Source organism: Cryobacterium sp. Hz9, assembly GCF_004402825.1.
Classification (GTDB): Bacteria; Actinomycetota; Actinomycetes; order Actinomycetales; family Microbacteriaceae; genus Cryobacterium; species Cryobacterium gelidum.
Window position 1 is genome coordinate 172852 of the sequence record NZ_SOFC01000021.1, and the last position, 97806, is coordinate 270657.

At 65.4% G+C, this 97806-nt stretch carries 92 protein-coding genes (1 of these 92 only partly in view); 28 read left to right on the plus strand and 64 right to left on the minus strand.

Features of this window, described 5'->3' with window-relative positions; genetic code table 11:
* The 7 genes from murF to E3N85_RS10610 all read right to left on the minus strand — a co-directional run.
* Positions 1 to 507: the 5' portion of a UDP-N-acetylmuramoyl-tripeptide--D-alanyl-D-alanine ligase gene (gene murF, locus E3N85_RS10580; protein ID WP_134462969.1), read on the minus strand. Its footprint begins 903 nt before the window's first position; the window shows 507 of its 1410 coding nt (coding positions 1-507); it begins with the start codon at positions 505 to 507; its stop codon lies off the left edge, out of view.
* Positions 508 to 2052, minus strand: a complete 1545-nt coding sequence (locus E3N85_RS10585) for a Mur ligase family protein (protein WP_134462971.1) — start codon at positions 2050 to 2052, stop codon at positions 508 to 510.
* 15 nt (positions 2053 to 2067) lie between these two features.
* Positions 2068 to 3879 (minus strand): penicillin-binding protein 2, encoded by a 1812-nt coding sequence (locus E3N85_RS10590; protein WP_134462973.1) that lies wholly within the window; start codon positions 3877 to 3879, stop codon positions 2068 to 2070.
* Positions 3880 to 3907: 28 nt separating this feature from the next.
* The gene (locus E3N85_RS10595) at positions 3908 to 4477 is read right to left on the minus strand and encodes a hypothetical protein (RefSeq protein WP_134462975.1); all 570 of its coding nucleotides are present in this window, start codon (positions 4475 to 4477) and stop codon (positions 3908 to 3910) included.
* Positions 4474 to 5430 carry a 16S rRNA (cytosine(1402)-N(4))-methyltransferase RsmH gene (gene rsmH / locus E3N85_RS10600; protein WP_134462977.1) on the minus strand — a complete coding sequence of 319 codons (957 nt, stop codon included), beginning with the start codon at positions 5428 to 5430 and terminating at the stop codon, positions 4474 to 4476. The genes E3N85_RS10595 and rsmH overlap by 4 nt, the downstream gene beginning before the upstream one ends.
* Positions 5431 to 5529: 99 nt before the next feature.
* Complete coding sequence (gene mraZ, locus E3N85_RS10605; protein ID WP_134462979.1) at positions 5530 to 5961, minus strand: division/cell wall cluster transcriptional repressor MraZ; 432 nt, start codon at positions 5959 to 5961, stop codon at positions 5530 to 5532.
* A gap of 417 nt (positions 5962 to 6378) precedes the next feature.
* Positions 6379 to 6756, minus strand: a complete 378-nt coding sequence (locus tag E3N85_RS10610; protein WP_134462981.1) for a DUF3040 domain-containing protein — start codon at positions 6754 to 6756, stop codon at positions 6379 to 6381.
* Positions 6757 to 6860: 104 nt separating this feature from the next.
* Between E3N85_RS10610 and E3N85_RS10615 the strand changes: the two genes are divergently transcribed.
* Positions 6861 to 8072 (plus strand): polyprenyl synthetase family protein, encoded by a 1212-nt coding sequence (locus E3N85_RS10615; protein WP_134462983.1) that lies wholly within the window; start codon positions 6861 to 6863, stop codon positions 8070 to 8072.
* 61 nt (positions 8073 to 8133) lie between these two features.
* On the opposite strand, the gene E3N85_RS10620 is transcribed toward E3N85_RS10615, so the two are convergent.
* The gene (locus E3N85_RS10620; RefSeq protein WP_370289225.1) at positions 8134 to 8466 is read right to left on the minus strand and encodes an Rv2175c family DNA-binding protein; all 333 of its coding nucleotides are present in this window, start codon (positions 8464 to 8466) and stop codon (positions 8134 to 8136) included.
* Positions 8467 to 8676: 210 nt separating this feature from the next.
* Between E3N85_RS10620 and E3N85_RS10625 the strand changes: the two genes are divergently transcribed.
* Together E3N85_RS10625 and pknB are read left to right on the plus strand one after the other, a co-directional pair.
* Positions 8677 to 9987 carry a LysM peptidoglycan-binding domain-containing protein gene (locus tag E3N85_RS10625; RefSeq protein ID WP_134462987.1) on the plus strand — a complete coding sequence of 437 codons (1311 nt, stop codon included), beginning with the start codon at positions 8677 to 8679 and terminating at the stop codon, positions 9985 to 9987.
* Between the two features lie 109 nt (positions 9988 to 10096).
* The gene (pknB, locus tag E3N85_RS10630; RefSeq protein ID WP_134462989.1) at positions 10097 to 12079 is read left to right on the plus strand and encodes a Stk1 family PASTA domain-containing Ser/Thr kinase; all 1983 of its coding nucleotides are present in this window, start codon (positions 10097 to 10099) and stop codon (positions 12077 to 12079) included.
* Between the two features lie 77 nt (positions 12080 to 12156).
* Here the strand turns inward: pknB and E3N85_RS10635 are convergent, their stop codons facing one another.
* The 3 genes from E3N85_RS10635 to E3N85_RS10645 all read right to left on the minus strand — a co-directional run bounded on the left by E3N85_RS10635 (position 12157) and on the right by E3N85_RS10645 (position 15352).
* Positions 12157 to 13527: a class II 3-deoxy-7-phosphoheptulonate synthase gene (locus E3N85_RS10635; RefSeq protein WP_134462991.1), complete on the minus strand. Its 1371-nt coding sequence runs from the start codon at positions 13525 to 13527 to the stop codon at positions 12157 to 12159.
* 98 nt (positions 13528 to 13625) lie between these two features.
* Positions 13626 to 14315, minus strand: a complete 690-nt coding sequence (locus tag E3N85_RS10640; RefSeq protein WP_134462993.1) for a 1-acyl-sn-glycerol-3-phosphate acyltransferase — start codon at positions 14313 to 14315, stop codon at positions 13626 to 13628.
* Positions 14316 to 14407: 92 nt separating this feature from the next.
* Positions 14408 to 15352 carry an ROK family glucokinase gene (locus E3N85_RS10645; RefSeq protein WP_134462995.1) on the minus strand — a complete coding sequence of 315 codons (945 nt, stop codon included), beginning with the start codon at positions 15350 to 15352 and terminating at the stop codon, positions 14408 to 14410.
* A 173-nt stretch (positions 15353 to 15525) separates the two neighbouring features.
* Here E3N85_RS10645 and E3N85_RS10650 point away from each other — a divergent pair, with 173 nt between their 5' ends.
* A complete protein-coding gene (locus tag E3N85_RS10650; RefSeq protein ID WP_134462997.1) occupies positions 15526 to 17358 on the plus strand; it encodes a long-chain fatty acid--CoA ligase in 1833 nt (610 codons plus the stop codon).
* A 58-nt stretch (positions 17359 to 17416) separates the two neighbouring features.
* Here E3N85_RS10650 and def read toward each other — a convergent pair whose 3' ends face one another.
* The 3 genes from def to E3N85_RS10665 are packed head-to-tail and all read right to left on the minus strand — an operon-like array spanning position 17417 to position 22737.
* Positions 17417 to 17908 carry a peptide deformylase gene (gene def, locus E3N85_RS10655; protein WP_134462999.1) on the minus strand — a complete coding sequence of 164 codons (492 nt, stop codon included), beginning with the start codon at positions 17906 to 17908 and terminating at the stop codon, positions 17417 to 17419.
* 60 nt (positions 17909 to 17968) lie between these two features.
* On the minus strand, positions 17969 to 19297 hold the full coding sequence (locus E3N85_RS10660; RefSeq protein WP_241978436.1) for a MinD/ParA family protein: 1329 nt from the start codon (positions 19295 to 19297) through the stop codon (positions 17969 to 17971).
* Between the two features lie 35 nt (positions 19298 to 19332).
* Positions 19333 to 22737, minus strand: a complete 3405-nt coding sequence (locus tag E3N85_RS10665; protein ID WP_134463001.1) for a pyruvate carboxylase — start codon at positions 22735 to 22737, stop codon at positions 19333 to 19335.
* 78 nt (positions 22738 to 22815) lie between these two features.
* On the opposite strand from E3N85_RS10665, the gene E3N85_RS10670 reads away from it, so the two are divergent.
* The gene (locus E3N85_RS10670) at positions 22816 to 23628 is read left to right on the plus strand and encodes a ParA family protein (protein WP_134463003.1); all 813 of its coding nucleotides are present in this window, start codon (positions 22816 to 22818) and stop codon (positions 23626 to 23628) included.
* Positions 23629 to 23686: 58 nt separating this feature from the next.
* Here E3N85_RS10670 and E3N85_RS10675 read toward each other — a convergent pair whose 3' ends face one another.
* The 7 genes from E3N85_RS10675 to E3N85_RS10705 all read right to left on the minus strand — a co-directional run bounded on the left by E3N85_RS10675 (position 23687) and on the right by E3N85_RS10705 (position 28288).
* Positions 23687 to 24238: a MerR family transcriptional regulator gene (locus E3N85_RS10675; RefSeq protein WP_134463005.1), complete on the minus strand. Its 552-nt coding sequence runs from the start codon at positions 24236 to 24238 to the stop codon at positions 23687 to 23689.
* A gap of 290 nt (positions 24239 to 24528) precedes the next feature.
* Entirely contained in the window at positions 24529 to 25227 is a 699-nt protein-coding gene (locus tag E3N85_RS10680) for a MerR family transcriptional regulator (RefSeq protein WP_134463006.1), read from the minus strand.
* A gap of 35 nt (positions 25228 to 25262) precedes the next feature.
* Positions 25263 to 25697: an FHA domain-containing protein gene (locus E3N85_RS10685; protein ID WP_166783933.1), complete on the minus strand. Its 435-nt coding sequence runs from the start codon at positions 25695 to 25697 to the stop codon at positions 25263 to 25265.
* A gap of 187 nt (positions 25698 to 25884) precedes the next feature.
* Positions 25885 to 26481 (minus strand): CDP-alcohol phosphatidyltransferase family protein, encoded by a 597-nt coding sequence (locus E3N85_RS10690; protein WP_134463174.1) that lies wholly within the window; start codon positions 26479 to 26481, stop codon positions 25885 to 25887.
* 43 nt (positions 26482 to 26524) lie between these two features.
* Positions 26525 to 27040, minus strand: coding sequence for an NUDIX domain-containing protein (locus tag E3N85_RS10695; RefSeq protein ID WP_134463010.1), 516 nt, complete (start codon positions 27038 to 27040; stop codon positions 26525 to 26527).
* A 45-nt stretch (positions 27041 to 27085) separates the two neighbouring features.
* The gene (locus tag E3N85_RS10700; RefSeq protein ID WP_134463012.1) at positions 27086 to 27640 is read right to left on the minus strand and encodes an adenine phosphoribosyltransferase; all 555 of its coding nucleotides are present in this window, start codon (positions 27638 to 27640) and stop codon (positions 27086 to 27088) included.
* A gap of 75 nt (positions 27641 to 27715) precedes the next feature.
* A complete protein-coding gene (locus E3N85_RS10705; protein WP_134463014.1) occupies positions 27716 to 28288 on the minus strand; it encodes a MarR family winged helix-turn-helix transcriptional regulator in 573 nt (190 codons plus the stop codon).
* A gap of 80 nt (positions 28289 to 28368) precedes the next feature.
* Between E3N85_RS10705 and idi the strand changes: the two genes are divergently transcribed.
* Genes idi through E3N85_RS10745 form a run of 8 tightly spaced genes read left to right on the plus strand, consistent with a single transcriptional unit; the run spans position 28369 to position 34450 of the window.
* A complete protein-coding gene (gene idi / locus E3N85_RS10710) occupies positions 28369 to 28908 on the plus strand; it encodes an isopentenyl-diphosphate Delta-isomerase (RefSeq protein ID WP_134463016.1) in 540 nt (179 codons plus the stop codon).
* Positions 28901 to 29947: a polyprenyl synthetase family protein gene (locus E3N85_RS10715; protein ID WP_134463018.1), complete on the plus strand. Its 1047-nt coding sequence runs from the start codon at positions 28901 to 28903 to the stop codon at positions 29945 to 29947. The genes idi and E3N85_RS10715 overlap by 8 nt, the downstream gene beginning before the upstream one ends.
* Before the next feature lie 11 nt (positions 29948 to 29958).
* Positions 29959 to 30867 carry a squalene/phytoene synthase family protein gene (locus E3N85_RS10720; protein WP_134463020.1) on the plus strand — a complete coding sequence of 303 codons (909 nt, stop codon included), beginning with the start codon at positions 29959 to 29961 and terminating at the stop codon, positions 30865 to 30867.
* Positions 30864 to 32498, plus strand: coding sequence for a phytoene desaturase family protein (gene crtI / locus E3N85_RS10725; protein ID WP_134463022.1), 1635 nt, complete (start codon positions 30864 to 30866; stop codon positions 32496 to 32498). The genes E3N85_RS10720 and crtI overlap by 4 nt, the downstream gene beginning before the upstream one ends.
* Positions 32495 to 32812, plus strand: a complete 318-nt coding sequence (locus E3N85_RS10730; RefSeq protein WP_134463024.1) for a lycopene cyclase domain-containing protein — start codon at positions 32495 to 32497, stop codon at positions 32810 to 32812. The genes crtI and E3N85_RS10730 overlap by 4 nt, the downstream gene beginning before the upstream one ends.
* A 1-nt stretch (position 32813) precedes the next feature.
* On the plus strand, positions 32814 to 33134 hold the full coding sequence (locus tag E3N85_RS10735; protein ID WP_134463026.1) for a lycopene cyclase domain-containing protein: 321 nt from the start codon (positions 32814 to 32816) through the stop codon (positions 33132 to 33134).
* Complete coding sequence (locus E3N85_RS10740) at positions 33127 to 34026, plus strand: prenyltransferase (RefSeq protein ID WP_134463028.1); 900 nt, start codon at positions 33127 to 33129, stop codon at positions 34024 to 34026. Before E3N85_RS10735 ends, E3N85_RS10740 begins: the two co-directional genes overlap by 8 nt.
* Before the next feature lie 46 nt (positions 34027 to 34072).
* A complete protein-coding gene (locus E3N85_RS10745) occupies positions 34073 to 34450 on the plus strand; it encodes an RNA-binding S4 domain-containing protein (protein ID WP_134463030.1) in 378 nt (125 codons plus the stop codon).
* Positions 34451 to 34481: 31 nt separating this feature from the next.
* Here the strand turns inward: E3N85_RS10745 and csrA are convergent, their stop codons facing one another.
* The 13 genes from csrA to E3N85_RS10810 all read right to left on the minus strand — a co-directional run bounded on the left by csrA (position 34482) and on the right by E3N85_RS10810 (position 44931).
* Positions 34482 to 34778, minus strand: coding sequence for a carbon storage regulator CsrA (gene csrA / locus E3N85_RS10750; RefSeq protein WP_134463032.1), 297 nt, complete (start codon positions 34776 to 34778; stop codon positions 34482 to 34484).
* Positions 34779 to 34787: 9 nt separating this feature from the next.
* Positions 34788 to 35798 carry a hypothetical protein gene (locus tag E3N85_RS10755; RefSeq protein WP_134463034.1) on the minus strand — a complete coding sequence of 337 codons (1011 nt, stop codon included), beginning with the start codon at positions 35796 to 35798 and terminating at the stop codon, positions 34788 to 34790.
* Positions 35773 to 37824 (minus strand): flagellar biosynthesis protein FlhA, encoded by a 2052-nt coding sequence (locus tag E3N85_RS10760; RefSeq protein WP_134463036.1) that lies wholly within the window; start codon positions 37822 to 37824, stop codon positions 35773 to 35775. The genes E3N85_RS10755 and E3N85_RS10760 overlap by 26 nt, the downstream gene beginning before the upstream one ends.
* A complete protein-coding gene (locus tag E3N85_RS10765; RefSeq protein ID WP_134463038.1) occupies positions 37821 to 38948 on the minus strand; it encodes a flagellar biosynthesis protein FlhB in 1128 nt (375 codons plus the stop codon). Before E3N85_RS10765 ends, E3N85_RS10760 begins: the two co-directional genes overlap by 4 nt.
* On the minus strand, positions 38949 to 39707 hold the full coding sequence (locus tag E3N85_RS10770; protein WP_134463040.1) for a flagellar biosynthetic protein FliR: 759 nt from the start codon (positions 39705 to 39707) through the stop codon (positions 38949 to 38951). It lies immediately after the preceding gene.
* Position 39708: 1 nt separating this feature from the next.
* Positions 39709 to 39984, minus strand: coding sequence for a flagellar biosynthesis protein FliQ (gene fliQ / locus E3N85_RS10775; protein WP_134463042.1), 276 nt, complete (start codon positions 39982 to 39984; stop codon positions 39709 to 39711).
* Entirely contained in the window at positions 39981 to 40841 is an 861-nt protein-coding gene (fliP, locus tag E3N85_RS10780; protein ID WP_241978438.1) for a flagellar type III secretion system pore protein FliP, read from the minus strand. Before fliP ends, fliQ begins: the two co-directional genes overlap by 4 nt.
* On the minus strand, positions 40838 to 41299 hold the full coding sequence (locus E3N85_RS10785) for a flagellar biosynthetic protein FliO (protein ID WP_134463044.1): 462 nt from the start codon (positions 41297 to 41299) through the stop codon (positions 40838 to 40840). Before E3N85_RS10785 ends, fliP begins: the two co-directional genes overlap by 4 nt.
* Positions 41300 to 42007, minus strand: a complete 708-nt coding sequence (gene fliN, locus E3N85_RS10790; protein ID WP_134463046.1) for a flagellar motor switch protein FliN — start codon at positions 42005 to 42007, stop codon at positions 41300 to 41302.
* On the minus strand, positions 42004 to 42915 hold the full coding sequence (locus tag E3N85_RS10795; protein WP_174722478.1) for a flagellar motor switch protein FliM: 912 nt from the start codon (positions 42913 to 42915) through the stop codon (positions 42004 to 42006). Before E3N85_RS10795 ends, fliN begins: the two co-directional genes overlap by 4 nt.
* 62 nt (positions 42916 to 42977) lie before the next feature.
* Positions 42978 to 43835 (minus strand): flagellar motor protein MotB, encoded by an 858-nt coding sequence (locus E3N85_RS10800; RefSeq protein WP_174722479.1) that lies wholly within the window; start codon positions 43833 to 43835, stop codon positions 42978 to 42980.
* The gene (locus E3N85_RS10805) at positions 43832 to 44698 is read right to left on the minus strand and encodes a motility protein A (protein WP_134463048.1); all 867 of its coding nucleotides are present in this window, start codon (positions 44696 to 44698) and stop codon (positions 43832 to 43834) included. Before E3N85_RS10805 ends, E3N85_RS10800 begins: the two co-directional genes overlap by 4 nt.
* Positions 44698 to 44931: a flagellar FlbD family protein gene (locus tag E3N85_RS10810; RefSeq protein ID WP_134463050.1), complete on the minus strand. Its 234-nt coding sequence runs from the start codon at positions 44929 to 44931 to the stop codon at positions 44698 to 44700. Before E3N85_RS10810 ends, E3N85_RS10805 begins: the two co-directional genes overlap by 1 nt.
* Positions 44932 to 45129: 198 nt before the next feature.
* Between E3N85_RS10810 and E3N85_RS10815 the strand changes: the two genes are divergently transcribed.
* Together E3N85_RS10815 and E3N85_RS10820 are read left to right on the plus strand one after the other, a co-directional pair.
* Positions 45130 to 46812 carry a multicopper oxidase family protein gene (locus E3N85_RS10815; RefSeq protein ID WP_134463052.1) on the plus strand — a complete coding sequence of 561 codons (1683 nt, stop codon included), beginning with the start codon at positions 45130 to 45132 and terminating at the stop codon, positions 46810 to 46812.
* Between the two features lies 1 nt (position 46813).
* Positions 46814 to 47899 (plus strand): hypothetical protein, encoded by a 1086-nt coding sequence (locus E3N85_RS10820; protein ID WP_134463054.1) that lies wholly within the window; start codon positions 46814 to 46816, stop codon positions 47897 to 47899.
* 190 nt (positions 47900 to 48089) lie between these two features.
* Here E3N85_RS10820 and E3N85_RS10825 read toward each other — a convergent pair whose 3' ends face one another.
* The 18 genes from E3N85_RS10825 to E3N85_RS10910 form a co-directional block, all read right to left on the minus strand.
* Positions 48090 to 49259: a flagellar hook protein FlgE gene (locus E3N85_RS10825; RefSeq protein WP_134463056.1), complete on the minus strand. Its 1170-nt coding sequence runs from the start codon at positions 49257 to 49259 to the stop codon at positions 48090 to 48092.
* Positions 49260 to 49325: 66 nt separating this feature from the next.
* On the minus strand, positions 49326 to 49772 hold the full coding sequence (locus E3N85_RS10830; RefSeq protein ID WP_134463058.1) for a flagellar hook capping FlgD N-terminal domain-containing protein: 447 nt from the start codon (positions 49770 to 49772) through the stop codon (positions 49326 to 49328).
* Between the two features lie 13 nt (positions 49773 to 49785).
* Positions 49786 to 51246, minus strand: coding sequence for a flagellar hook-length control protein FliK (locus E3N85_RS10835; protein WP_134463060.1), 1461 nt, complete (start codon positions 51244 to 51246; stop codon positions 49786 to 49788).
* On the minus strand, positions 51243 to 51923 hold the full coding sequence (locus tag E3N85_RS10840; protein ID WP_134463062.1) for a C40 family peptidase: 681 nt from the start codon (positions 51921 to 51923) through the stop codon (positions 51243 to 51245). Before E3N85_RS10840 ends, E3N85_RS10835 begins: the two co-directional genes overlap by 4 nt.
* A complete protein-coding gene (locus E3N85_RS10845) occupies positions 51920 to 52399 on the minus strand; it encodes a flagellar FliJ family protein (protein ID WP_134463064.1) in 480 nt (159 codons plus the stop codon). Before E3N85_RS10845 ends, E3N85_RS10840 begins: the two co-directional genes overlap by 4 nt.
* On the minus strand, positions 52396 to 53733 hold the full coding sequence (locus E3N85_RS10850) for a FliI/YscN family ATPase (protein WP_370289231.1): 1338 nt from the start codon (positions 53731 to 53733) through the stop codon (positions 52396 to 52398). The genes E3N85_RS10845 and E3N85_RS10850 overlap by 4 nt, the downstream gene beginning before the upstream one ends.
* Positions 53730 to 54347, minus strand: coding sequence for a FliH/SctL family protein (locus E3N85_RS10855; RefSeq protein WP_134463066.1), 618 nt, complete (start codon positions 54345 to 54347; stop codon positions 53730 to 53732). The genes E3N85_RS10850 and E3N85_RS10855 overlap by 4 nt, the downstream gene beginning before the upstream one ends.
* Positions 54337 to 55353, minus strand: coding sequence for a flagellar motor switch protein FliG (gene fliG, locus E3N85_RS10860; protein WP_134463068.1), 1017 nt, complete (start codon positions 55351 to 55353; stop codon positions 54337 to 54339). Before fliG ends, E3N85_RS10855 begins: the two co-directional genes overlap by 11 nt.
* Positions 55350 to 56966 carry a flagellar basal-body MS-ring/collar protein FliF gene (gene fliF, locus E3N85_RS10865; protein WP_134463070.1) on the minus strand — a complete coding sequence of 539 codons (1617 nt, stop codon included), beginning with the start codon at positions 56964 to 56966 and terminating at the stop codon, positions 55350 to 55352. Before fliF ends, fliG begins: the two co-directional genes overlap by 4 nt.
* Positions 56966 to 57280: a flagellar hook-basal body complex protein FliE gene (gene fliE, locus E3N85_RS10870; RefSeq protein WP_134463072.1), complete on the minus strand. Its 315-nt coding sequence runs from the start codon at positions 57278 to 57280 to the stop codon at positions 56966 to 56968. Before fliE ends, fliF begins: the two co-directional genes overlap by 1 nt.
* Positions 57280 to 57669 carry a flagellar basal body rod protein FlgC gene (locus tag E3N85_RS10875; RefSeq protein ID WP_134463074.1) on the minus strand — a complete coding sequence of 130 codons (390 nt, stop codon included), beginning with the start codon at positions 57667 to 57669 and terminating at the stop codon, positions 57280 to 57282. The genes fliE and E3N85_RS10875 overlap by 1 nt, the downstream gene beginning before the upstream one ends.
* Positions 57666 to 58007 (minus strand): flagellar basal body protein, encoded by a 342-nt coding sequence (locus E3N85_RS10880; RefSeq protein ID WP_134463184.1) that lies wholly within the window; start codon positions 58005 to 58007, stop codon positions 57666 to 57668. Before E3N85_RS10880 ends, E3N85_RS10875 begins: the two co-directional genes overlap by 4 nt.
* Positions 58008 to 58184: 177 nt before the next feature.
* A complete protein-coding gene (locus E3N85_RS10885; protein WP_134463076.1) occupies positions 58185 to 58523 on the minus strand; it encodes a hypothetical protein in 339 nt (112 codons plus the stop codon).
* Positions 58516 to 58944: a flagellar export chaperone FliS gene (gene fliS, locus E3N85_RS10890; RefSeq protein WP_166783927.1), complete on the minus strand. Its 429-nt coding sequence runs from the start codon at positions 58942 to 58944 to the stop codon at positions 58516 to 58518. Before fliS ends, E3N85_RS10885 begins: the two co-directional genes overlap by 8 nt.
* Positions 58945 to 58949: 5 nt before the next feature.
* The gene (gene fliD / locus E3N85_RS10895; protein WP_134463080.1) at positions 58950 to 60305 is read right to left on the minus strand and encodes a flagellar filament capping protein FliD; all 1356 of its coding nucleotides are present in this window, start codon (positions 60303 to 60305) and stop codon (positions 58950 to 58952) included.
* Positions 60306 to 60467: 162 nt separating this feature from the next.
* On the minus strand, positions 60468 to 61604 hold the full coding sequence (locus tag E3N85_RS10900; RefSeq protein ID WP_134463082.1) for a flagellin: 1137 nt from the start codon (positions 61602 to 61604) through the stop codon (positions 60468 to 60470).
* Between the two features lie 278 nt (positions 61605 to 61882).
* Positions 61883 to 62296 (minus strand): hypothetical protein, encoded by a 414-nt coding sequence (locus tag E3N85_RS10905; protein ID WP_166783928.1) that lies wholly within the window; start codon positions 62294 to 62296, stop codon positions 61883 to 61885.
* Between the two features lie 26 nt (positions 62297 to 62322).
* Positions 62323 to 63153: a sigma-70 family RNA polymerase sigma factor gene (locus E3N85_RS10910; protein ID WP_134463086.1), complete on the minus strand. Its 831-nt coding sequence runs from the start codon at positions 63151 to 63153 to the stop codon at positions 62323 to 62325.
* Positions 63154 to 63451: 298 nt separating this feature from the next.
* On the opposite strand from E3N85_RS10910, the gene flgN reads away from it, so the two are divergent.
* The 5 genes from flgN (at position 63452) to E3N85_RS10935 (ending at position 68687) form a co-directional block, all read left to right on the plus strand.
* Positions 63452 to 63937 (plus strand): flagellar export chaperone FlgN, encoded by a 486-nt coding sequence (flgN, locus tag E3N85_RS10915; RefSeq protein ID WP_134463088.1) that lies wholly within the window; start codon positions 63452 to 63454, stop codon positions 63935 to 63937.
* 34 nt (positions 63938 to 63971) lie between these two features.
* The gene (gene flgK, locus E3N85_RS10920; RefSeq protein WP_134463090.1) at positions 63972 to 65411 is read left to right on the plus strand and encodes a flagellar hook-associated protein FlgK; all 1440 of its coding nucleotides are present in this window, start codon (positions 63972 to 63974) and stop codon (positions 65409 to 65411) included.
* A gap of 3 nt (positions 65412 to 65414) precedes the next feature.
* Positions 65415 to 66323 carry a flagellar hook-associated protein FlgL gene (gene flgL, locus E3N85_RS10925; protein ID WP_134463092.1) on the plus strand — a complete coding sequence of 303 codons (909 nt, stop codon included), beginning with the start codon at positions 65415 to 65417 and terminating at the stop codon, positions 66321 to 66323.
* Complete coding sequence (locus E3N85_RS10930) at positions 66320 to 66718, plus strand: flagellar assembly protein FliW (protein WP_134463094.1); 399 nt, start codon at positions 66320 to 66322, stop codon at positions 66716 to 66718. The genes flgL and E3N85_RS10930 overlap by 4 nt, the downstream gene beginning before the upstream one ends.
* A gap of 316 nt (positions 66719 to 67034) precedes the next feature.
* A complete protein-coding gene (locus E3N85_RS10935) occupies positions 67035 to 68687 on the plus strand; it encodes an HNH endonuclease signature motif containing protein (RefSeq protein WP_166783929.1) in 1653 nt (550 codons plus the stop codon).
* Positions 68688 to 68786: 99 nt separating this feature from the next.
* Here the strand turns inward: E3N85_RS10935 and sufU are convergent, their stop codons facing one another.
* Both sufU and E3N85_RS10945 read right to left on the minus strand, forming a co-directional pair.
* The gene (sufU, locus tag E3N85_RS10940) at positions 68787 to 69266 is read right to left on the minus strand and encodes a Fe-S cluster assembly sulfur transfer protein SufU (RefSeq protein WP_134463098.1); all 480 of its coding nucleotides are present in this window, start codon (positions 69264 to 69266) and stop codon (positions 68787 to 68789) included.
* Entirely contained in the window at positions 69263 to 70615 is a 1353-nt protein-coding gene (locus tag E3N85_RS10945) for an aminotransferase class V-fold PLP-dependent enzyme (protein ID WP_134463100.1), read from the minus strand. The genes sufU and E3N85_RS10945 overlap by 4 nt, the downstream gene beginning before the upstream one ends.
* A gap of 98 nt (positions 70616 to 70713) precedes the next feature.
* On the opposite strand from E3N85_RS10945, the gene clpS reads away from it, so the two are divergent.
* On the plus strand, positions 70714 to 70998 hold the full coding sequence (gene clpS, locus E3N85_RS10950) for an ATP-dependent Clp protease adapter ClpS (RefSeq protein WP_134463102.1): 285 nt from the start codon (positions 70714 to 70716) through the stop codon (positions 70996 to 70998).
* Positions 70995 to 71582, plus strand: coding sequence for a DUF2017 family protein (locus E3N85_RS10955; RefSeq protein WP_134463104.1), 588 nt, complete (start codon positions 70995 to 70997; stop codon positions 71580 to 71582). The genes clpS and E3N85_RS10955 overlap by 4 nt, the downstream gene beginning before the upstream one ends.
* On the opposite strand, the gene E3N85_RS10960 is transcribed toward E3N85_RS10955, so the two are convergent.
* The gene (locus E3N85_RS10960) at positions 71564 to 73057 is read right to left on the minus strand and encodes an NAD(P)/FAD-dependent oxidoreductase (RefSeq protein ID WP_241978439.1); all 1494 of its coding nucleotides are present in this window, start codon (positions 73055 to 73057) and stop codon (positions 71564 to 71566) included. The two genes, E3N85_RS10955 and E3N85_RS10960, sit on opposite strands and share 19 nt — an antisense overlap.
* 267 nt (positions 73058 to 73324) lie before the next feature.
* Between E3N85_RS10960 and E3N85_RS10965 the strand changes: the two genes are divergently transcribed.
* From E3N85_RS10965 to E3N85_RS10975, 3 genes are all read left to right on the plus strand, one after another.
* On the plus strand, positions 73325 to 74146 hold the full coding sequence (locus tag E3N85_RS10965; protein ID WP_134463106.1) for an FAD binding domain-containing protein: 822 nt from the start codon (positions 73325 to 73327) through the stop codon (positions 74144 to 74146).
* Positions 74147 to 74181: 35 nt separating this feature from the next.
* Positions 74182 to 77013: a molybdopterin cofactor-binding domain-containing protein gene (locus tag E3N85_RS10970; RefSeq protein ID WP_134463188.1), complete on the plus strand. Its 2832-nt coding sequence runs from the start codon at positions 74182 to 74184 to the stop codon at positions 77011 to 77013.
* Between the two features lie 72 nt (positions 77014 to 77085).
* A complete protein-coding gene (locus E3N85_RS10975) occupies positions 77086 to 77676 on the plus strand; it encodes an NTP transferase domain-containing protein (protein WP_241978440.1) in 591 nt (196 codons plus the stop codon).
* A gap of 9 nt (positions 77677 to 77685) precedes the next feature.
* On the opposite strand, the gene E3N85_RS10980 is transcribed toward E3N85_RS10975, so the two are convergent.
* From E3N85_RS10980 to E3N85_RS10990, 3 genes are all read right to left on the minus strand, one after another.
* Positions 77686 to 78999 carry a glycosyltransferase gene (locus E3N85_RS10980; protein ID WP_134463108.1) on the minus strand — a complete coding sequence of 438 codons (1314 nt, stop codon included), beginning with the start codon at positions 78997 to 78999 and terminating at the stop codon, positions 77686 to 77688.
* Entirely contained in the window at positions 78996 to 81233 is a 2238-nt protein-coding gene (locus E3N85_RS10985) for a glycosyltransferase (protein WP_134463110.1), read from the minus strand. The genes E3N85_RS10980 and E3N85_RS10985 overlap by 4 nt, the downstream gene beginning before the upstream one ends.
* Before the next feature lie 406 nt (positions 81234 to 81639).
* Entirely contained in the window at positions 81640 to 83034 is a 1395-nt protein-coding gene (locus E3N85_RS10990) for an OFA family MFS transporter (protein ID WP_134463112.1), read from the minus strand.
* 206 nt (positions 83035 to 83240) lie between these two features.
* Here E3N85_RS10990 and E3N85_RS10995 point away from each other — a divergent pair, with 206 nt between their 5' ends.
* Complete coding sequence (locus E3N85_RS10995) at positions 83241 to 85541, plus strand: FdhF/YdeP family oxidoreductase (protein WP_134463114.1); 2301 nt, start codon at positions 83241 to 83243, stop codon at positions 85539 to 85541.
* Positions 85542 to 85547: 6 nt separating this feature from the next.
* Here E3N85_RS10995 and fdhD read toward each other — a convergent pair whose 3' ends face one another.
* From fdhD to E3N85_RS11025, 6 genes are all read right to left on the minus strand, one after another.
* A complete protein-coding gene (gene fdhD / locus E3N85_RS11000; RefSeq protein ID WP_134463116.1) occupies positions 85548 to 86399 on the minus strand; it encodes a formate dehydrogenase accessory sulfurtransferase FdhD in 852 nt (283 codons plus the stop codon).
* A 49-nt stretch (positions 86400 to 86448) separates the two neighbouring features.
* Positions 86449 to 87465, minus strand: coding sequence for a GTP 3',8-cyclase MoaA (gene moaA / locus E3N85_RS11005; protein WP_241978450.1), 1017 nt, complete (start codon positions 87463 to 87465; stop codon positions 86449 to 86451).
* 250 nt (positions 87466 to 87715) lie between these two features.
* Positions 87716 to 88933 (minus strand): formaldehyde dehydrogenase, glutathione-independent, encoded by a 1218-nt coding sequence (gene fdhA, locus E3N85_RS11010; RefSeq protein WP_134463120.1) that lies wholly within the window; start codon positions 88931 to 88933, stop codon positions 87716 to 87718.
* A 179-nt stretch (positions 88934 to 89112) separates the two neighbouring features.
* On the minus strand, positions 89113 to 91218 hold the full coding sequence (locus E3N85_RS11015; RefSeq protein ID WP_134463122.1) for a PhoX family phosphatase: 2106 nt from the start codon (positions 91216 to 91218) through the stop codon (positions 89113 to 89115).
* Positions 91219 to 91354: 136 nt separating this feature from the next.
* The gene (locus tag E3N85_RS11020; protein WP_134463124.1) at positions 91355 to 92527 is read right to left on the minus strand and encodes a glycerate kinase; all 1173 of its coding nucleotides are present in this window, start codon (positions 92525 to 92527) and stop codon (positions 91355 to 91357) included.
* Positions 92528 to 92602: 75 nt separating this feature from the next.
* Complete coding sequence (locus tag E3N85_RS11025) at positions 92603 to 93760, minus strand: sugar diacid recognition domain-containing protein (RefSeq protein ID WP_134463126.1); 1158 nt, start codon at positions 93758 to 93760, stop codon at positions 92603 to 92605.
* Positions 93761 to 93982: 222 nt separating this feature from the next.
* Here E3N85_RS11025 and E3N85_RS11030 point away from each other — a divergent pair, with 222 nt between their 5' ends.
* The gene (locus tag E3N85_RS11030; RefSeq protein WP_134463128.1) at positions 93983 to 94255 is read left to right on the plus strand and encodes a hypothetical protein; all 273 of its coding nucleotides are present in this window, start codon (positions 93983 to 93985) and stop codon (positions 94253 to 94255) included.
* Entirely contained in the window at positions 94252 to 97707 is a 3456-nt protein-coding gene (gene dnaE, locus E3N85_RS11035; protein WP_134463130.1) for a DNA polymerase III subunit alpha, read from the plus strand. Before E3N85_RS11030 ends, dnaE begins: the two co-directional genes overlap by 4 nt.
* Positions 97708 to 97806: the final 99 nt, after the last annotated feature.

The window sequence follows — 97806 nt, forward strand, 5'->3', positions numbered from 1 at the left end:
CATCTCGATCACGAGAAACCGTGTCTCGAACGTCACCTCGAGCATCGTCATCGGCGCACCGACCTGATTGTTGAAAGAGCCGCGCGGGGCGACGGTGGGGCCGACCTGTTCGAGCATGCTGCGCAACAGGTTCTTGGTGGTGGTCTTGCCGTTGGAACCGGTGACGGCGACGACCTTCAGGTTCCCGACGGCGCGCACCCTGGCGACGACCGCGGCGGCCAGGGCGCCGAGCGCTGCGACGGCGTCGGCGACGACAATCTGGGTGACCGGCAAATCGAGCAGATGTTCCACGATGAGCAGCACGGCACCGCGTCCGGTCGCGTCGGACGCGAACAGGTGTCCGTCGGTGACCGCGCCGAACTTGGCTACGAAAATGGAGCCGGGTTCGCTCAGCCGGGAGTCGGTCTGCACCGAACCGTCAACGAGGTCAGTGGCCGAGGAGGCGTCGGTGAGGTGCAGGGCACCGTTGACGGCCTGGCTGATATCGGACAGGGAGAGGGCGATCATTTACAGCCACCCCGCGTCGCGAAGCGCCTGCCGGGAGTCTTCCCGGGCCGAATACGGCAGTTTCACGCCTTGCACCTCGTGGTAGTCCTCGTGGCCTGGGCCGGCGTAAAGAATGGTGTCTCCTTCGTGTGCGAGTGACAACGCCGTGCGAAATGCCACACGCGGATTGGCCACCTCGTAGAACTCGCCGTCTGGCACAGCTTCGCGGGCAGCGTTCAGCAGAACGCTACGGATGCTCGCGGCGTCTTCAAACCGCGGGTGAAAGTCGGTCACGACCACGATATCGCTGCCTTGCGCGGCGATTCTGCCCATATCGGCGCGTTTCGTGGTGTCGCGGTCGCCGTCGGCACCGAACAACATGATCAGTTTGCCGGGCGTGAATTTGCGTAGGGCCGCGAGGGTGTTGAGGAAAGCATCGGGGCTGTGGCCGTAGTCGATGTAGACGAGCGGGCCGCGATCACCGGAGATGCGCTCCGCGCGCCCGGGAATGAAAGCCACGATGCCACCGTCGCGGTTCAGCGTGTGTTGGATCGCGCCGAGGTCGAATCCGCTCTCCACGAGCATGACGATGGCCAGCGCGGCGTTGGCGGCCATATACCAGCCCAGCAGCGGCACCCGGGTGTGCAGGCGGCGACCGCCCTGGCCCTCGAGCACGAAGTCGGTGTGCGTGGCGGATTCGCCGACCACGGTCATGCGCCAGTCGGCGTCCACGTCGGCCCGGTTGGTGATCGTCGTCACCGGGATACGGCACTCGTCGGCGATTCGGCGACCCCAGTCGGTGTCGACGGTGACGACGCCGCGGTGCGAGCGGTCGGGCTGGAACAGCTCGAGCTTGGCATGGAAGTAGTCGTCCATGGCCGCGTAGTCGTCGAGGTGGTCGTGGCTGAGATTCGTGAACGCCGCGATGTCGAAGACGAGTCCGTCGACCCGGTAGCGGCTCAGGGCCTGTGCTGACACCTCGATGCCGACCGCGCGCACTTCCGCCTCGTTCATGCGCGCCAGCAGGGCGTGCAGTTCGCTGGCTTCCGGTGTGGTGAGCGCACTCGTCACGGCGAGGTCGCCAATGCGGCGTTCAGCGGTGGAGGTGAGTCCGGAGACAACGCCCAGTTGGTTCAGAATGCCAAAGAGCAGGTAGACGACGCTGGTTTTGCCATTGGTCCCGGTGACCGCGAACAGGGTCGCCGGGTTGTCGTGGGTGCGGTAGATCCAGGCGGCAACGGCGCCGAGCGCGGCCCGGGCATCCGGTGTCACGAGCACGGGCAGACCGCTGCCCGCACACAGCACAGCGCCCGCCTCGTCGGTCAGGATGGCCACTGCGCCGGCCTCGGCAGCCGCCGCGGCGAAGCTGGCACCGTGCAGGTGTTGGCCGGGAACACCGACATAGAGGTCACCCGGTTGCACCGTGCGCGAGCTCAGGCTCACACCGGTGACCTCGAGACCGTCGATGTCTCCACGCAGTTCTAGATCAAATTCGGCAACCAATCCCGACAACGACCGCGGAACGGGGTGCTCGGGACGAAGAGCCGACGGCGCCAATTCAGACACGCAGGGCTCACTTTCTTACCAGGTGGAAGGGAGGTCAGGCGGAGTCGCACCTGAAGGAACCGCCCGGTACTTTTTCAACACCTGACTCATGATCTCCTGGAAGACCGGAGCCGGTGCGGCCGACGTGTTCAGTTTAACAGGGTCGGCGATGCTCACCGAAACGACATACTGTGCATCGTCCGCCGGAGCGTACCCGGACACCGACACCAAATACCCGTTGGAGTATCCACCCTTACCGTCCGGCATCTGGGCGGTTCCGGTCTTGGCAGCCACGCGGTAGCCAGGAATATTCCACTTGCTGGCCACCCAGCTCTTCTGGTACACCATCTCGAGCACGTCACTGGTTTCGTGCGCCGCCGTCTCGGACAGCACCCGGGTACCGGTCACGTCGGGCACCTCGGTCATGGTGCCGTCGGATTGCCGGCACCCCTCCACCAACTGCACCGGCATGCGCACGCCGTCGTTGGCGATGGTCTGGTAGATGCTCGCAACCTGCAATGCGCTCGTGGTCAGGCCCTGACCAAACATGGTCGCGTAGTTGGTCTGGCTGTCCCAGTCGTCGACCGCGTGCAGTATTCCGCCGTCCTCGCGCGGAAAACCAGTCTCGGTCGCGGTGCCCACACCGAATGCTTTCATGTAGTCGAAGCGCTGCTGTTTGGTGAGCAGTTCACCGAACTTGGACATGCCGGTGTTGCTCGAGTCGATCAGCACGCCGGTGAGAGTCATACGCTGGTCGGGGTGTTGATGGCTGTCATTGATGTTCGCGCCGTTGGCCGGCAGGTACCGGTAGGGCACGACGATGCCGGTGTCGAGCGTGGCCACCCCGGCGTCGAGCACGGATGCCGCGGTGAGCGCTTTAAAGGTCGAGCCGGGTTCGAAGGACTGGGTGAAGGCGCGGGAGCCGCGATCCTCCGGGTTCTTGGTACCGCCGACATTGTTCGGGTCGACCGAGGGATAGTCGGCCACAGCCAGTAGCTTGCCGCTCTTGGCATCCTGCACGACCGCCGTCGCCCACGCTGCCCCGGTCTCCTGCGCCCGTGCGGCAAGGGTCTGCTGCACGAACCATTGCAGGTCGGAGTCGATGGTCGTCACGACATCGCCGCCGTCGACGGCCTCGCTGCTCGTGACGCTGCTACCCGGAATGCGCACGCCGTCGGCACCCTTTTCGTAAGTCTCCGAACCGTTGGTTGAGGCCAGGCAGGTTTCCTGCCCGGATTCGAGGCCAGCCTGCGGCACGCCCTCCCCCGACAGAAAGCCGAGCACGTTGCCGGCGACGGCCCCATTCGGGTAGACCCGGCTGGGACTTTTCTCGGAGTAGGTCCAGGGAATGTGCAGGTCTTGCACTGCGCGCAACACGTCCACATCGACCTTCTTCGCGATGTAGGCGAAGTTCGTTTTGGCATTCGCCTTCAGGGCGGTCGAGATCGTCGACAGAATGGCATCACCGCTTTGACCGGTCGCTGCGCCGATTTCGGCGGCGGCTTCGGCCACCGAAATTTCGATTTTCTTGCCATTGACGGTGCGCTTGAACGGTGTCGCATTCACCGGAGACATGGTGATATTGAAACGCATGACCGTTCCGGCCAGCACGACACCGTTGGTGTCCACGATCTCGCCGCGTGAACCGTAGACCACCTGGCCGACCGAGCGGTTTCCCACGGAGTCGGCGGTGAGCGAATCGGCCTGCACAACCTGAATGTCGACCAGGCGCACCAGAAACACGGCGATCACGGCGAACAGCACGACGATGGTGAAAAAGGTGCGTCGGCGGCTGGACCGGGATTTAGTCGGATTGTTGTCTCCGGCACTGCTGTTGCGCACGCTCATCTGCCCATTCTGGTCGACTCCGGGGGAACTATCGGGTAGTGGGCGCCGCGAGTCCCGCGGGCACGACCGGAGCGCTGGTGATTGCGACGGCGCCAGCCTTGGCGGCCGCGTCGTCCGGAAGCTGCGTCAGCGGGGTGCTACCGGTCAACAGGGCGTTGGGTACCAGGCTGGCCGCTCCGGCCTGGGAACCCGACGCCGACGCCGGAGCGCCCAAAACAGCACCGTCGGAGAGCCGCAGGTAGACCGGATTGGAGTTGCTGACCATGCCCAATCCTTCGGCATTGGCGGCAAGGCTCTGCGGGGAGGACACCCGAACGAGGTCTTCATTCAAACTGGCCGCGGTGCGCCCGAGGTCTGACTGGTTCGATTGCAGGCTCGAAATCTCATAGGCGCCCTGGGAGATGCCGACACTCAGCAGCAGTTGGGCGACGATGATGGCGGCTATGCCGGCTACCGAGGTGAGCGCGTAGAAGATGCGCGGGCGGGCCCGACGGCTCGGGGCGGGCGAGACGAGGCGGAACCCACGGCGTTCCGGATTCAGAGCATCGAACTGGTCGCTGTCAAGTGAAAACGGTGCGCGTGCCAGGTTGTCGCTCATGCGGTGGCCCTTCTCAGTCGTTCAGCGGCGCGCAGCCTGACCGGCGTGGCACGGGGGTTGAGAGCTTTTTCTTCGTCGGAGGCAAGTTCGGCGCCGCGCAGCAGAAGGGTGAAGAGTGGCTTGTGTTCGGGCAGCTCGACCGGGAGTCCGGCGGGAGCTGTGGAACCGGATGCGGCGGCGAAGGCCCGCTTGACGATGCGGTCCTCGAGCGACTGGTAAGCCATGACGACGATGCGGCCGCCGACGGCTACCCGATCGAGCGCGGCGGGAATGGCCCGTTCGAGCACGGCCAACTCCTGGTTGACCTCGATGCGCAGCGCCTGGAACACCCGCTTGGCCGGGTGGCCGAGACGCTGGATGGCGACCGGGGTGGCCTTGGTGATCACGTCGACCAGTTGCGCCGATCGCACGAACGGAGTCAGTTCGCGGGCTTCAACGATGGCCTTGGCGTAGCGTGCGGACAGTTTCTCTTCGCCGTAGTCCTGGAAGATGCGCCTGAGATCATGCTCACTGTAATCGGCGAGGATGCTCTCGGCGGTGAGGCCGGCTGTACCGTCCATGCGCATATCGAGAGGAGCATCCTTCGAGTACGAGAAGCCGCGTTCGACCCGGTCAATTTGTAGCGACGAGACGCCGAGGTCGAAAAGTACGCCGGCGACTTCGCTGATACCGAGGCCATCGAGGGCCTCGCCGATGCCGTCGTAGACGGTGTGTACGAGGTGTACCCGGTCGCCGAAGTCCTTGAGTCGTTCCTCGGCAATGGCGAGGGCCTCGGTGTCGCGGTCGAGGCCGACAAGGGTCAGTTCGGGGAAGCGTGACAGGATCGCTTCTGCGTGTCCGCCCATGCCGAGTGTCGCGTCGACGAGCACGGCGCCGGGCCGGGCGAGCGCGGGTGCGAGTAGCTCGACGCAGCGTTCGAGCAATACCGGGGTGTGAATTTCGTTACCAGCCATAATGCCGGGATAGTCCGTGACGCCTGATTCCCCTCCATTTCGTCCTGGCACCGGGGAAGTGTGTCAGGGCAAAAACGGCTGGGAGTCAGGCGCCAAGGGCTAGAAGAGTCCCGGAATCACCTCCTCCGTCGTGTTGGCGTACGAGGTCTCCTGCTCGGCGAGGTACGTGGCCCACGCTTCGCTGTCCCAAATCTCGACTCGGCTGCCAGCACCGATGACGGTCAGTTCCCGGTCAAGCCCCGCATAGCTGCGTAGGTTGCCGGGGATGGTGACGCGGTTTTGTTTGTCCGGTGTTTCCGAACTCGCACCCGACAGAAAAACCCGAAGGTAATCACGAGCTTGCTTGCTCGTGACCGGCGCCTGGCGGATCTTGTCGTGCAGGATTTCGAATTCCCGGGTGCTGAACACGTAGATGCAGTGTTCCTGCCCGCGTGTCATCACCACTCCGGTGGAGAGTTCGTCCCGAAACTTGGCGGGAAGAATGATGCGCCCTTTTTCGTCGAGCCGGGGGGCATAGGTGCCAAGAAACAAGAATCACCCCTTTCTTCCGGCCAGATTCAGGTCTGGCTCCACTTTACTCCACCTTCAACCACGAAACCTAGAAAATCGAGGCTATTCAGCAAAAAAATGTCTCGTCAACCCCGGATTTACGGGTCAACGTCACGTGGAGGGAAATGGAGCATGATCTGTCAGAACAACTGCTTTCGGCCCGTTTTTAAGCACAAAAAAGGGCCGATCAGATGATCGGCCCTGTGCGGCTGCAAATTATGGAGTTATTGGCGCCCGGTGGAGGGTCTGGATCGTGCTTCGGGTCCGGGGTGCATCCGAGCATTTGCACTACTGAGCATTCGCACTACTGAGCATCAGCAACACTGCACATCAGCAGCATTGACCATCAGCAACATTGAGCACTAGCGATACGAGCATCGGCGACACCGACCGTTCGCGCTATTGACCGTCCTGGCGGCGGTCCCACCGATCGTTCAGTCGTTCCATGAAGCCCTGGTTGGACTTGGCCTGCGCCGGGCGATGGCCGGCTGAGGATGGTCCGGGAACGGCGCGGATGGCTTTGCCGGGCGTGACCGCGATGAGCACACCACCGAACATGACGATGAACCCCAGAATGCCGAGCCACAACTGTGCGATGGCGACGCCCGTAATGAGGGCGACGATGCCGGCGACGGCGAGCAGGACACCGATTGCGATCGAACGATAGTTCGGGCGCATTCGCGATGCTCCAACGCTGGCGACAAAGTCGGCATCGTTGTGATAGAGGCTGCGCTCCATCTCTTCAAGGAGTCGCTGCTCCTGTTCCGAAAGCGGCATCTCATTCCCTCCAGTTACGGGATCGAGCGGGTGGGGTGACAAATCCGAGCAGGACGGCTCGAACTCCATAATTCTAACCCCGCCGTGGTGGCTAGGCTATACGGGTGCCTGAAAGCAAACGCCTGGTCGACTTGGTTCAATCTCGCATCGACGACTACCTCATGTCTCGTGCTCCAATTGTGACCCTGATCAGCTCCGATCTAACTCCTCTTATTGACTACTCACGGCAGTTTCTCAGCGGTGGAAAGCGCTTTCGAGCGCAATTTTGTTACTGGGGTGCACAGAGCGTTCTCGCGTCCGATTTCGCTCCGGAAACGGGGCAGGAAGCGAGCCCGGAGTCGGTCAGCAAAGCGGCGGGAGAACGAACGAACCGTGCAGCCGGTGCGGCCGACGAAGCCATAGCATCCGCCGGTCTGGAAGCCGGCGCGGCAGGGTTGGCGGCCGTTGTATCGACGGCCAGCGCACTGGAGATTTTTCATGCGGCTGCCCTCGTGCACGACGACATCATTGACAACTCCGACACGCGACGGGGTGCTCCGAGCGCCCACAAGCTGTTCGAAAGTTTGCACGCGCGTGAGGGCTGGGCCGGCGACCCGGTCTCGTTTGGTCGGGCGTCAGCGATTCTGCTCGGCGATCTACTGCTCGGCTGGAGCGATGAGCTGCTCGACGAGGGTCTCCATGGACTCGCCGATCGCGCCGCGGCCCGACGTGCCCGACTCGAGTTCAACCATATGCGCACCGAGGTCACAGCCGGGCAGTACCTCGACATTCTCGAAGAACGCGCGTGGCTGGCACAGCCGGAAGCGGAGCTGCTCGATCGGGCTCTCCGGGTGATCGTGTTCAAATCAGCCAAGTACAGCGTTCAGGCTCCCCTTGTGATCGGAGCAGCGCTGGCCGGCGCCACGGCCGCCCAGCTGGGCGCGCTGCGTACTTTCGGCTTGCCACTGGGCATGGCCTACCAGCTGCGCGACGACCTGCTCGGGGTATTCGGCGACACCGCGGTGACCGGCAAGCCGAGTGGCGACGATCTGACCGAGGGCAAGCGCACGGTGTTGATCGCCCTGGCTCGGGAGCGTCTGGACGACACCGACAGAGCCTCGCTCGACGCACAGCTCGGCGACCCAGCGCTCGACGCCGCGCAGATTCGTACGTTGCAGCAGCTCATCACCGACAGTGGCGCCGTCGACCGGGTCGAGGCGCTCATCGAAGCGCAGGTTGCGCAGGCTTTAGCGGCACTTCAGACCGCACCCATCACTGCCGAGGCCAAGCAGAAGCTGCGGGATTTGACCGATCGGGTGACGCACCGGGCGTTCTGATCGACACGCGTTCTTCTGAAGCAAGGCCCGTTCAGGCCACAGTCGGCTGAGCCAAAGCCGGTTAAGCCAGGGCCTGGGCGACCCGACGCACTTCGGCCTTGCGGCCGGCGCGGAGGGCTTCGATCGGCGGCACGCCGAGGCTGTCGTCGATCTCGAGCAGCCAGGTCATGGCCTGCATGTCCGTGAAGCCGTCGTCGGCCAGAACGAACAGCGTGCCACGGAGTTCCGGAACGGGAGCCCCATCACGTAGGAAGAGTGAGGGGACCATCGAGACGTTGTCCCGCCGAATAGCCAGCAGGTACTTGTCGTCGATCAGATGCCGCACGCGACTCTGGCTCATTCCGAGCAGGTTGACCAGGGCAGGGATAGTAAGCCACTCGGGCTCTGAAGACACATCACTCACTCCATCAGCTTCCCATGAATCGGGGCCACGGCAAAACCTCCGACCGCTTAATTATCTTGATCAGAGCTTTTTCGTGCTGACCGTTCGATTGACTCCCCTGCATTACTATGAAAACCTCATAGTGGGGATTGCCCCACACTGCACGTTGCTGTACGAATTCTCTGCACACAGTGACCGTGTGCGCACAATGAATGGAGCACCATGTCGTCCAAGGTGAGTACAAAAACGACGGATGCCGCCGCGCTAGGCGCGTCGGTTCCCGAGGCAGGGAGCGTTGTCGCATTGTCCGGTGCCGGTTCTTCCACTCGGCTGGCGAAGAAGACCGGCGACCGACGCTCCAGTCCGGCATTGCTGACGGTACCCATCGTGCTCGTGAGTACGCTCGCGATCAGCCTCAACCTGGCGGCGCCGGTTCACGCCCAGGCCCTGACGAAGAAACCGCTCGAGTCGAAGCTCGCCGAGACCACTCCCGCGTTGGCGGTGGCCGAGGTAGCCGCCGTGCAGAGTGCGCCGGCCCAGTATTCGGTCGTGGATGGCGACTCCGTGAGCGCAATCGCCGCGCGGTTCGGTTTGACGACGTCGGCCGTGCTGGCGCTGAACGGTCTCGATTCCCAGGCCTTGATCTTTGCCGGTCAGGTTTTGGCCTTGGCTCAGACGGCGGCGCCGGCGCCATCCGCTGCCAACGCACCGAACGCCTACACGGTGCAAAGTGGCGACACCCTGAGTGGCATCGCGGCCGCCCACGGCCTGAAAACCGCCGATGTTCAAGGAGCCAACGGCCTCACCGCGAGTGACGTCATTCACCCGGGTCAGATCGTGCTTCTTACCGAGACCCCGGTGTTGGAATCGTTGGCGTACATCGCGCCGGTAGCGCACGTTGCCTCGGCAGTCACCCACACCATCGCCTCCGGCGAGACCATCACCACCGTGGCCAGCGCAGCCGGGGTGAGCGTGCAGGCCGTGCTCGACGCCAACGGCCTCGGCTGGTCGAGCATCATCTACCCAGGACAGGTTCTGGTTCTGCCGTTGCCGCCGGCATCCGTTCCGGCCGTCGTCGCACCCGCCCGAGCGCCGGACACGATCGCATCGGCCGGAGTGGTGACTCCGATGTCTGAAGAGATGCGGCAGAACGCCCAGACGATCGTGTCGGTCGGTCGGGGCGCCGGTGTCAACCGTGCCGGTCTCGTCGTGGCACTGGCCGCGGCGGCCCAGGAATCAGGGCTGCGCAACGTGGACTACGGCGACCGGGATTCCCTCGGACTGTTCCAACAGCGGCCGAGCGCCGGCTGGGGCACCCCCGAGCAGATTATGGACCCGGTGCGGGCCAGCCGCGCCTTCTTCGGTGGCGCAAGCAACCCGAACCCAAACGTGACCCGAGGGCTGCTCGATATCGCTGGCTGGGAGTCGATGACCGTGACTCAGGCTGCGCAGGCCGTGCAGATTTCGGCGTACCCCGACTACTACGCGAAATGGGAAACGTCGGCGCGCGCCTGGATCAGCCAAATCGGGTAGGCCGGTCGCCCGCCCGATCAGGGCGGCCGGGCCACGGGGTCACCGACCAGGATGGCGCCCTGTGCGCGCCGCGTTCCGGTGCCGCCACCGAATTCCGTAGAATCAAGGAGTGAGCGCTCCCTCGACCGACCCGATGATCGGCCGTCTTATCGACGGCCGGTATCAAGTGCGCTCGCGCATCGCGCGCGGCGGCATGGCCACGGTCTACCTCGCCACCGACTTGCGCCTCGAACGCCGGGTCGCGATCAAGATCATGCACGGCCATCTCGCCGACGACAGCGCGTTCAAGATCCGGTTTATCCAGGAGGCCAGATCGGCAGCCCGACTGGCTCACCCCAACGTTGTGAACGTGTTCGACCAGGGCCAGGACGCCGACATGGCCTATCTCGTCATGGAATATCTACCCGGCATCACACTGCGTGACCTGCTCAAGGATTACGGCCGACTCACAGCTGAGCAAACCCTCGATATTCTCGAAGCCGTGCTCAGCGGGCTCGCGGCCGCCCACAAGGCGGGCATCGTGCACCGCGACGTCAAGCCAGAGAACGTGCTGCTTGCCGACGACGGCCGCATCAAGATCAGCGACTTCGGTCTGGCGCGCGCGGTCAACAACAATACGGCGACCGGCCAAGCCCTGCTCGGCACCATTGCCTATCTCTCCCCCGAACTCGTCACCCGCGGTATCGCCGATGCGCGCAGCGACATCTATGCACTCGGCATCATGGCTTTCGAAATGCTCACCGGCGAGCAGCCCTATGTAGGCGAAGCTCCGATGCAGATCGCCTACCAGCACGCCAACGACACCGTGCCGATGCCGAGCAGCAAGGTTGTCTCCGTTCCCCGCGAGCTCGACGAACTCGTACTCTGGGCCACCGCCCGTGACCCCGAGGACCGTCCTCGTGACGCCCGGGTCATGCTCGACCAGCTGCACGACGTGAGCGCGCTCGTGCGCGGCGGTACCGAAGAACTGGCTCTGCAGCAGACGATGGTCCTGCCCGCCAACCTGCGCACCGACGCCAACGCGCTAGCAGACGCCGAAACGCAGGTACTCGGCGCCAGACTCGCTCCCACCAAACCTCCCGCCGCGACACTGCTGGGTATGCACCCGGTCGGCACCGGCCCGATAGGCCCGCCCGACAGTGGCGATCTATTGACCAAGAAAGCCGACAAGCGCAAGCGTCGCGGCTTCTGGCTGTTCGCCCTTGTCATCGTCATTGCCGTCGCCCTCGGCGGAACCGGCTGGTACTTCGGATCCGGCCCGGGATCCGACGTCATGGTGCCCGACTTCGTGTCGGCCTCCCCCGAAGCCGCCTCGTCTGAGCTGACCGAACTCGGTCTCATACCCGAACCGAGCGGCGCCTTCAGCGCCACCATCGCCGAGGGGCTCGTCATCGGTACCGATCCGCATGCGGGCAGCCGCGTACCCCAGGACAGCACCGTCAGGGTCATCGTCTCCCAAGGCCTCCAGCCCATCACGCTGCCTAAATTGGCCGGGGCGACGCAGGCGGACGTATCCGCTGCCATCACCGAACTGAACGCCGTGGTCGGCAGTATCGACCCGGTCTTCAACGGCGAGGTGCCGGAAGGCACAGTCCTCTCGGCAAGCAAGGAATCCGACGGCGCCGACGTCTCGGCGGGCGGCGAATACTTCGAGGGCCTGACCGTGAACCTCGTCGTGTCACTCGGGGTCATTCCCAATGTCGATGGCAAGACCGTGGCTGCAGCCACCGACATTCTGGTCGGCAAGAACCTTCTCGTGGTCTCCGGCGAGCAGACCTTCAGTGACACGGTCGATGAGGGCGACGTCATCACCGCTCGGGTACCTGAGGGCGCCGTACGCGAGGGCGCCACGCTCACCCTCGTCATTTCCCGCGGTCCCGAGCCGGTCACCGTGCCCAATGTCATCGGCATGTCCTGGAGTGACGGCAAGAAGGCCTTGACCGCGCTCGGCTTCAAACTCACCTACAACCCGGGCGCGGATGCACCGATCTACTCCACTCTAATTCAAGTAGCGTCGACGGATCCAGCGGCTGGCACGTCATTGCCCAAGGGCAGCACGATATCGCTCAAACCCACGAACCCGTTCGGCTGATCCCGGGCCCACCTTGCGACCCGGGCCCAGTTTATAAACTGGGCCCCGGGAGGGGCCGGGCCCCGTCCAGATAGAGGCTAACGAGCCGCGAGCTCCTCGGCTACCAGAAAGGCGAGCTCGAGGGACTGCATGTGGTTCAGACGCGGGTCGCACAGCGACTCGTAGCGGGTCGCCAGGGCGGCCTCGTCGATGTGCTCGGAACCGCCGAGGCATTCGGTGACGTCATCGCCGGTGAGTTCAACGTGGATTCCGCCGGGGTGCGTCCCCACCGCGCGGTGCGCCTCGAAGAAGCCCTTGACCTCGTCGACGACGTCATCGAAACGACGCGTCTTGTAGCCGGTCGGTGTGGTGACGCCGTTGCCGTGCATCGGGTCGGTCACCCACAGCGGCGTCGCTTCGCTGGCCTTGATGGCCTCGAGCAGCGGCGGCAGGGCATCCCGCACCTTGCCGGCACCCATGCGGGTGATGAAGGTCAGGCGGCCCGGTTCGCGGTTCGGGTCGAGCTTGTCGACGAGGCGCAGCATGTCGTCGGCCGACGTTGTCGGGCCGAGCTTGACGCCGATCGGGTTGCGCACCCGCGACAGGAAGTCCACGTGAGCGCCATCGAGGTCACGAGTGCGTTCCCCGATCCAGATGAAGTGTGCCGAGGTGTTGTACGGCGTTCCGGTGCGGGAGTCGATGCGGGTCATCGGGCGCTCGTAGTCCATCAGCAGGCCCTCGTGGCTGGTGTAGAACTCCGTTCGGCGCATCGCCTCGAAGTCGGCGCCGCAGGCGATCATGAATTTGATCGCGCGGTCGATCTCCTTGGCCACCTTCTCGTACTGCTGGTTGGCCGGGTTGGCGGCGAAGCCCTGATTCCAGCTGTGCACCTGGCGCAGGTCGGCGAAGCCACCCTGCGTGAACGCACGAATCAGATTGAGGGTCGATGCCGACGTGTGGTAGGCCTTGACGAGCCGGTCCGGGTCGGCCTCGCGCGACTCGGGCGTGAACGGGTAGCCGTTGACGATATCGCCGCGGTACGCCGGAAGCGTGACATCGCCGCGGGTCTCGAAGTCGCTCGAGCGGGGCTTGGCGAACTGGCCGGCCATGCGCCCCATCTTGATCACCGGCATCGACGCACCGTAGGTGAGCACGACGGCCATCTGCAGCACGGTCTTGACCCGGTTGCGAATCTGATCGGCCGTGGCGCCGCTGAACGTCTCGGCACAGTCGCCCCCCTGCAGCAGAAAACCCTGCCCGCCAGCGGCCTGAGCGAGCCGGTCGCGCAGAATGTCGACCTCACCGGCGAAGACCAGCGGCGGCTGCGTCGCCAGCTCAGCGGATGCCGCCGCCACCTTGGCCGCATCGGGCCAAATCGGCTGCTGCTTGATCGGCAGGGTGCGCCAGTGGTCGAGACCCGTGATGACAGAGGCTTCTGCGGCAACGATGGGCTCGGTGGGGTCTACCACGGGATGGTTCCTGTTTTCTATACTGGACCGGCAACTCGTACCGACCCGAAATGGATGAGGTGTGTCACGCGCAATGCGCAGACAGCACTTCAGGCAGCCTATCGCGAAAGGCTGGCCCGCTTCTCCTTGACCGAGGAGGCGTAGACGTCGACGTACTCCTGCGTGCTGAGTCGCTGCAACTCATACATGAGCTCATCGGTGACACTGCGTAGAACGAATCGGTCGCTTTCCATCCCCTCGAACCGGGTGAAGTCCAGTGGTTTACCGATGACAATGCCGATGCGACGCACCCGCGGAATCCGTGTGCCGGTCGGCATGGCTTTCTCGGTGTCGATCATCGCCACCGGGATGACCGTCACGCCCGATTCCAACACCATGCGGGCCACACCGGTGCGGCCGCGATACAGGCGGGCGTCGGGGCTGCGGGTGCCCTCCGGATAGATACCGAGGATGCGCCCCTCGCCGAGAACCCGCAATCCGGTGTTGAGCGAATCCTCCGAGGCTTTGCCGCCCGATCGGTCGATGGGCAGCTGCCCGGCCGCGGTGAGAAACTGGCGCGTCGCCCAGCCTTTGAGACCCTTGCCGGTGAAATAATCACTCTTGGCCAAAAAAGCCACCCGGCGCGGCACAACCAACGGCAGAAAAACCGAGTCGATGAATGACAGGTGATTGCTGGCCAGAATGACCGGGCCGGTCTTGGGTATGTTCTCCAGCCCGATGATCCACGGGCGAAAAAGCGAGAGCAGCAGCGGGCCGATGACGATGTTCTTCATGATCCAATAGAACATGCGCACTCCTTTATCCGGCTCTGAAAGCTTAGTCCGCTGACACGAGTGGAGCGGATGCCGCGCGCAGGCCGCGCACATCTGCCTTCTGTCGGTCAGCGCACAGCGTGCAGCCGGGCGAGGTCCGCCGCACCGACGACACCCGCGTCGTTGACCAGCTGGGCGATGGCGAACTCCGCCTCCGGGTGGTAGCCGCGGGCGGGCAGATGGTCGAGGTACGCAGCGCGAATCGGCTCGAGCAGCAGGTCACCGGCGGCGGCCACTCCCCCGCCGAACACGAACACCTGCGGGTCGAGGACGGCACCAAGGCTCGCACAGGCCTGGCCGAGAGCGCCGCCCAGCTGGCGCAGGGCCGCAAGGGCGCCGCCGTCCCCGTCTTGAATCAGCCGACCGACGTCTTTGCCGGTGAGTTTGCCGCGCCGTTCGCGGGTGGCGGCCAGGCCCAGCCCTACGCCGCCGGCATCCGCAAATTCGTTGGCGATGCGCAGCAGTGCCCGACCGGAACCGTACTGCTCCAGGCAGCCGTGGGCACCGCAGCCGCACGAAAGCCCATCGGGCACGACCCGCAGGTGGCCCAACTCGGCGCCCGCGCCGAATCCGCCGCGGAACAGAGCGTTGTTGGTGACGATGGCCCCGCCGACACCGGTACCGATGGTCAGGGTGACCATGTCGGAATACGTACGGCCAGCGCCGAAACGAAATTCGGCCCACCCGGCGGCGTTGGCATCGTTCTCGATGATGATCGGCAGGTGCAGCCGAGCCTCGAGCTTGTCGCGGAACGGCTCATTGCGCCAACTGATGTTCGGTGCGTAATAGACAGTCGACTGGTCGGCATCGATGAAGCCGGCAGCGGCGACTCCCGCCGCGACGACGTCTTCGCCCGCGCTGAGGCCCTGAATCATCGCGACGACCGTGTCCTCGATTTCGCGCGGGTTGCCGGGGGTGGTCGGCTGTCGATCCGAGCGGATGATGGTGCCCGCCTCGTCGACGAGCGCCCCGGCAATCTTGGTGCCCCCAATATCGATACCAATGGCGTGCACGGGGCACCTTTCTTTCGGGGCATGTGGGGAGCGGCGCCTCTCAGCCGAACGGCTGGGCAGGTCACCCTCTAGAGTGTAGTTAACCAGTTTGCCGCTGGACGAAACACCCGCTCACCGCTGGATTCCCGGCGAGTGCGCAGTTGGCACGTTCAGCCGGTACCGAAGGAGTTGCCGTGAAACAGATTGACATGCCCGCCGTCGTTCCCGCCGATCCTGGCGCCAACATCACCGACCTGCTGATGAATCGTCTCGCCGCGTCTCCAGAACTCGTGCTGTTCTCACTTCCCCGGGATGGTCGCTGGCTGCCCGTCACCACCAGGGAGTTCCATGCGCAGGTCGTGGCGCTGGCCAAGGGCCTCGTCGCCGCCGGCATCCAGCCCGGCGACAAGATCGGGCTCATCTGCAAGACCCGCTATGAGTGGACCCTGATCGACTTCGCGGTCTGGTTCGCCGGAGCAATCCTGGTGCCCGTCTACGAGACCAGCTCGCCCAGCCAGGTGCAGTGGAACCTCAGCGACTCGAGCGCCATGGCAGTCATCGTCGAGACCGCTGACCATTTCGCACGGTTCGACGAGGTGTACCCGGAACTTGGCAATATCCGGTCGGTCTGGCAGATCGATCTGGGCGATTTGGACAAGCTCGTCGCCGGGGGCGCTGACGTGACGGATGCTGAAATCGATCGCCGCCGCAACCTGGCCGTCGGCAACGACATTGCCACCCTGATCTACACCTCCGGTTCGACCGGCAAACCCAAGGGCTGCGTGCTCACCCACGCGAATTTCCTCGAGACCAGCCGCAATGCCGCGGTCGCACTCAAGGAAGTACTGGTTCACCCCGAGGGTGCTTCGACGCTGTTGTTCATCACCACCGCCCATGTCTTCGCTCGTTTCATCTCGGTGCTCTGCGTGCACGCGGGCGTGCGCGTCGGCCACCAGGCCGACACCAAGACCCTCCTGGCGGCGCTGGGCAGCTTCCAACCGACTTTCCTGCTCGCGGTACCGCGGGTGTTCGAAAAGGTCTACAACTCGGCCCAGCAGAAGGCCATCGCCGGGGGCAAAGGCAAAATCTTTGACACCGCCGCGCATGTGGCGGTCGAACACTCCAAACTCGTGCAGGCGGGAACATCGATTCCCCTCGGTATGAAGATCAAGTTCGCACTGTTTGACAAGCTCGTCTACAGCAAGTTGCGGGCCGCCATGGGCGGCAAGGTCGTGTGGGCGGTCTCGGGTTCCGCTCCGCTCGGCGCCCACCTCGGACACTTCTTCAACAGTCTCGGCATTGTCATTCTCGAGGGCTACGGTCTGACCGAAACGACCGCTCCCGCCAATGTGGGCTTGGCCACGCGGGCCAAGATCGGCACGGTCGGACCGCCGCTGCCCGGCGTCTCGGTGCGCGTCATGGACGACGGTGAGATCGAGGTCAAGGGGGTCAACGTCTTCAAGGAGTACTGGAACAACCCCCAGGCTACTGCCGATGCGTTTGACGACGGCTGGTTGAAGACCGGCGACATCGGTGACTTTGACGCCGAGGGCTTTCTCACCATCACCGGGCGCAAGAAGGAGATCATCGTAACGGCCGGCGGCAAGAACGTGGCCCCGGCCGCGTTGGAAGACCCCATTCGCGCGAACCCGTTGGTGGGCCAGGTCGTCGTGGTCGGCGACCAGAAGCCGTTCATCGGCGCGCTCATCACCCTCGACCCCGACATGCTGCCGGTCTGGCTGAACAACAACCAGGAGGATGCCGGCATGACGCTCGCGCAGGCATCCGTCAATAAGGCCGTGCTGGCGGAAATCCAGCGCGCTGTCGACCATGCCAATGAGGGTGTGTCGCGAGCGGAGTCGATTCGGAAGTTCTCACTGCTGCCCATTGAGCTCACCGAGGACAGCGGGCACCTGACACCGAAGATGAGCATCAAGCGCAACATCATCCTGCGGGACTTCGCCGGTGAGATCGAGGCGATGTACGTCAACGCGCCGGCCACTGAGGGCATTTCGCTGCGCGAGTGATCTTGCCGCGTTCCCGGCTGTCCGCACGGTGGCCGGGAACGCAGCGCGTCAGGCTCGATTAAAACCAGGTGGACTCGCGGATTTCCTTCATTGCGGCGCGACGGTTTTCTTTGTCGAGGCGGTCGATGTAGAGAAAACCGTCGAGGTGATCGGTTTCGTGCTGCAAGGCCTGGGCCATGATGCCGGTACCGGAGAGCTCGACCGTGTTCCCGTCGAGGTCGATGCCGGAGACTCGCGCGAAGGGATACCGCGGCGTCGGGTACCAGAGGCCGGGAACCGACAGACAGCCCTCGTCGACGAGGTCGGGCTCGCCGGATAGTTCAACGATGGTGGGGTTGAGAATATACCCGATGTCTCCGTCGACGTTGTAACTGAACGCGCGCAGATTGACGCCGATCTGCGAGGCAGCGACACCGGCCCGACCGGGCAGGCGCACGCTGTCGACCAGATCCTGCACCAGACCGCGCACCCGGTCGTCGATCCCCGTGATGGGGTCGGAGGCAGTCTTCAGTACCGGATCTCCGAAGAGACGGATCTGACGTTCGGGCACGGGGAGACTCCTCGGTAGGACGAATGGTGAGCGGCGAACGAGTGGAGGGCGAGCAGCCCGCTACAGGTTGCGGTCGGCGGGCAGCCCCTCGACTACGAGCTCGGCGAGCGTGCGCGCAGCCAGCCGAGTGATCGGCTTGAGGTCCTTGTACGACACGACGCTCCCTGCGGCGAGCTGCGGGTCGTAGGGAATGCGCACGATTTCGCGCACCCGGGAACGAAAGTGCGCCTCGATCTCTTCGAGCCGCACCAGGTTCGTGCCCTGGGTTGCGGTGTTGAGCGCGACGATCGCGTTGCGCACCAGCTCGCCGTAGCCATTCGCTTCAAGCCAGGTCAGCGTTTCCGACGCCAACCGGGCCTCGTCGACACTGCCGCCGGAGACGATCACGATGGAGTCAGCGCGCTGCAGGGTGGCCCGCATGACCGAGTGCACGATGCCGGTGCCGCAGTCGGTGAGCGCGATCGAGTAGTACCGGGCGGCGAGGTCGGCAACGACGTTGTAGTCATTCTCGTCGAAGGCTTCGGAGAGCAGCGGGTCGGTGTCGGAGGCGAGAATGTCCAGGCGGGTTTCGTCGCGCGACACCAGGGTGGAGAAGTCGGTGAAGTTGCCGATCGACGCCGCTTTGGTCACGACGTCCCGAACGGTCGAGCGGGTCTGCTTGCTGACGCGTTCGGAGAGGGTGCCTCGGTCAGGGTTGGCATCGATGGCGATGATGCGGTCCTCGCGGGCATCGGCCAGGGCCATGCCGAGCAGCGTCGTGACGGTGGTCTTGCCGACGCCGCCCTTGCGGGTGAGGATCGGCACGAACCGGGTGCCGCCCTCGAACTGGCGGCGGATGCGCTCGTCCATCTCTTTGTGCGCCTGCACCTTGGCAGAGTCGCCAAGATCGACCAGGTGCAGGGTGAGCGCGTAGACGAATTCGGGCCAGGTGCCCTGCGGTGCTTTGCGGGTCTTGCGGTTGACCGCGAGTAGGCGATCGGAGGTCAGCATGGCCGCCGACTCGGGGGTGTTGGTGTTTTCGGAGCGGGTACGGTCGCGCCGAACGGAGGAAGCGGTATCCGTTCTCGACAGCGATTCGATGGCGGAACTCGCGCCGGCCGCCCGGGTCGGGGCGGGCGTGTTGATTTCGACGGTGTGGGTCGTGGGGCTCGACACGCCCCTGGTCGTCGGGGTGACTGCACCGATGGCTGAACGAGCGGGCGCGACAACCGCGCGACGGGGCATTGCTGTGACCTCGATCGGCACGCTCAGGCTCTCGGGCAGAGCCGCCGCAAGATTGTCGATCGTGTGCGGCGGCAGCTCGCTGTGGTACTCGTCGTAGTCCCGCTGGGCGGCGGCAGACACGGGGCGCGCGGGCACGCTCTGCTCGTCAATACGTTTGTCTGGCACGGTGCATCCTCAACTGGTCGATAACGGCACTAATCTTAGCGTGGACACACCACCACGAGCAGATCGCCGGCATCAACCTGCTGGGTGAGCGGGATCGCCACCCGTTCGATGGTTCCCGCGATAGGTGCAGTGATGGCGGCTTCCATTTTCATGGCTTCAATCGAGGCGACGCTCTGGCCTGCTTCGACCTGGGCGCCCTCTTCGACCTGCAGGGTGACCACACCGGAAAACGGGGCCGCAATCTGGCCGGGCTGGTTGGCATCCGCTTTCTCGGCGATTTTGGTCTGCACGGTGATGCTCGTGTCACGCACGAATACCGGGCGCAGCTGGCCATTGAGAATGGTCATGACGGTACGCATACCCTTGTCGTCGGCTTCTCCGATAGCTTCGAGGCCCACGTAGAGCCGCACGCCCTTGGCGATTTCGACGGCATGTTCCTGGCCATGCTGCAGGCCGTAGAGGTAGTCGACGGTGTCAATGACCGACAGGTCGCCGTAGGTCTCCTTGACCCGTTCAAACTGGCGGGTCGGCGCCGGGAACAGCAGCTGGTTGAGCATGGCACGACGCTCGGCGCTGGTAGCGCCAAGCGCGGCGCGCTCCCCCGCGGTGATCTCGGTGACGCCGACACGCACGTTGCGTCCCGCGAGCACCTTGGTACGAAACGGCTCAGGCCAGCCGCCGGGCAGGTCGCCGAGCTCGCCGGCCATGAACCCGATGACCGAGTCTGGCACGTCATAGTTGCCCGGGTTCTGCTCGAAGTCGGCGGGGTCGGCCTTCACCGCGGCGAGGTAGAGGGCGAGGTCGCCGACCACCTTCGACGAGGGCGTGACCTTGGGAACCCGGCCGAGGATGGAATTCGCGGCGGTATACATGTCTTCGATCAGTTCGAAGTGGTCGGCAAGCCCAAGCGCGACGGCCTGGGTGCGCAAATTCGAGAGCTGCCCACCCGGAATCTCGTGCGAGTACACCCGGCCGGTCGGTGCGCTGAGCCCCGATTCGAACGGGGTGTACAGGGTGCGCACGGCCCCCCAGTACGGCTCGAGGTCGGTCGTGGCCTTGAGCGAAATGCCGGTGTCCCGCTCGGTGTGCGCCAGGGCGGCGACGAGGGAGGATGCCGACGGTTGGCTGGTCGTACCGGCCATCGGAGCCGAAGCCACATCGACGGCGTCAGCACCGGCGCGCGCCGCGGCGAGCAGCGTGGCGAGTTGGCCGCCCGGGGTGTCGTGGGTGTGCACGTGCACGGGCAGGTCGAAGCGTTCGCGGAACGCGGCCACGAGCTTCTCGGCTGCGCTCGGCCGAAGCAGCCCGGCCATGTCCTTGATGCCGATCACGTGCGCGCCGCTTTCAACGATCTGGTCGGCAAGGCGCAGGTAGTAGTCGAGGGTGTAGAGATTCTCGGCCGGGTCGAGCAAGTCGCCGGTGTAGCAGACGGCGACCTCCGCCAGGGCAGTGCCGGTATTCAGCACCGCGTCGATGGCTGGACGCATCTGCGACACGTCATTGAGGGCGTCGAAGATGCGAAAGATGTCCACGCCGGTGTCGGTCGCCTCGCGCACGAAGGCGTCGGTGACCTCGGTCGGGTACGGGGTGTAGCCGACGGTGTTGCGGCCGCGCAGCAGCATCTGCAGGTTGATGTTCGGCAGGGCTTCGCGCAGCGCGGCCAGGCGATCCCAGGGATCTTCGCCGAGAAAACGCAGCGCCACGTCGTAGGTGGCGCCGCCCCAGGCTTCCACCGAGAGCAGCTGCGGCGTCAGCCGGGCGACATAGGGCGCCACGGCGACGAGGTCCTTGGTGCGCACCCGGGTTGCCAGCAGCGACTGGTGGGCGTCCCTGAATGTCGTGTCGGTCACGGCCAGCGCGGTCTGGGCACGTAAGGAGGCGGCGAACTTGGCGGGGCCGAGCAGTTGCAGCTTCTGTCGCGAACCGTCGGGGGCTGGCTGGGTGATGTCGAGCTGTGGCAGCTTGTCACGCGGGTGCACCGTGGTCGGCGGCGCGCCGTTGGGCTGGTTGACGGTGACCTCGGCGAGCCAGTTGAGAATCTTGGTGCCGCGGTCCTTCGACTCGCGCCCGCGCAGCAGTTCCGGGCGCTCGTCGATGAACGAGGTACTGAGGTCGCCGGCCGCGAAATCCGGATCGTCGAGCACGGCCTGCAGGAACGATATGTTGGTGGAGACGCCGCGGATGCGGAACTCGGCCAGCGCGCGCTTGGACCGGACGACAGCGGCCGCATAGTCGCGGCCTCGGCAGGTGAGTTTGGCGAGCATCGAGTCGAAGTGTGGGCTGATCTGCGCGCCCGTGTTGATGGTTCCACCATCCAAGCGGATGCCGGCGCCGCCGGGTGAGCGATAGGTGGTGATCTTGCCGGTGTCGGGGCGGAACCCGGCCGCGGGGTCTTCGGTCGTGATGCGGCACTGCAGGGCTGCGCCGCGCAGCCGGATCTCGCCCTGGGTCAGGCCGATCTCTTCGAGGGTCTCCCCCGCAGCGATGCGAATCTGCGCCTGCACGAGGTCGACATCGGTGACCTCTTCGGTCACGGTGTGCTCCACTTGGATGCGGGGGTTCATCTCGATGAACACGTGCTGCCCGGCGCGTTCACCGACGGTGTCGAGCAGGAACTCGACGGTGCCGGCGTTGACATAGCCGATCGACCGGGCGAACTTGATGGCGTCAGCGTACAGCTGCACCCGAATTTCATCACTGAGGTTCGGCGCCGGGGCGATTTCAATCACTTTCTGGTGCCGACGCTGCACCGAGCAGTCGCGCTCGAACAGGTGCACGGTCTCGCCGGAGGCGTCCGCCAGGATCTGCACCTCGATGTGTCGGGGGCGCAGCACCGCCGCCTCCAGGAACATCGTCGGGTCGCCGAAGGCACTGGTGGCCTCACGCATGGCCTCTTCGAGCGCCCCGCGCAGCTCGCTCTTCTTCGCCACCCGGCGCATGCCGCGTCCGCCGCCGCCAGCGACGGCCTTGGCAAAAATGGGGAAGCCGATCTCATCGGCCTGGCTGATCAACAGATCGACATCGGTCGACGGTTGTGTCGACTTGAGTACCGGTACACCGGCCGCGATGGCGTGTTCTTTTGCGGTGACCTTGTTACCGGCCATTTCAAGCACGTCAGCGCCCGGGCCGATGAACGTGATGCCGGCTGCTGCTGCGGCATCGGCCAGTTCCGGGTTCTCCGACAGAAAGCCGTAGCCGGGGTAGATGGCGTCGGCGCCACATTCCTTGGCAACCCGGATGATTTCACTCACGTCGAGATAGGCCCGAACCGGATGCCCCACCTCACCGATCTGGTAGGCCTCATCCGCCTTCAGGCGGTGCAGTGAATTGCGATCCTCGAACGGAAACACCGCCACGGTCTTGGCTCCGAGCTCGTACGCCGCGCGCATGGCACGGATTGCGATCTCGCCACGGTTGGCAACAAGGATTTTTTCAAACATGCAAGCCTTTCGAGGGCGTACGTCGCGCACAGCTAACGGTTAGGTTCTCTAACACTAGTGAAGGTAACGTTGCTACCCATGCACGTACTCAGCGTAAGTTCCCTTAAGGGTGGTGTCGGCAAGACCACTGTGACCCTTGGTCTCGCTTCCGCTGCCTTCGCCCGTGGCGTGCGAACACTCGTCGTGGATCTCGATCCGCAGTCCGATGTGTCCACCGGCATGGATATCCAGGTCGCCGGTCACCTCAACGTCGCCGATGTCCTCGGTTCGCCCAAAGAAAAGACGGTTCGCGCGGCGATCGCCCCGAGCGGATGGACCCGCAACCGTCCCGGCACCATCGACGTCATGATCGGCAGCCCGTCGGCGATCAATTTTGATGGGCCGCACCCCAGCATCCGCGATATCTGGAAACTCGAAGAAGCGCTCTCGACAATTGAAAAAGATTACGAGCTCGTTCTCATCGACTGTGCACCCTCCCTCAACGCCCTGACGCGCACGGCGTGGGCCGCGAGCGACCGGGTCGCTGTCGTGACCGAGCCCGGCCTGTTCTCGGTCGCTGCCGCCGACCGCGCCCTGCGCGCGATCGAAGAAATTCGTCGTGGCCTGAGCCCCCGTCTTCAGCCGCTCGGCATCATCGTGAACCGTGCCCGCTCCGCTTCGCTCGAGCACCAGTTCCGCATCAAAGAATTGCGGGACATGTTCGGTCCCCTCGTGCTCAGCCCGCAGCTGCCCGAGCGCACCTCGCTGCAGCAGGCACAGGGAGCGGCCAAGCCGCTTCATATCTGGCCCGGCGACAGTGCTCTCGAAATGGCCGGATTCTTCGATCAGATCCTCGACCGTGTGCTACGCACGGCGCGGATCGGCGAATACGCCGAGGTTCCCGCGCAGTAGGTCGTTCGACGGCATGCGCGTCGACACGACCTGCCGGAGGATCGTGCGCTCGCGGGTTCTAAGAGATTTTGCGGGTGGTGCGACGCGCGGCGAGTTCGTCTGTGGCGTCGATCGCCTGCAGGTCGAGTTCGACCAGGCTGGTTTCGACCTCGCGCAGCACCTTGCCAACGGCAATGCCGAAGACGCCCTGGCCGCGGCTGACCAGGTCGATGACTTCATCGTTCGAGGTGCACAGGTAGACGCTCGCACCATCGCTCATGAGAGTGGTCTGGGCGAGGTCGCTGATGCCCGATTCGCGCAGCTGGTTGACCGCCGTGCGAATCTGTTGCAGCGAGATGCCGGTGTCGAGTAGGCGTTTGACGAGCTTGAGTACAAGAATGTCGCGAAAGCCGTAGAGGCGCTGTGAGCCGGATCCCGCCGCGCCACGCACGGTAGGTTCCACCAGGCCGGTACGGGCCCAGTAGTCCAGCTGTCGGTAGCTGATGCCAGCCGCACGCGCGGCGACAGCGCCGCGGTAGCCGGAGTTTTCATCGAGCTCGGGCATGCCATCGGTGAACAGCAGTCCTAACGAGTAACGCGAAGCGTCAGCGTCGGCCTTGAGCTCACTCATATGAATTGCCTCTCGGGGGTTACGTCGTGCGGTGGCTGACAGCTGCGATGCGGCGGGCTGTCATTCACTGTGGTGCGGAACTGCTGCACGTGAGTTACTGCGGTTGATTTTGGTGATGCGAAGACGTGCTGCGGTGCATCGCTATCCCTACGGTACCGAGGTGGAACGCGTGCAGCCCTGACATTCGTACGACCGGTTCGGCGTGTCGGTACCGCCGCTGCCAGCGCCCTTGAAAATCAGACGGCCGGACCCACGACCCGCGTTGCTTTGCGTTTGAGTCAGTCTACGACCTACTTGGTCAGTCGGCCCAGTGCAGACCGAATCAGGCTGCCGCGAATGACCTCGAGTTGTCCAGCGATTTCGACGGCCATTTCGGCCGCCTTCGCCCGGCTGGACGCGTCTTTTCGACGAGCGAGTGGCACGAGGGCGCTTTCAATCAGTCCGAGTTCTCGTTCGGCGGCTCCGCGGAACCCCCGCAGGTGTCGCGGCTCGATGCCGCTGCGTTGCAGCTCCACCAGGGCACGCAGCACGTGCAGCACGCTGTCGCCGTAGTAGTCAGCTGGCAGGATGATCGATGCGGAGACGGCGTCGTGCAGCAGCGTGGCGGAGGCACCGGCCTCGCGCAATAAGTCGTCGCGGCTGAGGCGGCGCACCGTGCCGAGCATCGACGGCCCGGGGGTGGTTCCGCCCGGCAGAACCGGGGACAATCCGGCATCGAGATCGTCGAGATACGAACGGATGACTTTCAACGGCAGGTAGTGATCGCGCTGCATCGAGAGAATCAGTCGCAGACGATCGACGTCGCTGGTGCAGAATTTGCGATAGCCGGAGTCGGTGCGGGCCGGGGAGACTAGGCCCTGCTCTTCGAGAAAGCGCAGCTTCGACGGCGTCAGGTCGGTGAATTCCGGGGTGAGGCGTGCCAGGACCTGGCCGATACTCAAAAGCGGCGCTGCTCCCGAGGATTGCCTTTTCGCCGCCGACGCGGACACAGACGCGGAGCGAGCCTGGGCGGAGTGTGCCGCCACTACTCGCTCGGCGCGCGCGCGAGGTCGAGGCGCGATGCGTAGAACGTGAGGCGGAACTTGCCAACCTGCACCTCGGCGCCGTCCGTCAGATCAGCGGTTTCGATGCGCTCACCATCGAAGTATGTGCCGTTCAGCGAACCAAGATCTTTGACCGTGAAGGAGGTTCCACGGCGCAGGAATTCGGCGTGACGGCGCGACACGGTGACGTCGTCGAGAAAGATGTCGGCATTAGGGTGGCGGCCGACGCTCGTGAGATCGGCGTCGAGCAGAAACCGGGCCCCGGCATTGGGTCCTCGGCGAACGACCATGAGGGCCGAGCCAGACGGCAAAGCCACGATGGACGCCTGCTCTTCTGCCGTCACGTTGGAATCGATAGCGGCGATCTGGGCGGCGAACTCCTGGCTGAAGTTCATCGTCGTGTCAGTGCTGAGCATGTCGTGCACCTTCGTGGCTTCGTCAGGCGTCACACTGTTGGACGGATCGGAGCTGGACGGTACGGGGGTGGAGGCCTTGCTGGGCATTGTTTCGCCTGTCGTCTGGTTCTCGGGCTGATCTGCGGGCACGGGCACGTTTTGGCTCTCGGAAGAGTTATCTCCGACTAGACCGACCACCGTGCACCTCCTATCGTCCCAGCGTATCGGAAGATGCATCCTCGAAGACCCTCGGAAGTCGAATCACTCGCATGGTTTCAATGGCATAGATGATGCCAGCCCACCAATACAGGAAAGCGCCCCAAATTCCAAAGGCCCACCCCACTGGCTGCGACCACCACTCCAGTTGCGGAAAAGCCTGACCGAGCATGATCATCGGCAGGGCGTAGAACAGGCAGAAGGTGGCCACCTTGCCCAAATGGTGCACCGGAAGCGGACCGAAACCGAAGTTCGCGAGAATGATACCCAGTGCCAGCAGAAAAATGTCGCGCCCCACCACGACCAACACAATCCACCAGGGCACGAGGTCACGCCAGGCGAGCCCGATCAGCGCAGCAAAGATGTAGAGGCGATCGGCGGCCGGATCCAGCAGCTGGCCGAGCCGGGTGATCTGGTTCCACCGACGGGCCAGAAATCCGTCGAGCCAGTCGGTGATACTGGAAATGCTGAGCACGACGAGCGCCCAGGCATCCTCTCCCCGGGCGAGCAGCACGAGAAAAACCGGCACCAGCAATAGGCGCAGAAAGCTGAGCACGTTGGGCAGGGTCAGCACGCGATCGCTGACCATGCCGTTCGCTGCCCCTGTCACAGCTTTGAGTCTATCGAGTGGCTCAGCCGAGCCGCCCGCGCAGCGCGGGCCAGCTCGCGGCAAAACCGGGATGGAGTGCGAGCCGGTCAACAGCATCAGCGGCCACCCAGCGCAGGGCGATGCTCTCCTGGTCGCTGATGACGGGTTCGAATTCTTGTGTCGCCTCCATGACCACGGTGGTGTACGACCAGAATCCCAGGTCGACGAGGGAGGTGAATTTGAGCTGCATCAGGTCGGCGGGCACGCCGGCCTCCTCCCGTGCTTCGCGCAGAGCGGCCTCGATCGCGGTTTCGTTCTCGTGGCGGGCACCGCCGGGAAGGCCCCAGGTGTCACCGAAATGGCTCCACAGTGCGCGGTGCTGCAGCAAAACGCCAAGGCGTCGGTGGTGCACGAGCAGTCCGGCCGCACCGAAGCGGCCCCAGTACTTGCGGCCGTCTGGAGCATGCACCCACGCATCGCCGCTGTCGCGTTCACCGGCCGAGCGCGGGACACCCCGCGCACCATCCCCGAACACGTCAGCACCGGAACTGTCAGTCATGCTCTAAGCATGCCTGACCGCGGTGTGAAAACGAATTTATGCGACCTAGATCGACCTGATCGCGTGCACCGGTGTGGTGCCCAGGCGTTCACGACCGTGCAGGTCGGTCAGCTCGAGCACGACGCCGACGCCCGTGAGGATGTAGCCGGCCCGTTCGATCAAGCGGCTCGTGGCCGCGATGGTGCCACCCGTGGCGAGTACATCGTCAAGAATAAGAACGCGGGTACCGACCGAAAGCTGGCCGATTTCAAGTTCGAGCCGGGCCGAACCGTACTCGAGGTCGTACTCCTCGGTGAGCACGGTGCCGGGAAGCTTTCCGCCCTTGCGCACGGCCAGGACGGCCACGTTGGCCGCGTACCCGACGGCGGCAGCCAGCAGAAAGCCACGTGCCTCGATTCCGGCGACGGCATCGAATTGTCCGCGGTGCTGATCGGCGAGGTCGTCGATAATCGCGCGAAAGGCGACGGCGTCTGCGAAGACGGGATTGAGATCGCGGAAGAGAATGTCCGGCTGCGGAAAATCTGGGTAGGACGCCAGCAAGGCGTCGACGTGGGTGGCGGCCGATGACGGCGCAGCGGGAGGCGAGGAAAGTTGAGTCACTGATTCATCTTAAGCGGCTCCGGCGTTGGGCGTTGCGCTGTCAGGAAACGCCGCTCTGGTGAGCTGCCAGCCAGCTCACCCTTTCACTTGCGGCGACCGCAGCAGTGCGGCCGCAGTGGATTCCCGTTCGGCGGACACCTCCGGGCGCGGCCCGACAGCGATCGCGCTCATCGCGTCGAGAAACTGCACGATGGCTGCTTGCTGGTCGGCCGTGAGATCGAGGGCGACCTGCATCAGCTGCTCGTGCGTGCCCGACAGCACCTGTCGGACCTGCTCGTGCGACGACTGCGTCGCGAACAGCCGTTGCGCCCGACCGTCGTGAGGATTGACCTCACGGCGGATGTGACCGGAGGCCGAGAGCCTCGACAGGAGTTTTGCCGTTGCCGCCGACGAGATGTTCAGGAATTCGCTGAGATCCTTCGGACTGGCCACCCGGTGCAGGCGCTCGCAGGCGATGAGGTGACGAATGGCCGTCATGTCGGTTTCGTTCACGTTCATCTCGGTTTGAGCACGATGACGCATGGCTGCATCGGCCACCCGGAATCGCCGCACGGCCTGCAGAACCTCGATTGCTGGAGAAACGCCTATTTTCTTAGCGTCATACCAGTACGTTCCCTCCGCTGGGGGTCTACTCTCATCGTGGGACATACACCCATGGTAACGTGAGGAGTCGCTAACCTGGTTAGTTATTGTTATCTTGATTAGTGTGAACCGAGAAGGGGAAACGCGTGCAGACCGCCAACGCTCTTGATGAGCACGTCATTCTTCTCGACGAGGAAGGGCGCCACATCGGCACCGCGCCGAAGTACAGCATGCACGGTGAGAACACCGCGCTGCACCTCGCTTTCTCCTGTTACGTCTTCAATCCGGCCGGTGAAGTGCTCGTCACGCGACGAGCACTGACCAAGAAAGCCTGGCCGGGCGTGTGGACCAACTCCTTTTGTGGACATCCGCTGCCGGCGGAACCGTTCACGCAGGCCGTCGACCGCCGCGCCCACCATGAGCTCGGGCTGCGGATCGATAATATCGACCTCGTGCTCCCTACGTTTCGGTACCGCGCCACCGACAGCGGCGGCACGGTGGAGAACGAAATCTGTCCGGTCTACGTGGCCAGGACCGATCAGGAGCCAACACCGAATCCCGACGAAGTCGCCGAATATGCCTGGACCCGCCCGGCGGCGCTCTACCGCGCGGTCACCGACGCCCCCTGGGCCTTCAGCCCGTGGATGACCCTGCAGGTGCAACAGATGGACAGTTTCCGTGCTTGACACGGTTGCCGCCGGTGTCGCGACGGAACTGACCCGGTTTTTCGCCGCAGCCCGCTTGCGGGCGAGCGACTATGGCGAGCATTACGTGGCCCTGTGGGATTTTCTGGAGCGGGCCAGCAGCGGCGGCAAACGGGTGCGCCCGGCCTTGGTGCTGGCGGCCTATGCCGGTTTCGGTGGGCGTGACCAGACCCTCGTGGTACCGGTCGCCGTGAGTTTCGAATTGCTGCACACGGCGTTTCTCATTCACGACGACGTCATCGACCGTGACCTGGCCCGGCGCGGACAGGCGAACATTGCCGGCCGGTTCAACGACCGCGCGCTGGCGCACGGCGCCGACTCCGATCAGGCCCAAGTCTGGGCCGCCGCCGCGGCTATACTCGCCGGCGATCTCGCCCTCAGCGAAGCGCATCGTGCGCTGGCCAAACTTCCGGCCGACGTGGACACCCGGCTGCGGCTGCTCGATCTGCTCGACCGTGCGGTGTTCGTTTCGGCCGCAGGGGAGCTGGCCGACGTCACCAACAGCTCGGCGCGGCATCCACTCACCGTGGCCGAGGTGATCACGACCCTCGAGAACAAAACCGCCGTGTATTCCTTTGAAGGGCCGTTGCAGGCCGGAGCCGTACTGGCCGGGGCGTCGGCCGAGGCGATCGGCCTGCTCGGGCGCTACGGTCGCCTGGTCGGCGTGGCGTTCCAGCTCACGGACGACCTGCTCGGTGTGTTCGGCGATGCGGTCGAGACCGGCAAGAGCGTCACGGCGGATCTGCGCGAGGGCAAGCAGACCGCCCTGATCGCCCACGCCGGCACGACCGAGAGCTGGTCGCTGATTGCGCCCTACCTCGGCAAGGTCGACCTCAGCGAGGAAGAGGCCGAACAGGCCAGGGAGCATCTGCGCGCGTGCGGCGCGAAGGCGACCGCCGAGAGGCTCGCCTCTGACTACTCCCGTTCGGCGGTCGAAGCGCTCGACTCGGCAATCATTCCCGCGGAACTGCGAGCGAGCCTCACCGAGCTCGCGCACTCCGCCGTGAATCGGTCCCGCTGATGGGCCCGCTCATGGGCCCGCTGCGAGCTGCATCGGCTCAAACGGTCGCTGGCGCCAATCTGAACAAGTACGCGGAGACGGCACTGGCCAGTTCGACGACGGTCATCGGCCACTACTCCACCTCGTTCGGGCTTGCCGCCCGGCTGCTCGACGCCCGGGTGCGCATACCCGTACGCACGATCTATGCCCTCGTGCGTATCGCCGACGAGATCGTCGACGGGGCCGCCGCCGAAGCCGGCGTCGGGGTCGAGGAGCAGCGGCAACTGCTCGACGAGCTCGAGCTGGAGACTGAGCGGGCGATTGTGCGTGGGTACAGTACCAATCTCGTGGTGCATGCCTTCGCAGTGACGGCCCGTCAGTATGGCATCGACTCCAGCCTGATCGCGCCGTTCTTCGCCTCGATGCGCCGCGACCTCGACCCGGCACCGTTCACCGCTGACAGCGTCGCCGAGTACATTTACGGCTCCGCGGAGGTAATCGGACTCATGTGCCTGCGCTGCTTCGTGCACTGGTCACCGCGCACCGCCTCTGAACTCGAACTGCTCGAAGACGGTGCCCGACACCTCGGTGCCGCTTTTCAAAAGATCAATTTTCTGCGCGACCTGTCCTGCGATCGCGAAATTCTCGGTCGCAACTACTTTCCGGGGATCGACCCGCTGAACCTCACCGATGAGCAGAAGAACGCGATCCTCGACGACATCGACGCCGATCTGAGCATCGCCAGCGCCGTACTGCCGCTGTTGTCGCCCGGCTGCCGCCGCGCCGTAGCCGCGGCGCAGGGACTCTTCACACGATTGTCCCAGCGGCTCCGGTCAACCCCGGCCAACCAGTTATTGCGCTCCCGCGTTCGGGTGCCGGATGGAGAGAAAATCATGATCGCCCTGACTTCGGCGCTCGGTCCCGGCGCGTGGAAGCGATGACGCGCACCATCGTGATCGGCGGCGGTATAGCCGGTCTGGCCAGCGCCGCCCTGCTCGCCCGGGATGGCCACGACGTGACGCTCCTGGAATCCCGCTCCGAACTCGGTGGGCGGGCCGGCCTGTGGAGCGCCGAGGGGTATCGGTTCGACACCGGGCCGTCCTGGTATCTCATGCCGGAGGTCTTCGAGCATTTCTACCGGTTGTTCGGCACGAGCGCTGCCGAACAGCTCGACCTTGTGAAACTGGATCCCGGTTACCGGGTGCTCTTTGAGGGTGACCCGGACCCGCTGGATATTCGGGCTGACCGAGCCGCGAATATCCGTTTGTTCGACAGTGTGCAACCGGAAGCCGGGCGCGCGCTCGACCGCTACCTCGACTCTGCGGCCACAACCTATGACATGGCCGTGAAACGGTTCTTGTACTCGAGTTTCGAATCATTCCGGCCGCTTCTCGTTCCTGACGTGCTGCGGCGCCTCGGTCGCTTGGCTCGCCTGCTGCTGCAACCGCTCGACAAGTTCGTTGCCGGGTATGTCCGCGACCCGCGGCTGCGCCAAATCCTCGGGTACCCGGCCGTATTTCTGGGGTCGGCGCCAAACCTGACCCCGTCGATGTATCACCTGATGAGCCATCTTGACCTCGCCGACGGTGTGCTCTACCCGCAGGGAGGTTTCACCACGCTGATCGACAGCATCGCCGGAATCGCCCGGGCCGAAGGCGTGCGCATCATCACTGATGCGAGGGTCACGGCCATTCGCGTCACCGATCGGAACCGCGTTGCCGGTGTGCGGTATGACGACGCCGACGGCAGGTCGACGCAGCTCGATTCCGACGTGGTGGTGTCGGCAGCCGACCTGCACCACACCGAAACCGAACTGGTCCCCGCGAAGCTGCAGACCTATCCCGAGCGCTGGTGGAACAAGCGCGTGTCGGGGCCCGGGGCCGTGCTGGTGATGCTCGGCGTGACCGGGCAACTTCCCCAGCTGGCGCACCACTCGCTGTTCTTCACGACCGATTGGGGTAAGAACTTCGGTCAGATCTTCGGCACGAAGACCTCCGTGCCATCCCCGGCGTCCCTGTACGTGTGCATGCCGAGTGCCACCGACCCGTCGGTGGCACCGACCGGTGACAGCAACCTGTTTGTGCTGGTGCCCGTGCCGGCCGATGTGACCCTGGGTGGCGGCGGCATCAATGGTGCCGGTTCGACCACGGTCGAGCTGGTAGCGGATGCCGCTATCGCGCAGGTCGCCCAGTGGGCCAACATTCCCGACCTCGCCGAACGCGTGTCGGTGCGGCGCACGGTCGGCCCGGCCGACTTCGCAGACGACCTCAACTCGTGGAAGGGGGGTGCCCTCGGCCCCGCGCACACCCTGCGGCAGAGCGCCTTCATGCGAGGATCGAATATGTCCAAGAAGATTGCGGGCCTGTACTACGCCGGAGGCACCACCATTCCCGGCATCGGGCTACCGATGTGCCTGATCAGCGCCGAGATTTTGCTCAAGCGGCTGCGTCACGACACCACGACGGGACCGCTGGCGGAACCGCTGCCGACCCGACCTAAGCGGCCCCCCGGCCCAACCGATCTGCCCGGGGTTACCAAAAAACCGGTGAAGTCTGCGCCACGCCGGTCGTGAGCGTTCTGTACCTGCTGACTTTACTGCTCTCACTCGGGGGCATGGCGGTGCTGGACTGGCGCTTTCGTCTGTTCTTCTGGCGTTCCCCCGGGCGGGCGGCCCTCGTGCTCGGCATCGGGGTGCTGTTCTTTCTCGCTTGGGACCTGCTCGGCATCGATCTGGGCATCTTCTACCGCGGTGAAACAGCGCTGATGACCGGCGTGCAGCTGGCGCCGGAACTGCCGCTTGAGGAGGTCTTCTTTCTCACCTTTCTCTGTTACCTGACCATGATCCTGGTGCAGGCCGCTCGTCGCGTGCTCAAGCCGCGGGTTTGACATGACCTATCTTCTGCTGAATGCGGCTTTTCTCGCCGCCGCCTTGCTCGTGGCCGCCGTGGCCCTGGTGCGACGATTGCTTTCGGCCCGTTTCGTCGCTGCTGTGGCCGTTGCCCTCTGCCTGACGCTGCTACTGACGGCCGTGTTCGATAACCTGATGATTGGGGCTGGACTGTTCAGCTACGACCCGGCGCACATTTCCGGGCTGTTCATCGGTCTGGCCCCGATCGAAGATTTTGCCTACCCGCTCGCCGCGGCGATTCTACTTCCGGCTCTGTGGGTGCTTTCGGGCGGTACCAGGTTAGGACGAACGGATGACTGAGCAGCTCGGCACGGCAGGATGGAAGACCCGGCAGGTCGTGCTGTCGTCGCGGCCGCTCAGCTGGGTCAACACGGCGTTTCCCTTCGCCGCCGTGTACGTGGTGACCACCGGGCGCATCGATGCGCTGTTGATCGTGGGCACGCTGTTCTTTCTCATTCCCTACAACCTGTTGATGTACGGCATCAACGATGTCTACGATTACGAGTCCGATTTGCGCAACCCGCGGAAGGGCGGCGCTGAGGGGGCACTGCTGCACCCCGCGCTGCACCGAACGGTAATTGCCGCCGGGGTTCTTTCCTCGGCGATTGTGGGCGGGGCGATGGTCTTTTTGGCGGGGTCGGGGCATCCGCTTTCGTGGATCGTTCTCTCCCTGAGCCTGTTTGCGGTGGTGGCCTACTCGGTGCGCGGGCTGCGGTTCAAGGAACGGCCCATTCTGGACTCGATCACCTCGAGCGCCCACTTCGTCAGCCCCGCCGTCTATGGGCTCGTGGTGGCCGGCGCCACCATCAACTTTGGGCTGCTCGCCCTGCTCGCGGCGTTCTTTCTGTGGGGCATGGCCAGCCATGCCTTCGGAGCGGTGCAAGACGTCGAACCCGATCGCCAGTCCGGAATTGCGTCGATCGCGACGGCTCTCGGTGCCTGGCCGACCGTGCGGCTCGCGATCACCTTCTGGGTTCTGGCGGGCTTGCTCATGCTGGCGACGCCGTGGCCTGGGCCGCTGGCCGCCGTGCTGGCCGTTCCGTACGTTCTGGCGGTGCTGCCGTTCTGGTCGGTCAGCGATGAGCAGTCGGAGAGTGCTAACCGGGGCTGGAAACGTTTTCTCTGGCTCAACTTCTTCACTGGTTTCATCGCGACCCTGCTGCTGATCATCTGGGTGCGGCAGGGCGCCTGAACGTTCTGGTCGCAGCCCGGCAGAGTGAGGCCGTTAGAGTAACAAGATGGAGCTTACGTCTGCCCGCGTCGACAGTTGGAGCTGGGGCGTGCGCCTGTTCAAAACCCGGTCGATGGCCACGACCGCCTGCCGCGCCGGCCACGTGAAAGTGAACGGGGACAAGGCCAAGGCAGCGCAGGCCCTGCACATTGGCGATGAGGTGCGCGTGCGCTCGGACGGCTTCGACCGGGTGCTGATCGTGTCGCGCCTCGTGGTCAAGCGGGTCGGGGCGGTCGTCGCTGCCGAATGCTACGTCGATAAGACTCCCCCGCCGCCGCCGCGCGAAGAGGTGGCCCTGGTGCCCATGCGCGACCGCGGCGCCGGGCGGCCGACCAAACGTGAACGCCGGGAGATCGACGAGCTGCGCGGGCACGTCAACGAGTGACGGCTGCTGCGACTGCGCTCGTTGAGGCGGTTCAGCCCTCCGCGGGCGGGTTTGGCAGCGGAGGTGTCTGAGGCTGGGCCTGGACTGATTGCAACGCGGTAAACACTCCGATCGACCGTTTGATGCGCTCCTCGGCGTCGGTGTCGATTTGGCTCGCGGCGAGGTTCGCCTCGCTGACAGCGCGCACGACTTCGTCACGCTGAATCTTGACGCCGCGTGGTGCGTCGATTCCGATGCGCACACTGTCGCCGCGGGCGTCGAGCACGGTGATGACGATATCGTCACCGATGAGGATCTTTTCCCCCGGTTTGCGTGTCAGAACGAGCATCTTTCCAGCCTACCGTTCGCCGTCGCCGGGTCGGGAATACGGCAGGGCCGCGCGGCGGCCGGTCGGTGCAGCGGCCACCCGCCCGTCCATCCATTGCACCGGCAGCCCGAGGTCGTCGACCGTGGCCGGAGAGGTTGTGAACCGGCGGCCGAGCGCGGCGACCGCGTGCACCTGAACGCTGCTGACGACCATGTTGACCCAGCGGATGGTGTCCTCGGTTTTCCGGCTGGCGTCGACGACCACCCAGACCTGGTCAGCACCGATCGCGGTGAGCGTCGCCGCACGCGCGACAGCATCGGAGGCGGGTTCGATCCCACAGGCGATGAACGTGCTGTGTCCCATCTCCACACCGTTAGCTCGTGCCGACACGGCGCTTCGCCGGTGGTCGACACGCTCGATCCGGTCGTGCAGGAGTGTGCCGGAGATGCGGAGTTCCCCCGCACCAGCCACACGCAGCATGAGGCGCGCGATCGTGAGCGGGTCGTCCACGAGCCCGACGATCAAGACCAGGTCTCCCGGCCGCGTCAGCGGAGCCGGTACGGGCGGTCGGGCCAACGCCGGCGGAGCCGGTACCGCAGCCGGTGCCGCAACCGGCAACACAGCCGGCACCGCAGTTAAGGCGACGTCCGGGCCGGGCTCCGCCTGTGAAACGACAAGCTGGCCGGTAGCGAAGGTGAGTTCGTCCATGAGCTGGGCGAACCCATCGGAGGCCGTCGACACCTGCGGGGAGGACTGGGTCGAGTAGAGCCGGGATTCGGCCTCGTCGGCGTCGTCGAGCAGCGCTGCGATGCCCAGCCGCGCCGAGATATCGAGGCCGGCGTGCGCCGATTTCTTGCGCTGCGCAGGTTCGACGACCTCGACCGTGATCTCAAAGTGCTCGCGCGCAAAGAATCCGCGGATGCCGCCGACGGTGACCCGCTCGGCCGCGATGATGGTGGCGTTTGCGCCGTGCTCGGCAACGACGCGTTCCTGCAGCTCCCGAAGCGTGGGACCCTCAAGCAGAAATCGTTTCGGCTCCACGGACCACACCTACTGTCTCAATGGTCACATTCGCCGACGTTACTTCCTGGTACGACAATACCGGCAGGCCGCCGGTCTGGGTGGAGATGAGGCGCCGGATCGCCGGGCGAAGCGCCGGGGCACAGACCAGCACCGCTGTCTGGCCGCTGGCCTCGACCTTGGCTACGGAAGTGCGCACGGAGCCGAGCACGGCTTCGATGCGGGCCGGATCCATTAAGATCTGTGTGCCCTGATCGGAGGGGCGCAACCCTTCGAGCATGGACTGCTCGAGGGTGGGTTCGATCATGATGACTCGCAGCACAGTGCCGTCGAGATACTGCGCGGTCAGTGCCGGGCCGAGGGCCTGGCGCGCGGTTTCAACTAGCCCCTCCGGGTCATTCGATGCCTTGGCCCGCAGGGAAAGCGCCTCGTAGATGCGCGGCAGATCGTTGATCGGAATCTGCTCGACCAGCAGCCCTTGCAGCACGCGTTGCACCTCGGCGAGAGAGAGCAGGCCGGGAATCAGATCGTCGACGGCCGAGGGATTGACCTGCTTGACACCCTCCGTGAGCACCCGCACGTCTTCCCGGGTGAGCAGACGCGCCGCGTTCGTGGTGATGATCGACGAGAGGTGGGTCACCACGACCGAGACCCGGTCGATTACGGTCGCGCCGGTCATCTCGGCGCTGTGCCGCATCTCACTCGGCACCCATTTACCGGCCAGGCCGAACACCGGCTCGATCGTGACCTGCCCGGGCAGGGTATCGAGGGCGTCACCGAGGGCGAGCACCTTGCCGGCCGGTGCCAGGCCGCGCCCGTATTCGACGCCAGCGATACGAATGACGTAGGTCGACGACGGCAGGTCGACGCTGTCGCGGGTGCGCACCGGTGGCACGACCACACCCAGATCCATCGCGACTTTACGGCGCAGACCGCGCACCCGGGCGAGCAGGTCATCGGAGGCGCCGGAGACGAGGTCGACGAGGTCGGGCGAGAGCATGATCTCCAGCGCATGCACGCGCATCTGCTCGATCAGGTCTTCGGTCGTATCGGTCTTGGGGGCACTCTTCTCCGAGGCCGTGGTGGCCTCGATGCTCGCCTGTTTGGTGACCTCGCCGGCCTTGATGCGTTGGGCGATCAGCATGAGCGCCATACCAACGATGAGGAACGGCAGCACCGGCATGCCCGGAATGAGCGCCATCAGCACAGCGGCGGCTCCGGCAATGGTCAGGGCGTTCCTCGACTGCGTCAGCTGAGTGGATGCCGTCGACCCGATATCGGTCTCCGCATTCGAACGGGTGACGATCATGCCGGTGGAGACGGCCATGAGCAGGGCCGGAATCTGGGTGACGAGGCCATCGCCGATGGTCAGCAGGGCGTAGGTATTGATCGCCTCACCAACCTCCATGCCGCGCTGCAGCATGCCGATGGCGATACCGCCGATGAGGTTGATCACGATGATGACGAGCCCGGCGATAGCATCACCCTTGACGAACTTGGAGGCGCCGTCCATGGCACCGTAGAAGTCCGCTTCGGCGGACACTTCGGCCCGACGATCCTTGGCCTCGGCGTCGGTGATCAGGCCGGCGTTGAGGTCGGCGTCGATGGCCATCTGCTTGCCGGGCATGGCGTCGAGGGTGAACCGGGCGCCGACCTCGGCCACTCGCTCGGCGCCCTTGGTGACGACGACAAACTGAATGACGACAAGAATCAGAAAGATGACCGCGCCGATGATGATGGAGCCGCCGACGGCGACGTGCCCGAAGGCTTCGATCACCTGGCCGGCATAGCCGTCGCCGAGTACCAGGCGGGTGGAAGCAACGTTGAGGCCGAGACGGAACAGGGTCGCGACGAGCAGCAATGATGGAAAAACCGAGAAGTCGAGCGGTTTCTTCACGAACATCGTCGTGAGCAGGGTGACCAGCCCCAGCATGATGTTCAAAATGATCAGGACGTCGAGCAGGCCGGCCGGAATCGGTACGACGAGCAGCAGGATGATGCCGACCACGCCCACCGGAACGGCAAGCTTGATGAGATTGCGATTCATGAACGGCCTCCGGCAGTCTGCGGTGATGATGATGATGGGGCGGTGAGGGCGCTCATGGTGTGGGTTCCCGCCGTACTCCCTCGCTTCTGCAGGGCCATGACGAAGGCGAGCACCCGGGCGACCGCGTTGTAGAGTTCGGTCGGAATCTCGTCGCCGATCTCACATGCCGCATGCAGGGCCCGCGCGAGCGGCACGTCCTGCACGATCGGCACCCGATCGGTCTCGGCCTGCACGCGAATGCGGGCGGCGATATGGCCGACCCCCTTGGCGACCACGCGCGGAGCCGACTTGCCCGGTTCGTATTTGAGGGCCACGGCCACGTGGGTGGGGTTGACCAGCACGACGTTGGCATCAGCGACCGAGGTGATCATGCGATTGCGGCTCATCATCAGCTGGCGGGAGCGACGCTGCGATTTGATCAGAGGGTCGCCCTCCGATGCTTTGTTCTCGTCTTTGACCTCTTTCTTGGTCATCAAGGTCTTCTTGCGATTGCGTTTCATGATGACGAAGATGTCGGCGGCGGCGAGAACGAGGCCGGCCGCGACGGCCGCTTGGAGAAGCGCGGCCGTTCCGCTGCCGGCGGCGCTGAGCAGCTCAGATACCGGCAGTCCCCCGGCGGTCAGCAGCACCGGCATCAGTCCCTGAATCACCAAGTACAGCACCACCCCCACAGCGGCGGTCTTGGCGAGCACTTTCACACCCTCCCACAGCGCCTGCGTGCCGAACACACGTTTCATGCCCGTGACGAGATTGAACTGCTCGTAATTGCCGGTGAACTTCTTGAAGTGGATGCCGCCCTGCAGCGCTGCTCCACCCAGCACGACGATGAGCACCACGACAAAGAACGGCGTCAGAATATCGGCCAGCGAGGACAGTGCGTTGCCGAGGGCTTCGACAGCGACGCTCGGATCCGGATTGTTGGCGAGGGTGCCGATGCGGTACATCTGGTCGGTTCCCGCGGCGCCGCCCGCCGCGATGGTGGCCGGCAGCATGAGGCCGGCGGCGCCCACGCCGAGCCACGCCGTGACATCCTGTGATTTGGACAGCTCGCCCTTTTCGCGCACCCGCTTCATGCGTTTCTCGGTGGCTGGTTCGGTCTTCTCGCCGGAGTCGGTTTCGGACAACTACCTCACCCCCATAAGGGCGTCGAGGGCCTGCCCGGTGAGAGACGACACGATGCGCGGCAGGGCCACGAAGACCGTCGCTGCGAGGATCAGCGTGATAAGGATCTTGAGCGGAAAGCCGAGGGCGAACGCGTTGAGCGCGGGGGCGACCCGTGTGAGCAGGCCGAGGCCGGCATCCGCTAAAAAGAGCACCACGAGCAGGGGGCCGGCGATCTGCACGGCGGCGAGAAACATCTGGGTCGTGGCGGCGATCATGGCCTGCGCTGGCGCGGCGAGGTCCAGGCCCGAGCCGAGTGGAATGGCGGTGTAGCTGCGAAACAGGCCGCCGAGCACGAGTTGGTAGGCGCCAGAGGCGAACATCAACGCGAGCGCGGTCATGTGGAACAGTCGGGTGAACTGTGCGCCGTTGATCATGGACTGGGGGTCGAATCCCTGCGCCATCTGGAATCCGCTGAACATGTCGATGAGCCCACCGGCCGACTGCACGGCGGCGAAGACCAGGAAAACCAAAAAGCCCAGGGTGGCACCGACCAGAATCTCCAGAATCAGGGCGCCGACGAAGCCGGCGGTGTTCTGGGAGACGTAGTCGGCGGTGACCCGCGGCGACACAGCCAGGGCCAGTCCGATGGCGAGCATGGCTTTGATCCGTGCGGGGAATGCGCGATAGGAGAACGGCGGCGCGATGACCAGAAAAGCGACCATGCGCACACCGGCGAGCATGACCGCTTCGATCCAGGCGAAATTGAGGTTGAACTCCACGTCAGCCTCCGCCGAGCAGCGCGGGGATCTTTTCGAACAACTCGTTGGTGAACGCGACCGACTCGGCGATCATCCAGTGGCCGCAAATCAGCAATGCGAGGGACACTGCGACGGCCTTGGGCACAAACGACAGCGTGACTTCTTGAATCTGGGTGATCGATTGCATCAGCGAGATGGCGAAGCCCACCACGAGGGCGGTGATGAGTACAGGTGCCGACAGTTTGGCGGCGAGAATGAGCGCCTGCAGACCGATATCCAGCACCGCATTGGTGTTCATGCGGCCATCTGATAACTGCCGATGAGGCTCGTGATGATGAGTCCCCAGCCGTCGACGAGAACGAAGAGCAGAATCTTGAACGGCAGGGAGATCATGACCGGCGGCAGCATCATCATGCCCATCGACATCAGCGCCGCGGAGACGACGATGTCGATGACCAGGAACGGGATGAAGATGACGAACCCGATGATGAAGGCGGCGCGCAGTTCGGAGATCATGAAAGCGGGAATGAGCGTCAGCAGGGTGACGTCATCGGGGTTGTCAGGGTTCGGCTGGTCGGCGGCCCGTGTCATCAGGGCAAGGTCTTCGCCGCGCGTGTTGGCGAGCATGAATTGCCGCAGCGGCTCCGAACCCAGGTTGAGCGCATCCGTAAAGTTCAGGGAACCATCAAGGTAGGGCTGCAGGGCCACGCTGTTGATATCGGTCAGCACGGGCGCCATGATGAACAACGACAGAAACAGAGCGAGGCCGGCGAGTACCTGGTTCGGCGGGATGGACGGCAGCGCCAGGGCGTTGCGGGTCATTGCGAGCACCACGAAGATCTTGGTGAAGCTCGTCATCATGAGCAGCAGCGCCGGCGCGACCGACAGCAGGGTAATACCGAGCAGGGTGACGATCGCCGAGGAGGGCGCCCCGTCGGGGCCGTTTATGTCGATGCTCAGTCCACCGCCGCCGGAGTCGGTCGGATCGGTCGGATCGGTCGGATCGGTCGGAGGCGTCGGGTCGATCGGCATGGCATGACCGGCCGTCGCCCCCAGCCAGAGCAGAATCGTCGTGATCACCACGATGAGCACGATCAGCAGGCCGATGCGGGCGGACGAGGCCCGGGAGACAATCCGGTATGGTGCGGTGTTCACCGGCCCTGCCGAAGTAGTGCGGCGGTCTGGCGCCACGTCGACGGCGATAGGATCGACCCGGCAAGTGAAGCGGAGGGGGCGGGCTGCGCAACGCGAGCCGGGTCATCCGCTTCAGCGGCGGCAAGGGAACGGGCGAACTGCGCCGCCGGCGCCGATTCCGGCCCGCCCAACACCGAAATGGCGGCGTCGAGGGTCGTCGGTGTCGCGGGCGTGAAGGGTTTCTCGTGCAGCACGGTCACGGCCTGTTCGGTCACGCCGAGAACGAGGCGCGTGCCCTCGACCTCGATGACGACAACGGATGCCTTCTGCCCGATGGGCTGACGGCCCACGACGGTCACCGGGTTGGCGACACCCAACGCGCGTGCCCCCCGCGACAGGCGTCGCTGCAGGTACCAGAGCATTGCGAGAACCACGCCCAGCGACAGGACGACACGCGCCGCAACAATGAGGGTGTCCACTTACGACAGGCCATCCTTGACATCGAGAATCTGCGTGATGCGCACGGCGTAGTCCTGGTCGACGACGACGATTTCGCCGTGCGCGATCAGACGGCCGTTGAGGAGGATATCGGCCGGTGCTCCGGCGGAGCGATCCAGTTCGATGACGGCACCCGGATTGAGCGACAAGACATCGCGTACGGACATGCGCGTGCGCCCGATCTCGACCGTCAAGGACATTTCGACGTTGCTGATGCGCCCAAGGTTGCCTATGGCGGTGCGGTCTTGCGTCGAGCCTGGTCCGCCGACGAGCCCGTTTCGGCGCACGCGAATGGCAAACCAGCCGGTCACGACCCCGCCCGCACTCAGTTCAAAAACCTCGGTGTCTTCGGCGGCGAACAGCGCCGAGGCGTCTTCGACCCGGGAGTCGCCGAGCACGCCGATTCCGAGCACGCCGGAGGCGCTCTCCAGGGCCGGACGCAGAACGTCCTGGCTGGAGACGAGCTGGGTGTTGGCACCGGCGGCGGCGTCGAGCGAGGCGGAGTCGCTGAGCACCACGGCCAGGTCTGCGGATGTCGTGCCCACAAACGAGGCCACCACGGCCGAACCGAGGCGCGACGTTAGCTCCGCGCTGCCGGGGTGCGGCACGGCCTGCAGCGGCACCGTCGTGGGCAACACGCGAATGAGTGCGTCGACGGCGACTTCGGGAATGGGTCGGGTAGAAATCATTGAGCTGTCTCCTCGGTATCAATGACGATGCAGGCCAGCCGGGAACCGTTGGTCCCGACGGCCGCGCGGGCCAGCGACTGGCCGTCGACGGTCAGACTGAGCGGACGATGCTGGGGATGCGGAATGTGCAGAACGTCGCCGACGGCCAGCGACAGAATGCGGCTGGGGAGCACGCGCGCCGTCTGGAGTCGCAGCGACAGGTCCACCGGCACGGCGGCGATCTGGGCCTGCAGAAATTCGGCAGCGTTCGACGTGGTGCTCGTGGGGTTCGCTTCGCCGAGTTGCGGCATGAGGGCCGTGGCGGGAATCGCCACCGTCGCCGTGGCGGTGATCTTCTCCACCCGAATGGCGAAGGTCGCGACCACCATCAGGTCGCCGGTCGCGGCCGCCTGCGCGAACTGCGAGTTGTACTGGATCGCCTCCACACCCATTTCGTCGACGATCAACGGGCCGAAGGAATAGCGCAGGTCTTCGAGGCTCTCAGCGATGAGCTTGCGAATCAGGGCCAGCTCGATTTGAGTGAAGTTGCGTTCGGCGGGAACCGGGCTGCTGCTGCTGCCACCGAGCATATGGTTCACCCAGGTGAGCGCCGATGTGGTCGGAAACTGAATGACCGCGCGGGCTTCCAGGCCGGCGACCGTGCACAACACCATGGCGGTTTTCGGTGGCAGGGAACCCGCGTACTCGTCGTAGGTGGCCATGAGTACCTGCTCGCAAGTCACCATGCAGAGCACGCGCACGCGTGCGGTCAGCTGGGTGCCCCACTGCCGCGCAAAAGTCTCAAAGGCCAATTCCAGAACGCGCGCGTGTTCCCGAGCCAGGGTGGTGGGACGCCGAAAATCGTACAGCTCAATGTTCCTCGCCGCTTTAACGGGCGCACTGCTGTCGACCTGATCCTGGACTGTCACGTTGGCACTATCGGCCGGGGTGGCCGCAATGTTAGAAGCCTCCGCCAACGGATGCGCTTACGTCAGTTCTCCGCCACCACGCCGGGAATGAGCGCCCGCACGCTGTCCGGCTGGTCCGACAGCAGCACGATGTCGACCCGGCGGTTCTGTGCCATGTCTTCGATCGTGGACCCGCTGTTCGCCGGCTGGGCCGATCCGAAAGCGACCGCGGAGATCAGTTCACCGGCGACACCGCCCTGCTCGACCAGGCGACGCAAGACCTGGGTTGCCCGACTCGCCGACAGTTCCCAGTCGGTGGGGAAGGCCTGCGACTGGCCGTGTTTGTCGGCGTGCCCCTCGACCGAGATTCTTAGCCCGGTGGCTCCGAGCGCCGGAGCCGCGGCTTCGAGAACCGCGGTCGCGGCCGCCGTCAGCTGGGCGCTGTCCGGTGCGAAGAACGTTTCGCTTCCGACCAGCCCGAGAGTCAGGCCACGGTCAGTGATGTGAAATTCCACCAGGTCGGCCACTCCGGCTGCGGTCAGGCTGGCGGCGACGGCGGTCTTGATCTGATCGAGCTTCGCGACCTCCTGCGCGGCCGCGTGTGTGTGCTCCATCGCCTGCGCCGCGGTGTCGGCCGGATCGAGTGTGTCGGCCGAGTGAGTGACCTCGGTAGGCGATTCGGCCTTGGTGTCGACGAGGTCAGCCGGCACAACAACACCCTCGGCGGTATCGACCTTGCCCGCATCCACCGCTCCGAAACCGGTGGCCAGGGAGTTGGCGAGCTGATCGTACTTGTCCTGATCGACGGTCGACATGGCGAACAGCACGATGAACATACACATCAGCACGGTGACCATGTCCATGTAGGAGGCCATCCACCGTTCGTCGGGGTGAACGTCCTCCTCGTCGACCATCTTGCGGCGCCTGGCGCGCACACTCATGCTGCTGCGGGAAGGTCTTTGTCCTTACCCTTACCTTTGCCGTTGGCCTTGGTCTTGCCGGTGGAACCGGCGGCATCCGCTGCGCTTTGCTTGCCTTTGGCACCCGTTTTCGGTAACAGCTCAGCGGGGACCATGGCGCGCAGGCGTTCCCCGAGGAGTCGCGGCTGACTGCCAGCCTGCACGGCGAGGGCGCCTTCCATGACGAGGGTCATCCGGTCGGCCTCGAGGTCGGCCAGGCGGCGCAGGCGCGAGCCGAGCGGCAGCCAGATGAAGTTGGCCGAGAGCAGGCCCCAGAGAGTCGCGACGAAGGCGGCCGCGATCATCGGTCCCAGTGTCGCGGGCGTATCCAGGTTCTCGAGAACGTGGGTCAATGACACGACCGTGCCGATGATGCCGACCGTCGGGGCGTACCCGCCGAGGCCGGTGAAGAATTTGGCCGCATTGCGATTCGATCGAGTCTTTGTCGCGATCTCGTCCTCGAGGAGCATCCTCAGTTCATCTCCGTCGGTGCCGTCGGCGATGTTCTGCAGCGCGCCGCGCAGGAACGGGTCGGCCACCTTGTCGGACTCCTGGTCGAGTGCGAGGAGTCCGGCGCTGCGAGCGGTTTCGGCCAGACCGACAACCTGGTCGATGACGGACTGCGGCGGCGTAGTCTTGCCGAGGAACGCTCCGGGTAGTGCTTTGAAGGCAGACGTGAAGTCCTTGATCGTGCCGCCAGCGAGGCCGACCGCAATGGTCGCACCGAAGACCAAAATCATGGGCGCCGGCAGCAGGATAGACATGACGGAGGAATGCTCGAGGGTGATCATGGCCACGAGCGCGCCGAAGGCGAGCACCAGGCCGATCAGGGTTGCGGGATCCACTAGAGCTTCCTGGGGCCTCGCGGCAGGTCCCCGGCGCTCGGATCATAGGCGAGCGCGATGACGTGGGCCCGATAGCTCGCGATCTTCTCGATGACATCGTCCATGGACTCGGTGACGATGAAGTTGGCGCCGTCAACCATGACCAGGGTGGTGTCGGGGTTGGCGTGGATGCGTTCGATCAGATCAGGATTAATCGCAAAGTGACTGTCGTTCAGCCGCGTAAGTACGATCATCTGCTCATCCTGTCCCGAACGGCTCGAGGGAGACGTCACGCTGCACTGTCGGCCGCCGCGCCGCTCATGTTAGCTAGCGCACCGGGCCAGTTCGCCCCGAGCCCGCACGGAACAGCACCTCCGCGCACAAGGTTTCCATAAGGCCGTCAGGCCACGCTGTGCCATGAACTCATCTCAACGCACCGCTCTGGAGTGATTATGACAACACGTAGGGAAATACTGCAGTTGGGCGCTGTGGGCGCCGTCGGCGCGATGAGCGCCCTCGGCATGGCCAGGATGTCGGACCCGGTCCCCACCCCCAGCCTGCTGGCGCCCGCGAACATGCCCGTCCCGTACGCGGGCGTATTCCGCCGCCCGCCCGAACTGGTGCCGTACGCCACGGGCTTCGACGATGGCGACCCGGCGCGGCCATTCGCCAAATTCGCCCTCACCGAGAAAATAGCGCAGGCCCAGATCCTTCCGGGGCTCTCCACCACCCTGGCGGGGTACAACGGTATCTTTCCCGGCCCGACCATTCGGGTGCGGCAAGGCACCCGTTCCGAGGTGCGCATCCGTAACGCTTTGCCGGCAGCAGGGCTCCTGCACCCGGCGGCGTTCAACACCGTCACCCACATGCACGGCTCGGCGTCGTTGCCCCAGTACGACGGGTATGCCAACGATTTCACGGCTCCGGGCAAAGTCAAGAACTACCAGTACCCCAACTGGCAGTCCGCACGCACGCTCTGGTACCACGACCACAACCACCTAGTCACGAGCCAGAACGTGTATTCAGGACTCGCGGGTTTCTACCCGATGTCGGACCGGTACGAGCAGGCGCAGCTGCCGCAGGGCGAGTTCGACGTGCCGCTGATGATCTCGGACGCAATGTTCAACGCCGACGGCTCTCTGGGGTTCAACGACAACGGCCACGCGGGTCTGTGGGGCGACGTGATCATGGTCAACGGGGTACCGTGGCCGACGATGAAGGTCAAGCCGCGCATCTACCGCTTTCGAGTGCTCGTGGCCTCGATCACACGCTCCTATCGACCCACCCTGTCCACCGGTGACCCCTTCTACGTCGTCGGCACCGACGGCGGCATGACGCCCAAGGTGGAGGCGGTTCAGTCCTGGCGGCAGGGCACGGCAGAGCGCTACGAGATCCTGATCGACTTTCGCAAGTACAGGGTCGGCCAGATGATCGAGATGCGCAACCTGAGCAACAAGAACAACGTCAGCTACGCCAACACGAACAAGATCATGCGGTTCCAGGTGGTGGCCGACTCGGGCTCCACGGCCGGGTCGATCTCCGCCATCCCCACCACCCTTGACGACGGCGGCTCGGCAAACCCCGAGCGCGGCGGCCTCGACGTGATGAAGCTGACCCCGGAGATGGCGGTGGCGAAGCGGATACTTCGAGTGCAGCGCGAGGGCGGAGAATGGACCATCAACGGGGAGACCTGGGAGGATGTGGCGGCCTCCGGGTTCTCCCGGTGCTTCGGCAGCCCGCAACCGTACTCCGTCGAGCAGTGGACCATCACGAACGAGTCCGGCGGTTGGTTCCACCCGGTGCACATTCACCTGATCGATGCCAAGATCATCGCCCGAAACACCAACGGCGGCAAGCCATTCCCCTGGGAGGGTGGGCCGAAGGACGTCTTCTACGCGGGAGAGAACGAGTCCATCACCATGCTGATGCAGTTCAACACCGGTGCCCACACCGGCGGGCGGTACATGGTGCACTGCCACAACCTGGTGCACGAAGATCACGACATGATGGTGCAGTTCTCGGTCGGCGACTGGCGAAACAACGACCCGGTCAGCTCCGACTATCCGGTCGTGGACACCACGCCGATGGGCTCGTATCCGCCGGTGTATCGACCCGGGTTTGCGGCGGGAACCTGAGATGAACACCGTCAGAAGGATGCTCACGGCGGTACTCATCACGGTCGCGCTGAGCGGATGCACCGCCGTGTCGGCACCTCCGACAACCGCTCTTGTTCCCATTCCGGCCAAATTGAGCGTCTCCGCTGAGACGGGGACGGATGCGGGCAACGACCGGCCTATTGTGTCCTACGACGGGCTGATGGTTCGACGCAGGGTGGTGATCGCAATCCACTCGACTCCCGACGCCGATCTCGCCGCGCTCCGCACGGTGCTCGATAACGCGGCGAACCAGAGCCAACTAACCCTGTCCGACATCTCTCCCGACGTGCTCGACCCCGCCTCGCTCGAGCACCTGGTGCCGGAGCTGATCGTAGCCATGCCGATGGGGGGTACCGTTGCCGAAGCCGGAAACCTGGTCAATCGTGCGTACTTCCAAGACCCGGCCGTTCCCGGGGTGGACCACTACCATGTCGCCGAGGTCCTGGTACACGATCTCCGGTTCGCGGTTCGGGCGACCAGCCCTGACGTACTGGAGCAGTCCATCGCCCGGGAAGGCATCCTGTCGGACGCGCTCGGCAACTACGCCACCACCCTCCGCACCGGTGAACTCGACGTGACCTACACCGGCCCGCTCCTCAGCGATGAGCTCATACAGTCGGTTCAGTACGGCATCGCACGCGCCGCGCATACCCAGGTGGCCGCGGTCACCGTTTCCCCCCGCACGACCGCCGGGGTCGGTGTGGACATGGCAAACGAGCCAGCGCCCGCGCCCGCGCCCGCGCCCGCGCCCGCAGCCACCGAATCGGATTCGGACCATAACCACGATGCCACGCCCGGCGACGGCCACGTCGAATCAGGCAACGGCAAGGACGACGTCAACGACGCTCCCGATAACAGCGACGGACGACGAGCGGACGACAACTCCGGCTCCGGCGCTAACGGCACGGTCGACGATAACGGCAACTCCGACCCCGGGACTGATTCCGGCTCCGATACCGGCGAGAACAGTGGCCGCGGCAGTCAGGACGACTCCGGCAAGAATGACTCCGGCAACGGCAGCTCCGGCAACGACGACAGCAGTGGCAGTGGCGGTAACGACGACTAGCGCCGCGCAAGCCGTCCACGGGGTGCCGACAGTTGATCCCGCGCATCGCTGACGGACGAATACTGTTGGACACGCCGGGAGGTCCACATACGGCTTGGTCCTGATCCTGCTGCAACAACTCTGGCCCCGGCATATGCCAGGGCCAGACGACTTGCGTGAGTGAAAAAAGACAATCTAGTGGTGCGAAAGACTACCGCTTGAGGTTGGTGAGCTCCTGCAGGACCTCGTCGGACGTCGTGATGATGCGGGCGTTGGCCTGGAAGCCGCGCTGGGCGACGATGAGGTTGGTGAATTCCTGCGAGAGGTCGACGTTCGACATCTCCAGCGCCCCGCTCGTGAGCGAGCCGAGGCCGGCCGCGCCCGCGGTGCCGAGTTCGGCGCCGCCGGAGTTGAAGGTGGCTCGGTAGGCGGAGGATCCGGCCTTCTCGAGCCCGCCGGGGTTGACGAAGGTCGCGAGGGCGATACGGCCGATGGCCTGCTGTTGGCCGTTGCTGAACAGGCCGACGAGGGTGCCGTCGGCGCCGAGCGTGTAGCTGTTGAGCGTGCCCGCCTCGTTGCCGTCGTCGGTAGCACCGGCAACGGTGGTCTGGCCGGAGAAGCCCCTGAGGGCCGTGAAGTTCATGGCGATGCGATCGACTACAAGCTTGCCCGAAGGGGTGAAGGTTCCTGTGGTTCCATTCGCCGTGAGGGTAATGCTCGCGGTGCCGGCAGTGTCTGCCGCCGTCCAACCGGTGTTGGTACGGGTGAAAGTCAGCGAGACCGTGCGAGAGTTGCCCAGCTCGTCGTAGACGTCGATGGTGCGCACGAGCGTGGTGTCGGCCGCGGCGTCCGACGGCAGGTTGCCGGTGAAGGTCGCGGCGGTCGAGGCTGAGGCCGGCACGATGGCGCCCACCGGCAGGGTGATGTTGCCGGTGGCTCCGCCGTCGGTGACGACGCCGTTGTTCGCGCCCCAGCCCTGCACGATGGCGCCGTCGGGCGAGACCAGGCGGCCGGCCGAGTCGAAGTTGAAGGAGCCAGCACGGGTGTAGAGGGTCTCGCCGCCGAGGGATGTGACGAAGAAGCCGTCGCCGTTGATCATGAGGTCGGTGGTCTTGCCGGTCGCCTGGGAGGAGCCCTGCGCGAAGTTCGTGGAGATTCCGGCGACCTGCACGCCGAGGCCGACCTGAGCCGGGTTGGTACCGCCCGCGGTGGGGGTGGCGCCGCCGGCAGCCTGGGTCAGCTGCGAGAGGGTGTCCTGGAATTGGGCGGCGGAGGCCTTGAAGGCCGTCGTGTTGACGTTGGCGATGTTGTTACCGGTCACGTCGAGCATGGTCTGGTGTGAACGAAGGCCGGAGATGCCTGAGTAGAGAGAACGAAGCATAAGATTCTGCCTTTCAAGAAAAAAATGAAGTGTGCGGTGAAATTGGTGGGGTGGCGCAACCGCGGATCAGGCCGCGGTGGTCGCCACCGTCGTTCTCGTCACGCCGGAGATGACATCGAGGGCGACGGCTTCCCCATTGACGGTGACCATGGGCACGGGACCGGCAAAGGAGACCGATGAAGCCAGCCCGGTTATCTCGGCACCATCAGCATTGGTGAAGGTGACCGTTTCCCCTACCAGTGCAGCCGCGGAGGTGCGCATCTGCAGGGAGAAGCCCTCCTCGCTCGCGGTAGCCATTTGCGCGAGTTTCTCCATCATGGCGAGCTGGGTGGTCTGAGCGATCATCTCGTTGGTGTCCATCGGCGAGCTGGGATCCTGGTTCTGCAACTGCGTCACCAGCAACGACATGAACACCTCCGAGTCCATGGACTGATTGGGGGTGCGCGTCGTGGTCGTGGACGAGTACATTCCGGTCGGAGCGGCGGCATTGGCCGCCAGGGCGTCGATTGTCACGGTTATTCTCCTTCTAAGCCAGTACGTCGATGGTGTGGGTGGACCCGAATCGGGGCGTTCGGATCTCCTGCGGAGTATCCGCTGCTCGACCGTTTGGACTCCGACCGTCGGGATTACGGCCGTCAGTCTCGGCCCGCGGCTGGCGGGCGGCACCGGGATCGCGCGCCTGGCTGTCCGACGACAGATCGAGCTGTGCGCTCAGCCCCGATCCGGCGAGGTCACGGCGAAGGTCGGGCAGAATCACGCGCAGGGCCTCGCGGGCCAGGTCGGTGGGAGCGAACAGCTCCACCCGAATGCCTTCTCCGGTCACGTGCGCCCGCACGGTGACCGGCCCGAGGTTGTCGGGCGTCACGCTGAAGGTCAGCACGTGCTCGCCGGGAGCAGCGCTGGTAAGCGAGAACAGCGGCTTCATAATCTGCGCGGTGAGCGGTACTGTCGCGGCGGGTGCCGCTGCGGCTACCGGGGCGGTCGCGGCCGTCGGCAGCGTGGGTGGCACGGCGGGTGGCAGCGTGGGTGGCAGGGCGGGTGGCAGGGCGGGTGGCAGGGCGGGTGCGACCGGTGCCGCTGGTGTGGCGGCGGCGGTGCTTGTACCGGCCAGTCGCAGCGAGTCAGGCGCAGAATCGGGCGCAGAGCCGGGCACAGATCCGAGCACGGATCCGAGCACAGCGGAGCCTGTCAACCCGCCGGCGAGCACACTCGCGCTTGCCGGCGGTATTGCCGATGCGACAGCCGATGATGCGTGAGCTGGCAGCACGGCGACATCCGCTCTGGTGGATAGTGTCGCTGCGGCCCCTGGAGCCGTCGTCGCACCGGTCACCGCCTCGTCGGGGCGGCCTCGGGCTGCTGTGGCTCGGCCGGCAACGCCCGTGGCTGGGGCGACGACGTTGAGGAACGCGGTGTCCGTCTGGGCCCCGATGCTGTCATCACCGACGGGCGCCTCCGCAGCAGCAGCAGCAGCAGCAGGGGCCGGTGTGGCGTCCCCGGCGCTCCCGTCGAGGATCTCAGCGTCAACGGGCACGGTTTCAGCAGTGCTGCCAGACGCAGTAATTTCAGATGCGGTGCTGTCAGACGCAGTGCTGTCAGACGCACTGCTGCCAATCGCGACCGCCGCGCTGGCGGCCTGCGCCGGTTCTGCAGCAACGCCGACGGCGTTGACCCAGGTGAGGGCCGCCGAAAACGACGTGGGAGACACTACCGGTATCGCGGGATCGGCGGGAGCGGAATCAGCCGCAGCCTCCGGGAGACCGGTTGAGGTCGACTCCGGGGCGCAATCCCGCGCGCGGTCGGTCTTCCGCTCCTTCGACGAAGCGGTGACCGACGACCCGGCAGCCTGCTCGACGAGCGTGTCTTCCATGATCGACCCGAACGTGTCGGCGCTCGGCGCAGCCGAACCCGGACTTGTGTCGCGTGCGACCGACGTGATGGCGGGAGCCGCGGCAGTGGGTGGCCGAAACTGGCCGAGGGTGAGAGTCATAGTGCGCCTCCCGTGACTGGCGGGTTCTGTTGGGCGAAAGCGGTGAAGGCGGCGCTGAGCATGTTGGCGGGGCCGGTACCCGTGGCAGCGGTGTCGGTCGGAATGATGCGGCGGATGGTGGTGATGTCGGCATCCGTCATATAGGCATCCCGCAGGGTGACGGTGCGTCCGGGGTACGGTGCGTGGATGACCTTGTTGTCGCCGGCGTAGATAAGGATATGGTCGCCGCCGCCGGTGACGATGAGGTCACCGGGCTGGGCTTCGGCCAGCGATGCCACCTCGGTGCCCATCTTCATCTGCCCCGACACGAGGCGCGGCAGTTCTATTCCGATATCGGCATACACGGTCTGCACGAGTCCGGAACAGTCCATTCCGCTGGAATCCTCACCGCCGAAGACGTAGGGCACGCCGAGGTATTTCCGTGCAGAGGCGACAACGTCGGCGCCGGCCGTGCCGTTGGTCGAGCTGGTGGCTCTGGTGCTGGTGGCGCTCGCTCCGGCGGTGCCAGCAGTTCCGAGCGCCGCCGCGAGGGTGGCCGCGAAGCTGCCAGCAGAAGCGGATGCCGCAGCGGGCGTCGCGGCTACCGTCGTGGCGACCCGCTCGGTCGACACGTTGGAGAGCTGCTGCAGCGTCGACTGGATCTGGCTGATTCGGCCCATGGCCGCGATCATCGTCATAGCGTCTCCCGCTCATTCATCGTGGCGGTGTCGTTCGTAGCGGTGTCGTTCGTGGCGGTGCGGCTGCGGTGCCAGCGGGCCCCGGCGATTTCGTCGAGCACGGTCTGCTGGGCGTGCAGATCTTGAGCCAGCAGGGCAGCGGTGTGCCGATCGTGCAGCTTTTCGAGCGCGACCGACTCGGCTCTCGCCGCATTGTACGTGGACTGTGCCGACTTCAGGCTCTCCCGGTGGTTGCTGCCGACGGCTTCAAGCTCGGCGAGCATGCTGCGCGACGACGACCGCGCCGCGGCCATGGCGTTGAGGGCGGCGGTGGTCTGCGGGGAATTGCCGAGGGCGCCGAGGGCGGTGCGGGCGCGCCCATGGCGGGCCTCCAACGCCGCTACCCGGGCGTTCGCTTCGGCGAGGTCGAGGGCAGCCTGATCCTGCTGCAGTTTGCGCAGTCGCAGCAGCCCGGCAAGGGGAAAGAGGCGGCTCATGCGACAGTCCCGAACGTGCGGGACAGCCGGGTGAGCTGGGCCCAGGCCTGCTCACTGGGAGTCTGGTCGTTCATCCGCTGCTGCAGAAATTCCGTGATGGCCGAATTGTTCTCGACGGCGGCATCGACCAGCGGGTTCGTGCCGGCACGGTAGGCACCGACGTCGAGCAGATCCTGCGCGCCCTGACGGGCCGCCATAACCTTGCGCAGGGTCGTCGCAATCGCCGTACGCTCCGCGCTGTTCACTCGGGAGGCCACCCGCGAGATGGAGGCGAGCACATCGACCGACGGAAAGTGGCCGGTGATGGCGAGTTTGCGGTCGAGCACGACGTGCCCGTCGAGAATGGACCGGGCTGCGTCGGCGATGGGCTCGTTGTGGTCGTCACCGTCGACAAGCACCGTGTACATTCCGGTGATCGAACCGGTCTCACCGGTTCCGGCGCGTTCCAGCAGTCGGGCGAGCACCGAGAACGTCGAGGGCGGATAGCCGCGGGTAGCCGGCGGTTCGCCGACCGAGAGGCCGATTTCGCGCTGGGCCATGGCCACGCGGGTGAGCGAGTCCATCATGAGCATGACGTCGGCGCCCCGATCGCGAAACGATTCGGCGATGCGGGTCGCGGTGAATGCGGCGCGCAGCCGCATCATGGCGGGTTCGTCCGAGGTGGAAACCACGACGATGGAGCGGGCCAGTCCTTCTGGGCCCAGATCGTCTTCGAGAAACTCGCGAACCTCACGCCCGCGCTCCCCCACCAGCGCGATGACCGACACCTGGGCATCCGTTCCGCGGGCAATCATCGACAGCAATGACGACTTTCCCACGCCGGAACCGGCGAACAGTCCCATGCGCTGGCCGCGACCGACCGTCGTGAGCGTGTCGAGAACACGCACGCCGAGGTGTAGCGGAGTGGTGATCCGTGCCCGGTGCATGGCCGAAGGGCTGTCGTGTTCCAGCGAGACAAAACTGTCGGAGTCGAGCGGGCCCTTTCCGTCGATCGGGCGGCCAAGACCGTCGATGACGCGTCCGAACAGACCACGGCCGGTGGGCACGAGCAGGGGCGAGCCGGCCGACCGCACGCGGGCGCCGGCCTGCAAACCGGTGATGCGGCCCAACGGCATGCACCGAATGCCGCTCTGGGTCGTGGCGACGACCTCCGCATCGATACCCGCGTCGCCCGATCCGACGCCGAGCGTGACAATGTCACCGATCGCCGCGCGCAGACCGCGCACTTCCACGCCGAGACCGACGATGGACGACACGATTCCGACCCGCTCGGGGCGGCCGGCCGCGATCGCCCGCACGAGGTGCGTGGCACGCGGGCGCCAGGCGGTGATCACGCGTCGACCTCGTCGAGGGCGGCCTTCGCACGTTCGAACGCCGTGCCGATGCGGGCATCCAGAAAACCATCGCTGAACTCGGCGATCGCGTCGCCGCGCTGCAGTCGGGCATCCGCGACAAAACGGATGCTCTCCAGCGCCCGCGTCTGCGCGCCCAAGACGACGAGGTCGTCCGGGTGCATACGAATGGTGTGGATCTCGTTGCGGTCCAGCTGGTCGGGCTGATGCAGGGCGCGTTCCAGGGCGCGGCGGGCCGACGGCTCGGTGCGGCTGAGTTCAGAACCCAGAATGGCCTCGGCCAGCTCGAGAGACGTTTGCACAAGGGTCGACTCCGCCTGCTGGATCAGCGGAATGCTGCGTTCGTCGAGGGCCCGAGCCGCGGCGGCGAGCAAGCTCACCGCGTGGTCGATCTGTGCTTGACCGGAGCGTTCATTCTCGGCGTGCTCGGCGTTGATCTCGTCGGCGCGCCCGGCGACATCCGCTGTCGCCAGGCGCAGCCCCTCGGTGTAGCCGGCCACGTGCCCAGCGGCGCGCGACTGCGCGGCCGCGCGATCCTGTTCCTCGTCGCGTAGACGCGGAAAAGTCATGCGGCCGAAACCGGTGTCAGTTGACATATTCGTCCTCAGCACCGCGCTTCACCGTGATACTGCCCTGCGCTTCCATGTCGCGAATGGCGCGCACGATTTCGGCGCGGGCGTCTTCGACCTGGCTCACGCGCACCGGCCCGAGGCTCTTGGTCTCGTCGTCGAGCACGTCACGGTTGCGCTCGGAGAGGTTCGCCCGAATAACTTCGGCGACGGCGGCGGAGGTGCCCTTCATGGCCATGGCCAGAACGCTGGTGTCGATGCCCCGCAGCACCTGCTGCACGTCACGGCTCTCGAGCTTGACGATGTCGACGAAGGTCAGCATGCGGGATCGAATCTCTTCGGCGAGGCTCGGATCGCGCTGGGCGAGGCCCTCCAGCAGAGCGCGCTCGGTGGCGGCGTCTGCTCGGTTGATGATGTCGATGAGCGGCTGAACGCCCCCAATTACCTCGACACTTTCTCGCGCGACGATCTTTCCGGTGCGTAGTTTCAGCGTGTCGGTAACCACACGAATGGCCTCGGGGGTCGCGCTCGACATGGTGGCGATGCACTGGGCAACGTCGGTGCGCAGCCCGGGCTCCATTCCCGACAGCACAGCGGATGCCTGATCGCGGCGTAGGTGCGCCAAGACCAACGCAATGGTCTGAGGCATTTCGCCGTCGAGCAGATTACGGACATCACCGGGCTCGGAGGGGTCGAGAAACTCGAACGCCTTGCCGGCCATGGACGTGGCGACCCGGTTCATGACGCCGGCCGCACGCTCGGCACCGAAGGAGGCTTCGAGAAGTCCGACGGCAAATTCGTGCCCGCCGCGGGAGAGCCGGTGGCCCTTCTGGGTGATTTCGTGGAACTCGTTGAGTGTGGACTCGGCGAGTGCCGGATCGACGTTGCGCAGCTGGACGATTTCGCTGGCAATGACCTCAGCCTCGATGTCGCTGAACTGTTTCATGACCTCGGTCGCACGCTGGCGATCCATGTTCATAAGCACGACGGCCACCTTCTGGGTGCCGGTCAGCGGCGTGTGCGTCTCAGTCATGCGCGCTGCCGATCATCCATGAGGCCACGGAGCAACTCGGCCGTGCTGCGTGGGTCGCTCTGCGCGAGCGAGTCGATCTCGGCGCGACGGATGTCGGTGTCACTGGGTACGAACGCCACGGTCGGGAGGACCCGCGTGGGGGTGTCGCTCCCCTGGTTGAGGAACAGGGCGGCGGGTGAGGCGGTGACCGACAGCGGTGCGGTCGCTCCACCGAGCGCGGTCTGCATTTCGGTGAGATCGCCGATCTCGACCGATTCCCGGCTCTGGCGACGCGAGCGGCGCGCGTACAGAATGAGGCTGACGATGAGCGTGATGACGATGCCGGCGGTGATCACCGCTACCCGCAGAATCTCGGCGAACCGTTCGGCGGCTGTGGCATCCGCTGCCGCCTGCAGCGCGGCAGCGGCAGCAGCAGCGCCCGTGGTGTCGAACGCCATGACCTCCACGGTGACTGCGTCGCCGCGCACCGCGTCGATTCCGGCGGCCGAGGTGACGAGCGAGGTGATGTCGACCACATTGAGCTTGGCTGCGGCATCTGCGTCGACGGCCACGGAGACAGTTTGCCGGGTGATGGCTCCGGCCGGAATCGTGCGGCTCTCGGTCACCTTATTGACGGCGTTGTTGCGGGTGGTCGACTCGCTCGAGAACGTACCGTCTGTGGTGCCATCGGCCACGGTGGCCGTGTTGGAGCCGAGTACGCCGGCGGCGCTGCCCCCGGTTCCCGAATAGGTCTCGGTATCGACGGATTCGTTGAGGGCCGGAGTCTCGTTCGGGGCGGTGAACGACTCTTCCACCCGTTCGGCTGATTCATAGCTCATATCGGCAGCAACGACCACGGTGGCGTTGCCGGCACCGACGACCTTGTCGAGCATGGCCTGCACGGCGGTGCGAACACGAGTTTCATAGTCGGAAGCCTGCTGATCGGCTCCTCCGGTAGCGCCGACGCCGACGGCAGAGAGTACGGCGCCGGTTGAGTCGACGACGGCCACGTCGGCCGCGGTCATTCCGTCGATCGAGGCGCTGGTCAGGTGCACGATCGCCTGCACCTGGTCGTTGGTAAGCGAAACGCCGTTTTGGGTTTCAACGAAAACAGATGCCGTCGGGTCGTTCTTCTCCGACACGAACACGCTGTCTTCGGGAATCGCGAGCTGTACCGAGGCCATCTTGACGCCGTCGAGCGCGCCGATGGTCTTGGCAAGTTCGCCCTCGAGCGCGCGCTTGTAGGTGACCGACTGCTGAAACTCGCTCGAGGTGACACCCATGGTATCGAGCAGGGAGTACCCCCCGGTGCTCGACGTTGGCAGGCCGATGGAGGCGGCCTTGATGCGTTCGTCGTAGACGTTCCCTTCGGGCACCAGAATGGTGGCGCCGCCGTCGGCCAGTTGGTAGTCCACGCCGTCGGTGCGCAGCTGCTCGACAATGCTGTTCGCGTCTTCGCCGCTGAGACCCGAGAAGAGGGGCGTGTACGCCGGCTTGGTGACCCACATGCTGAGCGCGGCGATGCCGAGTACGAGCACGGCGACGCCGATGATGGCGACCGTACGCTGGGCGATGGTGAACTCGCGAATAGCGTTTCCGAAACGCTTGAAGGCGCTGGTGACTTGCCGGGGCATCAGGCTTGCATCCTCATGATCTCGTTGAACGCGTCGACGCCCTTGTTACGTACGGCGGCGACGAGCTCCATGGTGACCTGCGCGCGGGTAGACGCGATCGTGGCGGTGTGAATGTCGTTGAGGTCACCGGTGACCGCCTGAATAGCCAGGGCATTCGAGGTTCCCTGCAGCTGCTGCAGGTTGTCGATGGCGCCCGAGAGAGCGGTGCCGAAGCCGGAGCCGTCGGTGCGCTGCGTGGCGGTCGTGGCCGAGCTGCCCATGACACCCGAGAGCGAGGTCGTGGCGGCTGTTGCGTTGATAGCGCTGAGTGGCATCAGCCACGTCCGATCTGTAGTGCGGCTTCGTAGGCGGTCTTGGCCCGGTCGACGACGGCGGCGTTGGCCTGGTAGCCACGTTGGGCCATGATGAGGTTGCCCATCTGCTTGGCCATATCAATTTCGGGGTAGCGCACATAACCATCGGCATCGGCCAGCGGATGCTCCGGCTCGTACACGAGGGTTCCCTCGGCTCTGCCGAAAGCCGCACTCGCGCTGGCACCGACGTTGCCGGCACCTTCCTGCGCCACGATGTAACGTTCCTGAAAGACGGCGTTGTCGGTCGCTGTGGCGGTGTTGGCATTGGCGAGGTTGTCGGCGATGGCGTCGAGCCACTTGCGGTGCAGGGTCATTCCACTGCCGGCGATGCCGATAGCGTCGACCATCAGGCGGTCTTCATTGCGGCGCGAATCGACGAGACCGGGCCCTCGACCGCCTTGGCCGCGAACTGGTAGCGCAGCAAAGCATCGATGTTGGCGAGGGTCTCGGTGTCGAGGTTCACGTTGTTGCCGTTGAGCAGCGTCGGTTCGAGTGAGCGCTCGGTCGTGGCGGCCGAAACACCGTTGCCGTCAGCCACCGATTTGGCCAGCGCATTCTCGAACGAGACGACCTTGGCGTGGTAGTCGGGGGTGTTGATGTTGGCGATGTTGCTCGCGATGGTGCGCTGGCGCAGTGCGAGGCCGTCCAGGGCGCTCGTGAGGGCCAGGGAGGTCACGGAATCCAGCATGAGTACCCGCTTCGTCGACAAAGACAAGACGGCCGATCCGTGGCCCGGTGATGAGCAATCCGTGCTCAGTCCTTGCTATCGACCATCCCGACAGAAGCGTTAGGAGTTTGCAGGAACATTTCCCCAGTTTGTTGCGCTACGGCGTGTCGCCGGTGTTTAACTACCCTCAGACGGGGGTCAACCGTTCACATCCAAATAAACAGATGCCCGCGCGTCGCGCTCCGGAGGCACCGATCGCACCGCCGTGAGGTGCTTGCGGGTGAGGCTGCGGGCCTGTTCCAGCTCGCCGATAAGTTTCCGCTGGTTGGTGAGCAGATCCTGTGCCCTCTCGGCGAAGTCGACCGGCAGGAGCCCCAGCGCAACGGGCGGTGTCCAGGCGGTCAGGGGCTCGGGGGCTCCCCCAGCATCTGCCGGGCCCATTGACCGGGCAGCGGTGTCGAGCGACAGTTCGAGCGCGTCGAGCGCACCCGCCCATGCGGCGCGGGTGGCGGCATCCGTTGTAGCGGTCTTAGCCAATGCCGAGCTCGCCGCTTCGGCGGGCGGCCGGCGCCGGCGCGGCCGGCAACAGCTCGGCCGCTTCGTGCCAGGTGAGGCGCAACGGTTCAAGCAGGGCGATGCACTCGCGGGTGCGGGTCGCGTCGCGAAAGGAATTGGCGCTGACCATGGCGGTCGAGACGTAGGTGTAGAGCGAGAAGAGTCCTTCGCCGCCGTCCCAGGCTTCGACGTTGAGCGAGGTGCTGAGCTCTGACACGATGGCCTGGGCGTGAATCAGGTTGTCCGACGCCATCTGCCAGTCCTGGCGTTGCTGGGCCGCTTCGGCGCGGTTCAGGTCGAGCAAGAGGCGGTCGTAGAGCATCGTGAGTAGCCGAACCGGGGTGGCCGAGAGCACGGCATCGCGGTTGTAGCGCGAGCGCTGGGCGTTGGTTCCCATTGTCATAGTCATCATTTTCCGTTCGCGCTGTTGAGGCCACTCACCTGGGCGGTGAGCCAGGCGGACTGGGCGTTCATGTTGCTGAGCTGTACTTCCATCGCGGCGTAGGTGCGTTCCAGGGTAGACCGGCGCGATGCCAGTCGTAGGTCCCAGCTGTCGATCTGGGTGCCGAGGCTCTTCACGAGAGACTCCTGCCCGGTGATCTTCGACGTGATCATGCCGTCGTACTTGTCGGAGGCGTTCTCCGCCGCTGCCCCCACGCGCGCGGCGATCTCGATCAGCACGCCCTTGACATAGTCGGGGTCCTTGGCCATCGCGGCGGCGAACTTGACTGAATCAAATTCGAGCGTGCCGGACTTCGTGATGCTGATGCCAATTTGCGACGGAGAGTTGCCGCCGACCGGGGCCGAGGCCGCGTTCAAAATCGACTGCTTCACGTCGCGCACGGTGCTGTCTCCAGTGAAGACCCCCGCCGACAGCACGGCCTTTCCGGTGGAATCCGTGCTGTTGACCACGGCGGATTTCGTCGAGATGAGAGCAAAGACCCCGTTGAGCGCGCTCACCAGGTCAGAAGCGATGGTGCTCACCGCGGCATCGTTGCGGGTGACGCTCACGGTCACCGGTTCGGTTGACACAGCGGATGCCGTCACCGAGACTCCCGGCAGGAGGTCCCTGAAGGTGTTGGTCGCTGAGGTGATCGTCTGCTGAGCGCCGGTATTGGCCCACAGCCGCACCGAGGCATCCTGCGCGCCCTTGATCTGGGTCATCGTTGGATCGGTCGCCGGATCGGACGGGTCGAAGGTGAAGGTGAATGCGCTGGAGACGCCGGTCGACGTCGCGGTGAATTGCACGCGATAGAGGGCGTTGCCGCTGCTGTCTGTGCCGGCGGCCACCTTCACCGCTTTAACGCCGGCATCGGAGGCATTCACGGCCGTGATGACGTCGTCCAGTCTCGACGATCCGGCAGAAATGACGGTGGCCACGCCCGACGCCGTGTTGGTGATCGAGAAGTTGGAACCGGGCCAGGCAGCTACCGCGCTGGAGACCGATACTTGGCCCTGAGCGAGCTTGTCGACGACGATGTCGATCTCGCCGCCGGTAGCCGTTGCCCCGGCCGAAACGGTGACGCCTGGGGAGCTACTCTTCGCCGAGTAGAGGTCGAGCGCGTCGGGAGCGGTCGCCTTCGCGGCGAGGGTGGCGAGTGAGGCGATCGAGGTATTCAACCCCTGGAGCGCCGTTACCAGGGTGTTCGAGCTGGTAACCCTGGCCTTCAGCTGACTCTGCGGGCCGGCTTCGAGGGTCATCAGCGAGTTGATGAGCGACGTGGTGTCCAGGCCGCTGATCAGGCCATCGACTGCGAGAGACATGACGTGACCTTCTCTTGGTTCGTACTCTGGTGCATCCTGATAAAGCGGATGCGCGTGCTGGTGTGAAAAAGCCTGGCGGCAGCCGGGACGCTTGTTCAGAATGCGCCTCGGCTGCCACCAAGCTCAGATCAGGATCGATCTGGTTGAGCGGTTGAGCGGGTGTTACTGAAGCAGCTGCAGAACGCCCGAGTTGCTCTGGTTCGCCTGCGCGAGCATGGCGGTACCGGCCTGCGACAGGATGTTCGCACGGGTGTACTTGACCATCTCTTCAGCCATGTCGGTGTCGCGAATACGCGATCCGGCAGCGGTGAGGTTCTCCTTGGAGACGGCCAGGTTCTTGATGACGCTCTCGAACCGGTTCTGCACGGCACCGAGCTCGGCGCGCGAGGTCGAGATGGCCTTAAGCTCCGTGTCGATGACTCCGATGGCTCGCGCAGCACCCGCAGCGGAAGTGAAGTCAAGATCCACAACCCCAGTAGTTGTAGCCTCACCGATTCCGTTGCTAGCCAAGTGAGTGATTGCACCACCGTTGTTGGCGGTGACAACCAACTTGTTGTCAGAGTCCACCGTAGCTTTTGCAAGGGAGCTAAAGCTCTCCTGCGCGTTCATGGCCGTGGCAAGCTCCTGAACAGTGTCATAGGATCCGGCTGCGCCGAGTTTGGCAACTGCCGGGCTCGAGCTACCATCAGCGTTGGTGATGGTGAACGTCTGATCGCCTTCAGCAACGGTGCTCGGCGTGAGTACATCCATCTTTCCGCCCGCGACACCGGTCGTGAGGCGCGCGGCAAGTGCGTCGACATCCGTGCCTGTCAGATCCACGGCAATGCGGTCGTTCACAGCGTTACCATTGGCCCCGATCTGGAAGCTCAGCGACGCGGTCCCGTCAAGGAGAGCCCTGCCGTTGAAGTTGGTCGACTTGCCGATGCGGTCAAGTTCATCCGTAAGGGCTGTAACTTCCGTCTGAATGGCGATACGCGAATCGGAGTTGTTCGAGTCGTTACCGGCCTGAACAGCGAGGTCACGAACGCGCTGCAGAATGGACTGCACCTCGTTGAGCGAACCTTCAGCGGTCTGGATGACGCTGATGGCGTCCTGGGCATTGCGGCTGGCGACGGTGAGGCCACCGACCTGCGACTTCAGGCCTTCTGAGATGGTGAGGCCGGCCGCGTCATCCGCTGCACGGTTGATGCGCAGGCCACTGGAGAGCTTCTCCAGCGACTTCGACAGGTCGTTCTGTGTTGTTGCCAGGTTGCGGTACGCGTTGTTCGCCGCAATGTTGGTGTTTACCTGCATGCCCATGATGAATCCTCCGTGATTGGGTCAAAGTACGCCGGCCCATCCATGGGCCAGCACCATGAGCTATCGACCGATTGCGATAGCGGGTTAGAAATCTGGGTGAACTGATTTCGTAAATTCAACGAATCGCCCCCACTCCTTGCGCGAGGTGTCGCGAATAAAAATAGACCGTTGCAGAATCAAGCCACCGCCGTTCCAACGGCAGGGCGAGCAATTCTGCAACGGTCAGCATGGATGGCACGACGCTGGCGACATCCGCTGCCGGTCAAGCGCGGTAGCGGCTATGCGGCGGGGCGCAGTAACTGCAGCACGTCGGAGTTCGACTGGTTGGCTTGGGCGGAGACCGCAGTGACCGGCTGCGTGAGGATACTCACGCGGGTGAGGTCTACCATCTGCTCGGCCATGGCGTTGTTGGTCAGGCGGGATGCGGCGGCCAGGGCGTTCTCGGCCGAAACCGCACGGGTCTTGCCCTCGAAATTGACGCTGTCGGCGATGACGGCCGGCTCGGTGACTGCCGGCTCGGTGACGGCTGGCTCGGTCGAAGCGAGTCCACTCGTAATAGCGACGGTTGGCTGCGTCAGCTGAGTCTGTGTCGCGGCCAGCGTGAGGTACGCGTCTGACGCTGAGGTGTTGGTGTTGATCTGCATGCTCATAATGGTTTCTTCCGTGAGGTGGTGCGCAGCTGGCCCATCCATGGGCCAGCGGAAAGAGTACTGCACAGTCAGGAGACTGCGCGTTCCTTGTTGTCGAGGTGCAGGTGATCGGCGGCACGCGTCATTCCCACCGTGGCGAGTTCGGCGAGGCGAGCGAGGTAGGCCCCTTGGCGGGCCGGAGCAATGCGCGATTGCGGTTGATACGCGGCCGCGGTCTCGGCCTCATCGGCGTAGTGCGTGCTGAGTCCGTCGCGCAGTAGCCGGATGGCCTCGGCCCGCATTTGAGAGACGGCCGAGTGCGTGGTTCCGAGCTCGGCGGCGATGTCCTTGACCGGGCGATCGTCGAAGTAGATCTGCTCGACGATGGCACGCATCTTTTCGGGCAGGGCCGTGATGGCCGCCCGCAAATAGACGAGGCGTTCGGTGGAGAGCAGCGATTCTTCGGGCATGGCGGTGTCGGCCACGAGAAATTCTGCGGTCGTGTCGTCGAGGGCCGACAGGGTGCGGGCGGCGTCGGCCAGGCCGGCCGCCGCCGTCTCGCGGTCGACGCCGAGGGCGTCGGCGATCTCGTTCACGTTCGGAGTGCGTCCGAGCGCTGCCGCGAGGGTCTCCTGCACGGCCAAAGTTTCTTTGATGCGGCGACGGGCCGAGCGGGTGGCCCAGTCGCTCGAGCGCATCTCGTCGGCGAAAGCGCCAATGATGCGTCGGCGGGCGAAGGCTCCGAAGGGAACCCCGAGGGCAGGGTTGAAGGCATCCGCTGATGTGATCAGGGCCACAGCGCCGGCCGACGCCAGATCGTCGCGCGACAGGTGGCGCGCCTTGGCCCAGAGTTCCGAGACGAGGTAGCCGACCAGCGGCAGGTTTTCGACGACGAGGGTGTTGCGATCTGCTCGATTCACTGCAACCCCCCGAACCTTGGCTGACCCCATTCACGGTGTGTGTGCTGTTCACCCCCGCGCGAGGCACAACAGCCTCGCTGTACAAGCTACCCCCAGAGATGGGTAAATGGGTACCAAAACAAGCTCCATTCGCAACATTTGGGTCCTATCTTTAGGGGACACCCGCACTTATCGCGGCAACATTGCGGCCAGAATTAGCTAACCGAGCGGTTATTCATGCCGATAGTGGCTACGAATCGGCTGGAGTGCGCGCGCCCGTGTGGCATCGGCTGAGACAAGAATGGTGAACGGAGGAGTCATGGGCGCCAACGAACTATCTGCGCTGCTCTGGCGCGAACGGGAGCTGCTCGAGCTGCTCGTCTTCAAACTCGAAGAGGAACACCTGCTGTTGCAGGAAGGCAAGAGCCGCTGGCTCCAGCACGCCACCCGCGAGGTCGAACAGGTCATGACCCTCGTGCGTGAAGCTGGACTCGGCCGTTCCATCGAGGTAGCCGCCCTCGCCCCCCAGTGGGGAACGACCGAGAATGCCACGCTGCGCGAACTCGGCGCTCATGCTCCCGCCGGGCCGTGGGGCGAGATCTTCGCCGCACACCTCAAAGCCATGGGCGATCTCACCACCCAGATCAAAGAACTGCGCGACACCAACGAACGATTTATTCGTGCGGCGGCCCGCTCCGCGCAGGAGACGATGGCCACGGTCAGCGCCAATCCCAAGACCTACGATGCCAGCGGCACCACCGGTGAACCCGTGACAGCTGCGCGCATTTTCGACCGCAACCTTTGAATTCGAACGCCCAACGAGAAGATCGGAGAACACGGTGAGCACTTTTGGTGGTTTGAACACCGCGTACACCGGCCTTGTCGCCGCGCGCCAGGGTCTCAACGTGGTCGGGCAGAACATTGCCAACGCCAACACGGATGGCTACACCCGACAGCGAGTATCAACCTCCGCTCTCGGCGCCACTGCGTCGACCGGCGTCTTCACCCAGGGCGCTCGGGTCGGCGAAGGCGTTGCCCTCGACGGCATCATTCGCCTCGCCAGTGCCCAACTGGATGCCCGGGTTCGAGCCACCGCCGCGACCGCTGGCTACACGGCGGTGCGCGCCAACGCGCTGGCCTCGGTCGAGGACTCACTCAACGAACCCGGCGAAGACGGCATCTCGGCCAAGCTCGATGAATTCTGGGCCGGCTGGCAGACGCTCGCCAATGGCACCGACACCGCAGCGCCCGCCGCGCTGCTGCTCGGCACCGCCGGCGAATTGCTGACCCAGATCTCCGAGGGCTACCAGGCCGTCTCCGACGAGTGGTCATCGGTGCGCAGCGACCTGGACAATATGGTTTCCGAACTCAACGGCGCGGCCACCCAGGTCGCCGCGCTCAACGTGCAGATTCGCCAGACCCTCGCAACCGGCGGTACCGCCAACGAACTGCTCGACCAGCGCACCAGCCTCACCACCACGATCGCCGCCCTCACCGGCGCGACCGTCACCGAGCAGGCCGACGGCACGGTGAACGTGCTGGTGGGCGGCAACGCGCTCGTCTCCGGCGGCACGACTCATCAACTGAGCGTTACCGGTGCACGGGTCATGCAGGACAACAAGTCGGTGCAGCTCGAGTGGACGGATAACGCCAACACCCCCGTCACGATGGACGCAGGTGAAATCGCCGGGGCGCTGTCACTACTCGCTCCTGCTGCAGGTAACGGTGCCGGTGGCGCTCTGGCCGAGGCTGCGACCTCATACAACTCATTCGCGAGCGATCTGGCCACCAAGGTCAACGCCATCTATACAACCGGGTATACGCAAACCGATGCCACCGGGTTGAAGTTCTTTACCTTCGCTTCAGGTGCACCCGAAGCGACGGGTCTCAGTGTCGTGCCGACGAGATCCGCTGACCTGGCCTTGCGTGCCGAAGGCACCGGCGCCTACGACGGTTCGATAGCGGATGCCATCGCCCAGCTCGGCGCGGGATTCGCCGCGGATGGCAGCGCCATTGTCTCGCCGAGTACCACCTGGTCGGATTTCGTCACGAAGACCGGCGTGCTCACGCAGACCGAGCTGCAATCGGCGGCGCTGGCCAGCGCGACGGCGTCGGGGGCAGCCAACCAGCAGCTCGCCAACTCGTCGGTGGACCTCGACGAGGAGAACGTGAACCTGCTCATGTTCCAGCACGCCTACCAGGGCGCGGCGCGCATGATGACGGCCGTCGACGAGATGCTCGACACCCTGATCAACCGCACCGGATTGGTCGGGAGATAACCCATGGTCGAGAGAGTGACCACCCAGACGCAGATGCGCGCCGCCCAGCGCAACCTGCAAGAAAATATGACGCACCTCGCCCGGCTCCAGGAAAAGGCGAGCACGCTCAAATCCATCAACCGTTCCTCCGACGACCCCACGGCTGCCGCCGCGGCGATGGCGGTGCGCGCCGAGATGCGTGCGGTCGACCAGTACAGCGCCAATGCCGACAACGGTAACGACTGGCTCACCACGATCGAATCGTCGCTCAGTTCGGTGTCAGACATCATGAACCGCGTGCGTGACCTCACCGTGCAGGGAGCGAACTCCGGCTCACTCTCGGCAACGGCCAAAAACGCCATCGCGATCGAGGTCGAGGGCCTCAAGACCGACCTGCTGTCGCAGGCGAACACAAAATTTCTCGGGCGCAGCGTCTTTGCCGGCAACTCGAATGAGCCGACGGCATTCACCGTTCAGGGTACGAACCCAAAAATCTACGACTATGAAAGTGGCACCGGCAGCGTCGAGCGTCGCATCAGTGCTACCAGCACCGTGCGGGTCGATGCCGACGGTGGCACCATTTTCGGCACCGCGAACGCCTCGGTGTTCACGCTGCTCGACGATATCGTCGCCGACCTGCGCTCAACCGACACCTCGATCAACGTGGGCGCCCGCCTCGAAGGTCTCGACGAACGGATGGCCATCATGACCGGTCAGCATAGCGAGATCGGCGCCCGCCAGGTGCAAATGGAACGCGCTCAATCGACCTTGCTCGAAAAGAGCGGCACACTGGATGCCCAGCGGTCCGGCATCGAGGACGCCGACCTCGGCCAAGTCATCATCGATCTGAAACTGCAGGAAGTGACCTATCAGGCCGCCCTCGCCGTTACCGCCCGTGTACTCCAACCAACCCTGATGGACTTTCTTTCATGAGCACGACTCTCACCAGCCCCACCCTCAGCTTCGTCTCTTCCCCGCCAGGGCTGGCGCCGCTCACCGACTTCGTGCTCAACGAGATCGAGGGGGCCGCCGGGCTGTACTCCCTGCAGGCATCCGCTCAGCCCGCCACGCGCCTGTTCGTGCTCGATGCGGCCATTTTTCTGCCGAACTACACCCCGACGATCTCGAGCGAGCAGTCGATCGCGCTGTCTCTGACGACGCCCGACGACGCCCTCGTGCTCGTAGTCGTCAACCCCGGCGAGAGCACAACGACGGTGAACCTGATGGCTCCCATCGTGGTCAATGCTCGCACCGGTGCCTGCGCACAGCTCATCCTTGATGATCAGGATTGGCCGCTGCACGCCGAGCTCGGTACTACGGACCGCTAGTTTCTGCGCCTTTTCTGCTCGAGTAGACAATCTGCCACGGGTGCGTGATTAGCAATTGAGTACGAGACTCAAGTCGATATTTTGCGATGAAACTTGAGCGAGTATCGTTTTTTTGTTCGATCCGTGAGATAATGATCTTATGGCGATCAACGACGATCCACCTCCAAACTCGGAGCCTCCCAGCGCGAGCCGCGCGGCCGTTCAAGGCACTGGCAAACCTGAAGACACTGGTAAACCTCACGGCACTGGTAAACCTCACGGCACTGGTAAACCTCAAGGCACTGGTAAAGCCGCTCACGAGCCTGCCGAAGTTGCTATGGCGAGAAGAAGCGGCGCGGAGTCCACCGAGTCCGCCTCCGCCGTCGAGTCCGCAGCCCTCGCGGCGGAGAATGCCGCGGTTGACGCCCGAGCCGTGGTGACTGCTGCCGAACGTGCGGAGTGGGCGGCCGAGATGGCGGCGGCGGGGATTGTGCCCGGCAGGCGCCCGGAGACGCGGCGGTCGGCCGGGCGCAAGACGATATCGGGGGTGCAGGCTTTGAACTACGTGGTCGAGGCCTCCCTGCAGGACTGGAAGGCGCGCCCCGTCGATGCGGAGCAGGTGCGGCTGCTCGACGCCGTGCGGGAGTGTGACCTCACCATCAACCGGGCCCACGCCGCGCGGGCGACCGCGATCGACGACCTCGCACGCAGGGTGGCTAGCACTGCCGTGACCGGGCGCCCGCTGGCGCGGGTGATGCTGACGCAGCAAGCACAAGCGGCCGGCGAACAGGGCCGGCCGTTGCAGCGCTGGTCGGAGACGCAAGCCGCCGAGGAAGGCCTCGTCGCCGAACTCGGCTGTCTGCTTCGCGTGCACGAAAATACCGCACGCAACCTGCTCTGTGTGAGCAAGACGTTGCAGCACGACCTGCCCGCCACCCGCGCCCGGCTTGCCGCGGGGCTGATCAGTTACCGGCACGTGGAGGTCATCGTCGACAACGCGCTGTCCCTGCCCGCCGATAGCTGGGCCGCATTCGAAGCCGAGGCGCTCACTGGTTCTGAAGACCTGACGGTGGGGCAGTTGAAGAAGCGGGCCGTCACAGTGCGGGAACTCTCCCACCCGGAATCCATCGTCACCCGGCACAAGAAGGCGCTCAGCCAACGCTGCTTCTCGGTCATGCCCGCCCGGGACGGAATGGCCTGCCTTGAACTGACCCTCAGCCAGGAAGACGCCGCCGCGATCACTGACCGCGTCGACACCCTCGCGCGCAGCCTGCACAACGCTGCCGCACTGGAGCCCGTCGACAACCGCCATCTCGGCCAGCAACGCCTCGACGTCGCCGTCGACCTGCTGCTGACGGGAGTGACGGAGACCGGACTCGGCGCCGGGGTGCAGGGGTTGGTGAACGTGACCGTGCCGGTGCTGACGCTGATGGGCCACAGCGAGGCGCCTGGCACCCTTGACGGCTTCGGCCCGATCAACGCCGAAACCGCCCGCCGCGTCGCCGCCACCGCGAAAAGCTTCACCCGGATCCTGATCCACCCCGAGACCAGCGCGGTCCTCAGCGTCGGCAAAACCCGCTATAAAGTCCCCGCCGACCTGAAAAAATGGCTCGAGATTCGCGACGGCACCTGCCGTTTCCCCGGCTGCACCCGACAAGCACGGCACAGCGAAATCGACCACACCCACGACTGGCAATACAACGGCGAAACCCGCTGGAACAACCTCGCCCACCTGTGCAAACGCGGCCACCGACTCAAAACAGAGACCGGATGGACCGCACAGCAGACCCCGGACGGTGTCCTGCACTGGACCAGCCCCGCCGGCAAACACTACGCCACCCACCCCGCCACTCGCCTGGGCCCGAACTCCGCCACAAGCGAATACATCCCCGCCACTAGCACCGTGCAGCGGCCCATCGACGTTTGGGCCGACCTCGCGGTCCTCACCCCCGACGACCCCAACCAAGCTGGCGACACCGCCCCGTTCTAGCTGCGGTACGTCATCTATCGGCTTTCTACATTCACCCTGTCAGGCACGAGGATGAATCGGCAACGCCACGCGTTCCGTCGTCAGGTCAGCTGTGCGCTGCTAGCGCGACTCGGTCTCGATCAGGGCAGCCTCGAAGGCGACCCAGGGCAGCATGGCGCACTTGACCCTGGCGGGGTAGCGCGACACTCCCCCGAAGGCGGCGGCATCCCCGAGAATCTCTTCGTCCGGCTCGATCTTGCCGCGGGAGCGCAGCATCTCGCGAAAGTTGTCGAGCAAAGCGCGTGCCTCGTCCGTGCTGAGGCCGCGCAGGGTGTCGGTGAGAATCGAAGCGGATGCCTGCGAGATCGAGCAGCCCTCGCCGCTCCAGACCAGGTCGGTGACCGTTCCGGCGGCGATCGAGACGCGCAGGGTGACCTCGTCACCGCAGGTGGTGTTGATCTGGTGCGATTCGGCCACGCTCAAACCGCTCGCGGCGCCGCGGGACACGGCCTCGGCCAGCGGCGTGAGCAAGGCCGCTCCGTGCCGCTCCTTGGAGTGTTCCAGAATAATGGTCTGGTACAGGCTTTGCAGGTCGCTCATCGGGTGGCTCCTGCGCTGACGCCGAAGAAGGGGGCGACTTCGGCGAGGGTGGCCAGAAACAGGTCGACCTCGTCGGTGGTGTTGTAGAGATAGGTGCTCGCCCGGGTGGACGCGGTCACGCCCAGTCGGCGATGCAGCGGCTGCGCGCAGTGATGGCCGACCCGCACGGCGATACCGGCATCGTCGAGAAACTGGCCCACATCGTGCGCGTGCACACCCGCGACATCGACGGCGGCGAGGCCGAGCCGTTCCACGCCGACGCCGGGTCCGAGCAGGCGCACGCCGCCAATTTCGGCGAGCCCCGCGACCAGGCGCTGGCCGAGCTGGGCCTCCCAGGCAGCGACCCGATCCATGCCGGTTTCGCTCAGGTAGTCTACGGCTGCGGCCAGCGCGATCGCCTGTGAGATGCGCTGGGTGCCGGCTTCGAAGCGTTGCGGCGGTGCCAGAAATTCGGCGGCCTGCATGTTCACCGTTGTGATCATCGATCCGCCGGTGAGAAAAGGCGGCATGTCGGCGAGCAGTTCTGCCTTGCCGAAGAGCACGCCGATGCCCGTCGGGCCGAGCATCTTGTGGCCGGAGAAGACGGCGAAGTCCACATCGAGCGCCTGCACGTCGACCGGCAGGTGTGGCACCGTCTGGCAGGCGTCCAACACGACCAGGGCCCCGACTTTACGAGCCAGCGCCACGAGTTCGGCGACCGGGTTGATGATTCCGGTGACGTTCGAGCCATGAGTGAAGGCGAGCAGTCGTGTGTGTTGACCGACGACATCCGCTGCGGCCAGCAGATCGAGGCTGCCATCATCGAGTACGGGAATGAAACGCAGGGTAGCGCCGGTGCGCAGCGCGAGTTGCTGCCAGGGTATGAGGTTGGCGTGGTGTTCCATCTCGGTGACCACGATCTCGTCGCCGGAACCGAGGCTGAACCGGCGGGCCGCCGGGCCGCCCAGCCCGAGCGAGGCGTTGGAGAAGCTGTACGCCAGCAGGTTGATGGCCTCGGTGGCGTTGGAGGTCCAGACGATCTCGTCGGTCTCGGCGCCGACGAACGCGGCCACTTTCTCGCGAGCCGCTTCGAAGGCCTCGGTGGCCTCGACGGCGAGGGTGTGGGCGCCGCGGTGCACGGCGGCGTTGCGCTGCTCGTAGTATTCCTGCTCCGCTTCCAGCACGCTGATCGGATTCTGCGAGGTGGCGCCCGAGTCGAGATAGGTGAGCGGATGCCCGTTCACCGTCTGGTGCAGCACCGGGAAGTCGTTGCGAATGCGCTCAACGTCGATGTTGGTCAACGGGGCCAACTCAGGGTGCAGCGCGCCGGGGACTGCGGAACTCGCGGACGATGGTGCGGAAGACGTCATACCCCAAGGATATTCCCTCGCCCCCGAACCCGGGCGCCGCGGGCTGCAAGTATGACCCCGCGGTGGAAAACCCGGCGGGAGCGTGTGAGGCTTAAGGGGTGACCAAGACTGCCGAACACACCGAGCTGCGCGAGGAGGTGTCACTCGACCGACCGTGGGTGACCCTGGTCTGGGACGACCCGGTCAATCTCATGTCGTATGTCGCCTACGTGTTTCGCAGCTACTTCGGAGTCACCCCCAAGCACGCCGAACGACTCATGCTGCAGGTGCACAACAACGGCCGGGCCGTCGTGGCTACCGGCAACCGTGAATCGATGGAACGCCACGTCGAAGCCATGCACGGCTACGGTCTCTGGGCGACGCTGGCCAAGGCGGAGGAATGACCGTCATGCGGTGGTTCACCATGCAGGAGTCCGGCGTGCTGCTCGGCCACTTCGAGCCGATCGAGGCGGACCTGCTGGGTCTGGCCATCACGCAGCTGTTGGAGATGCTCAATGCTGGCTCCGCTGACCCGGAGCTCGCGGCCAGTGACGCAGTCTTCGGCCGGCTGCTCCCCGACGCCTACCGCGACGACGACGAAGCGGCGGCTGAGTTTCGTCGCTTCACGGCCCCCGGTCTCCTCGAACGCAAGGCGCAAAATGCCCAGGTCGTGCGGGACTCGCTCGGTGTCAGCGAGACCAGCGAAGCGGATGCCACCGGCCCGGGCGCTGCTTCGGCTTCGCGCGCGAACCCAGACACCGACACGAACACCGATGATCGCCAGCCGATCACGATCCCGCTCGACCCCGACACCGTGCAGGCCTGGCTGCGCAGCCTCACCGACCTGCGGCTGACCCTCGCCGACCGGCTGCAGATCTCCCCCGATGGTGACGTGCACCTGACGACCGAAGACATGCCTTTTTTGCGCGAACTCTACGAATGGCTCGGGATGCTGCAGGAGGAACTCGTCTACGCGATCGACGTGTGAATGAGGGGTATCGGTGAGCGATCAGCGTGCTCGGCCAGCAGAGCCCGTGCAGCGAGTCCGATCACTGCGCTGTAGGTGGGGTAGGCGAACCGTACGTTGGCTAGCGTAGCCACATCGATTCCGGCGGCCATTGCCGTAGTGACGGATTGAATGACCTCCACGGCGTTCTCGCCGACCGAGTGGGCGCCAAGAATGAGCTCACGCCGGCGGTCAGTGATGAGCTTCAGAAATCCCCGTTGGCGATCGTCGATCACCGCGCGATCCAGGAGCGAATAGGGCACCACCGCTACGACGCAGAGCTCGTCGCGTTGCCGGGCCTCAACCTCGGTCAGGCCGACACCTGCGTAGTCGGGATCGGTGAACCCACCCGCAGGAAGCAAGTGATGCGGCGAGCGCCGGGTGGCGTCCAACACGGCGTTCTCGGCTGCGGCCTCTCCTTCGAACTGTGCGGCCTGCACGAGCATGTCCCGGCCGTTGGCATCGCCGACGGCGAAGATGTGCGGTACTGAACTGCGAAAATCCGCATCGACCGGGATAGACGAACGGCTCGTGACCACGCCGGCTGTTTCGAGGCCGAGGTCGTCGACATCCGCCGGCCAGCCGGTTGCCATCATCACCGCGTCGAAGCTGCCCGCTACGGTGCGGCCGTCCTCGTGCCAGGTCAGCGTGATCGAGCCGTCGGAGGCTCGTTCAAGCCCGCCGATTCCCTCAATGCCGAGGCGAAGCGCGATGCCCTGCTCGACGAAGGCGTCGGCGACGGCCTGCGAGACGGACTGATCGGATGTGGCGAGCACCCGGTCTGCGACGTCGAGCAAGGTGACAGCGGAGCCGAACGAACTGAACACGGTGACCAGCTGCGCACCGGTGTTCCCTCCGCCGATCACGGCGAGGCGCACGGGAATGCTCGGCAGGTCGAGTACGTGCTCCGGTACCATCGCGAGTTCGGCTCCCGGCACGGGCAGACGTCGGGAATGACCACCCACGCACACCAGCACTGCGCCGGCCGTAATCGTGCGCCCCGTCTCGAGCATGATCGTGGACGGATCCACAAAGCGGGCGCGCCCTTCGAGAATGAGTTGAACGCCGGCGTCGGCAAAGCGGGTCGCCTCGTTTTTCAGTGACCGCACCCGGTCGACGGTCTCCCGGACGCGGGCGACCGTGGCCGGCCAGTCGATGGGGCGTTCAGTCACCGAGATGCCATACGCGTCGGCGGTTCGGATCTCCCGCATGAGCCGCGCTGTTTTGGCGAGCACCCGGGTGGGCACGCATCCGGTATTCACGCACGTGCCCCCGAGGCGATCAGACTCGCAGATGGCGACGGATGCCCCGAGCTCGGCGGCGCGCAGGGCTGCAGCAGTCCCCGCCGGGCCGGCACCGATCACCACCACGTCGAAATGGTCGGGAACGCGTGCGGATGAGTCGGTAGTCGGGTTTGCGATCGGCATTGTGTGATCGGGGGTTGGGGCAGCGGTCATCTCGGTCTCCCACCGTCGAAAGGTGACTAATCCTGACATCGTCGGCTGTGAATCGACCGGTTTCCGAGTGGCGACGGCAGTCTCAACCGGGTACCAGCGCCGGAGCAAATGCACGGCTCCCACGCGGTAGTATTTGCCAAGACTCGGCGTGGGCTTCGGCAGAACATCCGACACGCGCTCGGGCCCTCAGACCGTGCGCCCAGAGCCGCTCGCACGGATGCGCCACCGCCTCTCAAGGTGGCTCCACGGCATCCGACGGAGACAACCATGGACCTCAACACCGTGACACACGTCATCCCTGCTCGTCAGCGCAGCGACCTCGACGCGCTCGGGCCGACCGTCGTGCCGCTGGCCGGCGGATCCGAGCTGTACGCCGACCCGCGCACACATCTCACCGGTCTCATCGACCTGCAGACCTTCGACTGGCCCGCCCTCACGGTGACCGACGATGGTCTCGTTATCGGTGCGACCTGTACGGTGGCCGAGCTCTCCCGGCTGCCGCTGCAGAACGGCTGGGCGGCGCATCCGTTGTTCTATCAGTGCTGCACGGCCCTGTACGGCTCCTTTAAGGTGTGGAACGTGGCGACGGTCGGCGGTAACCTGGCCACCTCCCTCCCGGCCGGCCCCATGATCACCCTCGCGGTCGCGCTCGACGCCGAACTGCTGGTCTGGCGGGCTGACGGTAGCGACGACGTCGTGCCGGCCCGCTCGTTCGTGACCGGCGACATGACCAATGTGCTCGCCGACGGCGATGTTTTGCGCTCGATCCACGTGCCGCTCGCCTCGCTGCACGCGCAGACGGCCTATCGCAAGATTGCCCTGTCGCCGCTCGGGCGCTCGGGCGCGGTGCTCGCCGGACGGCTCGACGCGGTCGGTGCTTTCGTGCTCACGGTGACGGCAGCGACGCTGCGCCCGGTGCAGCTGCGCTACTCGGCGCTACCCACCGCCCACGTCCTCGCCCGCGATATCAACACGATCGACTGCTGGTTCACGGATGCCCACGGCGCCGCCGACTGGCGACGCGCGATGGGTCTACTGCTCGGCGAAGAGATTCGCGTCGAACTCGAACTGGCCGGAGGCCGCGCATGACGCTGGAACAGGCGAAAATCGAAGAGACCGGCGCCATGACCTTTGAGGTCAATGGCACCCGGGTCGAGGCGACGCCGGCTCCCGGCCAGTGCCTGCGCACCCTGCTGCGCGAGCACGAGCACTTCGAGGTGAAGAAGGGGTGCGACACCGGCGATTGCGGCGCCTGCACGGTGCAGGTCGACGGCACGCCCGTGCATTCCTGCATCTACCCGGCGCACCGGGCAGTCGGAAAGCAGATCACGACGGCGGCCGGTCTCGGCCAGCCCGGCAACCTGGCCCCGATACAGCAGCGCTTCGTCGACGCTTCCGGCTTTCAGTGTGGCTTCTGCACTCCGGGCATGATCGTCACCGCCGCCGCCATCGAAGCGGATGCCGCCCTGGCCGTCGACGACCTGCCCCGACTGCTGAAGGGAAACCTGTGCCGGTGCACCGGCTACCGCTCGATCTCCGATTCGATCGTCGGCCAGCACACCCCGCCGGATGGGTCCTGCCACACCGCGCCTGGGCACGAGCACGCCGAGGCGTCGAGCCTCGGGCCGGTGCGGGCGACCGGACGCACTCGGGATGCGCGGGGCGCCGGTCTGGTCGGCACCTCCCCCGGCGCGATCGCCGGGGAGCGCGTGGTGAGCGGCCTGGAACCGTACACCCTCGATGTGGCCATCCCCGGTCTGCTGCACCTGGCCGTGCTGGGGAGTCCGCATGCCCACGCACGCATCCGCTCTCTGAATGTGGCGAAGGCTGCAGCGCTACCGGGCGTGCACCGTGTGTTCACCCACGCCGACTCCCCCACGACCCTGTTTTCGACGGCGCGGCACGAGAGCCGCTTCGACGACCCCGACGACACCCTGGTTTTTGACCAGACCCTGCGCTTTCGCGGGCAGCGGGTGGCGGCGGTCGTGGCCGATTCGGTGGCGATTGCCGAGGCGGCCTGCCGGCTCATTGACGTCGAATACGAGTTGCGGGACGCCGTGTTCGATCCTCGACTGGCCGGCGCGCCCGGCGCGCCGCTCGTGCACGGCGACAAGGACCCGGTCGTCTCCCGCCTGGCCGATCCGACCCGCAACCTCGTGGCCGAGTTGCACGGCGAATTCGGCTCCGTCGACGAGGGCCTCGAGATGGCGACCACCATCGTCTCCGGTCGCTGGCAGACCCAGCGGATCGCCCACACCCACCTCGAAACCCACGCCACGATGGGCTGGCTCTCCGGCGACCGGCTGGTATTGCGCACGAGCTCGCAGGTTCCATTCCTGGTGCAGAAGGAGATCTGCCGCCTGTTCGACCTCGACCCGGCCGGAGTGCGCGTGTTCACCGCGCGGGTCGGCGGCGGCTTCGGGGGCAAGCAGGAGCTGCTCACCGAAGACCTCGTCACCCTCGCCGTGCTCAGCACCGGGCGCCCGGTGCAATACGAATTCACCCGCACCGACGAGTTCACCATCACGCCGGTACGGCATCCGATGACGATCGATGTGACCGTCGGAGCCCAGGGCGACGGCCGCCTCACCGCCCTGAAACTGGGCGTGCTCGCCGACACCGGCGCTTATGGCAACCACGCGCCCGGCGTGATGTTCCACGGTACGAGTGAATCCGTCGCGCTCTACAACGTGCCCAACAAAAGAGTGGATGCGCAGAGTGTGTACACCAACAATCCCCCGTCGGGTGCCTTCCGCGGCTACGGCCTCGGCCAGGTCATCTTCGCGATAGAATGCGCGCTCGACGAGCTGGCCCGCGAACTCGGCGTGGACCCGTTTGAGCTGCGCCGACTGAACTCGGTGCGGCCGGGTGACCCGCTCGTGGTCACCCATGAGGAAGGCCCCGACCTCATCTTCGGCAGCTACGGCCTCGACCAGTGCCTCGACCTCGCCGAAGCGGCACTGAAACGCGGCAATCGGGCCGTCGTCCCGGTGGGGCTGCAGTGGCGGGTCGGCACCGGCATGGCGTCGTCGATGATCGCCACCACGCCGCCACGCGGGCACCGCTCGCAGGCATCCGTTCAGCTCGTGGCGGGCGGCCGCTATCTGGTGCGGGTCGGCACCACCGAGTTCGGCAACGGCACCACGACCGTGCACGCCCAGATCGCCGCGACGGCGCTGCACACGACCGTGGACCGCATCGATCTGCTGCACTCCGATACGGATGCCGCCGGCTACGACTCCGGCGCGTTCGGCTCGGCCGGTGTCGTCGTGGCGGGCAAGGCCGTGCTCGCCGCGGCGACCGCGCTGGCCGAAACGCTCGTCGAAGCCGCGTCGGCGTGGAGCGGACACGGCTTGACCAGAGGAACCGATACCGGGACCTGGCAGCTCGAGCACGACGGGCTGCGCGCCGTGGAGTCAGAGTCCGAACTGGTCTCGCTTGATACCCTGATGCACTGGGCCACTGCGAACGACGTCGACCTGACCGCCGTGCGCCGCGAAGACGGGGCGCTGCGCTCCCTCGCCTTCAACGTGCACGCGTTTCGGGTGGCCGTGAACACCGCGACCGGCGAGGTGCGCATTCTGCAATCCGTTCAAGCCGCCGATGCCGGCTTCGTCGTGAACCCTGAGCAGTGCCGCGGGCAGATCGAGGGCGGCGTCGCGCAGGCGCTCGGTACCGCCCTGTTCGAGGAGGTCGTGCTCGACGGCGCCGGAGCCGTGACGACACGGGTGCTGCGCAACTACCACGTGCCCCAGCTCGTGGATCTGCCGGTCACCGAGGTGTACTTTGCACAGAGCCACGACGTGCTCGGGCCGTACGGTGCCAAGTCGATGAGCGAATCGACCTATAACCCGGTCGCGCCGGCGCTGGCCAATGCGATCCGCGACGCTATCGGCATCCGTCCCACGGAACTGCCCATGTCCCCCGACCGCATCTGGCGGCTGTTGCACGGCTGAGCGGCAGCCTGGCTCCCCAGGTTCCCGACCTCCTGCGCCCGGTGACGGCCCGAAAACCCTACGATGGCAAGCATGCAGATGCCGCCGTCCCCGCCCAGCGGTGTCGCCGGGCTCGTGCTCGCCGCCGGGGCTGGTTCGCGCTTCGGCCAGCCCAAGGCACTCGTGCGCGACGCAGCCGGGCGATCCTGGCTTCAGCACGCCGTCGAGGTACTGACAACTGCCGGATGCTTTCCCGTGATCGTCGTGCTGGGCGCGCGCGGGGCCGAGGCCGCGGCCCTGCTCCCACCGGCGGCATCCGTTCTGGTGGTGCAGGCTGCCGACTGGGCCGACGGCCTCTCCGCCTCCCTGCGTACCGGTCTGCGCTGCGCCCTCGATCAACCCGATATCACGGCCGTGGCGGTCATTCCGGTGGACGTGCCCGACCTGAACGCGGCAACGGTCACTCGGGTGATCGGCACGAACAGCCAGCCAGGCGTCTTGCGCCAAGCGCGGTTTTTCGGCCAACCGGGCCACCCCGTCGTGATCGGCCGGGCGCACTGGGCGCCGCTCATCGCAACTGCAGCCGGTGATTCCGGCGCCGGTGCGTACCTGAAGGCGCACACGGCTAGGGCGGTCGAGTGTGGCGACCTCGGCACCGGGGTTGACGTCGACCGGCCGGACTGACCAGGGAACCTAAGCCCGAGACGGCACCTTGGTGAGCGCCGCATGGGCACGCGACGCTCCAGACTGCAGGGTGAGCAACACCGACAGCGCATCGAGGCGCGCTCGCGGGTCGCCGGCGAGGCGCAGCATCCGCTCACAAGCGCGCCGTAGATCGAGGATCGTGGCGGTGTTGGGGGGCAATGAGGTGCCGAACCCCGCCGCATCGAGGGCGGCCGCGCCGGCGAACTGGTCGGTCGAGAACGGAAGCACGACCAGCGGCACCCCGGCGGTCATCGCCTCCGTCACTGAATTGTTGCCGCCGTGGGTCACGGCGAGGACGGCTTCCTGCAGGAGGCGCACCTGCGGAAGAAAAGCGCGCACCAGCCAGGAGTCAGGAATGCGCCCGAGTTCACCGGGGTCCGTCGCCCCGACAGCGATGGCGACCCGCACCGGCAGGTCCTTCAGAGCTGCGGTAACGCGCGCGAGCACATCGCCGCGCACCGACAGAAAACTTCCGAAGCTGACGTACACCACGGGCAGGGAATCCTGATCCAGCCACGCCTCAACCTCGGGGTCGACGACCTCGGACCGCACGGCAGAGCCGAGAAACACGTGTGGCGGCAGCGCAGTCGTGCGCGCCAGAGCGTGCAGTTCGGCCGGGTAGTTGAGTAGCAGCACGTCGCCGCACTCCTGGAAGGCGTCCCGGCTCGGCGCCGCTGCCGGGTCGAGCTCCAGCAGGGCGTCGTTCCACTGGGCGGTGAACGCATCGCGCACAGCCTCGCACTGCAGCTCGAGCAGGGCCAGCTCGGTAACTTCGGGCGTGAACACGGCGGGCCAGGCGGGCGGGTAGCCGTAGACCTCCACGCCCACCGGCAGCGCCGACGGATGCCCGAGCACCACGTCCGCGTGCGCGACGCCCGCCGTGAGCAGCCCGAGCCGGGCGCTGAAGGCCAGGTGGTCGACGATCACCTGGTCTGGACGCACCCGGGCGACGATGCGCTGCACCTCGCGGGCGACCTGGACCGGGTTGAAGAGCAGATCACTGCTGCGCGCCTCGGCCTGAAACCGCAGGGTGTCGACCATGCCACGGCGGGTCGCATCGAAGAAGCCGCGCAGGGCGTCGTCTTCACCCGCAGGCTGCTGCTCGACCCGGATGGTGCCGGGGTTGGAGCCGCGGCCCAGTTGCAGATTTTCCCGTTCGAACCCGAAAGCGGCAACGATATCGGCCGTGGCCGGTCCGCTCGCGACCACCACGCGTTCCCCGGCTTCTGCCCAGGCGGTACCGAGCGTGGCGAGCGGATACAGGTGCGAGGCGTAGTCCGGGCTGATGATCAGGAGCGTCATGAGACGCTCAGTTCCCAGGAAACCGGGTCGATCGCCACGGCGACATCGTGGTACACCACCGAGAGGGTGCTGGCCATTGCCTCGATCGTGAAATCGGCGGCGACCATGGCGCGAGCCCGCGCGGCGTTTTCCCCGCCGTGCACCCCGGCTGCCAGGGCGAAAGCGTGCGTGATGCCACGAGTCAGTGCAGAACTGTCTCCGGTGTCGACCAGAACGCCCGTCACGCCCTGCTCGATGTACGTCGCCGGTCCGCCGCCGTTGGGGGCGACCACGGTGAGCCCCGTAGCCATCGCCTCGAGCAGCGCAATTCCGAACTCCTCTTTCATGCTCGCGCAGACATACACGCCGAACGGGGCCGCAAGGCCCGGCCGACCGTAACGGACCGCGGCGAGCCAGCGAGCGACGGTGTCATTGGCACGATGACCGGCCAGCAGCAAGCCGTGGGCAGCGGAATCGGCTAGAGCACCTCCAGCCACGGTGCCGGCCATGCGCTCCAACTCGCTAGCTTCATCGAACGACGGATGTTCCAGGTCGCCGCCCACAATCAGCAGATTGCAGCGAGCCTGTAGTGCCAGATCGGTGTTCCACGCCTCGACCAGGACGGCCATGCCCTTGACGCGGTGCAGACGTCCGACGCTGACCAGCAGCGGCAGGCCGCGTCGCAGGGGCGGGAGGGTGCGGAGCAGGGTGTCGAGCTGGTCGAACGCCACGGCGGCAGGTTCCAGCGCGGTCCGGGCGTGGGCGTCAGTGCCGACCAGCAGGCTCCCGCCGGTCAGTCCGAGCGATCCGAGCGCATCGGTGCGGGAACGGTCGATCACCGCGAGGTCGATGCCTTCGGGAATGACGGAATGCCGCTCAGGGTGCGCTCCGACGTCGATGCCGATCAGCCGCTCAATGTCTTGCTGCAGTTGCGGTCGCGGAAACAGCACGGTGTGGGCGGCATCGGCGGCGAGGCGCTGTACGAGACGGGCGCGAAACCAGAAATGTTCGATCGCATCGACGGCGCCGAAGTTGGCCCGGGTGAGAGCGCCGCTCGATTCGAGCGAATCGATCACGCCGTGCGGGTCGGGCGCCACGGTGAATACCACCGGAATGTCCAGGTCGCGAGCCACCGTCGCCGCGGCAAGGCTGCCGACGTCGGCCATGCGCAGGTGGATCGCGTCGACCTCGCCGGCCGAGCGCAGAATGCGGCGAATACCACGTTCGGCCGCGACCCGACGCGGCCACGCGTCGATCGACGGTACCGCACCGCCCACGAATGGCACCGTTGCGAAGGAATGCGCCGGCGTCGAACCGACACCGGCTAGACCGTCCAGGGCCGATTCGGGGGTTCCGCGCGAAATGGTGATCACCCGGTTTTCCCCAGCGGAGCCGGCAACAAGAGCATCACCGAGCCTGACGAGCAGGGTCGCGATGCCGCCGTTGTCCCCGGCACCCACCTGGGAGAGCTCACCGTCGATGTCGGCGTGCAGGAATAACTGGGCAATCGTCGTGCCCTGATTCCACGTCTCCCGGGAAGCGGTCGTCGCCGTCAGGTCGAACAGGGCCAGGCGCGCGACGGCGGCGAGGTCGCTTGCCTCGTTGTCGGGAGAGCGGGCATCCGTTTCTGAGAGCGCACGCAACAGTGACACCACGGCTGTGCTCGGGGCGCGGTCACCCAATGCCGCGACGGCAGCGACGCGGGCGTGCAGATTCTCGGTGTTGTCGGTGGCTACGCGTCGTAGCAGACGTTCCGGGACCCGGCCGGGAATGAGGCCGATGGTCTCGACCAGTCGGGCGCGGGCGGGCGCCTCGCTGATGCCCAGAAGAGCGCCCTCGAGGAACAATCCGATTTGGGAAGCGGCCGAGGAGCCCCACTGTCCCAGGGTGCGCTGGGCAAGCATTCCGGTGAAACCGCCTCCGCGAACGAGCGTCACCAGGCCTGCTATGGCGTCGTAGCGTGGCAGCCGGGTACCGAGCGCCCAGGCCGCGTGCTCGCGCAAAAACGCCGAGTCGTGGTGCAACAGGACGACGAGAACGTCATCGGCAGAATTGTCGAAGACCTGGGCGAGGGCATGCACCGCCGCGATGGCAGTGAGTTGGTCGCTCGGGTCGGTCGCCGCCTGGGCCAGCAGTCGCACGGCCCGAGCCCCACCGTCGCGAGCGGCCGCGACCGTGAGATCGTCGGCCCGGCGAATGCCTTCGAGGATAGTGGCAGCAGCACGCTGCTCGTCCAGGGCGGTGTGGGTAGCCACGGGCATCTCCTCCCCGCGAAAGTCTCCGCGGATCGATCGCGGTGATCCGGCACGCCGCGAGTGAACTTGGGTTGATCTCGGTCGATCCACGCCGGGAAAGAAATGTATAAATCTCAAATCTTGCACACAAACTGCGCCCGGATCAGAAGTAGCTAACCTAGCTAGCCATTACCATTCGCAATCATTGCATGAATGGCAGCCGCGAAGCTGGGAGATTCCGTCATCGGCGCCACACGGAGATACAAAAATAGAGTCACGCTCCAGTGATTGGAGCGTGACTCTATCCTTTTAGTTTCGGGCCGTTGGGCTTAGCCGAACAGCGCCGTTACCTTCGCGAGAGTTTGATAAACACCGAAGGCCAGTGGAATACCCACCAGCGCCCAGGCTCCGATGATGCGGACAGCCTTCATGCGCGTGCCTCCCCCACTGTTACGCCGACACGCGGCTTTTCTGGTTCGTGATAATCGGCATCAACCGGTCGCACGAAAAGGTTCGCGACAAAGCCGACGACGAGCAGCCCGACCATGGTGAGCAGGGCCGGCTGATAGGCCGCAGCGGTCAACTCACCCGGAGCCCCCTGCGCGTCCAGGAACGAATTCACGATGAGGGGCCCGGCGATACCGGCCGCCGACCAAGCCGTCAGCAGCCGGCCGTGGATAGCCCCCACCTGGAAGGTTCCGAACAGGTCGCGCAGGTAGGCCGGTACGGTCGCGAAACCGCCACCGTAGAACGAGATGATGATGAAAGCCAGAACAACATAGAGCGCTGTCGTGCTCGATCCAACGAGGGCCAGCAGCAGGTACAACACCGTACCGACGCCGAGGTAGACCATGTAGATGTTCTTACGCCCGGTCTTGTCCGAGGTAGCCGACCAGGCGAAACGTCCACCCATGTTGGCCAGTGACAACAAGCCCACAAAACCGCCGGCAACGGTCGCCGAGACCAGTGAGTTGCCGTCGTTCTGCCGGAAGAAGTCCTGGATCATCGGTGCAGCCTGTTCGAGAATGCCGATGCCGGCCGTGACGTTGCAGAACAACACGGTCCAGAGCAGCCAGAATTGGCGGGTTCGAATGGCATTCTTGGCCGAGACATGGTTACTCGTGACCAGGGCCTTGGTACGCACCTTCGACGGATCAAATCCGGCCGGCACCCAATCAGCGGCCGGAACCTTGATCGTGAACGCGCCAAACATCATGTACGCGAGGTAGACCACGGCCAGGGTGAGGAAGAGTTTACCCACGGCATCACCGCTGGCCACCCAGTTCTCTGCCCCGGAGTTGGGGTCATAGATGCCGAGCAGCGCCGTCGAGACAGGGCTGGCGATGAGCGCTCCGCCTCCGAAGCCCATGATCGCCATGCCGGTCGCGAGGCCCGGGCGGTCCGGGAACCACTTGATGAGCGTGGAGACCGGCGAAATATAGCCGATACCCAGCCCGATACCGCCGATGACGCCGTAGCCGACGTACACCAGCCAGAGCTGATTCGTGAAGATTCCGAGCGAACCGACGAGGAATCCTCCCGACCAGAACAGAGCAGCGACGAACATTGCTTTGCGCGGCCCGTTCGTGTCGACCCAGGTGCCCATGACTGCCGCAGACAGACCGAGCATCACGATGGCGATCGAGAAGATCACCCCGATCTGAACCAGGCTGGCGTCGAAGTGCGCCACCAGCGCCGTCTTGTAGACGCTTGTGGCATAGGCCTGGCCGATACAGAGGTGAACGGCGAGTGCGGCCGGCGGAATGAGCCAGCGATTGAATCCTGGCGGGGCGATGGTGTGGTCTCGATCGAGCCAACTCATGGAGGTGTCCTTGCTGCGGGGGGCGAATAACGACTTTGTTGTGCGCGTCAGCGTGCCAACGGTGACCGTGAAAATACTACGCGACGGGATCTGCAATATCTGCGGATAGAAGACTATACGAACGTATCGAAGGAATTGTCGTCGAAATCTCTACCCATTTCGCGGATCGGGGGTATTTCCCCTCGCCGGCAAGGCAGGATAGATGTATGACACGTTCAGCTCCGATCGAAGACATCAACGAAGATAATTTGGTCGTGACCCCGCCCAAGACCCACGCTGCGGGCGTCGAAGCCGTTATCGTGGCACTGGATCGGGGTATCGCGCAGGCCGGCATTGCCCGCACCGCGCGTTCCCTGCTGCGGCTCAACCAGCGCGACGGCACCGACTGCCCCGGATGCGCATGGCCGGAGTCCCAGGGGCACCGCAAGACCGCAGAATTCTGCGAAAACGGCGCGAAGGCCGTCGCCGAAGAGAGCACCCTGCGCACGGTGACACCGGCGTTCTGGGCCGAGCACTCCATCGAGGAACTCGCGACCAAAACCGAATACTGGCTCGGAAACCAGGGCCGCATCACGCACCCCGTCGTGATTCGCCCGGGCGACACGCACTACTCGCAGATATCGTGGGATGACGCCTTTGAACTCATCGGTGAGCAGATTCGCGCTAGCGTGCCGGACCGCACCGTCTTCTACACGTCCGGCCGTACCGCCAACGAGTCGGCGTTCATGTACCAATTGTTCGCACGGTCCATCGGAACCAATAACCTGCCGGACTGCTCGAACATGTGCCACGAGTCGTCGGGCTCGGCGCTCAACCCCACGATCGGCATCGGCAAAGGCACGGTCTCGCTCGAGGACATCCACCGGGCCGAACTCATCCTGGTCGTCGGCCAGAACCCGGGCACCAACCACCCGCGCATGCTGTCGGCGTTGGCCGAATGCAAGGATAACGGCGGCAAGATCGTGGCCGTCAACCCGCTGCCCGAAGCCGGGTTGTTCAATTTCATGGACCCGCAGACCGCGAAGGGTGTCATCGGCAAAGGCACCAACCTGGCCGACGAGTTTCTGCAGATCAAGGTCGGAGGCGACCTGGCCCTGTTCCAGGCACTCGGCCACCTGCTTCTCGAAGAAGAAGCGCGCGTACCAGGGTCGGTCGTCGACCACGAGTTCGTCGCCGCGAACACCGACGGAATCGATGCCTACCGCGCGGCTCGTTCGGTGATCGACTGGAACGAGACGAAGAAGGCCACCGGCCTCGACCGGGCCCAGATCGAGGCCGTGGCGCAGCTCCTCATCGCGAGCAAGGCCACCATCATCTGCTGGGCGCTCGGACTCACCCAGCAGCCACACTCGGTGAATACCCTCAAAGAGATCATCAACCTACTGCTCCTGCAGGGCAACTTCGGCAAGCCCGGCGCCGGCGCCTGCCCAGTGCGCGGCCACTCCAACGTGCAGGGCGACCGCACCATGGGCGTGTGGGAGAAGCCGAAGGAGGCCATGCTCGCCGCCCTCGACGCCGAGTTCGGCATCGTGTCCCCTCGCGAGCACGGCCTCGACTCCGTCGACACGGTTGACGCCTTCGTGCACGACCGGGTGGACGTGTTCGTATCGATGGGCGGCAACTTCGCCCTCGCCTGCTCCGACACCGACCTGCTCGAGAAAGCCATGCAGCGCGTGGGACTCACGGTGCACGTGTCGACCAAACCCAATCGCTCGCACGTGATGCACGGTGTGACCTCACTCATTCTGCCGACGCTCGGCCGCACCGACACCGATGACAAGCATCCGTCTGGCCGTCAGGTGCTCTCGGTGGAAGACTCGATGTCTGTCGTGCGCACCACGCAGGGGCGCCTCGAGCCGGTGTCGGAGCACCTGCTGGCCGAACCGGTGATCATCGCCCGCATGGCACATGCCACGCTCGGCGACGACCATGCGGTCGACTGGAAGGCGATGGCCGACGAGTACGACGTCATTCGCGACCATATCTCCCGCGTTGTCCCCGGCTTTGATGATTTCAACGTTCGACTCAAGACGAAGAACGGGTTCGTACTGCCCAACCCGCCGCGCGATACGCGCAGCTTCGCCACCGACATCGGCCTGGCCCGCTTCACGGTGAGCCCGATTGAGTACCTGTCGCCGCCGGAGGGGCACCTGATCCTGCAGACCATCCGCAGCCACGATCAGTACAACACCACGTTTTATGGGCTCGATGACCGGTACCGCGGCATCAAGAACGCGCGTCGTGTCATCCTCATCCACGAAGACGACGTCACCGAGCTGGGCTTTGCCGACCGCGACATGGTCGACGTGATCAGCACCTTCCAGGGCGCGGAGCGCCGTGCCGACACGTTCCGCCTTGTGGTGTACCCCACACCGAAGGGATGCGCGGCCGCGTATTTCCCGGAGGCGAACGCGCTCATGCACCGCGAGCTCGTGGCCCGCGAATCGAACACCCCCGGCTACAAGGCCATGACCGTGCGATTCGTGCGGGCCGGCACCGCCGCCTAGTTTGAGCTAGGCGGCCTGCGCGTCACGCTGTGCGTCGATGATTCGGTCGCCGCCGGCGTAGACGACCATGGACTTGCCGCGGAGAAAGCCGATCAGGGTCATGCCGACCTCGGCGGCGAACTCCGCGGCGAGCGATGACGGCGCCGAGACCGCGGCGAGTACCGGAATGCCTGCCATCAGGGCCTTCTGGGTGAGTTCGAAACTTGCCCTGCTCGACACCATGAGAACAGTGCCGGTCAGCGGCAGCCTGTTCTCTTTGACCGCCCAGCCGATCACCTTGTCGACGGCATTGTGCCGGCCGACATCTTCGCGCAGCACGAGCAGTTCGCCGGTGGCGGCATCGAACAGGCCGGCCGCGTGAATGCCGCCGGTCTTTTCGAATACGTTCTGCCCGGCTCGCAGTTGCTCGGGGAAGGTCGTGAGCCGCTCGGCGTCTACTTGCACCGCGTCATCCGCGATCACGAAAGCTGATTTCGTGCGCACGGCGTCGATGCTCTCCTTACCGCACAGCCCGCAGGAGCTGTTGGTGATGAGCGAGCGCTCGAGGCTGGGGGCCGGCGGTGCAACGCCGGCCCCGAGGGTGACGTCCAACACATTGAAGTTGTTGACTCCGTCGACGGCCCCGACGCAGTAGCGAGCCGAATTGAAGTCCTCACCCTGCGTGATGACGCCCTCCGAGACCAGAAACCCGGCCGCGAGATCGATGTCATTGCCCGGGGTGCGCATCGTGACGGCGAGCCGGCGGCCGTTCACCCGGATTTCCAGGGGTTCTTCGACCGCAAGCAGGTCCTCGCCAGCCAGAGGCTGGGAGCCGACGGTGATTCGGGTAATTTTACGTCGCGCGGTAATTCTGTTCATTCTGAAAGTCTGCCACGCTGGTGCCGCTTCCGCACTCCAGCGCTACTGTTTAACCGCCGATGTAGGACATTTCGATTTTCTTGGCACCGGATGCGCGCAGCTCGCTGGTCTTGGCGCTACGCAACTGGGAATAGCGGTCGGTGCGCTCACGCCAGAGGTGCGCCATGACGGTGGAGAGCTCCGCGTCGGAGCAGCCGCCGCGCATGAGCGCACGCAGGTCGTGGCCCTCGGTGGCGAACAGGCAGGTGAAGAGTTTACCGTCGGTCGACACGCGGGCGCGCGAGCAGGTCTGGCAGAACGACTGGGTCACGCTGGAGATGACGCCGATCTCGCCGCCACCATCCTGGTAGCGCCAGCGACGGGACGTTTCGCCGCTGTAGTTCGGGGCGATCTCGGTAAGTGGCAACTCGGCGTGGATGCGTGAGATGACGTCTGCCGAGGGCACGACCGCACCCATCTCCCAGCCGTTGCTCGTGCCGACGTCCATGAATTCGATGAACCGCAAGATGTAGGGGGTGTCTTTGAAGTGCCGCGCCATGGCAACGATGTCCTGGTCGTTCTTGCCGCGCTGCACGACCATGTTGATCTTGATCGGACCGAGACCAGCGGCTTCGGCCACGTCGATGCCGTGCAGCACCTTGGCGACCGGAAACTTCACGTCGTTCATGGTGCGAAACGTCGTGTCGTCGAGTGAGTCGAGCGACACGGTCACTCGTTTCAAGCCGGCGTCCTTGAGCGCCTGCGCCTTCACGGCCAGCGCCGACCCGTTCGTGGTGAGCGCGATATCGATTTCGCGCCCATCGGGCGTGCGCAGTTCGGCCAGCAGGGCAATGAGCTCTTCCAGGCCCTTGCGCAGCAGCGGTTCCCCGCCGGTCAGTCGTATCTTCTCAACGCCGTGGGCGACGGCGATGCGCGCGAGTCTGGTCAGTTCTTCGAAGCTGAGCAGTTCGTCGTGTTCCATGAACGCGAAATCCCGGCCGAAAATCTCTTTAGGCATGCAGTACACGCAGCGAAAGTTGCACCGGTCGGTGACGCTGAGGCGCAGATCGTGCAACGGTCGATCCATTCGGTCGGTCACGGAACCCGTGGGGGCCTCCAGGCGCACCGGAATGTCTGCCTGCTCTCGAAAGTAGCGCGGAACTGGTTCGGCAAGGTTGACGCGGGTCATGTTTCAACCCTAAACCTCATGCCCCTGCCGAGCGTGCTGCGAACACCGGTTCTGAGCAGATGTTGATGCCGGCGCGACAATGGCCCGAACCGGGAGAGTTCCCGGATCGGGCCATCCGCTTGCCTCGTGCAGTAGAGCAGTGCCGTTGTTAACTCTTGATGTAGCCGTTCGGGTTCAGCACGTACTTCGTCGCCGCACCGGCGTCGAATTCGGCGTAGCCGCGCGGCGCATCTTCGAGGCTGATGGCCTGGGCGTTGACGGCCTTGGCAATGTGCACCTTGTCGTGCAGGATCGCCATCATCAACTGACGGTTGTACCTCATCACCGGGCATTGGCCGGTGGTGAAGGACAGCGACTTGGCCCAGCCGAGACCGAGCCGAATCGACAGCGAACCGACCTGGGCGGCCTTGTCCTCTGCGCCAGGGTCACCCGTGACGTAGAGGCCCGGAATGCCGAGGGCACCACCGGCCGCGGTGATCGTCATGAGCGAGTTGAGCACGGTGGCCGGTGCCTCGTGGTCGGCGTCCTTGCCGTGGCCGCGCGCCTCGAACCCGACGGCGTCGACTCCGGCGTCGACCTCGGGAACGCCGAGGATCTGCTCAATCTGCTCCCCCGGCTCGCCCTTGGACAGGTCGATCGTCTCGCAGCCGAAGCTGCGGGCCTGCGCGAGACGGTCCTCGTTCATGTCGCCGACAATGACCACGGCCGCGCCGAGCAGCTGCGCCGAGACGGCCGCTGCAAGGCCTACCGGGCCGGCTCCGGCCACGTACACGGTCGATCCGACACCGGCACCGGCCGAATAGGCCCCGTGGAACCCGGTCGGGAAGATGTCGGAGAGCATGGTGAGATCCATGATCTTTTCGAGCGCCTGATCCCGATCGGGAAACTTCAGCAGGTTCCAGTCGGCGTAGGGAACGAGCACGTATTCGGCCTGCCCGCCGACCCAGCCGCCCATGTCGACATAGCCGTAGGCACTACCCGGACGGTCCGGGTTGACGTTGAGGCAAATGCCGGTCTTGCGTTCCTTGCAGTTGCGACAGCGGCCGCAACTGATGTTGAACGGCACCGACACGATGTCGCCGACCTTGATGAATTCGACGTCCGGGCCCACTTCGACCACTTCGCCGGTGATTTCGTGACCCAGCACCAGGTTGCTCGGTGCGGTGGTACGACCGCGCACCATGTGCTGGTCAGAGCCGCAGATATTGGTCGTCACGGTCCTGAGAATGACACCGTGCGGCACCTTGCGGCCGACGTTTTGCGGGTTGACGCCCGGTCCGTCTTTGAGTTCGAAGCTCGGGTAATCAATGTCGATGACCTCGACGACCCCCGGGCTTTTGTAGGCAACTGCTCTGTTCCCCGTCATGAACTACCTTTCTCGTTTTTCTTCGCGGAGCAGGCCAGACGACCTTCTCCACATTGGGTGAGCGCTGCGATTCTGATTGCAGTCCCTCATCTCACCACGAATCTCAGAAATTACAATCAGCCAACTCCCAGTTCGTGGGCCCCGTTCTGGTCTAGGCAATGACCAGAACGGGGAGCGACTCAGGGCTTCCAGACCTGCACAACGGATGGCCGCGGCCCGGCCCATGCGCCCGCCGGTGCGGCCACGCCCAGCGCAACATAGTCCGGGAATCGGCTGGCCTGGGCAGCCCAGCTGCCATCCTCCCCCGGGTGCTGCACGGCCACGTAGACCATCGACTGCTCCGAGCGGATGACCGGCCCGCAGGTCTCCGCCTGGCGCGGCACCGCGAGGAACTGTTGCACCCGCCCGCGCTCGGGGCCGGTGAGCGGAACCTTGAACAAGCCGTCGCAGAAGCCGATCGTGCCCGGTGCGCCGTCGGTGGAGATCCACAGGTTGCCCTCGGTGTCGAAAGCCACGTTGTCTGGACAGGAGATGGGCGACACCTTCTCGCTCGGGAAACCGGCGAAGTAGGTGCTCGTGTTCGTCTTCGGGTCGCCGCAGACCAGCAGCAGGTTCCAGTCGAAGGTCACGGAGGTTGCGTCTGATCCTGTTTCGGTGATCTCGACGATGTGGCCGTCACGGTTGGCGACCCGCGGGTTGGACTCCGTGGCGCCTTCCTTGCCGAGCGCTCCACGATCGGTGTTGTTGGTGCAGGCGACATAGATCTTCCCGGTCACCGGGCTCGGCTCGACGTCTTCGCAGCGATCCATTTTGGTCGCGCCGACGGCATCCGCTACCAGGCGGGTGTTCACGAGCGCGTCGTCGGTGCTGAATCCGGGAACCTGGCAGACCCCGTCGATGACGAGCGCCACCCACTGGCCGGTGCCGTCGAATTGCCCGTCGGCGGGCAGCTGGCCGGTGCCGGTGATCTCCCCAGCCGGCGAGTTGCCGGTGAAGCGGGCCACGTACAGGGATCCGCGGGTGAGGAGGGTCTTGTTGTGGCTGCGCGCCTTCGGGCTCTTCTTCTTGTCGAAGCGGTCGTGGGAGACGAACTTGTAGAGGTAATCGAAGCGTTCGTCGTCGCCCATGTAGGCGGCGACATGGCCGGTCTTTCCGACGATCACGTTGGCGCCCTCGTGCTTGAACCGGCCGAGGGCCGTGTGCTTGACCGGGGGCTCGTTCGGTGCCTCCGGATCGACCTCCACGATCCAGCCGAATCTGTTCGGCTCGTTCTCGTTGCCGGTGATGGTGGCGTCGAAGCGGTCGTCGATCTGCTCCCAGAGCCGACCGGTCGGGCGGTTGGCGAGGCCGTAGCGGGCATCCGCTGTGCTGGTACCCGTCGTACGGAAGTAACCGTTGAAGTTCTCCTCGCCGGAGAGCACCGTGCCCCAGGGCGTGGTGCCGCCCGCGCAGTTCCCGAGGGTTCCGAGCACGGTGCGGCCGGTGGGGTCGGCCTTCGTCTTCAGCAGGTCACTGCCCGCGGCCGGACCGGTGACGGTGAACGGGGTGCTCGCGGTGATGCGCCGGTTGAGGCGGTGGCCCACGCGGTAGGTCCAGGGTGAGCCGGCGCGCTTCCGTTCGAGGGCGACGACGGACATGCCGTGGGCCATCATGGCGACCCGACGCTGCTCATCCGCTTCGGCCGGTGTCGTGGCGGGTGGGAACATGATGTTCTCGTTGGTGTACTCGTGGTTGGTGACGAGGATCCCGTCCCGCCCCTTGCGCCCCGGACCCTCGAGGATGTCGAGGTAGTCGTTGTTGTAGCCGAACTGGAGTGCCTGCGACGCGGCGCTCTGGCGCGTCGGGTCGAACGCATCGGTGACGGCGAAGAGCGGATCCCCCCAGCGGATGATGGGGTTCCAGGAGTAGCCGACGGGTACCGAGAACGCGTCGACGGCGGCAGGAACAGGCGCGATCGGGGTGAAGGCGAGCCCACGGCCGGCCGGACCGCCGGGTGCGGCCAGCGCGGGAGTTGTCTGGCCCGACCCGAGCACGATCGCCGCAGCGCCGACACCCACACCCACGAGCAGGGAGCGGCGGCTCAGGGCCGCGCCGACGATGTCGCGAAAGTAATCGTTCGCGCTCTCGTTGGGCACCGGGTGGAAGCAGGCATCTGCACACTTGAGGTGGCAGGTGACCGCACTGCGCTTGCCGAGGGTGTGCCCCTCCATGGGAAGCAGCGGCAGCAGCGGCCGGTCCCGGTCGGGGGTGTGCTGGCGGGGGCCGGTGGATTCACGGTGCAGCATGGGAGCACTCCTCGTGGTCGATGCGAGCCCCGAACTGGGGATATACCTACTGTCCCGCCGCCCCCTCTCCGGTTCGAGGCCGTCCGGTGTCTGATCGGTGAACCGTACATGAACGCTTGGTGCCACCGGACTGGTTTTAGCGAGAGTGAAGAAAGAGGGCGACGGCCTGCGCTGCGGTCTCGCGCACCCGTTCGGCGGCGTGTTTTTGCAGGTCGTCGAGGGTCGCAGGTCCCCCGGCGATCGAGAAGGCGGCGGTGACACCGGATGCCGCGGTGTCTGCCGACGACAATTCCACGCGCCCTGCAATGACGACGACCGGGCAGCCTGCCGGGGCAAGACGAGCAACCGCCACGGCCACCTTGCCGCCGAGCGATTGGGAGTCGAAGCTGCCTTCACCGGTGAGGACGAGATCAGCGGAGGCCATTTTTGAGGCCAGGCCCACGGCATCCGCTACCAGGGTGGAGCCGATAACCAGTTCGGCGCCTAGCAGCGGCACGAGGGTAGCTGGCATGCCGCCGGCGGCTCCGGCCCCTGACCGGTCGCGCATGTTCTCGCCGGTTGCGGCGAACACGATTGCGGCGAGGTGGGCGAGGCCGGCGTCGAGCTGTGCGACATCGCTGGGCTGCGCTCCCTTTTGCGGGCCGAACACGGCGGCGGCGCCGGCGGGGCCGCAGAGCGGGTTGTTCACGTCGACGGCGACGCGCCAGCGCACCATCCGGGCGCGCGGGTGGAGCCCGGAGAGGTCGATCGATGTGATCTGGGCCAGGCCGGCCCCGCCGGGAGCCACGCTCACCCCGGCAGCGTCGAGAAAACGCACGCCGAGCCCGGCGAGCAGTCCCGTTCCGCCGTCAGTGCTGGCGGAGCCACCGACACAGAGCAGAATTTCATCGACCTGCAGGTCGAGCAGTTCCCGGGCGAGCAGACCGACCCCGAAGGTGTCGGCACGCTGGGGTTGGGCAAAGACATTGGCAACGAGGGGCAGGCCATTGGACTCGGCCGCTTCGATGAGCCCGGTGCGACCGTCGGCGGAAAAGGCATAGCGAGCCGGGCGGCTGCGCCCGAGCGCGTCGACGGTGAGCATGGTGCGGGGCTCGACCTCCCAGACGGCAGCGATGGCATCGAGGGTTCCCTCACCGCCGTCAGCCATCGGGCAGAGCGTGAGGTGAATGTCGGCCCGGCCGAGCGCGAGGCCGGCATCGCGGGCCCCGTCAGCCATGGCAGCGGCAGCGTCGGCCGCGCTGAGACTGCCCTTGAACGAATCCGGCGCGATGACTATGGTGGGCGGCTTCAGCGCCGGGTGGTCGTGCATTGGATCAGGCTAGAACACAATCACACACATATTCAGGTGGAATCAACCCACAATTTTCGTCGAAATTTCGGACAATCACTGTGCATCCTGCACATAGCGAGCGGCACCGGCCGCCAACGCGAGTCGCATCGAGACGGCGGCGTTGAACTGCCGAATATTCAGGCCGGTCAGCATTTCGATGCGGTCCAGTCGCTGCACGAGGGTATTGCGGTGCACGCCGAGCGATCGCGCCGCGACGGCAATCGACAGTTCATCACGCAGGAACACTCGCGCCGTCTCGTTCAGGGCGGCGGTCAGTGGCCCGAGCACCGAACCGGCAAAATCCTCGATCATGGTGGTGGGCAGGCCGGCGATCGCCAGTTCGAGGCCCAGGGAGTCGAGCCGAGTCTCGGAGTGAGCGGCAATCGCGACAGTGTTACTGGCGAGAGGTTCGAGGAGCCCAGGCCGAGCCAGCAGCGAGCTCAGACGCTGCGCGTCACCGGCGAGTTGCGCCGTCGTCGCTGCCACGCGCCCAGTCAGAAAGCGCAGGGGCTGCACGCAGGACTGCTGCAGGCGCTGCCGGAGCAGCTCAAGGCTGAGCACGCTCGACGATCCGCTGAGCACCCAGACGGCGCCGTTGATGTCCGCGGCTACGACTCCCGAGAACTCGCGCAGCTGACGCAGCAGCGCCACGGACTGGTTGGTGCTGAGAATTCCAGTCAGATTCCACGGCGGCTGCAGGGGCGTATCGATTGCCCTCAAGCCCGACATCAGATGGCTTTCGGTGAGGTCGCCCCGCGCGAGGGTCGAGAGCATATCCCGAATCGTCGATTCTCGCCACGACGCGTTATCGCGCTGCCATTCCTGGGCTAGCAGCATCTGAACGGTCAGCACGAGCACCTGCGCGACCGGCACAACCTCGGAGGGGGTTCCGGTGACCCCGACCACGGCCACGACCTGCCCATCGACTATCAGTGGAATGTTCACACCCGGCCGGGTGCCCTGGCGCTCGTCACCGGGAGCAATCTGCACCGCTTCGCCGCGAACGGCGGCATCCCGGGCTCCATTGTGCAGGGTACCGATGCGGGCTGCGTCCCGGGAGCCGATGATCACGCCCATCGCATCCATGATGTTGACGTTGTGCACGAGGCTCGGCGCGACCTGCTCGACCAGGCGCTGGGCGAGTTCACGGGTGATCTGCGCGGTACTGACGGCGCTGCCGGGTGTACTGCCGATCGGTGCGGTTTCGGTCATCTGGCCATCGTAGATCGCGGGCCGCCAGCCGGACCGCACGCAACCGCCTGTGGCGCATGTCAGTGGGTTGACATACACTTTTACCTAGAAGACATATTCGATAGTGATTGGTTTCAGTGAATGTTTATTCGAACTTATTGCGAGATTTTTTAACCATTGCTCATCAGCACCTTTTCAGTACCGTACCGCTATTCACCCGTCACGAGCCCAGGGAGTACCCCCTTGCCCCACATCATCGACGCACCGGTTGACGTTGAGCTGTCCGCCGACGGCGACCCGCGCGCGTTCATTTGGAATCGATTCGAACACACCGTCATCGGGCAACCGCAGGCCGTGTTCAAACGCACCAGGTGGTGGGAAGACGAGGGAACCCCCACCCGCATCGACACCGAGCTGTGGCGCCTCGACGCCAGCCGCGGCGACGAAGAACAGCACCGCTACGACCTGCGCCGCGGCACGGACGGGTCCTGGGTGTTAGCGCTGGACTGGGGATGACCAGTGCACCGGGGACGGACTTCGCGCACCTGCACGTCGCGAGCGCCTACTCGACCCACTATGGGGTGACACTCCCCGAAGCCCTGGCCGAGCAGGCGGCCGCGCAGGGCGCGAGCTTTCTGGCCGTCACCGATCGTGACGGGCTCTACGGCGCCGTCAAGCACGTGCGAGCATGCGTCGCTGCGGGCATCCGCGCCGGGCTCGGTGCAGAACTCGCCGTGCACGACCAGGAGTATCGCTCGCTCGGCCGGGTGGTCGTGCTCGCCCACGGCAATACCGAGGGTCGCGGGTACGGCGCACTCTGCCGTGCGGTCAGTGCAGCGCACGGCGGTGCAGCGCACGGCGGTGCCGGTCAGCGCTCCGCGATCACGACAGGCAGCACCGGGCCGAGCATCTCGCGCGATCGGCTGGCCGACCTGGCCGGGCTCGCCTCGCTCACCGTGCTGCTCGGCCCCGACTCCGACGTCGGCCTCGCTATCGGCCGCCGCGACAATACGGATGCCGCGGCGCGGCTTGCCCACTGGCAGCGCGCCCTGCCCGCCCAGGCCGTCGTGCTCGAGATCGTCTGTCACCTCGCCGAAAGCGGCACGGTCGGCAGCGTGACCCCGGCCACGCGCATGCTGGCCCTCGCCGAAAACGCTGGGCTGCCCGCAGTGCTCAGCAATGCTGTGCGGTACGGCACCCCCGAGGAGGCCGTCACCGCCGACCTCGCCGATGCCGCGCGCTTCCTGCTCCCGCTCGCCGAACTCGAAACCCCCCAAACCAACGGCCAGGCCTGGCTCAAGCCGGCCGGAGCGATGCGCCAGGTGGCCCGCATGGTCGTCGATGCCGGCCTGCACGACACGGGCGCCCTGGAACGGCTGCTGCGTGACACCGAGCAGCTCGCCGACCGGTGCAGCCTCGACCCCACTCTCGATATTGGGCTGGGGCGCCCGCGCATGCCGGAGGCGCGCATCATCGGGGTCACCGGCGACCCGGTCACCGAACTGTGGCGGCGCGCCAAAAGCGGCATCGCCGACCTGTACTCAATGAGCGGCTCGCGCGCGGTCGAAGCGGCCCACGCCCAGCTCGCCCACGAGATGAAAACGGTCGAGCACCTCGGCTTTGCCAGCTACTTTCTCACCGTATCCCGCGTGGCCGACATTATTCGCGGCATGGGCATTCGCATTCAGGCCCGCGGTTCGGGGGTCGGCTCGGTGCTCAACTATGCGCTGCGCACCTCCTCGGTCGAACCCATCGCGAACGGACTGCTCTGGGAACGCTTTCTCTCCCCCGAACGTCAGACGCTGCCCGACATCGACATCGACGTGGAGTCAGCCAGGCGGCACGACATCTACCGCGAGGTCTTTCGCGCTTTCGGCAGCGACCGGGTCTCGCTCATGTCGATGACCAACGCCTATCGGGGCCGTGGCGCCGTGCGCGATGCCGGCCTGGCCCTCGGCCTGCCCGACGCGCAGATCAACGTGATCGCCAAGCAGATGTGGCGGTTCAACGCCCGCGATTTTCGCCGCGCCCTCGAGGAGAAACCCGAACTCGAGGCCCTCGCCACCGAGGTGCGCGAGTCGCAACAGCTCGACCTGCTGGTCGACCTCACCGCCAAACTCGACCGGCTCCCCCGACATATCTCGGTGCACCCCTGCGGCGTGATCCTCTCCGACGCGAGCCTGCTCGACCGTACCCCGGTGCAGGCAAGCGGCATGGGCCTGCCGATGTCGCAGTACGACAAGCACGACATGGACCCGATGGGCCTCATCAAACTCGATATTCTCGGCGTGCGCATGCAATCGGCAATGGCGCACGCCGTTGAAGAGCACCACCGGCTCACCGGTGAGAGCATCGACCTCGACCGGGTGCCGCTCGACGACCCGAAAACCTTCGAGCTCATTCGGTCCACGCGCACGCTCGGCATTTTTCAGATCGAATCGCCCGGGCAGATGGAGCTGGTCGGCAAGCTGCAACCGGAGGTGTTCAACGACCTCACCGTGGAGATCTCGCTGTTTCGGCCCGGCCCGATGAAGAACAACATGCCGCTCAAATACCTGCAGGCCCGACACGGCGAGGTCGCCCCCGACTACATTCACCCCCGGTTCGAGCCGATTTTGCGCGAAACCAATGGCGTTGTCATCTTTCACGAACAGGTCATGCGGCTGTTCGACGAGCTCACCGGCTGCGGGCTCGGCAAAGCGGATGTCTTTCGCCGGCACCTCGGTAAGCCCGAGCAGCTCCCTGAGATCGAAGAGTACGTGCGCGAACGGGCGCTTGCGCGCGGGTTCAGCGCTGCCGTCATCGACCAGGTCTGGACGGTGTTGGCCGGGTTTGGCAGCTTCGGTTTCGCCAAGGCCCACGGCGCCGCGTTCGCCCTGCCCACCTACCAGTCCGCCTGGCTGAAAACCCACCATCCGGCCGCCTTCCTGGCCGGGCTGCTCACCCACGACCCCGGCATGTGGCCCAAAGACCTCATCGTCGCCGAGGCTCGGGTGCTCGGGGTTCCGGTACTCCCCCTCGACGTGCAGTCGAGTGCGCTCGACTACCGGGTGGAGGATCTCGCCGACGGGAGCCAGGGCATCCGTTTGGCGCTGCCCGAACTGGTCGGCAGCACGGAGACGGAGCGGGCGCGCATTGCGCAGCACCAACCGTTTGGGTCGCTGCAGGACTTTCGTGACCGAGTGCATCCGCGGCGACGCACCTTCGAGGCACTCGCCCGGGTGGGCGCCCTCGACACGTTCATCGGCTACGACCGCTCGCGGCGGCACGAACTGCTCGCGCACATTCAGTCGTTGCGCGGCACCGCCGTGGTCATTCGCGCCGACCAGCTCGCATTTGAGGTGGAGCTGCCGGTGCCGCGGTATTCCGGAGACCGCGCCGGCGCCATCACCTCGCTCGAGCTGCGTGGCCGCACCCAGACCGATCTGGAGCTGCTCGACCTCAACCTGGCCGTTTCGACGCACCAGATGAAGCGCTTTCACGCGCTGTTCAAGGAGTTGGGGGTGACCCCGGCGAGCGAGCTGGGCAACCTGCCCGGCGGCACCGAGGTGCTGCTGGCCGGGGTGCGTCGGGCCACAAACACACCGCCGATGCGCGGTGGCCGCCGCGTGGTGTTCATCAGCCTCGATGATGGTACCGGCCCGGTCTCGAACGTGGTGTTCTTTCACGATGCGCAGGAGCGGGTGGGCGGGCAGGTGTTTCAGACCAACTACATGCTCGTGCGCGGTCGTACCCGCCGTTCTGGGGCCAGGGGCGTCTCGGTGACCGGGGAGAACATCTGGAATCTGTTCGACGTGGCCCGGCAGGTGAAGGAACGGCACGCCGTTGAACGTGCCGCCGCGGAGGAAGCGGCCAGCGCGGCCGCCTACGCGGCCGAGCTGGCGGTGCAGACACAGGTGTCCACCACACATTTTTCAGAAGTGCCGGGCGGCATCCTGCACCATCTCCGGGCCGCAGAGAGCGCGTGACGCTACCTTGACCAGCGAGCGCTACTGGCCGGGCGCCGGGTCCGGCGGGGCCGGATCGGCAGGCGGGGCCGGCGGGGCGGGCGGGGCCGGCGGGGCCGG

What these genes read in the sequence shown, in the direction of transcription:
- E3N85_RS10640 (WP_134462993.1), bottom strand. Translation starts at nt 14,315, where the DNA reads ATGTTCTATTGGATCATGAAGAACATCGTCATCGGCCCGCTGCTGCTC.
- E3N85_RS10825 (WP_134463056.1), bottom strand. Translation starts at nt 49,259, where the DNA reads ATGCTTCGTTCTCTCTACTCAGGCATCTCCGGCCTTCGTTCACACCAG.
- E3N85_RS11015 (WP_134463122.1), bottom strand. Translation starts at nt 91,218, where the DNA reads ATGCTGCACCGTGAATCCACCGGCCCCCGCCAGCACACCCCCGACCGG.
- sufU (WP_134463098.1), bottom strand. Translation starts at nt 69,266, where the DNA reads ATGAGCGACCTGCAAAGCCTGTACCAGACCATTATTCTGGAACACTCC.
- moaA (WP_241978450.1), bottom strand. Translation starts at nt 87,465, where the DNA reads ATGGATCGACCGTTGCACGATCTGCGCCTCAGCGTCACCGACCGGTGC.
- fliS (WP_166783927.1), bottom strand. Translation starts at nt 58,944, where the DNA reads ATGACAATGGGAACCAACGCCCAGCGCTCGCGCTACAACCGCGATGCC.
- fliQ (WP_134463042.1), bottom strand. Translation starts at nt 39,984, where the DNA reads ATGAACACCAATGCGGTGCTGGATATCGGTCTGCAGGCGCTCATTCTC.
- E3N85_RS10720 (WP_134463020.1), top strand. Translation starts at nt 29,959, where the DNA reads ATGGGCCCGCTGCGAGCTGCATCGGCTCAAACGGTCGCTGGCGCCAAT.
- E3N85_RS10675 (WP_134463005.1), bottom strand. Translation starts at nt 24,238, where the DNA reads ATGAGTGAGCTCAAGGCCGACGCTGACGCTTCGCGTTACTCGTTAGGA.
- E3N85_RS11020 (WP_134463124.1), bottom strand. Translation starts at nt 92,527, where the DNA reads ATGCACGACCACCCGGCGCTGAAGCCGCCCACCATAGTCATCGCGCCG.
- E3N85_RS10595 (WP_134462975.1), bottom strand. Translation starts at nt 4,477, where the DNA reads ATGAGCGACAACCTGGCACGCGCACCGTTTTCACTTGACAGCGACCAG.
- E3N85_RS10685 (WP_166783933.1), bottom strand. Translation starts at nt 25,697, where the DNA reads ATGCTCAGCACTGACACGACGATGAACTTCAGCCAGGAGTTCGCCGCC.
- E3N85_RS10975 (WP_241978440.1), top strand. Translation starts at nt 77,086, where the DNA reads ATGCAGATGCCGCCGTCCCCGCCCAGCGGTGTCGCCGGGCTCGTGCTC.
- E3N85_RS10665 (WP_134463001.1), bottom strand. Translation starts at nt 22,737, where the DNA reads ATGTTTGAAAAAATCCTTGTTGCCAACCGTGGCGAGATCGCAATCCGT.
- E3N85_RS10965 (WP_134463106.1), top strand. Translation starts at nt 73,325, where the DNA reads ATGGACCTCAACACCGTGACACACGTCATCCCTGCTCGTCAGCGCAGC.
- fliD (WP_134463080.1), bottom strand. Translation starts at nt 60,305, where the DNA reads ATGTCTCTCGCAGTCGATGGCCTGATCAGCGGCCTGGACACCACGTCG.
- E3N85_RS10800 (WP_174722479.1), bottom strand. Translation starts at nt 43,835, where the DNA reads ATGAGTGTGCGCGCCAGGCGCCGCAAGATGGTCGACGAGGAGGACGTT.
- E3N85_RS10960 (WP_241978439.1), bottom strand. Translation starts at nt 73,057, where the DNA reads ATGACCGCTGCCCCAACCCCCGATCACACAATGCCGATCGCAAACCCG.
- E3N85_RS10995 (WP_134463114.1), top strand. Translation starts at nt 83,241, where the DNA reads ATGACACGTTCAGCTCCGATCGAAGACATCAACGAAGATAATTTGGTC.
- E3N85_RS10810 (WP_134463050.1), bottom strand. Translation starts at nt 44,931, where the DNA reads ATGATCGTACTTACGCGGCTGAACGACAGTCACTTTGCGATTAATCCT.
- E3N85_RS10760 (WP_134463036.1), bottom strand. Translation starts at nt 37,824, where the DNA reads ATGAATCGCAATCTCATCAAGCTTGCCGTTCCGGTGGGCGTGGTCGGC.
- fdhA (WP_134463120.1), bottom strand. Translation starts at nt 88,933, where the DNA reads ATGACGGGGAACAGAGCAGTTGCCTACAAAAGCCCGGGGGTCGTCGAG.
- E3N85_RS10845 (WP_134463064.1), bottom strand. Translation starts at nt 52,399, where the DNA reads ATGAGCCGCCTCTTTCCCCTTGCCGGGCTGCTGCGACTGCGCAAACTG.
- E3N85_RS10745 (WP_134463030.1), top strand. Translation starts at nt 34,073, where the DNA reads ATGGAGCTTACGTCTGCCCGCGTCGACAGTTGGAGCTGGGGCGTGCGC.
- E3N85_RS10670 (WP_134463003.1), top strand. Translation starts at nt 22,816, where the DNA reads ATGCACGTACTCAGCGTAAGTTCCCTTAAGGGTGGTGTCGGCAAGACC.
- E3N85_RS10735 (WP_134463026.1), top strand. Translation starts at nt 32,814, where the DNA reads ATGACCTATCTTCTGCTGAATGCGGCTTTTCTCGCCGCCGCCTTGCTC.
- fliG (WP_134463068.1), bottom strand. Translation starts at nt 55,353, where the DNA reads ATGACTGAGACGCACACGCCGCTGACCGGCACCCAGAAGGTGGCCGTC.
- fliN (WP_134463046.1), bottom strand. Translation starts at nt 42,007, where the DNA reads ATGATTTCTACCCGACCCATTCCCGAAGTCGCCGTCGACGCACTCATT.
- fdhD (WP_134463116.1), bottom strand. Translation starts at nt 86,399, where the DNA reads ATGAACAGAATTACCGCGCGACGTAAAATTACCCGAATCACCGTCGGC.
- dnaE (WP_134463130.1), top strand. Translation starts at nt 94,252, where the DNA reads ATGACCAGTGCACCGGGGACGGACTTCGCGCACCTGCACGTCGCGAGC.
- flgN (WP_134463088.1), top strand. Translation starts at nt 63,452, where the DNA reads ATGGGCGCCAACGAACTATCTGCGCTGCTCTGGCGCGAACGGGAGCTG.
- E3N85_RS10695 (WP_134463010.1), bottom strand. Translation starts at nt 27,040, where the DNA reads ATGACTGACAGTTCCGGTGCTGACGTGTTCGGGGATGGTGCGCGGGGT.
- E3N85_RS10590 (WP_134462973.1), bottom strand. Translation starts at nt 3,879, where the DNA reads ATGAGCGTGCGCAACAGCAGTGCCGGAGACAACAATCCGACTAAATCC.
- E3N85_RS10955 (WP_134463104.1), top strand. Translation starts at nt 70,995, where the DNA reads ATGACCGTCATGCGGTGGTTCACCATGCAGGAGTCCGGCGTGCTGCTC.
- E3N85_RS10935 (WP_166783929.1), top strand. Translation starts at nt 67,035, where the DNA reads ATGGCGAGAAGAAGCGGCGCGGAGTCCACCGAGTCCGCCTCCGCCGTC.
- E3N85_RS10835 (WP_134463060.1), bottom strand. Translation starts at nt 51,246, where the DNA reads ATGACTCTCACCCTCGGCCAGTTTCGGCCACCCACTGCCGCGGCTCCC.
- rsmH (WP_134462977.1), bottom strand. Translation starts at nt 5,430, where the DNA reads ATGGCTGGTAACGAAATTCACACCCCGGTATTGCTCGAACGCTGCGTC.
- E3N85_RS10970 (WP_134463188.1), top strand. Translation starts at nt 74,182, where the DNA reads ATGACCTTTGAGGTCAATGGCACCCGGGTCGAGGCGACGCCGGCTCCC.
- E3N85_RS10740 (WP_134463028.1), top strand. Translation starts at nt 33,127, where the DNA reads ATGACTGAGCAGCTCGGCACGGCAGGATGGAAGACCCGGCAGGTCGTG.
- fliE (WP_134463072.1), bottom strand. Translation starts at nt 57,280, where the DNA reads ATGCCACTCAGCGCTATCAACGCAACAGCCGCCACGACCTCGCTCTCG.
- flgL (WP_134463092.1), top strand. Translation starts at nt 65,415, where the DNA reads ATGGTCGAGAGAGTGACCACCCAGACGCAGATGCGCGCCGCCCAGCGC.
- E3N85_RS10945 (WP_134463100.1), bottom strand. Translation starts at nt 70,615, where the DNA reads ATGACGTCTTCCGCACCATCGTCCGCGAGTTCCGCAGTCCCCGGCGCG.
- E3N85_RS10690 (WP_134463174.1), bottom strand. Translation starts at nt 26,481, where the DNA reads ATGGTCAGCGATCGCGTGCTGACCCTGCCCAACGTGCTCAGCTTTCTG.
- E3N85_RS10815 (WP_134463052.1), top strand. Translation starts at nt 45,130, where the DNA reads ATGACAACACGTAGGGAAATACTGCAGTTGGGCGCTGTGGGCGCCGTC.
- E3N85_RS10930 (WP_134463094.1), top strand. Translation starts at nt 66,320, where the DNA reads ATGAGCACGACTCTCACCAGCCCCACCCTCAGCTTCGTCTCTTCCCCG.
- E3N85_RS10990 (WP_134463112.1), bottom strand. Translation starts at nt 83,034, where the DNA reads ATGAGTTGGCTCGATCGAGACCACACCATCGCCCCGCCAGGATTCAAT.
- E3N85_RS10900 (WP_134463082.1), bottom strand. Translation starts at nt 61,604, where the DNA reads ATGGGCATGCAGGTAAACACCAACATTGCGGCGAACAACGCGTACCGC.
- E3N85_RS10625 (WP_134462987.1), top strand. Translation starts at nt 8,677, where the DNA reads ATGTCGTCCAAGGTGAGTACAAAAACGACGGATGCCGCCGCGCTAGGC.
- E3N85_RS11025 (WP_134463126.1), bottom strand. Translation starts at nt 93,760, where the DNA reads ATGACCGAAACCGCACCGATCGGCAGTACACCCGGCAGCGCCGTCAGT.
- fliF (WP_134463070.1), bottom strand. Translation starts at nt 56,966, where the DNA reads ATGCCCCGGCAAGTCACCAGCGCCTTCAAGCGTTTCGGAAACGCTATT.
- E3N85_RS10855 (WP_134463066.1), bottom strand. Translation starts at nt 54,347, where the DNA reads ATGTCAACTGACACCGGTTTCGGCCGCATGACTTTTCCGCGTCTACGC.
- E3N85_RS10840 (WP_134463062.1), bottom strand. Translation starts at nt 51,923, where the DNA reads ATGACGATGATCGCGGCCATGGGCCGAATCAGCCAGATCCAGTCGACG.
- E3N85_RS10610 (WP_134462981.1), bottom strand. Translation starts at nt 6,756, where the DNA reads ATGCCGCTTTCGGAACAGGAGCAGCGACTCCTTGAAGAGATGGAGCGC.
- csrA (WP_134463032.1), bottom strand. Translation starts at nt 34,778, where the DNA reads ATGCTCGTTCTGACACGCAAACCGGGGGAAAAGATCCTCATCGGTGAC.
- E3N85_RS10705 (WP_134463014.1), bottom strand. Translation starts at nt 28,288, where the DNA reads ATGTCCCACGATGAGAGTAGACCCCCAGCGGAGGGAACGTACTGGTAT.
- E3N85_RS10905 (WP_166783928.1), bottom strand. Translation starts at nt 62,296, where the DNA reads ATGGATGGGCCAGCTGCGCACCACCTCACGGAAGAAACCATTATGAGC.
- E3N85_RS10980 (WP_134463108.1), bottom strand. Translation starts at nt 78,999, where the DNA reads ATGACGCTCCTGATCATCAGCCCGGACTACGCCTCGCACCTGTATCCG.
- crtI (WP_134463022.1), top strand. Translation starts at nt 30,864, where the DNA reads ATGACGCGCACCATCGTGATCGGCGGCGGTATAGCCGGTCTGGCCAGC.
- E3N85_RS10820 (WP_134463054.1), top strand. Translation starts at nt 46,814, where the DNA reads ATGAACACCGTCAGAAGGATGCTCACGGCGGTACTCATCACGGTCGCG.
- E3N85_RS10880 (WP_134463184.1), bottom strand. Translation starts at nt 58,007, where the DNA reads ATGCTGGATTCCGTGACCTCCCTGGCCCTCACGAGCGCCCTGGACGGC.